Annotated in this window: 106 protein-coding genes (2 of these 106 only partly in view); 48 read left to right on the top strand and 58 right to left on the bottom strand. The window is 62.2% G+C overall.

Annotation, left to right across the window (positions count from 1 at the left end):
* The 6 genes from HMPREF1531_RS03370 to HMPREF1531_RS03345 form a co-directional block, all read right to left on the bottom strand.
* Positions 1-1,201, bottom strand: partial view of a 6-phosphofructokinase gene (locus HMPREF1531_RS03370; RefSeq protein ID WP_016668497.1) — the 5' portion only. Its footprint begins 1,025 nt before the window's first position; only the first 1,201 of its 2,226 coding nucleotides appear in the window; its start codon is at positions 1,199-1,201; the stop codon falls past the left edge of the window.
* A gap of 146 nt (positions 1,202-1,347) precedes the next feature.
* The gene (locus tag HMPREF1531_RS03365; RefSeq protein ID WP_016668496.1) at positions 1,348-2,106 is read right to left on the bottom strand and encodes an ABC-2 family transporter protein; all 759 of its coding nucleotides are present in this window, start codon (positions 2,104-2,106) and stop codon (positions 1,348-1,350) included.
* Positions 2,107-2,108: 2 nt separating this feature from the next.
* Positions 2,109-2,930, bottom strand: coding sequence for an ABC-2 family transporter protein (locus HMPREF1531_RS03360; protein WP_036897112.1), 822 nt, complete (start codon positions 2,928-2,930; stop codon positions 2,109-2,111).
* Positions 2,927-3,820 (bottom strand): ATP-binding cassette domain-containing protein, encoded by an 894-nt coding sequence (locus HMPREF1531_RS03355; RefSeq protein WP_051123320.1) that lies wholly within the window; start codon positions 3,818-3,820, stop codon positions 2,927-2,929. Before HMPREF1531_RS03355 ends, HMPREF1531_RS03360 begins: the two co-directional genes overlap by 4 nt.
* A gap of 472 nt (positions 3,821-4,292) precedes the next feature.
* The gene (locus tag HMPREF1531_RS03350) at positions 4,293-5,150 is read right to left on the bottom strand and encodes an aldo/keto reductase (protein ID WP_016668493.1); all 858 of its coding nucleotides are present in this window, start codon (positions 5,148-5,150) and stop codon (positions 4,293-4,295) included.
* A 154-nt stretch (positions 5,151-5,304) separates the two neighbouring features.
* On the bottom strand, positions 5,305-6,378 hold the full coding sequence (locus HMPREF1531_RS03345) for a branched-chain amino acid aminotransferase (protein WP_016668492.1): 1,074 nt from the start codon (positions 6,376-6,378) through the stop codon (positions 5,305-5,307).
* 176 nt (positions 6,379-6,554) lie between these two features.
* Between HMPREF1531_RS03345 and HMPREF1531_RS03340 the strand changes: the two genes are divergently transcribed.
* Positions 6,555-7,202, top strand: coding sequence for an ankyrin repeat domain-containing protein (locus HMPREF1531_RS03340; RefSeq protein ID WP_016668491.1), 648 nt, complete (start codon positions 6,555-6,557; stop codon positions 7,200-7,202).
* A gap of 78 nt (positions 7,203-7,280) precedes the next feature.
* On the opposite strand, the gene HMPREF1531_RS03335 is transcribed toward HMPREF1531_RS03340, so the two are convergent.
* The 4 genes from HMPREF1531_RS03335 to HMPREF1531_RS03320 all read right to left on the bottom strand — a co-directional run bounded on the left by HMPREF1531_RS03335 (position 7,281) and on the right by HMPREF1531_RS03320 (position 11,110).
* Positions 7,281-7,886: a hypothetical protein gene (locus tag HMPREF1531_RS03335; RefSeq protein ID WP_016668490.1), complete on the bottom strand. Its 606-nt coding sequence runs from the start codon at positions 7,884-7,886 to the stop codon at positions 7,281-7,283.
* Position 7,887: 1 nt separating this feature from the next.
* Positions 7,888-9,048, bottom strand: coding sequence for an AAA family ATPase (locus tag HMPREF1531_RS03330; protein WP_016668489.1), 1,161 nt, complete (start codon positions 9,046-9,048; stop codon positions 7,888-7,890).
* Positions 9,049-9,062: 14 nt separating this feature from the next.
* Entirely contained in the window at positions 9,063-9,932 is an 870-nt protein-coding gene (locus HMPREF1531_RS03325; protein WP_016668488.1) for a D-hexose-6-phosphate mutarotase, read from the bottom strand.
* A 128-nt stretch (positions 9,933-10,060) separates the two neighbouring features.
* A complete protein-coding gene (locus tag HMPREF1531_RS03320; RefSeq protein ID WP_036897110.1) occupies positions 10,061-11,110 on the bottom strand; it encodes an ADP-ribosylglycohydrolase family protein in 1,050 nt (349 codons plus the stop codon).
* 445 nt (positions 11,111-11,555) lie between these two features.
* Between HMPREF1531_RS03320 and HMPREF1531_RS03315 the strand changes: the two genes are divergently transcribed.
* On the top strand, positions 11,556-12,317 hold the full coding sequence (locus tag HMPREF1531_RS03315) for a PIG-L deacetylase family protein (protein ID WP_016668485.1): 762 nt from the start codon (positions 11,556-11,558) through the stop codon (positions 12,315-12,317).
* Positions 12,318-12,434: 117 nt separating this feature from the next.
* Here HMPREF1531_RS03315 and HMPREF1531_RS03310 read toward each other — a convergent pair whose 3' ends face one another.
* Entirely contained in the window at positions 12,435-13,415 is a 981-nt protein-coding gene (locus HMPREF1531_RS03310; protein ID WP_016668484.1) for a ribose-phosphate diphosphokinase, read from the bottom strand.
* 254 nt (positions 13,416-13,669) lie between these two features.
* On the opposite strand from HMPREF1531_RS03310, the gene HMPREF1531_RS03305 reads away from it, so the two are divergent.
* From HMPREF1531_RS03305 to HMPREF1531_RS03280, 6 genes are all read left to right on the top strand, one after another.
* Complete coding sequence (locus HMPREF1531_RS03305) at positions 13,670-14,008, top strand: hypothetical protein (RefSeq protein ID WP_016668483.1); 339 nt, start codon at positions 13,670-13,672, stop codon at positions 14,006-14,008.
* Positions 14,009-14,011: 3 nt separating this feature from the next.
* A complete protein-coding gene (locus HMPREF1531_RS03300; protein WP_016668482.1) occupies positions 14,012-15,205 on the top strand; it encodes a hypothetical protein in 1,194 nt (397 codons plus the stop codon).
* Between the two features lie 5 nt (positions 15,206-15,210).
* Complete coding sequence (locus HMPREF1531_RS03295) at positions 15,211-16,260, top strand: hypothetical protein (protein ID WP_016668481.1); 1,050 nt, start codon at positions 15,211-15,213, stop codon at positions 16,258-16,260.
* Between the two features lie 129 nt (positions 16,261-16,389).
* Entirely contained in the window at positions 16,390-17,436 is a 1,047-nt protein-coding gene (locus HMPREF1531_RS03290) for a hypothetical protein (protein ID WP_156860154.1), read from the top strand.
* The gene (locus HMPREF1531_RS03285) at positions 17,433-17,735 is read left to right on the top strand and encodes a hypothetical protein (RefSeq protein WP_016668479.1); all 303 of its coding nucleotides are present in this window, start codon (positions 17,433-17,435) and stop codon (positions 17,733-17,735) included. Before HMPREF1531_RS03290 ends, HMPREF1531_RS03285 begins: the two co-directional genes overlap by 4 nt.
* 90 nt (positions 17,736-17,825) lie before the next feature.
* Positions 17,826-19,559: a long-chain-fatty-acid--CoA ligase gene (locus HMPREF1531_RS03280; RefSeq protein ID WP_016668478.1), complete on the top strand. Its 1,734-nt coding sequence runs from the start codon at positions 17,826-17,828 to the stop codon at positions 19,557-19,559.
* 17 nt (positions 19,560-19,576) lie between these two features.
* On the opposite strand, the gene HMPREF1531_RS03275 is transcribed toward HMPREF1531_RS03280, so the two are convergent.
* The gene (locus tag HMPREF1531_RS03275) at positions 19,577-21,181 is read right to left on the bottom strand and encodes a formate--tetrahydrofolate ligase (protein WP_016668477.1); all 1,605 of its coding nucleotides are present in this window, start codon (positions 21,179-21,181) and stop codon (positions 19,577-19,579) included.
* A gap of 262 nt (positions 21,182-21,443) precedes the next feature.
* Here HMPREF1531_RS03275 and HMPREF1531_RS03270 point away from each other — a divergent pair, with 262 nt between their 5' ends.
* The 7 genes from HMPREF1531_RS03270 to HMPREF1531_RS03240 all read left to right on the top strand — a co-directional run bounded on the left by HMPREF1531_RS03270 (position 21,444) and on the right by HMPREF1531_RS03240 (position 30,560).
* Positions 21,444-23,330, top strand: a complete 1,887-nt coding sequence (locus tag HMPREF1531_RS03270) for an SAVED domain-containing protein (protein ID WP_016668476.1) — start codon at positions 21,444-21,446, stop codon at positions 23,328-23,330.
* Between the two features lie 284 nt (positions 23,331-23,614).
* Complete coding sequence (locus tag HMPREF1531_RS03265; RefSeq protein WP_016668475.1) at positions 23,615-25,636, top strand: TIGR03986 family type III CRISPR-associated RAMP protein; 2,022 nt, start codon at positions 23,615-23,617, stop codon at positions 25,634-25,636.
* Positions 25,633-27,078, top strand: a complete 1,446-nt coding sequence (locus HMPREF1531_RS03260; protein WP_016668474.1) for a Cas10/Cmr2 second palm domain-containing protein — start codon at positions 25,633-25,635, stop codon at positions 27,076-27,078. The genes HMPREF1531_RS03265 and HMPREF1531_RS03260 overlap by 4 nt, the downstream gene beginning before the upstream one ends.
* Positions 27,075-27,635, top strand: a complete 561-nt coding sequence (locus HMPREF1531_RS03255; protein ID WP_016668473.1) for an RAMP superfamily CRISPR-associated protein — start codon at positions 27,075-27,077, stop codon at positions 27,633-27,635. Before HMPREF1531_RS03260 ends, HMPREF1531_RS03255 begins: the two co-directional genes overlap by 4 nt.
* Positions 27,632-28,885, top strand: a complete 1,254-nt coding sequence (locus HMPREF1531_RS03250) for a hypothetical protein (RefSeq protein ID WP_016668472.1) — start codon at positions 27,632-27,634, stop codon at positions 28,883-28,885. The genes HMPREF1531_RS03255 and HMPREF1531_RS03250 overlap by 4 nt, the downstream gene beginning before the upstream one ends.
* Complete coding sequence (locus HMPREF1531_RS03245; protein ID WP_016668471.1) at positions 28,885-30,135, top strand: RAMP superfamily CRISPR-associated protein; 1,251 nt, start codon at positions 28,885-28,887, stop codon at positions 30,133-30,135. Before HMPREF1531_RS03250 ends, HMPREF1531_RS03245 begins: the two co-directional genes overlap by 1 nt.
* A complete protein-coding gene (locus HMPREF1531_RS03240; RefSeq protein WP_016668470.1) occupies positions 30,135-30,560 on the top strand; it encodes a hypothetical protein in 426 nt (141 codons plus the stop codon). Before HMPREF1531_RS03245 ends, HMPREF1531_RS03240 begins: the two co-directional genes overlap by 1 nt.
* Before the next feature lie 103 nt (positions 30,561-30,663).
* On the opposite strand, the gene HMPREF1531_RS03235 is transcribed toward HMPREF1531_RS03240, so the two are convergent.
* On the bottom strand, positions 30,664-31,302 hold the full coding sequence (locus HMPREF1531_RS03235) for a response regulator transcription factor (protein WP_016668469.1): 639 nt from the start codon (positions 31,300-31,302) through the stop codon (positions 30,664-30,666).
* The gene (locus HMPREF1531_RS03230; RefSeq protein ID WP_016668468.1) at positions 31,299-32,405 is read right to left on the bottom strand and encodes a sensor histidine kinase; all 1,107 of its coding nucleotides are present in this window, start codon (positions 32,403-32,405) and stop codon (positions 31,299-31,301) included. Before HMPREF1531_RS03230 ends, HMPREF1531_RS03235 begins: the two co-directional genes overlap by 4 nt.
* 317 nt (positions 32,406-32,722) lie before the next feature.
* Between HMPREF1531_RS03230 and HMPREF1531_RS03225 the strand changes: the two genes are divergently transcribed.
* Genes HMPREF1531_RS03225 through HMPREF1531_RS03215 form a run of 3 tightly spaced genes read left to right on the top strand, consistent with a single transcriptional unit; the run spans position 32,723 to position 36,012 of the window.
* The gene (locus HMPREF1531_RS03225) at positions 32,723-33,697 is read left to right on the top strand and encodes an ABC transporter ATP-binding protein (RefSeq protein ID WP_036897105.1); all 975 of its coding nucleotides are present in this window, start codon (positions 32,723-32,725) and stop codon (positions 33,695-33,697) included.
* Between the two features lie 4 nt (positions 33,698-33,701).
* Positions 33,702-34,847: an ABC transporter permease gene (locus HMPREF1531_RS03220; RefSeq protein ID WP_016668466.1), complete on the top strand. Its 1,146-nt coding sequence runs from the start codon at positions 33,702-33,704 to the stop codon at positions 34,845-34,847.
* Positions 34,834-36,012: an ABC transporter permease gene (locus HMPREF1531_RS03215; protein WP_016668465.1), complete on the top strand. Its 1,179-nt coding sequence runs from the start codon at positions 34,834-34,836 to the stop codon at positions 36,010-36,012. Before HMPREF1531_RS03220 ends, HMPREF1531_RS03215 begins: the two co-directional genes overlap by 14 nt.
* 131 nt (positions 36,013-36,143) lie before the next feature.
* Here the strand turns inward: HMPREF1531_RS03215 and HMPREF1531_RS03210 are convergent, their stop codons facing one another.
* From HMPREF1531_RS03210 to HMPREF1531_RS14260, 6 genes are all read right to left on the bottom strand, one after another.
* On the bottom strand, positions 36,144-37,259 hold the full coding sequence (locus HMPREF1531_RS03210; protein ID WP_016668464.1) for a hypothetical protein: 1,116 nt from the start codon (positions 37,257-37,259) through the stop codon (positions 36,144-36,146).
* A 73-nt stretch (positions 37,260-37,332) separates the two neighbouring features.
* Entirely contained in the window at positions 37,333-37,626 is a 294-nt protein-coding gene (locus HMPREF1531_RS03205) for a hypothetical protein (RefSeq protein ID WP_016668463.1), read from the bottom strand.
* Positions 37,623-38,135, bottom strand: a complete 513-nt coding sequence (locus tag HMPREF1531_RS03200) for a DUF4919 domain-containing protein (protein WP_016668462.1) — start codon at positions 38,133-38,135, stop codon at positions 37,623-37,625. The genes HMPREF1531_RS03205 and HMPREF1531_RS03200 overlap by 4 nt, the downstream gene beginning before the upstream one ends.
* The gene (locus tag HMPREF1531_RS03195) at positions 38,132-38,440 is read right to left on the bottom strand and encodes a hypothetical protein (RefSeq protein WP_016668461.1); all 309 of its coding nucleotides are present in this window, start codon (positions 38,438-38,440) and stop codon (positions 38,132-38,134) included. The genes HMPREF1531_RS03200 and HMPREF1531_RS03195 overlap by 4 nt, the downstream gene beginning before the upstream one ends.
* A 77-nt stretch (positions 38,441-38,517) precedes the next feature.
* The gene (locus tag HMPREF1531_RS03190; protein ID WP_016668460.1) at positions 38,518-39,543 is read right to left on the bottom strand and encodes a DUF6782 family putative metallopeptidase; all 1,026 of its coding nucleotides are present in this window, start codon (positions 39,541-39,543) and stop codon (positions 38,518-38,520) included.
* A gap of 313 nt (positions 39,544-39,856) precedes the next feature.
* Positions 39,857-39,988 carry a hypothetical protein gene (locus tag HMPREF1531_RS14260; RefSeq protein ID WP_269593233.1) on the bottom strand — a complete coding sequence of 44 codons (132 nt, stop codon included), beginning with the start codon at positions 39,986-39,988 and terminating at the stop codon, positions 39,857-39,859.
* A 182-nt stretch (positions 39,989-40,170) separates the two neighbouring features.
* On the opposite strand from HMPREF1531_RS14260, the gene HMPREF1531_RS03185 reads away from it, so the two are divergent.
* From HMPREF1531_RS03185 to HMPREF1531_RS03160, 6 genes are all read left to right on the top strand, one after another.
* Positions 40,171-40,539 carry an acylphosphatase gene (locus HMPREF1531_RS03185; RefSeq protein ID WP_232210216.1) on the top strand — a complete coding sequence of 123 codons (369 nt, stop codon included), beginning with the start codon at positions 40,171-40,173 and terminating at the stop codon, positions 40,537-40,539.
* A gap of 131 nt (positions 40,540-40,670) precedes the next feature.
* Complete coding sequence (locus HMPREF1531_RS03180; RefSeq protein ID WP_016668458.1) at positions 40,671-40,856, top strand: hypothetical protein; 186 nt, start codon at positions 40,671-40,673, stop codon at positions 40,854-40,856.
* Positions 40,857-41,019: 163 nt separating this feature from the next.
* Positions 41,020-42,645 carry an FAD-binding protein gene (locus tag HMPREF1531_RS03175; RefSeq protein ID WP_036897096.1) on the top strand — a complete coding sequence of 542 codons (1,626 nt, stop codon included), beginning with the start codon at positions 41,020-41,022 and terminating at the stop codon, positions 42,643-42,645.
* Between the two features lie 86 nt (positions 42,646-42,731).
* Positions 42,732-43,271 carry a hypothetical protein gene (locus tag HMPREF1531_RS03170; protein WP_036897094.1) on the top strand — a complete coding sequence of 180 codons (540 nt, stop codon included), beginning with the start codon at positions 42,732-42,734 and terminating at the stop codon, positions 43,269-43,271.
* On the top strand, positions 43,268-43,951 hold the full coding sequence (locus tag HMPREF1531_RS03165; protein ID WP_016668455.1) for a hypothetical protein: 684 nt from the start codon (positions 43,268-43,270) through the stop codon (positions 43,949-43,951). The genes HMPREF1531_RS03170 and HMPREF1531_RS03165 overlap by 4 nt, the downstream gene beginning before the upstream one ends.
* Entirely contained in the window at positions 43,948-44,514 is a 567-nt protein-coding gene (locus HMPREF1531_RS03160; protein ID WP_016668454.1) for a hypothetical protein, read from the top strand. Before HMPREF1531_RS03165 ends, HMPREF1531_RS03160 begins: the two co-directional genes overlap by 4 nt.
* Here HMPREF1531_RS03160 and HMPREF1531_RS03155 read toward each other — a convergent pair.
* Both HMPREF1531_RS03155 and HMPREF1531_RS03150 read right to left on the bottom strand, forming a co-directional pair.
* Entirely contained in the window at positions 44,504-45,826 is a 1,323-nt protein-coding gene (locus tag HMPREF1531_RS03155; protein ID WP_036897092.1) for a hypothetical protein, read from the bottom strand. The two genes, HMPREF1531_RS03160 and HMPREF1531_RS03155, sit on opposite strands and share 11 nt — an antisense overlap.
* 136 nt (positions 45,827-45,962) lie before the next feature.
* Positions 45,963-46,547 (bottom strand): TetR/AcrR family transcriptional regulator, encoded by a 585-nt coding sequence (locus HMPREF1531_RS03150; RefSeq protein WP_016668452.1) that lies wholly within the window; start codon positions 46,545-46,547, stop codon positions 45,963-45,965.
* Positions 46,548-46,849: 302 nt separating this feature from the next.
* On the opposite strand from HMPREF1531_RS03150, the gene HMPREF1531_RS03140 reads away from it, so the two are divergent.
* The 4 genes from HMPREF1531_RS03140 (at position 46,850) to HMPREF1531_RS03125 (ending at position 54,679) form a co-directional block, all read left to right on the top strand.
* On the top strand, positions 46,850-51,268 hold the full coding sequence (locus HMPREF1531_RS03140) for a 2-hydroxyacyl-CoA dehydratase (protein ID WP_016668451.1): 4,419 nt from the start codon (positions 46,850-46,852) through the stop codon (positions 51,266-51,268).
* A gap of 215 nt (positions 51,269-51,483) precedes the next feature.
* Positions 51,484-52,947: a Na+/H+ antiporter NhaC family protein gene (locus tag HMPREF1531_RS03135; protein WP_051123319.1), complete on the top strand. Its 1,464-nt coding sequence runs from the start codon at positions 51,484-51,486 to the stop codon at positions 52,945-52,947.
* A gap of 202 nt (positions 52,948-53,149) precedes the next feature.
* The gene (locus HMPREF1531_RS03130) at positions 53,150-53,749 is read left to right on the top strand and encodes a glycosyltransferase family 39 protein (RefSeq protein ID WP_016668449.1); all 600 of its coding nucleotides are present in this window, start codon (positions 53,150-53,152) and stop codon (positions 53,747-53,749) included.
* Positions 53,750-53,764: 15 nt separating this feature from the next.
* A complete protein-coding gene (locus HMPREF1531_RS03125) occupies positions 53,765-54,679 on the top strand; it encodes a hypothetical protein (RefSeq protein ID WP_156860152.1) in 915 nt (304 codons plus the stop codon).
* Positions 54,680-54,722: 43 nt separating this feature from the next.
* Here the strand turns inward: HMPREF1531_RS03125 and HMPREF1531_RS12745 are convergent, their stop codons facing one another.
* The 6 genes from HMPREF1531_RS12745 to HMPREF1531_RS03095 are packed head-to-tail and all read right to left on the bottom strand — an operon-like array spanning position 54,723 to position 59,820.
* Positions 54,723-55,748 carry a glycosyltransferase family 4 protein gene (locus HMPREF1531_RS12745; protein WP_084669251.1) on the bottom strand — a complete coding sequence of 342 codons (1,026 nt, stop codon included), beginning with the start codon at positions 55,746-55,748 and terminating at the stop codon, positions 54,723-54,725.
* A 23-nt stretch (positions 55,749-55,771) separates the two neighbouring features.
* Entirely contained in the window at positions 55,772-56,299 is a 528-nt protein-coding gene (locus HMPREF1531_RS03115) for a glycosyltransferase (protein ID WP_016668446.1), read from the bottom strand.
* Positions 56,296-56,769, bottom strand: coding sequence for a hypothetical protein (locus HMPREF1531_RS03110; protein ID WP_016668445.1), 474 nt, complete (start codon positions 56,767-56,769; stop codon positions 56,296-56,298). Before HMPREF1531_RS03110 ends, HMPREF1531_RS03115 begins: the two co-directional genes overlap by 4 nt.
* Positions 56,766-57,659, bottom strand: coding sequence for a hypothetical protein (locus tag HMPREF1531_RS03105; protein ID WP_198010975.1), 894 nt, complete (start codon positions 57,657-57,659; stop codon positions 56,766-56,768). Before HMPREF1531_RS03105 ends, HMPREF1531_RS03110 begins: the two co-directional genes overlap by 4 nt.
* Positions 57,660-57,670: 11 nt before the next feature.
* Entirely contained in the window at positions 57,671-58,918 is a 1,248-nt protein-coding gene (locus HMPREF1531_RS12740; protein ID WP_016668443.1) for an O-antigen ligase family protein, read from the bottom strand.
* A complete protein-coding gene (locus HMPREF1531_RS03095) occupies positions 58,915-59,820 on the bottom strand; it encodes a glycosyltransferase family 2 protein (RefSeq protein WP_016668442.1) in 906 nt (301 codons plus the stop codon). Before HMPREF1531_RS03095 ends, HMPREF1531_RS12740 begins: the two co-directional genes overlap by 4 nt.
* A gap of 125 nt (positions 59,821-59,945) precedes the next feature.
* On the opposite strand from HMPREF1531_RS03095, the gene HMPREF1531_RS03090 reads away from it, so the two are divergent.
* Both HMPREF1531_RS03090 and HMPREF1531_RS03085 read left to right on the top strand, forming a co-directional pair.
* Positions 59,946-60,893, top strand: a complete 948-nt coding sequence (locus HMPREF1531_RS03090; RefSeq protein WP_016668441.1) for a glycoside hydrolase family 16 protein — start codon at positions 59,946-59,948, stop codon at positions 60,891-60,893.
* Between the two features lie 52 nt (positions 60,894-60,945).
* Positions 60,946-62,181 (top strand): lipopolysaccharide biosynthesis protein, encoded by a 1,236-nt coding sequence (locus tag HMPREF1531_RS03085; RefSeq protein ID WP_016668440.1) that lies wholly within the window; start codon positions 60,946-60,948, stop codon positions 62,179-62,181.
* On the opposite strand, the gene HMPREF1531_RS03080 is transcribed toward HMPREF1531_RS03085, so the two are convergent.
* From HMPREF1531_RS03080 to HMPREF1531_RS03070, 3 genes are read right to left on the bottom strand one after another with little or no spacing between them, the layout of a single operon-like run.
* Positions 62,171-63,172, bottom strand: coding sequence for a Gfo/Idh/MocA family protein (locus HMPREF1531_RS03080; RefSeq protein WP_016668439.1), 1,002 nt, complete (start codon positions 63,170-63,172; stop codon positions 62,171-62,173). The two genes, HMPREF1531_RS03085 and HMPREF1531_RS03080, sit on opposite strands and share 11 nt — an antisense overlap.
* On the bottom strand, positions 63,172-64,251 hold the full coding sequence (locus HMPREF1531_RS03075) for a DegT/DnrJ/EryC1/StrS family aminotransferase (RefSeq protein WP_016668438.1): 1,080 nt from the start codon (positions 64,249-64,251) through the stop codon (positions 63,172-63,174). The genes HMPREF1531_RS03080 and HMPREF1531_RS03075 overlap by 1 nt, the downstream gene beginning before the upstream one ends.
* Positions 64,248-64,874, bottom strand: a complete 627-nt coding sequence (locus tag HMPREF1531_RS03070; RefSeq protein WP_016668437.1) for an acyltransferase — start codon at positions 64,872-64,874, stop codon at positions 64,248-64,250. The genes HMPREF1531_RS03075 and HMPREF1531_RS03070 overlap by 4 nt, the downstream gene beginning before the upstream one ends.
* 210 nt (positions 64,875-65,084) lie before the next feature.
* Between HMPREF1531_RS03070 and HMPREF1531_RS03065 the strand changes: the two genes are divergently transcribed.
* The 4 genes from HMPREF1531_RS03065 to wecB all read left to right on the top strand — a co-directional run bounded on the left by HMPREF1531_RS03065 (position 65,085) and on the right by wecB (position 70,099).
* On the top strand, positions 65,085-66,488 hold the full coding sequence (locus tag HMPREF1531_RS03065; RefSeq protein WP_036898155.1) for a sugar transferase: 1,404 nt from the start codon (positions 65,085-65,087) through the stop codon (positions 66,486-66,488).
* Between the two features lie 181 nt (positions 66,489-66,669).
* A complete protein-coding gene (locus tag HMPREF1531_RS03060; protein WP_016668435.1) occupies positions 66,670-67,968 on the top strand; it encodes an FAD-dependent oxidoreductase in 1,299 nt (432 codons plus the stop codon).
* A gap of 14 nt (positions 67,969-67,982) precedes the next feature.
* Complete coding sequence (locus tag HMPREF1531_RS03055) at positions 67,983-69,005, top strand: polysaccharide deacetylase family protein (RefSeq protein WP_016668434.1); 1,023 nt, start codon at positions 67,983-67,985, stop codon at positions 69,003-69,005.
* On the top strand, positions 69,002-70,099 hold the full coding sequence (gene wecB / locus HMPREF1531_RS03050; protein ID WP_016668433.1) for a non-hydrolyzing UDP-N-acetylglucosamine 2-epimerase: 1,098 nt from the start codon (positions 69,002-69,004) through the stop codon (positions 70,097-70,099). Before HMPREF1531_RS03055 ends, wecB begins: the two co-directional genes overlap by 4 nt.
* Before the next feature lie 654 nt (positions 70,100-70,753).
* On the opposite strand, the gene HMPREF1531_RS03045 is transcribed toward wecB, so the two are convergent.
* Positions 70,754-72,073, bottom strand: coding sequence for a glycosyltransferase family 2 protein (locus HMPREF1531_RS03045; RefSeq protein WP_198010974.1), 1,320 nt, complete (start codon positions 72,071-72,073; stop codon positions 70,754-70,756).
* A gap of 1,015 nt (positions 72,074-73,088) precedes the next feature.
* Here HMPREF1531_RS03045 and HMPREF1531_RS03040 point away from each other — a divergent pair.
* Together HMPREF1531_RS03040 and HMPREF1531_RS03035 are read left to right on the top strand one after the other, a co-directional pair.
* Positions 73,089-74,282, top strand: coding sequence for a glycosyltransferase (locus HMPREF1531_RS03040; RefSeq protein ID WP_016668430.1), 1,194 nt, complete (start codon positions 73,089-73,091; stop codon positions 74,280-74,282).
* The gene (locus HMPREF1531_RS03035) at positions 74,279-75,031 is read left to right on the top strand and encodes a PIG-L family deacetylase (RefSeq protein WP_016668429.1); all 753 of its coding nucleotides are present in this window, start codon (positions 74,279-74,281) and stop codon (positions 75,029-75,031) included. The genes HMPREF1531_RS03040 and HMPREF1531_RS03035 overlap by 4 nt, the downstream gene beginning before the upstream one ends.
* A gap of 71 nt (positions 75,032-75,102) precedes the next feature.
* Here HMPREF1531_RS03035 and HMPREF1531_RS03030 read toward each other — a convergent pair whose 3' ends face one another.
* On the bottom strand, positions 75,103-75,972 hold the full coding sequence (locus tag HMPREF1531_RS03030; RefSeq protein WP_016668428.1) for a serine hydrolase: 870 nt from the start codon (positions 75,970-75,972) through the stop codon (positions 75,103-75,105).
* Between HMPREF1531_RS03030 and HMPREF1531_RS13535 the strand changes: the two genes are divergently transcribed.
* Entirely contained in the window at positions 75,971-76,150 is a 180-nt protein-coding gene (locus tag HMPREF1531_RS13535) for a hypothetical protein (RefSeq protein ID WP_036897077.1), read from the top strand. The two genes, HMPREF1531_RS03030 and HMPREF1531_RS13535, sit on opposite strands and share 2 nt — an antisense overlap.
* Before the next feature lie 107 nt (positions 76,151-76,257).
* Here HMPREF1531_RS13535 and HMPREF1531_RS03020 read toward each other — a convergent pair whose 3' ends face one another.
* The 4 genes from HMPREF1531_RS03020 to cysK form a co-directional block, all read right to left on the bottom strand.
* A complete protein-coding gene (locus HMPREF1531_RS03020; RefSeq protein ID WP_232210215.1) occupies positions 76,258-76,647 on the bottom strand; it encodes a hypothetical protein in 390 nt (129 codons plus the stop codon).
* A 77-nt stretch (positions 76,648-76,724) separates the two neighbouring features.
* Positions 76,725-77,225 (bottom strand): hypothetical protein, encoded by a 501-nt coding sequence (locus tag HMPREF1531_RS03015; RefSeq protein WP_016668426.1) that lies wholly within the window; start codon positions 77,223-77,225, stop codon positions 76,725-76,727.
* Between the two features lie 298 nt (positions 77,226-77,523).
* Positions 77,524-77,991 (bottom strand): hypothetical protein, encoded by a 468-nt coding sequence (locus HMPREF1531_RS03010; RefSeq protein WP_016668425.1) that lies wholly within the window; start codon positions 77,989-77,991, stop codon positions 77,524-77,526.
* Positions 77,992-78,464: 473 nt separating this feature from the next.
* Positions 78,465-79,400 carry a cysteine synthase A gene (gene cysK / locus HMPREF1531_RS03005; RefSeq protein WP_016668424.1) on the bottom strand — a complete coding sequence of 312 codons (936 nt, stop codon included), beginning with the start codon at positions 79,398-79,400 and terminating at the stop codon, positions 78,465-78,467.
* A gap of 359 nt (positions 79,401-79,759) precedes the next feature.
* On the opposite strand from cysK, the gene HMPREF1531_RS03000 reads away from it, so the two are divergent.
* Genes HMPREF1531_RS03000 through HMPREF1531_RS02990 form a run of 3 tightly spaced genes read left to right on the top strand, consistent with a single transcriptional unit; the run spans position 79,760 to position 83,439 of the window.
* Positions 79,760-80,365, top strand: a complete 606-nt coding sequence (locus HMPREF1531_RS03000) for a class I SAM-dependent methyltransferase (protein WP_198010973.1) — start codon at positions 79,760-79,762, stop codon at positions 80,363-80,365.
* 47 nt (positions 80,366-80,412) lie between these two features.
* Positions 80,413-81,966, top strand: coding sequence for a Re/Si-specific NAD(P)(+) transhydrogenase subunit alpha (locus tag HMPREF1531_RS02995; RefSeq protein ID WP_016668422.1), 1,554 nt, complete (start codon positions 80,413-80,415; stop codon positions 81,964-81,966).
* A gap of 6 nt (positions 81,967-81,972) precedes the next feature.
* Positions 81,973-83,439 carry an NAD(P)(+) transhydrogenase (Re/Si-specific) subunit beta gene (locus HMPREF1531_RS02990; RefSeq protein ID WP_016668421.1) on the top strand — a complete coding sequence of 489 codons (1,467 nt, stop codon included), beginning with the start codon at positions 81,973-81,975 and terminating at the stop codon, positions 83,437-83,439.
* On the opposite strand, the gene HMPREF1531_RS14375 is transcribed toward HMPREF1531_RS02990, so the two are convergent.
* On the bottom strand, positions 83,364-83,777 hold the full coding sequence (locus HMPREF1531_RS14375) for an AMP-binding protein (protein ID WP_016668420.1): 414 nt from the start codon (positions 83,775-83,777) through the stop codon (positions 83,364-83,366). The two genes, HMPREF1531_RS02990 and HMPREF1531_RS14375, sit on opposite strands and share 76 nt — an antisense overlap.
* A 267-nt stretch (positions 83,778-84,044) precedes the next feature.
* The gene (locus HMPREF1531_RS12735; RefSeq protein ID WP_051123318.1) at positions 84,045-84,641 is read right to left on the bottom strand and encodes a GNAT family N-acetyltransferase; all 597 of its coding nucleotides are present in this window, start codon (positions 84,639-84,641) and stop codon (positions 84,045-84,047) included.
* A 1,323-nt stretch (positions 84,642-85,964) separates the two neighbouring features.
* Between HMPREF1531_RS12735 and HMPREF1531_RS02965 the strand changes: the two genes are divergently transcribed.
* The 4 genes from HMPREF1531_RS02965 (at position 85,965) to HMPREF1531_RS02950 (ending at position 91,319) form a co-directional block, all read left to right on the top strand.
* Positions 85,965-88,271, top strand: coding sequence for a Spy0128 family protein (locus HMPREF1531_RS02965; protein WP_016668415.1), 2,307 nt, complete (start codon positions 85,965-85,967; stop codon positions 88,269-88,271).
* A gap of 38 nt (positions 88,272-88,309) precedes the next feature.
* Positions 88,310-89,743: an isopeptide-forming domain-containing fimbrial protein gene (locus HMPREF1531_RS02960; RefSeq protein ID WP_016668414.1), complete on the top strand. Its 1,434-nt coding sequence runs from the start codon at positions 88,310-88,312 to the stop codon at positions 89,741-89,743.
* An 89-nt stretch (positions 89,744-89,832) separates the two neighbouring features.
* The gene (locus HMPREF1531_RS02955; RefSeq protein ID WP_232210214.1) at positions 89,833-90,696 is read left to right on the top strand and encodes a class C sortase; all 864 of its coding nucleotides are present in this window, start codon (positions 89,833-89,835) and stop codon (positions 90,694-90,696) included.
* A 50-nt stretch (positions 90,697-90,746) separates the two neighbouring features.
* Positions 90,747-91,319 carry a histidine phosphatase family protein gene (locus HMPREF1531_RS02950; RefSeq protein ID WP_016668412.1) on the top strand — a complete coding sequence of 191 codons (573 nt, stop codon included), beginning with the start codon at positions 90,747-90,749 and terminating at the stop codon, positions 91,317-91,319.
* Positions 91,320-91,345: 26 nt separating this feature from the next.
* On the opposite strand, the gene HMPREF1531_RS13825 is transcribed toward HMPREF1531_RS02950, so the two are convergent.
* Both HMPREF1531_RS13825 and malQ read right to left on the bottom strand, forming a co-directional pair.
* Positions 91,346-91,507 (bottom strand): hypothetical protein, encoded by a 162-nt coding sequence (locus tag HMPREF1531_RS13825; protein WP_198010972.1) that lies wholly within the window; start codon positions 91,505-91,507, stop codon positions 91,346-91,348.
* A gap of 72 nt (positions 91,508-91,579) precedes the next feature.
* A complete protein-coding gene (gene malQ, locus HMPREF1531_RS02945) occupies positions 91,580-93,457 on the bottom strand; it encodes a 4-alpha-glucanotransferase (RefSeq protein ID WP_016668410.1) in 1,878 nt (625 codons plus the stop codon).
* 225 nt (positions 93,458-93,682) lie between these two features.
* Between malQ and HMPREF1531_RS02940 the strand changes: the two genes are divergently transcribed.
* The gene (locus tag HMPREF1531_RS02940) at positions 93,683-94,051 is read left to right on the top strand and encodes an FKBP-type peptidyl-prolyl cis-trans isomerase (protein ID WP_016668409.1); all 369 of its coding nucleotides are present in this window, start codon (positions 93,683-93,685) and stop codon (positions 94,049-94,051) included.
* Positions 94,052-94,126: 75 nt separating this feature from the next.
* Here the strand turns inward: HMPREF1531_RS02940 and HMPREF1531_RS02935 are convergent, their stop codons facing one another.
* From HMPREF1531_RS02935 to HMPREF1531_RS02875, 14 genes are all read right to left on the bottom strand, one after another.
* A complete protein-coding gene (locus HMPREF1531_RS02935) occupies positions 94,127-94,951 on the bottom strand; it encodes an SDR family NAD(P)-dependent oxidoreductase (protein ID WP_016668408.1) in 825 nt (274 codons plus the stop codon).
* A gap of 251 nt (positions 94,952-95,202) precedes the next feature.
* The gene (dnaB, locus tag HMPREF1531_RS02930; protein ID WP_016668407.1) at positions 95,203-96,555 is read right to left on the bottom strand and encodes a replicative DNA helicase; all 1,353 of its coding nucleotides are present in this window, start codon (positions 96,553-96,555) and stop codon (positions 95,203-95,205) included.
* A gap of 533 nt (positions 96,556-97,088) precedes the next feature.
* Positions 97,089-98,057: an asparaginase gene (locus HMPREF1531_RS02925; RefSeq protein WP_016668406.1), complete on the bottom strand. Its 969-nt coding sequence runs from the start codon at positions 98,055-98,057 to the stop codon at positions 97,089-97,091.
* An 89-nt stretch (positions 98,058-98,146) separates the two neighbouring features.
* Positions 98,147-98,761, bottom strand: a complete 615-nt coding sequence (locus HMPREF1531_RS02920; protein WP_016668405.1) for a response regulator transcription factor — start codon at positions 98,759-98,761, stop codon at positions 98,147-98,149.
* Positions 98,758-99,909, bottom strand: a complete 1,152-nt coding sequence (locus HMPREF1531_RS02915) for a sensor histidine kinase (protein WP_016668404.1) — start codon at positions 99,907-99,909, stop codon at positions 98,758-98,760. The genes HMPREF1531_RS02920 and HMPREF1531_RS02915 overlap by 4 nt, the downstream gene beginning before the upstream one ends.
* Positions 99,906-100,721 carry a hypothetical protein gene (locus tag HMPREF1531_RS02910; RefSeq protein ID WP_016668403.1) on the bottom strand — a complete coding sequence of 272 codons (816 nt, stop codon included), beginning with the start codon at positions 100,719-100,721 and terminating at the stop codon, positions 99,906-99,908. The genes HMPREF1531_RS02915 and HMPREF1531_RS02910 overlap by 4 nt, the downstream gene beginning before the upstream one ends.
* 50 nt (positions 100,722-100,771) lie before the next feature.
* On the bottom strand, positions 100,772-101,770 hold the full coding sequence (locus tag HMPREF1531_RS02905; RefSeq protein WP_016668402.1) for an ABC transporter ATP-binding protein: 999 nt from the start codon (positions 101,768-101,770) through the stop codon (positions 100,772-100,774).
* A 120-nt stretch (positions 101,771-101,890) separates the two neighbouring features.
* The gene (locus HMPREF1531_RS13530) at positions 101,891-102,853 is read right to left on the bottom strand and encodes a hypothetical protein (RefSeq protein WP_016668401.1); all 963 of its coding nucleotides are present in this window, start codon (positions 102,851-102,853) and stop codon (positions 101,891-101,893) included.
* A gap of 54 nt (positions 102,854-102,907) precedes the next feature.
* Positions 102,908-103,891, bottom strand: coding sequence for a hypothetical protein (locus tag HMPREF1531_RS02895; protein ID WP_036897060.1), 984 nt, complete (start codon positions 103,889-103,891; stop codon positions 102,908-102,910).
* A gap of 5 nt (positions 103,892-103,896) precedes the next feature.
* Complete coding sequence (locus HMPREF1531_RS13525; protein ID WP_016668399.1) at positions 103,897-104,739, bottom strand: OCRE domain-containing protein; 843 nt, start codon at positions 104,737-104,739, stop codon at positions 103,897-103,899.
* Entirely contained in the window at positions 104,736-105,068 is a 333-nt protein-coding gene (locus HMPREF1531_RS02890; protein WP_016668398.1) for a hypothetical protein, read from the bottom strand. The genes HMPREF1531_RS13525 and HMPREF1531_RS02890 overlap by 4 nt, the downstream gene beginning before the upstream one ends.
* A gap of 143 nt (positions 105,069-105,211) precedes the next feature.
* Complete coding sequence (locus HMPREF1531_RS02885) at positions 105,212-105,928, bottom strand: hypothetical protein (RefSeq protein ID WP_016668397.1); 717 nt, start codon at positions 105,926-105,928, stop codon at positions 105,212-105,214.
* A gap of 140 nt (positions 105,929-106,068) precedes the next feature.
* The gene (locus HMPREF1531_RS02880) at positions 106,069-106,653 is read right to left on the bottom strand and encodes an SGNH/GDSL hydrolase family protein (RefSeq protein ID WP_156860148.1); all 585 of its coding nucleotides are present in this window, start codon (positions 106,651-106,653) and stop codon (positions 106,069-106,071) included.
* Positions 106,654-106,743: 90 nt separating this feature from the next.
* Complete coding sequence (locus HMPREF1531_RS02875; RefSeq protein ID WP_016668395.1) at positions 106,744-107,640, bottom strand: A/G-specific adenine glycosylase; 897 nt, start codon at positions 107,638-107,640, stop codon at positions 106,744-106,746.
* 132 nt (positions 107,641-107,772) lie between these two features.
* Here HMPREF1531_RS02875 and HMPREF1531_RS02870 point away from each other — a divergent pair, with 132 nt between their 5' ends.
* Together HMPREF1531_RS02870 and HMPREF1531_RS02865 are read left to right on the top strand one after the other, a co-directional pair.
* On the top strand, positions 107,773-109,584 hold the full coding sequence (locus HMPREF1531_RS02870; RefSeq protein WP_016668394.1) for an ABC transporter ATP-binding protein: 1,812 nt from the start codon (positions 107,773-107,775) through the stop codon (positions 109,582-109,584).
* Between the two features lie 215 nt (positions 109,585-109,799).
* Positions 109,800-111,131, top strand: coding sequence for an FUSC family protein (locus HMPREF1531_RS02865; RefSeq protein WP_156860147.1), 1,332 nt, complete (start codon positions 109,800-109,802; stop codon positions 111,129-111,131).
* Positions 111,132-111,180: 49 nt separating this feature from the next.
* Here the strand turns inward: HMPREF1531_RS02865 and HMPREF1531_RS02860 are convergent, their stop codons facing one another.
* Positions 111,181-113,166, bottom strand: a complete 1,986-nt coding sequence (locus tag HMPREF1531_RS02860) for a hypothetical protein (protein ID WP_016668392.1) — start codon at positions 113,164-113,166, stop codon at positions 111,181-111,183.
* Positions 113,167-113,394: 228 nt separating this feature from the next.
* Here HMPREF1531_RS02860 and HMPREF1531_RS02855 point away from each other — a divergent pair, with 228 nt between their 5' ends.
* On the top strand, positions 113,395-114,594 hold the full coding sequence (locus tag HMPREF1531_RS02855) for a hypothetical protein (protein ID WP_016668391.1): 1,200 nt from the start codon (positions 113,395-113,397) through the stop codon (positions 114,592-114,594).
* 201 nt (positions 114,595-114,795) lie between these two features.
* Here the strand turns inward: HMPREF1531_RS02855 and HMPREF1531_RS02850 are convergent, their stop codons facing one another.
* Both HMPREF1531_RS02850 and HMPREF1531_RS02845 read right to left on the bottom strand, forming a co-directional pair.
* On the bottom strand, positions 114,796-115,311 hold the full coding sequence (locus tag HMPREF1531_RS02850) for a LytR C-terminal domain-containing protein (RefSeq protein ID WP_016668390.1): 516 nt from the start codon (positions 115,309-115,311) through the stop codon (positions 114,796-114,798).
* A 9-nt stretch (positions 115,312-115,320) separates the two neighbouring features.
* Positions 115,321-115,343, bottom strand: the end of a protein-coding gene (locus HMPREF1531_RS02845) for a type II toxin-antitoxin system VapB family antitoxin (protein ID WP_036897057.1). The gene runs 301 nt beyond the window's last position; 23 of the gene's 324 nt are visible here — the last part of the coding sequence; its start codon lies beyond the right edge, outside the window; the stop codon is at positions 115,321-115,323.

The following is a 115,343-nucleotide window of genomic DNA, read 5'->3' as shown; positions in this document are numbered from 1 at the left end:
CTCCCGCAAGAACGATCCCAATGCGTTTAGCGCCGGAGGGTGCGGTGAAAGATGCTGGCATGGATAACTCGCCAAAGACATCGAAGAGTTCGTTGAAGGATGGACCTCGGGCCGCCATGGCCGCCTCATAGTTCCCGGCAGCGATCAGCTCGGGCACCCGCTTGGTGTCGGAAACCGCTTTTACTAGGGGGATACGGACCACACCGCTGCCCAGGATGCCAATCACCTTGGCGACGTCGGGCTCCGCTGGCGCCAACACCTCATCCACGGCCTCGGCCCCCAGCCACGTCGAAGCCCAGCGGTCATAGGCCGACGGGGTGCCGCCACGCTGCACATGGCCCGGGATGGTGACCCTCGTGTCCTCGCCGAGGGTGTCCTCGATCACCTGACGCACATGGGCGGAGGTGATCGGATTGCCCTGCTGGTCGGTGGCGCCCTCGGCGACGATCACCAGCGAATCGCGACGGCCACGGGCACGCCCGACCCTGAGGGCCTCGCACATCTCGGTCTCCCAGCCAGGGGCGGGTGGGTTCTCCGGGATGAGCACGTAGTCACAACCACCGGCAATGGCTGCGGCCAGGGCCAGGTAGCCGCAGTGGCGGCCCATCACCTCCAGCACGAAGGACCGCTGGTGGGATGCGGCCGTCGAGGAAATCGCGTCGATCGCCTCCATGATCCGGTGCAAGGCGGTGTCTGCACCGATCGTCGAATCGACGCCCACCAGATCGTTGTCGATAGACCCCACCAGCCCGGCGATGATCAACCGGGAATGGGATTCCTTGGTCTGCTGGGAGATCCAGCCGTTGGCGTGGAGCTCGCCGAGCAACGACGGCCATTCGGCCCGGAATGTGTCCAGCCCGGTGAGCGAGCCGTCGCCGCCGATCACCACCAGCCGGTCGATGCCTCGTTCAATGAGATTGCGGGCAGCTTTCAACCGGCCCTCACGGGTGCGGAACTCCTTGCAGCGGAAAGTTCCGATGACGGTGCCACCACTGCCCAGGATGGAACCGACATCATCCCAGCCGAATCGACGGATGCCATTGCCGCCGTCGATCATGCCTTGATAGCCCTCGAAGATGGCGTAAACCTCCGCGCCCCGGCTGATTGCCGCGCGCACCACCGCGCGCACCGCGGCATTCATGCCTTGGGCATCGCCACCGCTGGTGAGTACCCCGATACGGACCGGTGCCTGGTTTGTCATCTGCCACCCCTCGTTGTGTCGTGACGACACCACCAGCCTATGGGCAGGGGTGGGCCCCGGTCACTGGGTGAAGATCGGGTTGCCGTCCAAGACCTCGATGCGGTCCCGTTGCCTTCGCGACCCCTGAACCGACTATGTACTGCGTGTCATCCCCCTAGCCCGTCGAAGTGGGCCAGGCTTTTTCGGACAGCCCAGATAGCGGCCACCAAGGTGAGGACGGCTACGACGGCCAACCCCAACAGCGGCAGGAAGGACCCTTCAAGCACCGAGACTGGAGCCCAGACACCCAGCACCATCGGGAGACCGACGACTAATAGGCCGGACCAGGATCCTGTGAAGACCGTGGGTGGCACCTGCACCAGTCGGAATAGCTCACTGAAGATGTAATCGACAGGGATCTCGCGCTGCAGGATCAACGTCAGGCTGTAGGTCATCACCATCGCGCTGACGACCGAGACCACCGCCAAGACGATCCCCAGCCCCGCAAGGCTCAGTCTCAGCGGACCGATGCTGGTGATCATGCCCCACCGGTCGACGATAGCGAGCGGAAGTACCAGGGCGAGACCTAGCAGGTTGGGGCCGGCGGCCCAGCGCAGCATCAGGATGGTCGAGACCGAGACAGGACGCATCAGATGGCCATCGAGATCACCCTTGTGGGCATGCCTGAAGAACGTGTCGACCGAACTGGCGAGCGACCAGGAGATCAGGCTCACGATCAGCCCTACGTAGTAGAGGTTGAGGACCTGGGAGCGGTTCCAGCCGCCCACCTGTCCGTCGCCGATATCGACCAGGCGTTCAAGGAATGCCAGCCGGAAGGCGTAGGTCACCACGGTAATGACCAAAAAGCCATACAGATTCGCCCGATATTGGAGGCTGCTGCGCACACTGGATACCGCGTATTTCATGTTCACCCGCCCACGCCTTCGAAGCGGCGCATCATGACGCGCCACAAAATCCAGGAAGCAAACGCGAAGATCGCGATGTAGGCCAGTGCGCCAAGCAGCGAGGGGATCGCGAGCCCCACGTCGCGCGAACTCAGGAACTCGGCTGGAGCGGCCAACATATACGCGAACGGATTGTGAGTCATGAACCAGCGCAGGCTGCCACCCCACAGACCGGGAGGCAGCACAGTTCCCCCAAGGACGGTCTGGAGCAGGATCAGCAGCGAGAGCGCTAGATCAGGGCGGGTCGACCAGGCGACCAAGAGGGCAAGTGTGAATGCCACGAAGAAAGTCAGGACCTGACTGACCAGGAGCACGGCCAGGGCGACCAGCAGGAAGGCCAGGATGTCGAATACGCAGACATCGCGGGGCAGCGGCCGTGCCACCACATCAATGCCCAGCGCGACCACCATAACGACGAGGTAGACCGTGCTGCCGCCGACGAATCCGGCTAGACGCTGGAGCCAATAGGGCAGGGGCCGGACAAGGTGAGGATCGAGGGTTCCCCTGTGGACAGCCTCGGAGAATTGCTCGACGACGTCATAGCCGTTGTTGATACGGCTGAGGCCGACGACGAAGACGTAATAGCTGATGAGGGAGGCTAGATCGATACCCACATCCGAGCCCGAGGCGAAGATGGCTGACCAGACGGCAACCTGCAGGAGGATCGGCACCGCAGTGGCCAAGACCATGTCCACGGCCAACGCGCCGCGGTCGACGATCATGGTGCGTGCTTCGGCCCGGGCATATGCCAGGGCGCTGCGTGCCGAGGTGATCGCGAGCATCATCGGTCCGTCTGCTGGAAGCGGTTCAGCAAGGCATCTTCGAGCGTGGGGGCCGACGTCTCCAGGACCAACCCATTGTGACTGGGCTTCAATTCGAGGGCGAGTTGGATGAGATCGTCATGACGCTCTGCTGGGCCCGACAGTGAGACTCGACTGTGGTCGTTGGTGACATCGACGCAGCACCCCTCCCACTGGCTCACCACCTCGAGTCTGGTCAACTCGGCATCGCTCAAGCTGCGTTCGGTGGCGGTAAGCCGCACAGAAACCCCACCAACTACTGTGCCACGTAGGTCATCGACCGAGCCGACGAAGGCCACAGTTCCCTGTTCGATGAGCGTCACGCGGTGGCAAAGAGCGGCAATATCTCCCGCGTCATGGCTCGTCAACAAGACTGACACGCCATCATTGGCCACGACCGACGACAGCCAGCTGCGCAGATGGCATGTGGAGACAACATCCAAACCAATCGTGGGCTCATCGAGCACGAGCAGGCGTGGGGCATGCAAGAGTGCCCCGGCTAATTCGGACTTGACCCGCTCGCCGAGCGACAGTTGGCGGATCGGGCGATTCATGACACCACCGAGGTTGAGCCCATCCACGATCCGCTGTTTGCGTTTCTTATATTCCTCGATCGGCACGCGATATAACGCGCGCAGGGTGGAGAGATTATCGGCGAGACTGAGATCCCACCATAAGGAAGACTTCTGGCCGAACACGACGCCGATCTGGCGGGCTACTTCTTGACGGCGGCGGTCTGGAGCCTGGCCGAGGGTGCGCACCGAGCCAGCCGTTGGGCGCTGGAGACCACATACGAGCTTCACCAGGGTCGATTTGCCTGCCCCGTTGCGGCCCAACAGACCGTGGATCTCTCCGGGGCGAACGACGAGATCCACGTGCGTGAGAGCATCCAGTGGAGACCCTCGTCGCTGCCGGAATGTCTTGCTGACACCTGTGAGCTCAATCGTTGCGGGCACACCAGATAGCGTATCTTCCATCATCGGGCCTTAGGCGCGGTACGCAGGAGCAGGTTGGCGATGGCTTTGGAAAACACATGCGATGAGCCCCCATACTGAAACCGTGACTGTTCGTCTTCACGAATCGTGTGGAGATGGAGCGCCACAAATGTCGATGGCGATGTGAGTATTGCAAACGGTGGCGCTGGAATTGGCCTGAATTGATCTGTACATGCTGTTCGTCCCCGATGCGCAGCACGTGAGTTTTTCGCTGTTCGCCGGTCGTCACGCTCCGGAAGGGACGTTCTCACGCTGCTGATGGCGCCCTCACCTTGACAACGAGTCGGGTGCCCCGCGCGGCTGGCACGGGGCACCCGACTGGTCTGATCATTCAGCAGCAGACACCCATTTGTCAGTCGTGGATGCGGATTCCGTTGATGCGCCGCACCATTTCCACGGCGTGGTGATCGGCGATTCGTAGCTGGCCGTCGAGGCCTGCGATGGAGGTCATCTCCTGGTCGTTCAACTCGAAATCCCAGACGTCGAGATTGGCCTCGATCCGCTCCCGGTGCACCGATTTCGGCAGCACCGACACCCCGCGCTGGGTGTTCCACCGCAACGCCACCTGGGCAGCAGACTTGCCATGGGCCGCCCCGATATCGGTGAGCACCGGATTAGTGAAAATACCGTTCTGGCCCTCGGCGAAGGGGCCCCAGGCCTGGGTGTGCACGCCGAGTTCGGCCATCGTTGCCATGGCCTGGGTCTGCTGGTGGAAGGGATGGCACTCGACCTGGTTGACCATCGGGGTGATCCGTGAATTGAGTGCGAGATCGACCAAGCGGTCGGGGTAGAAATTCGATACCCCGATCGCCCGCACCGCGCCCTGGTCGTACAACTCTTCCAGGGCGCGCCAGGCTCCGTAGTAGTCGTTGAAGGGCTGGTGGATGAGATAGAGATCGAGATGGTCCAACCCCAGCTTGGCAAGTGATGTCGCGAAGGCCCGTTTCCCGGATTCTTGGCCCATGTCTTGTACCCACAGTTTGGTGGTGACGAAGATCTCGTCACGCGGCAGGCCGACCGCCTTCAACGCCGCACCGACGGCCTCCTCGTTGCCGTAGACGGCGGCGGTGTCGATCAACCGGTACCCGGCCTCCAACGCCCACTCGGTGGCCTGCTGGCACTCGGCCAGATCGGGAACCTGGAAGACGCCGAAACCTTCCAGCGGCATTTCGACGGAATTGCTCAATGTGACAGACTGCACTGCGGTCATGATGGCTCCTTGGTTCGGGATGGTCTCCATCATTGCTCGACGATCACCGCAACACCACAGCTCGATCCGGAAATATCGGTGACATCGACTGGGAACCAATCAGTTTTAAGGTGAGGACAAGGAGTATTGCTGTTTTGTGGGTGGTTCGTTTTTCTCAGCCCACCCGGTGCATCCAGTGAAAGATGTCGTCGCGCGTGCCGAACTGGATTCCGGTGAGGTGCTCGCGCAGGGCACGGGTCGTCGCCCCGGGAGTGCCGTCGCCGACGGTGATCTCGACATCGGGTGATCTGAGGCCGACGACCGGGGAGATCACCGCAGCGGTGCCGCAGGCGAAGGTTTCGGTGATCCGCCCCGAGGCGATGCCGTCGAGCAACTCGTCAAGGGTGAGCTCGCGTTCCACCGGGGTGAGGTCGTGATGCGGGGCGAGGGCGAGTAGCGAATCCCGGGTGACTCCGGCGAGGATCTGACCGTTGAGCGCTGGGGTGAGCAGTTCACCGTCGGCGGTGACGGCGAAGAAGTTCATCGTGCCACCCTCCTCGACCAGGCTGCGGGTGGCGGAATCGAGCCACAGTACCTGTTGGCAACCCATGTCGTGTGCTTGGTTTTCGGCGATCAATGCGGTGGCGTAATTGCCGCCGCATTTGGCTTCACCGGTGCCCCCAGCCATTGACCGCGAGTAGTTGGGGGTGATCCACAGCCTCAGCGGATCCGGGTAGAAGGGCATGACCGGCATACCCAGGACGATGTAGGTATAGGCATTCGCGGCGCGCACCCCGATCAGGGTCTCGGAACCGAACATGAACGGACGCAGATACATCGACGCTCCGCCGGTGGGCTCGGGTACCCATGCCAGGTTATGGGCGACCAATTCGACCACCGAGTCGATGAATACCTCCTCGGGCAGCGGCGGCATCGCCATACGTGTGGCGGAGCGGGCGAAGCGGGCGGCATTCATCCCGGGACGGAATAACCACACCGAGGAATCTGGGTGCCGGTAGGCCTTGAGTCCCTCGAAGATCTCCTGCCCGTAGTGCAACGCCGCCAGTCCTGGGTGCATCGGGATAGCCCCGGTGGGCGCCAGTACGAACCCGTGCCAGCCCTGCTCCGGACTCCAATCGGCCCGGGCCATGTCGTCGGTGAACCACCGTCCGAAGCCGGGATCCTTGAGGGCCTCGGCGATCTCGCGGTGTGGGGTGCGTGGGGTATTTCCAGCGATGAAAAGGGCCATGCAGGAAGTCTAGATCCGGCTTGTGAGTCAGGTTCTGCCGTCTCTTTTGCTGGGTTTATGGCCGCTTACGCGCCGTATGTGCCTCCTGTGAGCAATGTCGTGACCGTGCGGCACCCGACCGAGGATAGACACACCCAATTCGGTCAGTCGCTGGGTACAGCAGCTAGATTTGAGTCATGGGAGAAGACAATCTGGAGAACCTCGTCCAGATCTTAGTGGGCATGCAGATGCTCGGCCCTCAGTTGAAATCGACACCCCTTGCTGAGGATTTTCTCTATGGCACAGCGGTGAGGGTTGCCCACGCTTTGTCGGTGGAAGGTGAGTGGGACAGAGTTCTTGCCGCCTGGAACGCCCATGAGATGCTGGCCCGGCGCTGCGCGCATGCCGCGGAGCCGTCGCTGAAATGGTCGTTCCTGCACCAGGCGGCCCTGGGTAACAACGAAACAGCTTGTCGTGTGCTTATCCGATGGGGAGCGAAGATCGATGCCGAGGATGCGGAGGGCAGGAGTGCCATCGATATCGCCAAGATGGTGGGGCACGATGAAATCTGTGGTTTGCTCAGCGAAGCTGCGGAGTATGCCGTGGGGCCCTGGGCACCTCCTCTCGATGCCTGCTGTCTGCCCTCAAGTGCCGCCTGGGATCAAGCCGTCAGGTGGACGGTTCCATGCTTCGACCGGGTCTACTACGGGGGCGTTGTTGTGGAGATCTCCGCGGGCACCAAGGTGTGGGTCGACGACTTCGGTCGGCTTCTCGTTGGTTGGCGGGGTTCGGTCGATCCGCCGCGCAACAAGGAAGGACGCTCACTGATCGCGGGTCAGGACTGAGCGGGTGCGCTCAGCGGTATCGCGCAAGTGAAACCCGTAGACGAGTGCCCAACGGGCGCGTTGAACACAAGGCACCATTCACGGCTCGGGTAGCCGCTCACGTAGCTCGGACAGGCGTATGAGTGCACTTTTCAGGCTCGGGCTTCTCGTCGCAGCCCGGTCAATATCCCAATACTTCTGAGCGAATTCGTTGATGCGGTCCACGTACAACTTTCCCGGGCGACCATGCTGACCCACCACGTCTGACTGCATGCGCTTGTTGCGCGACGACTCCACCAGGTGGAGCAGGGATCTCTTGGCGTGGGGTTCCTCGTCGGGGGCATCGGGCAATCTTCCGATCTGGACACTGAAGTAGCGGGAGAAACCCTCGTGGTCGGCCAACAGCCAGGCCTCGGACATCGACGTGGCCAGGCGAAGCACGAAATGGGGGTTGGCCGGGCTTGGGCCAAGCAACCGTTCACGCAACTCAACCGGGCATGCGCTGTCGCAATCACGCAGGACCACCCAAGGACTGGACGCCTTCGCGGTCTTCGAACAGGCCGCGATCAGTTTGTCCAGATTCCCTGTTCCATGCCGGACGATGATCTGCCCGGTGATTCTGAGGTCCGCATGGTCGAGCAGTTTTTGGGCGATCCCCGTGTCGGCCTTCCCCTCGACGGCGATCCGGACGTATCGGGGACTCATCTCAGGAATGCTCCTCGGCCACCCGGAGCATGGCCTCCACATCCGGTGGGGTGATGAGCCCGGAGACCACCTCTGCCCGCGACAAGATTCCGTCTTCTATATCCGTACTGACCTCGGTAATCGACGAAAGTAGTTCGGCGGTTGTACCTTCCTTTGTCACCCTCAAGACCAGGATTTCCTCCGGGTCGATCCCTTCGTCGTTGATGATCTCGGGGGCATGGGAGGACAAGATGATCTGCATGTCCGTGGATCGCTGAGTGCGGGCGAACAGCGAGGGCAACAGGGAAACCACCGACGAATGCAGGGAGAGTTCCGGTTCCTCCAGCAGGATCGCGGCGGTGGTCCTCGGGGCCTTCACGATGGTCCACAGCAATCCGATGAGACGCAATGTGCCGTCGGAGAACTCGGTCTCGTACTGACCGGTCGGGTTCGCCCGCCAGTTGCGGTAACCGGCCTTGAGGTGCGGGCGGCCTGCCTTGTCCACCTCGATGGTGAGGGATTCGAACTCTGGCACTGCCGCCTGGAGAGCATTTTGGATACGGCGAAGCCACGCATCGCGCGTTCTTTTGGGCGTGGTGTTCATCTGGGCGATGAAATCTCCACCGTAGGGGTCGTTCGGTTCGGGGCTGCTGCGGTTCGCGGCATCTCTGATCACCTGTGGCACCAGGTGGAAATACTGGATGTTTTTGAAGTGATCGGCGATGTCCCGGAAATCTTGGTTGGCGTTGATCTGCTCTAAGTAGGTCTGGGTGAGCCGCTCTCCATCCTTTTCATCCTGGTGATCCGGACGATCCAAAAGATGAGTTCCATTGTGCTCCACGATTTCCCTGGCCACCAGGGGACGGTGATGTCCTGTGGGTTCAGGTCTGAGGGACAGGAGGTAACGCCACCTATCCTGCCCATCTTTGAATTCCAGGTCGATGGTCACCTGTCCATGACCCCGGTTACGGGCGAACAGGCTGCGGACGCGGTTCAAACCACCGCGCCTGGCGAGTGCCTGGGAGAGCCCGATGGCGGACACGTCGGCCATGAAACGCAACACGTCCAGGAGATTCGACTTGCCCGAGGCATTGGGGCCCACGATGAACAGGCGATCTGCCAACGGGAAATCAATGCTGTTGAAGTTGCGCCAATTCTCCACATGGACGTGGGAAATCTTCATGGCTGAATCCTTCCTCAGATAACCTCGATCGTCTGCGACATCAGGTGCCGCTTGCCTGCGGCCAGGCGCACGGTCCGGTCACGCACATTGACTGCCTCGACACACACCATCTGCCGCCACTCGTCGTCGCCGAAATCGGTCATGGCCTGGGATTTCTCGATCCATGGGTTCCAAACCACCGTCTGGGCGGAGCCGACCTTGGTCACCTGGATTGTGCGCCCGGCAGTCTCGTCGACGATGCACACCGGCTCGGCGGAATCATGGATGCGATCGGTCTGCGCGGTGAACGTCACGGCGCCATGCTGAGTGTGACAACGCCCATCGAGACGATCCTCGTAGGCGGATTGATCAAGCCCGGTGATCGAAGTCTTCGTGATATCGCCGACCGCGAAGTAGGTGTGCAGCCCCTCCTCGAAGGTGATCTCTGAGGCACCTGCCTGAACGATGAGCTGCACCTGCAAGGTGGCATCCATCACCACCTGGAGCATCAGCTCGACGTCGTCGGGAAGGCCACCGCGGGTCTCGGTGGGCACCGACGAGGTGTTCAGACACAAGGTGATCGTCGCCGTGCCGCCCGGTGTGACGGTCGCGTCGCGCAGTGACCACTGGCTGGTGCGCGCGAAACCATGCTGCGGGGTGCGGGTCGCCTCGGCGCCGTTGCCGAAATATGGCCACACCAGGGGGATCCCGCCGCGGATCGGGGAACCTGGTGCGAAACGGGAGTGCACGGAGGACCACAAGACCGGTTCGTGTCCCGCGGGTTGCCAGGACAACACCTGCCCGCCATTGAAGCAGATGGTGCCCTTCGCTGTGGGGGTGTCGATTCTGAGGCCTGGCAGCGGTGACTCTACGGCCACGATTCCGTCGGGGAGTTCGATGTCCATGCACCAACGCTAGACCCTGATCAAGATCAGGAAACATCGGGCGGTCAATCGCCTGGGATCGGCCCAAAGCTGGCGTGGGCGACGGCATCATCAGGTAGGGCGTCCCCTACCTAGGGAAACCGGGTGTGTCAGTGATCCGAAGTTCGACTGTCGGCCAGCCCGTTGACCGCAGTCGCTCTTGCCAGTGTGCGCAGGTCATCGGCCGTGAGGCGTGCCCCGGTGGCCGGGTCCACCGGCAACCCGTTGAGCGCGGCCACCCAGTTGGTGGCGATTGCGCTCGCGCCCAGATGTGCGCCGACCAGTGAACCGGCTACCGCTGCGACCGTGTCGGTGTCATTGCTCATGGCGATCGCCGTTGAGATCGTCGTCGTCATCGGCGTTTGGCTGCGAAGTCCGTGGGCCAGGGCGACGAGTGCCTTGGTCAAGGTGATGACGGTGAATCCGTCATCCGGGTTTGTTGGGGATGCGAGGAACCGTTCCCGGCTCGACGAGACGGATTCGTCTCCCATGGCTAGCGCCTCGATCCAGAACCCACGTCGGTCTTCCGCAAGCAGATCGACGATATCTTCGATCACCCAGCCCCGGCCCAGAACTGATCGCCGGATGATCTCGGCGTGAATGATGCACGATTCTGCTGCCAGCGGATCGGCATGGGTCAATTCCGCCACCGCGCGGGCGGAAGCCGCCGTTGCCAAGGGATCGCCGAGCCGGGTCAGCCCGATGATGGCGTTGCGCATCAGTGCGCCATTACCGGCCGTGCGCCCGGTGCGGGCATGCAGATCAAAGGCAGCCTGTCGCATTCGTGCCGACAGGCCGGGCAGCCCGTCATCACCCGCCAACTCGGCGAGTAGGACCCGGGTCTGGTTGCCGATGTCGGTGAAGACCCCGTCGGTATACCACGACAGGAACCCGGCAGCGATCTGGTCGAGACAATCACCGCTTGTCAGATCGGATCCGTTTGCCGAAACCCGGGCGATATAGAGCATCATCTGGGTATCGTCGCTCCACTCTCCCGGTGCGTAGTTGCCGAGACCCCCACCCTTGAGTTCCGCCCCTTCCAAGGATGTGAAGGTGTGGTTCGCGAATTCGAAAGGCACTCCCAGCATGTCACCGACAGCCTGGCCGAGGATGGCCCCTTCCGCCCGGTCCATCTGCTCCATGTTCAGTACCTCGCCCATGGCACAAGGCTATAGAAGGGGCCGGTGAAGGAGCCGGGAGGTCTTTGACCCTCCCCGATGCCTTGGTCTCGCATCCATCTGCCGGAAGGTCCCGGTCCTCGGATGAATGCTCCTCACCCGGGTTGGCTACTGCTCCACAACATCTGCTGGAACGTATCGGCACTGCGATCACCACCTCGGCATCCAGCATCACCACCGCAAAGCCGTGATCTTGCAGGCCCAATGCCAAGGCGGCCAGCATCACCAGACCACGATCAAGATCAGGAAAAGTTGGGAGATCAATTGCCGGGTATCGGCCCGGATCTGGCGCGGGCGAGAGAGACTTGTGACGTCGAGGTTGCCTACGAGAGGGCGCTTCGGTATGCGGTCATGATCGACTGCACGCATAATGTTCCTCGGCAGCCGCGGGAGGGTCCCGTGTGCAGTGACCAGGAGGCTCATCCAGATGACCACGCCTCTCGATATCCTTTCGGTGGAACCTGACCGTCCGGTTTTCCCCCTGTTCATCACCGCGCACCCCGACGACGAGACGATCCAGACCGGCGGCCTGCTGGCATGGCTGCACGACGCCGAGGTGAGCACCCACGTGTTGACCTGCACCCGCGGTGAACTCGGTGAATCGATGCCCGGGGTGCTGCCGGCAACCGTTCAACGTGAGGATCTGGTGCGGGTGCGCAACTCGGAGTTGACCCGCGCTCTGGCGGAACTGGGTGTCGCCGAACACGATTACCTCGGTACCGCTCCTGCCCGGGCCAATGGCTACACCCCGCGCTACTACGTCGATTCGGGGATGCGGGCGACCAACGGCGGCTACGTGCCGATCGACCCCACCAATCCGGTCTCGTTCAGCAATTCCTCGATGGATGACATGCTGGACGATCTACTGGCTCTCGTCGAGCGGGCGAGCCCATCCGTACTTGTCTCTTACCATTCGATTCCCGGCGAGGGGCATCCCGATCACATCACCGCCCACCAGTTGTCCATCATGGCCGCCGAACGCACCGGCCTTCCCTTGGTGGAGGTCGTGCGCAAGGGGACCGATCCGTCGTTCACCTGGTTCGATTTCCCCGCCCAGCGCGAACCGGTCATCCGGGCGCTGAACTGCTACCGTTCCCAGCTCCAGGTCGAAGGTGACTTCTTGTCCCGGGTCAACGGGCACCTCACCGCCCTGCCGCTGCACCTGGGCATGCGTCGCTGGATCACCTAGCAAAGACTTCCCGGCCCGGCAGGCCCACACGGCACGGGCACCGCCGACACCTTGCGGAGTTCGCGCGCTGGTCCGCACGCGCAGCCGGTCGTCCTGCACGCGCACCTGGTCGCCGATTCAGAACAGTCCATCGACCGGTTTAGGTGGGGCGAAGACCGGGTCGACGTCCTCGAACATCTTGGATACCGAGCGCCCGTGGTGAATCCGTTCGATGGCCTCGGCGAACAAGGGAGCCACCGAGATCGTCGTCAGTTCCGGGAAGTTCTTCGGTGCAGGCACGGTGTCGGTGGATGCGACGTCGGTGATGAACTCGCAGGCCCGCAGTTTCTCGACGGCCTGGCCCGTGAACAAGCCGTGGGTGCAGGCCACCGAGGCGCAGAGGGCACCGAAATCCTTCAGGCGGTTGCAGATTTCGACGATGGATCCGCCGGTGGCGATCTCATCGTCCAGCACGATCGCCCGTTTGCCGGTCACGTCGCCGACGATGGAATCGACAATCACCTTGTCGTCGGCGAGACGACGCTTGGAACCGGCGGCCATCTGGATCCCCAGCAGCCGGGCGAACTGAGTGGCGTTCTTGGCGTTGCCCAGGTCGGGGGAGACGACGACGGTGTTCGACAGGTCGGTTCCCCGGAAGTGTTCGGCCAGCGCCCCGAGAGCGGTCAGCTGGTCGGTGGGGCAGCGGAAGAAGCCCTGCACTTGCGGTGAGTGGAGGGCCATCGTCAGCACCCGCGATGCCCCGGCGCTGACCAGCATGTCGGCGACGAGCCGACCGCCCAAGGAGATGCGTGAGGCGTCCTTCTTGTCGGAGCGGGCGTAGGCGTAGTGCGGCATCACTGCGGTGATCTGCGCGGCGGATGCGCCGCGGGCTGCGTCGATCATCAGCAGCAGTTCCATCAGGTTCTCCTGGGTCGGGGGAACCAGGGGCTGGATGATGTAGACGTCGCGCTGGCGCACGTTGACCGTCAGCTGAGCCTGTAGGCAGTCGTTGGAGAACCGGGAGATGCGAGTTGGGCAGAGTCTCGTCCCGAGCCGGTCGCAGATCTGGTGCGCGAGAGTGGGATGGGCTGAACCGGAGAAGACGACGATGTCCTTCACTATGGATATTCCCTTTCGTGGGACCTTTTCGCCGACGGGTGACGTGACAATCCTAGTTGCGCGGGTCTGATCTTGCTGGTTGCGCGCGCCGCATGGCCATCGTGCCGGGGTGCCGCCGGGGCAGTTCGTCCTCTTCGTGTGGTGGCAGCCGTTCACGATTCCAGAAGATCGACCCGTGCGCGCAGGCCCGGGGCGTTGTAAGCTGCTATTCAGCCTTTTCATCTATTCCCCCGACAGATCGAGAGGTGATCATCATGAACTTCTCCCTCGAAGTGAATCCCGAACAGATCCGCAAGACCGGTTCATCGGTGTACATGCACGGTCAGGACATGGTCGCGGCGGTCAACGAATTGTCGCAGAAGGTGAGTTCTCCGACGTGCCTGGGCACCGACCGCCTCGGGCAGGTGCTGCAGCGGATGCATGCCAGGACCACCGCGGTGAGCCTGGAGTATTTCATGGAGGTCGCCCAGGCCACCGAGGATTTCGGGGTCGGCTTGGGCGAGCTGGCCGATGCCTATGAGGAACTTGAGCAGCGGAATCTGGACGCAGTGGGACGCATCTTTTCGGCCGTCGCCGATCTCGGAATGTGCTGAGCCATGGGAATACCGTGCCCGGATTTCCTGCGCCCGCTGCTTGCCGATCTGGGGGCCGAATGGCCAGACACCGATGAATCGGGGCTGAGGGAACTAGCCGAAGGATTCCGTCGCTTCGCGACGCAGACGTCGTGCGGTCAGGTGTCGGTGGTTGCCGAGGTCGATTGGCTGCTGGCGGCCAATCGTGGCCCGGGAATCGACCAGGTCAAGTTGTTCTACTCCCGGCTCACTAAGCTGGCCGGAAGCCACCACCAGGTGGCCTCGACCGGGGCGAATATCCTCGCCGCTAACTATGGTGTGGCCTCGGTGATCGTGCTGGGCACGAAGCTCCGGATCATTGCTGTGCTTGCTGGTTTCTTCGCCCAGAAGATGGCCATCATGGCTGCCCAGGCGGGTGAGCCGAAGGCAGCTGCGGTGCTCGCCGAGGTCGCCGAGCTGACTCGCCGGTTCGCTGCCGAGGTGGAGCAGGTACTCGAATCGGCCACCGAGGCATTGGGGCAGGTGGACGAGACGCTGGCCGAAGCGATCACCTCCTACACCGAGGTGATGATTCCCCTGTTGCAGGGTCGGGAGATGGACAAGCGACGGGAAAGCGGCCAGCTGGAGATACCCGAGGGCATCGACCCGGACCTGGACTACCGCAAGAAACTCGTCAAGAGTGAATCCCCGTACCAGGACCACGCCGAGTGGCTGCCCGGGAATCCTCCCGGGCGCACTACTCAACCGCATGAGGGCCAGCACGAGGGCGGTGGGGTGTGGCAGGCGGTCGGCATGGGGTACGGGGCCGCCGGGCAGGCATACCAGGAGTACGCCACCGGGGTGAAACATCCCGGTCCCGGCGGCAAGGCCCTGGAGATCGTCATCCAGCGCGAGAAGCAGGGTGAGGAGCGTGATGTCCGGTTGGATGGTTTGACGCCTACGGGGGATCGTGCTCCTGGTTCGTTTAACGCCTTCATCGACGCCAAGGATGGCTATGCCTGCACCGCGTCGTCGGATTCTCCCGTGGGAGGATGGGCGCGTGGGCGACTTCTCGACGAGGCGAAACGACAGCTTGATGCGATCGAGAAGAGTTCTCCCGGGGCGGTGCTGGAATGGCATTTCTCCGATCCCCAGGCAGCCGAGGCCATGCGCAAATGCTTCGCTGCCGATAATGACACCGCTGGCAAGGTGTTTGTGTTTTATTCTCCGAAGAGGTGATCGTAGTGGTTAGGGAATCAGTGCCGATGGTGCTGCATTTGCGTTATCCGCGTCGTGCGGAGGGGTTTGAGCGGCAGTGGGAGCAGTTGTATCGGCAGCTTGAGTTGGTTGATCGGGTGGGGACGATCACTCGTTTGGAGATGGCTGTTCTCCCTTTTGAGGATGAGAATTATGCCTTTCATCCGGAGTTGGTGCCCAGGGTGATGATTGAGGGTGATCCGGAGCCGGTGCGTGAGTGGTTGCGGGAGCGTGGTTTCCAGAATCTCTACGAGGAAGACACCCTACTCGGTATATTCACCATTGGTCCTCAGCTGGAAATCGGCATTGACGCGTGGGGTCCACATGTTCGTGTGCGCAGTTCCGAGGTGATGGATCTTGGGGTGTGGCGGGGTTTGTTGGTGGAGATGATGGAGTTGTGGGGGGTGTCGACGGCGGCGATTGCTCCGGAACGCACGATCTGGTCCCAGCCTAGTAGTCATCAGTTGGCTGGGTGGATTACCTATACCGAGAAGCAGTGGGAGTGGGATCCTGAGGTGTTGACTGTGAGTCGGTATGGGGCTGGGTGGTTGCTTGATCCGTTGCCGGGGTGTGAGACGCAGGCGTTGGCTGCTGTTAAGCATATGCTTGATGTCAGTGTTGAGCCTAGTCAACGATCGGATGCGCATTTGCCTGCTCCTTCTGCTGAGGAGGTTGCTTATAGCCAGTGGATTACCGGGGTTGGGCCGCAGCCTGATGGAACGGTCCCGAAATTGGTTGTTGATGGTGTGGGGTTTGATGGGTATGTGGAGCGGGCCGGGAAACCGATTTACCTGAGAGCGCTCTACCGACCGAAATCGTTTGGCTGGAATGGTTCTATTTCGGATTCCTACAGGCAGCATTTCTTGGAGAAGGCGTATATCGATCTTGCTGCGGTGAAGAAGGCTGGCACCGGTGGGATTGTGGAGTGGCATTCCAACGATCCGGTGGAGGCCTACCAGTTGCGTGAGGTTGTTGCTCGCACTGGTGTTCAGGTGTTTTGGAGTCCGGTCCCGAAAGAGTGGAAACCACAGTCATGACCGAATCAACCTACCAAAGCCCCGGCGGAGTGGTCACCGATTATTTGGTGTCGTGATGACTTGTGGGCAGTTCGCCGATGAGATGGCTGGCAAGGTGTTTGTGTTTTATTCTCCGAAGAGGTGATGGTGGTGGGCAAGGAGCAAGTGCCTATGGAATTGGGGTTGCGTTATCCGCATCGTGCGGAGGGTTTTGAGCGGCAGTGGGAGCAGTTGTATCGGCAGCTTGAGTTGGTTGATCGGGTGGGGACGATCACTCGTCTGGAAATGGGGCTCAGCCCTTTCGAAGATGAGAACTATGCCTTTCATCCGGAGTTGGTGCCCACGGTGATGATTGAGGGTGATCCGGAGCCGGTGCGTGAGTGGTTGTGGGAGCGTGGTTTCCAGAATCTCTACGAGGAAGACGTGGTGTTCACCATATTCACTGTCGGTCCACAACTGCATATTGGTTATCTTGGTGGCGGAGACGTCACGGTGAAGAGCACCGAGATGACTGATCTTGGGGTGTGGCGGGGTTTGTTGGTGGAGATGATGGAGTTGTGGGGGGCATCGACGGCGGCGATTGCTCCGGAACGCACGATCTCTTATCACCATGGGAGTCGTCAGTTGGCTGGGTGGATTACCTATACCGAGAAGCAGTGGGAGTGGGATCCTGAGGTGTTGACCGCGACTCGTCATGGGGCTGGGTGGTTGCTTGATCCGTTGCCGGGGTGTGAGACGCAGGCGTTGGCTGCTGTTAAGCATATGCTTGATGTCAGTGTTGAGCCTAGTCAACGATCGGATGCGCATCTGCCTGCTCCTTCTGCTGAGGAGGTTGCTTATAGCCAGTGGATTACCGGGGTTGGGCCGCAGCCTGATGGAACGGTCCCGAAGCTGATCGTTGATGGTGTGGGGTTTGACGGGTATGTGGAGCGGGCCGGGAAACCTATCTACCTGAGAGCGCTCTACCGACCGAAATCGTTTGGCTGGAATGGTTCTATTTCGGATTCCTACAGGCAGCACTTCTTAGAGAAGGCATACATCGATCTTGCTGCGGTGAAGAAGGCTGGCACCGGTGGGATCGTGGAGTGGCATTCCAACAATCCGGTGGAGGCCTACCAGTTGCGTGAGGTTGTTGCCCACACTGGTGTTCAGGTGTTCTGGAGCCCGGTCCCGAAAGAATGGAAACCACAGTCATGACCGAAACAATCCACCAAAGCCCCGGCGGAGTGGTCACTGTCACCGTTGAAGACGGTGAGGTCACCGAGGTGAAGGTCGCCAGCGGCTACCTGTACCGGGAAGCCGAATTGGAAACCGCCATCGCGCATGTGATGAACGACGTCCTCACCCAGCGTTTCGCCCACATCCAACAGCTCAGCCGGGCCAATCTCGACGAGGTCAACGACCTGGTCCGCGCATCCGACCAGCAGGTCCATGAATGGCTCCACGAGTTTCGTCAACTCGCGGCGGAGTTCCCCCGGATGCCGCGCCCACAGTGAGTGCGGAACCCCATTGCCGTCAATGCCCGTGGGGCCGGCGATCGAGGTGCTCTGCGTTGTCTCCTGGGCGTGCATGGGAGAATTGATGCCATGGCAGAACAGGACGGCTCCCCGGCGATTCCCCCGTGGCGACGTACCACCGCATCGGGTGCCCCGTGGTGGACGACGAACTACCAGCCGGGGGTTCCGGTCGACATCGAGCTGCCCACCGAGCCACTCACCGCCCTGCTTGATAAGGCAGTCCGCGATGGTGGAACCGAGGTAGCCACCCAATTCTTCGGCGCCGAGATGACCTATCGGCAGCTCGGTGACCGCGTGGCCCGGGCGGCGGAAGGACTACGCCGACTCGGGGTGACCGCCGGTGACCGGGTCGCCATCCTGCTGCCCAATTGCCCACAGCACCTCGTCGCCTTTCATGCCGTTGTGCGACTCGGTGCCGTCGTCGTCGAGCACAATCCGCTGTACACCGCGGCCGAATTAGAGAAACTCTTCGAAGACCACGGCGCCCGGGTGGCGATCGCCATGGATTCGGTGATCGACCGCATCGACGAGATGTCGAAATACTCCCGTCCCCGCATCGTCGTCGCAGTGAACCTACTCAAGGCCCTTCCGCGAAAACTACGCATCGCCTTGTCACTGCCAATTCCCGCGCTCCGCAAGCAGCGCGCCGCGCTCACCTCAGGCACCAAGGGGACCCTCTCCTGGGAGTCGCTGCTCTCCTCGCGGCGACTGGCGTCGTCCCACCCCAAACCGGGCCTGCACGACCTAGCCGCCATCCAGTACACCTCCGGAACCACCGGTCGCGCCAAAGGCGCGATGCTCACCCACTACAACCTCTTCGCCAATGCCCGCCAGGGTGAGGCGTGGATGGTCGGTGCCGAACCGGGCAAGGAAACCTCCTATGCCGCCCTGCCGATGTTCCACTCCTTCGGAGTCACCATGCACACCACCTTCGGGGTGCTCAAACGTGCCCGGCAGGTGCTATTCCCCAAACCCGATATCAAACTGATCCTGGCAGCGGCGAAGAAAAACCCGCCGTCGATCTACTGCGTGGTGCCCACCCTCTACCAGCGCACCGCAGAGCAAGCACGACGGCAGGGCATATCGCTCGCATCGGCCCGATGGTGCATCTCGGGGGCGGTAGCCCTGCCCGATCACACCCGCGAACTGTGGGAGTCGGTGTCCTCCGGGTTGCTCGTCGAGGGCTACGGCCTCACCGAAGCCTCCCCGGTTGCCCTCGGCAACCCCTTCTTCCCGTCGCGACGTCCCGGCACCATCGGGGTTCCCTTCCCCTCGACGCTGATGAAGGTGGTCGACGTGGACGATCCCACCAAGGAGGTCGGGGTCGGTGAGCCCGGGGAACTGCTGCTCAAAGGCCCGCAGGTGTTCCAGGGGTACTGGAACAACGAACAGGAGACCCGCAACACCCTGATCGACGGCTGGCTGCGCACCGGGGACGTCGTCACGGTCGATGAGGACGGGTTCACCACCATCGTCGACCGCAAGAAAGAAATCATCATTACCGGTGGTTTCAATGTCTCCCCGTCCGAGGTGGAAGCCGAACTGGTGAAGCACCCGGATATCGTGCAGGCCGCAGTGGTGGGGATACCCACCGAGCGCGGTGACGAAGAGGTGGTGGCCGCGATCCTGGTCACCGACGGCTTCGTCGCCGACGATGAGACGCTGCGTGCCTGGGCGAAGCGGTCACTGACCGCCTACAAGGTGCCACGCCGGTTCGTCGTCCTCGACGAGCTGCCCACCTCCCTGCTGGGCAAGGTGCTGCGTGGTGAGGTGCGCACACTGCTGACCGAACGCGAGGGCTGAGAACCCGGGGATCTGAGTCATGAGAGCCCCGTGATCACCCCGTCGTCGGATATGTCGATGCGCTGGGCGGAGGGAGTCCTCGGCAGTCCCGGCATACGCATGATGTCGCCGGTCAGGGCGACGACGAAACCCGCTCCCGCATTGACCACGAGTTCCCGCACCGTGATGCGGAACCCGCGTGGCGCACCTGTCAGCGTTGGGTCGTCGCTGAAGGAGTACTGCGTTTTCGCCAGGCACACAGGCAGCGTGTCGTAGTCGGCGAGTTCCCGCAATTGGCGGCGGGCCGTCGGTGTGAAGTCCACTCCGTCGGCGCGATACACCTTCTTGGCGACCGCCTCGATCTTGGTCTGCAGCGAGTCCCCGGGCTGGTAGGTGTTCCGCAGCTGCGACGGTGTCCTCGCGGCTTCCGTGACGAGACGAGCTAGATCCTCCCCACCAGCCCCACCTCGGGTGAACACGTCACAGGGGGCTGCGGGGACGTTCAGCATGGCGCAGTGGTCAAGGATCTTCCGGACGTCCTCGGGTGAGTCGCTCGGGAAGCGGTTGAGCGCCACCACGATTGGAAGCCCGAAGTCCCTGAGGTTCTCGACGTGCTGGGTCAGGTTCTCCAGCCCCTGCTCCTCCAGCGCCCTGACAGTGGCCACCACCACTGCCACGTCGGGTCGCAGACCGCTGGCCGGGGCGACAATATTGCAGAACTTTTCGGCGCCCAGGTCTGCGCCGAAACCCGCCTCCGTCACGGTGAAGTCCGCCAATTTCAGGCCCAGACGGGTGGCCAGCACCGTGTTGGTGCCGTGCGCGATGTTCGCGAAGGGGCCTCCATGGATGAGTGCTGGAGTTCCCTCGATGGTCTGCACGAGATTTGGTTTGATGGCGTCTTTCAACAGAACAGTCATCGCGCCCTGGGCATCCAGGTCGGCCACTGTCACTGCTCGGCGGTCATGGGTGAGGCCGACGACGATGCGGCCCAACCGCTGCTTTAGTTCACCGAGCGAATTGGCCAGGCACAGGGTGGCCATCACCTCACTGGCGACGGTGATATCGAAGCCCGACTGGTGGGGCATCCCATCGGTGGGTTTGCCCAGACCGACGACGATCTGGCGCAATGCCCGATCGTTGATGTCCATCACCCGGCGCCATGTCACCCGCCTCGGGTCGAGATCGGTGGTGCCGTGGTGGAGGGCGTTGTCGATGAGCGCCGACAACAGGTTGTGGGCGGTGGTGACCGCATGAAAGTCGCCGGTGAAATGCAGGTTGATGTCGGCCATGGGCAGCACCTGCGCATAGCCGCCGCCTGCTGCGCCGCCCTTCATGCCGAAGCAGGGGCCGAGTGACGGCTCCCGCAGCGTCACGATGCAGCGCTGCCCGATGCGCTGGAGGGCCATGGCCAGCCCGACGCACACTGTCGTCTTGCCCTCACCGGCCTTGGTGGGGGTGATGGCGGTGACCAGCACCAGCTTCCCGTCGGGGGAATCCTTGAGCCGGGACAGCGCTGACAGCGACACCTTCGCCTTGTCTTTGCCATACGGTTCGAGTTCGGTGGGCAGCAATCCGGCGTCGGCTGCGATGTCGGTGATGGGTCTGGTCTTTGCCTGCGTGGCGATCTCAACGTCAGTCAGCATCTGTGCTCCAGGAGGGGGCCTGCACCTGCTACGACACTACCTTCTTGCACATCAAAAGCAGGCAGATGCGGTGTTGCGCCATGTGCTGACGCCTAGATAGTGAGGCCGGGCACAACACATGAGGCTCACGGCTCGCAGGAGAGGCTCCGCGCGGGTTCGCGGAAAGGTGAGCAATCTGAGAAGAAGATGAGACGCGGGCACAGATGCTCCGTAAGATGCTTCCTGCAGCTCTTCAGCGTCGGGGGCTTCAACGGGAGGGGCCATGAGCAGCACACCAAGGAACACATGCAGCGGCATTGGTTGGATGCAAGATGAGCCCTGTGGTCGCGGCGTCAAGCGCTACGATCCGACCGGGCCCATCTTCATCTCGTACCGGCAGAGCGACGGAACCAAACTCGCCGAGCAACTCGATCGGTTCCTGCGCGCAGGCGGTTTGGTTCCTTGGCGCGACCTCGTCGACCTGCCTCCCGGCGAGACGACGCGCCGAGTCCGCCAGGCCTTTGCCGAGGGCATTTCCGCGGCGGTGCTGCTCGTCACGCCCGAGATCGGCAAAAGCCAGTTCGTTCGGGACGAGGAATTGCCCGAACTGCTCGCCCTCGAACAGGAACCCCACGACTTCAGCTTCCTCGTCCTCAACACCATCCCCAAAACGGACGAGAAGGCCTCCGGTGATGGCCGATCGCGGGGAGACGGTGTGGAGGCCGACCATCTGCTCTGCGGGTGCGCACAATCGAAGAACGCCATCAATGTGCAGGCCCCCGACTGCTTGCTGGGAACCACCGGCCAGCCGCTGAAGAAGCTGAAGCAGTATGGCCTCGCTGAGTTACGTCAGCTGTACCGGGATCTCCTCTACCGTCGACTCGGGCATCTCATGAGGCCGACGGAGCGATACCTGCCGGTCGGCCTACCCACAGGTGCCGTCGAAGCGATCTCCAGCATCAATAGGTGGTTATTCGGTGACCGGGGGATCGGCGACGGCGAGATCACCATTCAGACGCAGACCCGCCCGGTCCCTGACGCCCATACGCGCCGTTCCGGCACCACTTACCTCGGTTGCGAGCATGACCTCGCCATCCGGTTGCGCCAAGACCCGACCACCGGTATCCCTGCGGTAGAGGACTACCGGTATCTCAAGGAGACTCTTCCGATCATGGTTGATGCTCTCTATGCGCACGGCGTGAGTGGCGTGAGGCTGACCGGGGGCGGCCACTTCAGCCTCGGCTGGGCGCTCGGTGCCGCGTTGCCCGTCACGCGCCAAGGCGGCCTGCATGTCATCGACCTTGACGGCTGCGAGTGGACCGATACCAACAGCGATGGCGACCAGGAGACGTTCCACGCGGTCCCGAAGGATGTCCAGCAAGACCTCGACCCTCCACGCAGCGTTGCCGTGTTGATCCGCAACAGCACAGAGCAGAACATGCAGATCTTCGAGGAGCTTAAAGCCGCCTGCGACGAAAGTTTCCAGATCGTCATCGAGAGCTGCAGCGGGGAGCACCATTATCCGGCCAACGAGGGCTCCCGACTGGCCCAGGAGATCGCAAGAGAGTTACGCAAACGAGGCGCAGGCAAGGAACTGCACATCGCTTGGTCGGCGGCAACGTCGCTTGCGCCCCTGGTCGCGAGGAAAACCAACACCCTCAACTGCGTGTTATACGAGCTGACCCAGAATCCGTCCGCGACCAAGCAACACTACAAGAAGGTGCTGCGCGTGGTCGCGGGCATGCCGAACGGCCCGATCGTTGAGGTCTTCGACGACTGTGATCTCCTCAGCGAGCCGCCTGCTTGCGAGCCGACAAAGACTCTCGTCAACCTCACCCCGCACGTGGTGCGGCTATACCGCGACGGCGTGGTTGTCAAGGAGTGGCCTGCCCCCGACGACGATCAGTGGGTGCGCGTGGGGGAGAAGCGATGCTCCGCGCCGACTGTGCACAACGATGATCTTGAGATCCCAGTCACCGTCATCACCTCCGGCGACCTCGTCGGCGAGCCGCCGGAGGTGCCTGGGGTCGGCTACATCGTCCCTCGCTTGTCGGCGCAGGCCTCCGGCCGCCGAGACTTCTACTTTCCCTTCGATGAGGTCCGTGACGAGGAAGGAAACATTCTCGGGGCCAGGGGCCTGGGCCAGTTCCCACCGAAGAGTGGGGGCTGACATGCCGTGATGCCACAGCACCGAGCGGCCTCTGCACCACGTACTCGTAATCAGCGTCGATTTGGTCGCCGAGCCCCGCTTCTTTGGCAATGTCAACCACGTTGGTTTGGCTTGTGATGCCACCCACCTGAACTCCGAACCAGGAGATCGCAGCCGTCGTCGCCCCTTGTTCGCCGCGCTGCTATTCGTCGACTCTCACGCCCACCGAATGAGGCTTCGGCTGCATTCGCACAGCATCGATCCAGCAAGCATCCCGTAAGGCAACACCCTTGGGAGGAAAGCCCATGACCGATTTCGTCAACCCCTACACGTTTGTGTCGTTGCCCCAGAAAGTGGTGCGCAGCAAACCCCTCGGGCACGACCCCGGCCCCGACGATGCCCGCGACCGGTATATCGGCACTCTTAACGTCACCTGGCACCTTCACTCACCGCTCGCCATCCCGCCTGCAGAATGGGGCAGCATCGGCGGCGAGGTCCGCATCCCCGGCAGCTCCATCAAGGGTGCGGTCCGCAGCACCCACGAGATGCTGTTCGGCGGCTGCCTGCGTCAGGTCGACCTCGGCTACCGCCCCACCTATCGGCAGTTGCCGTTGCCCAATATGGACCCGCTCAAAGGCTGGCGGATGGCCGTCGTCCTTGATGGCGACGAGGTTCTGCTGTGCGAGGAGGAGAAGAAGCGGTCGTCGGTGGACTCGGAAACGCTACGCCAACGCTTTAGAGGAAAAGCACGAACCGGCGACGTCATCGCCGTCAACTCCGACAAGGATTGGAAGATCAAGCCCAAGAGGCGGGTGGCGGAGCGGTTCCAGGTGCTGCAGCGCCCAGCTAAGGTCAGCGGGTATGAGGACCTGGTCGGCCACTATGTCGTGCTGATCACCAAGGAAGGTGCGCGCCGTGAGGAAATCAAGGTCAAGGACAAGGTCTCGAATAAGAACAGGACTGTACGCGCTAAGTGGTATTGGTCGCTGGGAAAGCTGACCCGGGAGCACGCGACCATCTCGGATGAAGCTAAACACGACTTCGGCTGGGCGATGATGGGGGCCCGCCCCGATGACAAGCGTTGGGTTGACGTCAAGCGCAAGGGGGTCAAGCTCGGTCAGACCCGCGGCAATACGCATGCTCTCGAGCCCGGCAGCGTCATTTGGGTGAAGGTGTGCGACGGCAAGGTCACCGCCATCAAGCTGAGCCAGCTCTGGCGCGAGCGATCCGGGGAGTCCCTAAAAGAATCCGGGGAGTCCCTAAAAGAATCCGGAGAGTCCCTAAAAGAATCCAAGGATTCCCTGAAAGACCGCATCCCGGAGCAAATCCATCCGTGCTCTGGTGAAGACCTGCTGCTGTGCCCATCGTGTTCGGTGTTCGGGTCGGCCGACACCCTTAACGACAAGGCCATCACCGATGAACGTCGCCGAGAGGGTGACCAGCGGTCCTATGCTGCGCACGTCCGGTTTGGAGCGGCGGTCGGCGTCGACCTGCAGGGCGACGAGGTGACCTTGGCTCCGCTCGGGCAGCCGCACCTGGGTGCCGGCCTGACCTACCTCAACCCGACGCCGGAACCTCCCACTCCCAAGTCGCGCGATATGCGCCGGAGCCGCTGGGACAGCGACGGCACACAGAGGCGTCAGTTGCGGGGTCGCAAGTTCTACTGGCACTCCAACCCAGAACGCCAGCTGGAGCATCTGCAAGACCCCCAGAGCGCCACGAGCGTCCCCGGTCGGCACCTGAAGCGCGAACATCACAGCGACGATATGTGCACCAAGGCCCAGCTGGTCACGGTCGGCACGTTCCGGCAGACGATCACGTTCGATGGCCTGGACAGGTTCGGCGTCGCATCGCTGCTCGCATCGCTCTGCCCGGAGCGCATTCTTGGCGACGGTGAGTTCGCCCTGCACTTGGGTCGCGGCAAGCCGCTCGGACTCGGCTCGGTGACCGCCGAGATCACCGCCGCGAGAATCATGACGGTGTCCGCCCGTTACGGCGACAAAACGGAGACCCCGCTGGAAAAATTCGTCGTCAAACCCGAAGAGGTGAAGGCCCGCTGCGGCGACCTCGACGCCATCCACGATGCTGCCCGCAAGGTGCTCCACCTTGACGGGCTGGGTGAGAACCGGTGGAAAGTCACCTACCCGACCACTGTGGGGTGGAAGCAGTTCGGTTCCAAGGAGTTCGACGAGTCCTTCAAGTTCTTCAAGGACTTCGGCGGCCCGGCCCAGTCCGATGGCAAAAAGAACGCCAGCTGGAAGCCCGGAGCCTGGAAACCCATGCCGGAGATCACCGACGACGACCAGAGTAATTGGAGTGCGAAGTGACAACCTACGTCGTGATTGGGGCGAAACGGATTCAGCAGTGGATCGCCCGCACCCCGCGCCTGGCCCTGACCAAAGGCGCATCCCACGCCCTCACCACCCGCACCTCCTGCAACTACCTGCGCGACAAGCTCCCTAATGGGCTCCGCCTGAGCGGCGAGGTGCCCGACATCGCCGGCGTCGTCGTCCTGGAATCGGATGATGGGGTCGCCGACGATACTGTTCGCGCGGCCATCACCATGGTCGCTAAGGATCTGCCGGGTCTGGAGTGGAGCGCCTGGGTGTACGAGGCCGCCAGCTACGTCGAGGCCTACCAGTACACAGGTGGCGGGCAACGCTGTGCGCGGGTATACCACGTTGTCCCGGCCACGCGCCGGTTGCCGATGCTCGCCGAGTGCGAGGGGTGTCACGAGGAATCCGCTGAGCGTGCCGTGAACTTGCCGGACGGCAAGGGGAGCTACGGTGCCGACTGCGTCGTGCGACGGGAGGCTTTCAAGGAGTGGAAGGACACACCGAAACCTCGCGAGGACGGCGTTGCGGAACCGGAGATGTTCGAGCATCTCACGAAGCTCGAAGAGCCGGGAGATGACGACCACCCCGTCCGCGCGATGGGCCGCCGCGATGCCGACAACCACCTCGCGCTGATTCTCGCTGACGGCAACCGCATGGGTGACTTTTTCAAAGAGGTTGCTCAGCTGAAGGATCCGCAGGCACACAAGGCCTTGTCGAAGGCCCTCGACGACGCCACCCGGGAGGCCGCGAGACGGGCTCGCGAGGCCGTCATCGCCACGATGGTGAATCCTCGGTACTGCCCGGATGTCCTGCACTACGTCGGCGGCGACGACGTCATGGCCAGCGTCGCAGGCCGGTTCGCCTGGACCTGGGCGGTGACCCTGGCCGAGGCCTTCGAAATCGAGTTTCAAAGTCGCGTCGAAGCCTTCGAAACCGAGTTTCAAAGTCGCGTCAACGACGTGTGTGCCGACCGCGGTTCAAAGTTTGAGGAAGTCAAGAAGGCTGCGAAGTCGGCCAGCCTCGGTGTGGGCATGGTCTTCACCCACGTCAAGGCACCATTTGCGGGGGCCCGGGAGTTGGCCGAGGAGATGGAGAAGATCGCCAAGAAGAAAGGTAAGGGCGAGAAGTCGTACATTGCGTGGGCTGATACCACCGTCGATCACAAGGCGCTGGAACGCAACGTCATCGACACCGAGCTGGCCTTCGAAGAACTGCGCGGGGGTCACGTCCTACGAGGCCTCGGCCCCAGCGCCCGCAGTGCCCTGAAGCAGGAACTTGATGCGGGGCGGGACGCCGTCGCCTGGGCCACGCGTACCGGGCGGCCCGAGACCGCCAAATACCTGGAAGGCCACTGTGAGGACCAGGTTTACGCCGACCTGGACCGCGCTCGCTGGTGGCCGGTCGTCGAAGAGATCAAGGAGGGCCAGGAATGAACCTGACATTCGAAGTGACATTCCACACGCCGTTCGTGATTAGCTCAGGTAAGGCCCTCGATGGCCTGGACCACACGATCGACGAAGAAACCCCGTTCCCTAGTTCCGCGGTCAAGGGGCTGCTGCGTGCCCACGCGGAGCACTGGCTTGGCCTGCCGAAACCCCTCGTGGGCGAGGTGTTCGGGACAGCCCGCAAGGGCAGCGACTGGATCTTCTCCGACGTCACCGTGGAACGCATCGGCACCGGGTCGTTGGAGCACGGCGTCGAGCCATCGCTGTGGAACCGGGTGCGCGTCGACGAGAACGGCCGCGCCGAGGAACGCGCTCTGGTTGCGGGCCAACAGTGCTGGGCCGAGACGGGCGAGTTCACCATCGCCTGGAGTGGCCCGGGTAAGCCCCCGAAGCTGCACGTCCTAGTGCTGCGGGCCTCGGCCCGTGACGTCGTGAGCATTGGGCTGAACCGCCGCCGTGGCTTCGGTTGGGTCACGATTCGCGACGCCGAGCCCTGGACCGAGGACGACAGCCGTGCCCTGCTGGGCGTGAAGGAGGAGTCGTGAGATATCAACTGACGTTGCAGTTCCAGACGCCGTTCAGTGTGGGTGTCGGCAACGAGGCGTTGTTCCACACCACCACCCAACGAGTGATTCCCGGAGCCACGCTGCGGGGTGCCCTGGCCGCGCTATGGTGGCGCAGCTTCGATTCCGCCGACGACTTCGCAGCTTTGTTCGACGATGACCTCCTTGTCACCCAGGCCGTCCCCGATGGGGCGAGGCTTAGGACCACCTCGACCGTGGCCTGCAAGTATGGCGCTGAACCTCGCTGTGGGGAGGCCGTCTATGACCGCGCGCTGTTCGTCGCCTCGGGTGAGGCCTGGAACACCGGGGAGTGCCCGCGCTGCGGTGGGCCGCTGACGGCCAAGCCTGGGTGGAGTGACCTGCCCGATCCGGTGCGGCGCGGCCGCGTGCAGTTGGAGGCGAACGAGACCGCCGAGGACGGGCGACTCTACTCCCGTGACTACGTCGCAAAGGGCATGTGCTACATCGCCGAGATCGAGACCAGTGCCGATCTCTCCTGGCTTGACGACGCCACCGTCCGGATCGGGCAGGGCCGGTCCCAGGACCGTGGCCGCGCCATCGCCACCGTCACGCAGCTGGAGGAGAAACCGCCGACGTGGCGCGATGAGCCGGTCGCCATCCACCTGACCAGCCCCGCGATCATCACCGACAAGTGGGGCGCGCCGAGCCTGGACCTCGACGACGTTGAACGTGAGCTGAAGCGGATCAGTGGCGATGACCTGACGCTGCGTCACCACCCCGAGTGGGTGCGCAGCGAACTGGTGACCGGCTGGCATGGGCGCAGCAACCTGCCGAAGGTGCCGGACTGGGCATTCGCGTCGGGGGTCAGTTTCGTCGTCGATGGCCTCACCGCCGATGGTTGGCGGCGGCTGCGGCGCGGTATCGGCTGGCGCCGCATCGACGGCTACGGCCAGCTTGCGATCACCGGCTGGGAGGTGACCAATCGGCCCCCTTTTGACGTCACGGCCGAGTGGTGGGAGAAGGAGGGCGCCGAGTTACGGAAACACAAGAGTTGGGGCGAGTACAAATCGTTGCTGCGGATGGCCTGTATCAACCTCTCGGACACCAGCGAGGTGTCGGAGGAAAAGACCCAGCGCAACCTCAAACAAGTGCTGGACAAGGCTCCGCCCCAGTTCCACGACAAGCTCCGGGAGATCCTGGCCCTGGAGCCACGGCAGCTGGAGCAGCTGGCCGGGCTGTTGCGGTCGAACAAAAACAAGAGGAGGAAGTGATGCCCCGCTACGCGACACTGATGCGGTTCGACCTCACCATCGACACCCCCTGGGCGATCGGCGCGTTCACGCGCTCTGGGACTACCGGCGAGGATGCGATCCAGGCACCTATCCAGCGCAGGCCCGACGGGTCGGTGTACCTGCCGGCGACCTCCCTCGTCGGCGGGCTGCGCGACCACCTCGGCGAGGCGGCCTCCCGCTATCTGGGTGCCGAGAAGGGTGGGGATACGGTGCCGTCACAGATCCGGGCGCTCGGCGCGAACATCGTCGGACAGGTGCAAACTGAAGAGGTCACCCAGGTTTGCATCGACGCTCACCGCCGGGCCGCCAAAGGGGGGCACCTGTTCACCCGCGAGGTGGTTCCCAAGGGCACGAAGGTGCAGTGGTGGCTGCTGTGGGACCGCGACGATGCCGACCCAGCTGGGCTTGATGCCTTCCTCGATCTGGCGGCCACATGGCAGCCGGTCATCGGTCGACGCCGCACATCGAACCAGGGCTGGGGCACTCTCCAGGCCATCCACCACCACACCATCGACCGCCGCGACCCGGCCGACCTGACCTGGTGGCTTGATGAACGACGCGCCTGCCTCGTACCCGATGCCGACCTGACCGGCTGGGAGACGCGGCCAGGCGAATCCCCTTCGTCGGAACCCTCAATCGAGTACCACTTTGAGGTGGCCGACCCGCTGCGCATCGGCGACGGTCAACCTTCACAGAACGCGGACCCGGACAAGAACAATGTGCTGTACACCAAGACCGAGATGCCCGCCGACTCGTGGCGCGGTATTTTCCGGCACCGCATCGCACACATCCTGAAGGTGACCGGTCGGGAGGCGAAGGGGATCGACGAGCGGCTGTTCGGGTCGGCGCGGACGCAGGGCGAATCCCTCGACGGCGGGACACGCGGGATCCTGCGGTTCGAGTCGTCGCCGGTGCAGCTGCCCGACGGCACCACCCCCGAACCGGAAAAGCTGCCGTGCCTGACACAGGTCGCGATTGACCGCATCTCCGGCGGCAGCCTAATGAACTCGCAGACCACGGCGGAGGCCTCGCACGGGTCGCTGTACTCGGTGCACTACCTGCCGCCCGGCTCCACCCTGAGCCTGCGCATTCATGAGCTGCAGCCGCTCACCGACGAGGAACGCGACCTGCTTGAGGCCGTCGTGTGTGACCTCGACGAGCAGATCATCGGAATCGGCGGCGGCACGACCCGCGGTTTCGGCTCACTCAAGCGGAAGGAGACTGAATAATGGCTGACTGGTTCGCTCGCCCCCTCGCAGAACGCCCAGAAGGGGAGTTCTTCACCGCCTATGCCTGGGCCGACCATACCGGCTGGCATTTCGCGCCCGAACCGCCAGAACGCGTCGTTCCGACCGGTCATATCTGGGCCTGGGGCGGGAACGACTGGGCGGCGTGGCGGGAGGAGACCGACCGATGCGCCGGCCTGTGGCTGCGCCGCGCCGGCGTCATGCCCATCGGCGACGGTTGGGAGAAAGCAGATGTCGTGGAACTGGAGCCACAAGGTGAACCACCCCTGCCGTCGCTGCACCGCGACACGCGGTTCTTCCGCAGCGACGAGGGCGACGCCAACTGGCATGGTCAGCCGGTTCGCATCCTGCGGGTGATAGCCCCGGCGCGCGTCGACCTGTTCGACTGCCCGGCGGTGACGAGGTGAGCTCATAGGTCCCTTCACCATCGAACGGTTGACCGCAACCCGGGAGGAGGTACTTCTGAGATCGGTTAACACCTGCGTGGTGGGGCAGTGGCCGATCTTCTGACTAGTTTGGCAGTTCGGAGCGGTACCAGGCCACTGCGACCTGGGTTCGGTTGCGTAGCCCAGTTTTCGCTAGGACTGTGCTGATGTGGTTGCGCACGGTTCCTTCGCTCATGAACAACCGTTCTGCGACCTGCGCATTGTCCAGCCCCTGCGCTACTGCCTCGACCACTTCGTATTCCCGGTCGGTCAGCCGGGCGAAAATGGTATTGCGCTGGTGGGTGACGGCTTGGGTGGGCGCCATGATCGTGCTGCGTTCCATCACCTGGCCTTCCAACACGCACACTCCGGCCATTACACTGCGTAGCGCCGGGGCGATCTGTGCGATGTCTTGTTTGATCAGGTAACCGCGGGCACCCATCTGCAGCGCGCGCACGATGTACTCGTCGTCGGAGAAGGTTGTCAGGAAGACGATACGGGCCCGGTCGTGCGCGGCGAGGATCTCTTCGGCGGCTTCCAGCCCGCTTCCGCCGGGCATCCGGATGTCCATGAGCAGGATGTCGGGCGCCAACTCGGTGAACAGGCGTACCGCCTCTTCTCCGCTGGCGCCTATCCCGGCCACCTCGATGTCTGTCTCGGCCGACAAAATGGTGGCCAGCGACTGGGCGACGATCGGGTCGTCGTCGACGATCAGAATTTTCATCGGTTGTCCTTCGGAATCGTGGCGAGAATCGTAAAACGAGGCCGGGGAACTATGCGCAGTTTGCCACCTAGCGCCTCGACCCGGTCGGTCATTGCCTGCAAGCCGAGCCCCTGTGGGCGGGTGGCATCCCAATTGTTTGGTGGGTTGCCGTCATTGCCGACGACGATGCGCCAAAAGGCGGGGTAATCGATGACCTGGACGCGAGCGGTGCTTGCCTGCCCGTGCCGTACCGCATTGGTCAGGGCTTCGGTTACCACCGCGATGACGCACCGTGCCACCTTGACCGGGGGTTCTTCTTCGAGACCGTAGTCCAGGTCAACATCGGCGATCCCACACTTGGTGGCCAGCAGATGCAAGGCGGTGGCCAGGTCCTCTCCGTCGTCGGACAGGGCATGGACGCTGGTGCGCATCGCCGTCAGGGATTCCTCCAGCCCCGATGCGATCTCGGTGAGTTCCTGGCCCGGGATGGGCTCGTCGCGATGGACGACCTGCATCGCCTTGATCCGGAATAGTAACCGGGTGAGCACGTGCCCGACCCCGTCATGCATGTCGCGGGCGATGCGGGTGCGTTCGGCCATCACCCCGGCACGGGCCTCGTACTCGGTGGCCTCCAGTAGCCGGGCATGGGCTGCTTGCAAGGCGGTGACCTTCGACTGAAGGTCGTCGCGAACCCGGTGCAGTGCGCTGCGGGTGTGTTCAGCCTGGACAGACCGCACCGCCAGGAGCACGCCCAATGCGCACAAGGCGGTCTCGGCCAAGGCGAGGGAGGAGGCCTGATGCCACTGCCACAGGCAACCGAGCAGCGGAACAGCACAGATGGCGACGCCGCGGCGGGTGCCCGTTCCACCGCACATCGCGGCCCGGGCCAGGTCGTGGACGATCAGCGGGGCCCCATACACCGAGTCCGGCGAGAAATAACCCGCCACCAAGTAGGCGGGAAGCAACACCAGGGGCGTCTGGTGATCCCCGAAAGCACCGCACAGCGCGCTGATGGTCACTGCAGCCAGCAACCAGACGATCATCGAAGAACCGGAGACGTCCGACGATGCGGCCACGAGCACCCCACTGCCCAGCAGCACGACCTTGTCTGCGAGTTGGTTCACGGTCCCATTCTCCGGCATTGAGGATCGGCCCACCCGGTGATCAACGAGTCGCCCGATCCCGTTTTCCTATTTGGTATCGGGTAGGGCCAGTGGGCACCCACCCAGGAAGATCCGGGCACGTGGACCACAGGAGGCTGCGGCTGGGTAAATCCCGCACAACCCCAGGCAGGATCTCCCTGGTTCGGGGTGAGAGAAAGCGATGACAGAAGTCATGGCTGCAGCCCCAGATCATGACATCGGGCACTTCCTGCCGAAAGCCATGTCGCCGAGCATTGTTGCTGTGGCTGGTGGACACCGGCCGGAAAGAAGAAACAGAGATGAAGGAGAAACCCCGCCCAGGTGGCGATGCGGTGCGTGTCGACTCCTTGGTCAAACGCTACGGTGAACTGGTCGCCGTGGACGGATTGTCCCTACGCATCGCGTCCGGTGAACTGCTCGGCCTGCTGGGGCCCAATGGCTCCGGCAAGACGACGACTATCAACTGCATCCTCCAACTGCTTAACCATGATTCCGGTTCGGTGGAGATCTTCGGCGAACCGATGACGGAGACCTCCTACCACCTGAAGCGACGCATTGGGGTGGTGCCGCAGGAGGTTGCGGTGTTCGAGGAACTCACCGTTCGGGAGAACGTGGATGCCTTCTGCGGACTCTACATTTCCGATCGGTCCCATCGGCGGGATCTCGTCGAGGAAGCCATTGCTTTCGTCGGTTTGGAGAAATTCACCACATTCCGGCCGAAAAAACTCTCCGGTGGCCTGCTGCGGCGGTTGAATATCGCATGCGGTATTGCCCACCGCCCGGAATTGATTTTCCTGGACGAGCCGACGGTCGCGGTCGACCCGCAGAGCCGCAATGCGATCCTCAACGGCATCCGGGAGCTGCAACGCCAGGGCGCGACCATCGTCTACACCAGCCACTACATGGAAGAGGTCGAGGAGCTGTGTTCCCGGATCATCATCATGGACCATGGCCAGCAGGTGGCCGTGGGAAGCGCCGATGAGCTGAAGGCCATGGTCGGTACCGGGGAACGTATCCGGGCCGAGATCATTGACCCGCACCCGGTCCCCGATGAACTCCTTGAACAGGTGCGTCGTCTCGACTGCGTGCGCACCGCCACCGTGGAGGAATCGGAGATGACGATCGGCTGCCTGCCCGGGGCTCACAATCTCTCCGATGTGCTGCAGGTGCTGAGCACGGCTGGGGCTACCATCGGGCGGGTCACCTCCGAACCCCCGACGCTGAACGAGGTCTTCCTGGAGATCACCGGCCGGGCCTTGCGGGATGAGGTGTGAGGCCATGCTCTCCATCTTCCGAGTCCAATTGCTGCGCTTGGCCCGTGGCAAAACCATGCTGATCTGGGCCTTGGGGCTGCCGATGGCCCTCTCGGTGATCTTCGTGACCCAGTTCGGCAATTTCACCACAGCCTTCCAGCCTCGCCCGATGCCCCTGGGTCTCGTCGCTGACCAGACCTCCACCAGTGCCCCGGAACTCGACCGGCTGGTCGAGGAACTGGGCGATGAAAACAGCGACATCCACTACGCCACGTTCACTGTCCATTCCTCGGCGCAGGAGGCCGAGGAGGCAGCCCTGCGCGGAGACACCGATGGCTACCTGCGGGTGAACGACGGCACACCGGATCTTCACCTGACCCCGAAGGGCAATACATCGGCCACGTCCCTAGTACTGCGCGCGGTGCTCGACTCCTATGTCCAAACCGTCGCCGAGCAACAGGCGATCATGTCCTCGTCGGCGGATCCGGGTGCTGCGATCGTGCTGCAGACCAGACAAACCTTCACCCAGCGCCTCCAGGTCACCCCGACCCCACCTGATCCAGCCATCCGCAACTACTTTGCCCTGCTGGCCTTCGCCTCGGGCATGGGCATGCTGATCGCCATCTCCGGTATACAAGCTGTGATGGGGACTGTCTCGGCGCTGGGAGCCAGGAGCACGATGGCCGGTGTTCCCCGGTGGCGAGTGCTGCTGGGAACGCTGGCCGCATCCTGGGTGGCCATCCTGGCCTGTATGCTGATCACTTACGCATTCCTGGTCCTCGTCGGGCATATCAACTTCGGACCCCGATCCCTGCTGTGCCTGGTGGTGATCGGTCTGTCGAGTCTGATGTCTTGTACCGCGGGGACACTCATCGGAACCACTCGGGGCCCGGCTGTCACGATGGCCTCGGCTATCTCCTGTCTGCTGTCCTTGTTCAGCGGGCTGTACGGTCCGGCCTCCCAGTCGCTGGCCGACAATGTTGAGCGGACGGCCCCGCTGCTTTCCCACGTCAATCCGTTGTGGCAGACGACGAATGCCTACAACGCGCTGGTCCACCACAGCTCACTGTCATCGTTCATCTACAGCTGTGGGGTCCTGGCCCTGATGGCCGTCCTGTTCCTGGCCGTCGCCGCAATTCGCATGAGGAGGATGGGTCATGCACATCTGTAAGCTCCTGTTCACCGTTGTCACCCGACACCGGGGAGTCCTGACGGTCTACTTGGTCATACTGAATCTGTTGGGCTTGACTACTGGTCTTGCCACCGCCAGCCAGCCCTCCACCGAACCGAAACAGGCCACGGCCACCGTCGCCGTTGTGGACCGCGACGGCTCCGCGATCTCTGCCGGAATCAGGAACCACATCGAATCGATTGGTGAGGTGCGTCGGATCGAGGACACGAATGCGGCACTGGAGGATGCCACCGCCAAGGGCACCATTGAATATATCGTGGTCATCCCCGCTGGTTTCGGGGAGCAATTGGAGCGGGCCGCGGCCCAGAACAGCATTCCCCCCGTCCTCGACACCGTCGTCAGTTTTGATTCCGCAGCTGGCTCCCTGATGGACGTGCGCACTGATGCCTGGCTGAACCAGGTGTATGACTACCTGGGCACCGTGACCAGTTCGCCGCAGGAGGCCATTCGCTTGGCGGATGAGGCTATGGCCCACCAGGCCCCGGTGCAGGTCATCGACCCCGGGACCGGGTCGCTGCCCGGGCCCTTGGTCGCCTATGCCAAGTTCACCACCTACCCGGTCATGGCCTTCTGCATTCTGGCGGTGATCATCGGCATGGCGACGGTGAACAACAGCCCGGTCCGGGCCCGGATGGCTGCGGCCCCACTCACCTCCACAGCGCGTAACGCCGGGTTGCTGATCACCTGCGTGCTCATTGGCCTGGTTGATTGGCTATGGACGATGGGCCTAGGCGTTGGTGCGCTTGGGCGTGACGCCATCATGAATGCTGCCCCGCAGCTCGGGATCGTTGCCCTGGCCATTGGGGCTAATGTGTTGGTCGCGATCTCGGCCGGGTTCCTGCTCGGCCAGCTCAGGGCCAGCGAGAACGCGGCGAACGCCGTGGCGAATATCGGTGGCATGGTGCTCAGTTTCCTGGCCGGGGCATGGGTTCCCCTGGAGTGGATGCCCGATTCGGTGGTGACGGTCTCCCGGTTCACCCCCGGCTACTGGTCCTGCCGGGCGATCTCCGAAGCGGCGACGGCAACCTCGACCGCATGGCCGGATCTGGCTCCCCTGGTGGGCTACTGCGGTATCACAGCCCTGTTCGGTGTGGCCATCATGTGCATCGGGGTGATGGCCGGTCGCGCCCGAGCCGCCGCGTGATTCTCATCCATTTGGTTCCCCATGATCCGTGGATCATGGGGAACCAAATGACCTGTACATGTGTGCGAACGTAAAGGAGCGTAATGAATTTTTGCTCAGATTCGGCTTGATGTTGTATAGGGTGTTGCTGATCACAGCAAATAGGGCTTCACGCCACTAGGTTTTCCTTGTTTGTACAGTCTCATCGCATCAATGGTCAGAGTTGCGGCAAATTCATTTCCATATTTCCTTGCGTCTGCCTCGATTGGTTGGTTCAAGTATCGCTGGTATTGTTCCCTTTCTGCTTCTGTGTCTATTACTGGATCCTTAGGAGCTTGGTTGTAGTTACTATAGTTATTCTCCCACTCTTCGATTTCTTTTTGTGTTGCACCATATCTCTGTCGTGAATAGTTGTCATCATTCGTTCCGATGAGTCCAGCGAAAAGTCCGTTCTTATCCTCAATGGCCTGACTCTGTGCCGCGTGACGTGACTCGTGGGCCAGAGTATTCAGTATTGATGATTCGTCAAGCTTGTCGGGATTGATTTTGATTACATTCTCGTCCCAATCCCATTTTCCGTTGGCTGGGGCGATGCTCGGGTCCCAGACGATCTTCTTCGGCTCCATCCCGTATCTTCTGCACTGTTCGTCCACAATCGCCTGGGCTGCGGTTCTTCTCTCGGAATCGCTCATGTCTTTTTCCCACATTTTTTTCACATCTTTGTCAACGTCGGTGCGTCCTTCGTCCTTATCTGGCGTGGCGGTGGGTTCGGCAGGCTTCTCTGTACTTTGCGTGTCAAGGTTACTGTAGGCGTTGGTGATTGCTTGGGCGTTTGTGGTGTCGATGGTGTGGAGGTCTTGTTGGGCTTTTTTGAGGAGGGTGAAGAGTGTGATGGGGGTTTGGAGGTTTGGGGTGGTGAGTGCGCGGCGGAGGTTTGTGTTGAGTTCTGCTGCTTTTGCCTGCATTTGGGTGGTGGTGTCGTGCAGGATGGAGCTGGCTGTGGTGTGGGCTTGTTCGATGGTGTTGGTGTGTTGTTGGAAGGTGGTGAGTCTGGTGGGGATGCCGCTGGCGTTCATGCACGAGGTGAATGCGTCGGCGGCTTCACCTGTGTTGTGGGTGGTGATGTCTGAGATGATCTTGCCGGTGGTGGTTGTGGATTCCTGGACCTTGGTGGTGAGGGTGTGCCAGCGTTCGTTCAGTTTGTCCAACTCTTCAGGGGCCACCGCTGGCGGATGCACTCCCGTAGCCGCAAATACCCAATCACTCATAGGGGTCTCCTGCTTTGTTCGAGTTTGGTCAGTTCGTCGGATTTTCGGGGAAATCAGCGGTTCTGGCTGTTCTTCAGGAGGTTGGTGCTGTTCGGCTGCCCAGGGCTGCTCGGATCGCTTCTGCATCGATATCCGCCCCAGAACTCATCGCACGTTCGACGACCTGCTGGAAATCTTGCTGGGCGCCTGCGAGGGCTTCGTTCGCGGCGTCGACGGTAAGGCGCAACACTTTACGCAACTCATCGCCTTGCAGCAGGAACGGATCAATACTGATCGAGATGAGCCGATCCACCCCAGCTCGGACCTCAATGCGTTTGTCCCAGCGCTCGGCGCGACGTTCGATGGACGGCGGTGTGTTGGTCTTCATGACGCTGCTCCCCGATTCCGCCACAGCAACTCGAACCACACCTCGGTACCGTCCGTGGTGGTGAGCACGTCGAAAACGCGGTTGTCCTCGTCAACAGTTCGTTGACTGGTGCTAGTGGCTTCCAAGTATGTCAGTACGTCGTATTCGTCGCTGACCCGCAGCACACGGTATGGCTTCTCGTGGCTGCCGTTCCCGCTGGAGATCAGGGTTTGCATCGCCAGTTGGGCTGCCTGCCGTTCGCGTTGTGCCCCGGTTTCGTCCCCGAGCTCCTGGTGTGCCTGGGACAAATAGGCGTGAACAGTGGGGCTGAGGAACAGTCCTGGCATCTGCCTGTGCAGGAGGTCGATGATTCCTTGGTGATCGGATGCCTCAAACAATGGATTCAGCCTCGTCTCGATGAGGACGAGCGGGTCGTAGTTGGCTGCGTCCATGACTGCCTGTTGCAGTGGGGTCAAGGTACTGTGATCCGGGTTGGCGACGTATTGGCTGAGCAGTTCACCGAGTGTCATGCGATCAGATCCTTGAGCTGGGAGGCAATTTCGACCGCATGCTCCTCAACCGCCCGGTAGTCGTCCGCGGTCTCCTGCATCATCCGGGCATGGTTGCGTCCCGTCGTGGTGATCTCGTCGATGGTGCTGGACGTTACCGAATTGACCTTCGCCAGGGCAGCTGCCAAAGCAGCATCGGTGGCGCTGTTGCTGCTGCCACCGGTGACGGTGGCTTCGAACACCTGCTTGGCTGCGGCCACGAAGGTGTCTAATTCACTGGACAGTTGCTGGGCCCCCTGCTCCCAGCTCGATGGACTGAACTCCATGATCATTCTCCTTTGTGTGCGTGAATGGGTGGTGACTTGGTGTCAGAAGTGAAGCGACGAATATGTCGATGCCGAAACTACTGACAATATTCTTCTAGTTTCTCGACAGTCAGAGTTTTGACGAATTGTTTTCCGTATTGCCTCGCATCCACCTCGACCGGCTGGTCCAGATAGCCCGGGAAGTGTTCATCAGGTTTGATGTAATTGTTGAAGTTACTCTCCCATAGTTCAACTTCTTTCGGTGTTGCTCCGTACTTTTTCATGAAGTACTCTTTGGAAGGAATGAATAGGGTGTCGAGGGTCATCTTTTCTCTGACTGCCTTGTGCTGTGCTGCATGGCGTACTTCGTGGGCGAGTGTGTGTAATATGTCGGGATCGCTCAACTCGTTCGGGTTGATCTTGATCATTTGGGTGTCTTCCTCCCATACCCCACTGCCGTCGAGTGTGTCATCCCAAGTGATCTTTATCGGTTCCATCCCGTAATATCTGAATTGTTCGTCAACGATTTTCTGGGCGGCGGCCATCCTGGTTGCATTGTCCATTGCTTTCCACTTTTCGGCGACATCTTCTTTGGGTGTTCCGCGGTCGCTTCCAGCGTCTGCTGCGTCAGGAGAATCAAAGTTATGTTGTTCGATTCCCTGATAGGCGTTGGTGATTGCTTGGGCGTTTGTGGTGTCGATGGTGTGGAGGTCTTGTTGGGCTTTTTTGAGGAGGGTGAAGAGTGTGATGGGGGTTTGGAGGTTCGGGGTGGTGAGTGCGCGGCGGAGGTTTGTGTTGAGTTCTGCTGCTTTTGCCTGCATTTGGGTGGTGGTGTCGTGCAGGATGGAGCTGGCTGTGGTGTGGGCTTGTTCGATGGTGTTGGTGTGTTGTTGGAAGGTGGTGAGTCTGGTGGGGATGCCGCTGGCGTTCATGCACGAGGTGAATGCGTCGGCGGCTTCACCTGTGTTGTGGGTGGTGATGTCTGAGATGATCTTGCCGGTGGTGGTTGTGGATTCCTGGACCTTGGTGGTGAGGGTGTGCCAGCGTTCGTTCAGTTTGTCCAACTCTTCAGGGGCCACCGCTGGCGGATGCACTCCCGTAGCCGCAAATACCCAGTCGCTCATGGCACCATGTTAATATTTTGTGAATTATTCCGGATCGGGTCGCGGGCGCATATCGCTCTGAGCCCCGGTACTCAACTCCCGGGTAGGTAAGGTCTTCGGAGCGAACCGTTGATCTGGAGCTGCCAAGGACCTGGGTGATCCGGGTAAACGGCACATCATCCTGGTCTCCGACAAACCTGTGATCCCGATTCGTGCGGCAAGGTGCAGCAGATCAGGAACAGTGGCATCGATGGCTAGATCGATACGGTGGGCTTCGGGCGAACGATGCCGCTCGTGAGCAGTTGGCGTGCTTTGCCGAGGCCGGTGGAGGTAGCTACTTACGACGCAAAGGACAAAGATCGCTCACCTCCAGCCTGGAACGGTTGAATACCCGGACAGCCTGGCCGTGCACGGTCCCGCCCAGGGAACTGAGGATGTACTTTGGCAACAGCGTCGGGTTGTCCATGGATGGTTACTACTACGCAGTGGGCTGGAGCAGAAGAAGTTCCTGGCCGGACAACCGGCCAACATCAAGTTCTCTATCGCCGTGACCGGCCAGGCAGGCGGTGAACCATCCAGCAGCATCCGGCCATCACAGGACGACGGCAACTTCGGTGATCCCTCGTCGGGAACCGGCATACTATCCAGGTGGCCTCTGTATGCCACAGGAATTACCCCATCGGTCCGGGGAATGCCGACAATGGATGGATCGGTGTTCGTCAGCGGGAGGGCTGGATCATGGGTGAGGTGCGGGGTGTCCGCGTCCTGGTCGGTGGTCGTGTCCAGGGCGTGGGGTTCCGTTGGTCCACGTTACACCGGGCCGAGGCCCTGGGCCTGACCGGATGGGTGCGCAATCTGCCGGACGGCCACGTCGAGGTGCTCGCCCATGGAGAGGCAGCCGTGATCGATGCCTTCGTCGAATGGCTGCGCGAAGGTCCCCGCTGGGCACAGGTCCGGGAACTGCGGGTGTATGCCGTACCGCATGACCCGGGTCTGATCGGGTTCACGGTGCGGTGACTCCTTGATGGTCGGTGGTTCCGGTCCTCCCGGGGCCCTCGCGGTCCACCGTCCCGCTGCTGCTCGTGTCTTGTTCCCGTCTGCGCGGATCCTGGTCCTCGGAGGTGATGGGGCCGTTAGGATGCTTGCTGATGGCAGTCGAACAGAACCGCGAAGTCCAGCGTCAGCTCTACGGTGAGCCCCTCGGCGATCTTGCGGGGCGCATCCCTGCCGTGTCCCGGCGCCGGGTGGACTGGATCCTGGTGGGAGGGTCCGCGCTGGTGTTGCTGGGTGGTGTGGCGCTGCTGGCTGTGGCTCTGATGGGTGGGTCGTCGTGATCATTCGGTTTCCCCGGTCGGATGCGGGATCCATAGGCCGGATGGGGCGACCCTCCGGTTCCTGCCCCCGGGCCAGACCAGGCACGGCATACGACGAGGAGATGCGAGGGCGGAACCCGCGGCGCATGTCCCTGCCCACGAGAGGATGCCCATGATGCCACGAATGAGCAACCAGACCGGTCTGCCGGTCATCCCCGATCAACTGCCCGCCGCCGACCAGATGACCGACCTCGTGGTCATCGGCTCCGGAGCCGGAGCCCTGACCGCAGCCATCCGGGCCCGGCTGTGCGGGTGGGAGGTGCTCCTCGTCGAACCCTCCGAAACCTTGGGCGGGCCCGAGGCATACGGGCCGGGATTTCTGTGGCTGCCCGGACGCCAGATCAGCGGCGACGGCTATGCCTCCGCGCGGGACTACTTCGACCGAGTCGTCGGTGATTTCGATGCCACCTCCACCGCCCCGCGTCGTCTGGCCTACCTGAACAACACCGCCCCGCTCGCCGAGTGGCTCACCGGACTGGGTATAGAACTCAGCAATGCCGGGCTGCCCGACAACCGGCCCGAGGTTCCCAGCGCCCGGACGAGCGGGCGTGTGTGGCAGCCACGGCCCCTCGACGCATCGGCTATCGGACAACTTGCCGACCGCCTGCCCCAAGGTCGCGGGGATGAGGACGTATCGCTGGGACGCTTCGGGCGCTCGGTCCAGCAGCTCTCGGCAATGAGTGGGAGACGACGATTGAACGGGGGAGCGGCCCTGATCGCCGGGCTGCTCGCGGCCTGCCAGCGGCTCCAGGTGAGCATCTGGTGGAATGCCTGTCCACAACGACTCCTGGTGTCTGCTAGCAGCCGGGTGCACGGGGTGGTGCTAGAACGCTCGGGCCGCGTGATGCGGGTCTTCGCCCCCCGAGGGGTGATTCTCGCCCAAGGGGGTTTCGAAGCAGACGCCCGGACTCGGCGTGAACACATTCCCGCATCCCCGAGAACAGCCCGGACCGTCGGGCCGCGTCGCAGCGAGGGCGCACGTCATGTCGAGTGGGCAGCCGAACTCGGTCTGCAACTCGGCGGGATGGACCGGCTATGGCCGGTCCCCGCCCTATGGGATCCGGCAGGGCAGGCCTGGGATGCCACCGCAGCATTGGCCGCCCCTCACGGCATCCTCGTTGACGCCTCCGGACGCCGGTTCGTCGACGAGACCGGACGCCCCGACGAGATCTGCCGCGCCCTGAGCCGGTGCGGTGACGATGGGGCCTGGCTGGTGATTGACCAGGATCACCGGCGCCGCAACCGGCTCGGTCCCTTCGCTCCCGGGAAACTGCCCAACACTCCTGAACGGGAGACCATGGTGGCCACCGCCCGGACCCTGCCGGAACTCGCTTGGAAGGTTGGCATCGACGTCGCCGGGCTGCAAGCCACCGCGGAACGCTTCGATGACTTGGTGGCAAGCGGTCACGACGACGACCACGGCCGCGGTGAAGGTGCCCTGGAACGACCGCGCACTGGCGTCGTTCCCGCAGCGCGACGCAAGCACCGCAACACCAACCCCAGCCTGGGTGCCCTATCGAAAGGCCCCTTCCATGCGGTGCGGGTGGTGGCCGGGGACCGGGGCACCAAGGGTGGTCTGGTCGTCGACGAGAACGCTAGGGTGTTGCGCACTGATGGAAACGTCATGGACGGTCTATGGGCCGTCGGTTCCGCAGCCGCCTCGGTCACTTCCGACATGGATCCAGCCCCCGGGGCGGGGCTATCGGAGGCGATGGTTTTCGCTCGGTTGGCTGCCGCCTCGATCAGCTGAACATGAAGCCGGTTACCGGATGCTGCGTGATGGTCCGGTCCGTCCCACCAGGACAGCAACGACCCGCGGTGCCTTACTCTGGGTACGTGAAACTCAGCGACAGAGCGCGTCGGGGCATCCTGCAGTGGACGATCTCCCTGGTCCTGCTCGGTGCTCTCGCCGGGACTGTGGCGGTCCTTGGCGGTTTCGAGCCGGTGCATACTCCTCCCGGCTACGTGCAACCGGGGGAACCCCAACGCACGACCAGGTGGGAGTTCCGGGTAGACCGGGCGGAGTTGGCCACCAAAGATTACTCGGACGAGAAAGTGCTGCGCGTGTGGTTCACCCTGACCAACCTCTGGGAGGAAACCCTTTCGCGGCCGGGGGACCGGATCGTCGCGGTATCCGTCGGGGATGAACTGGTTCAGGAACTCATCTGGCGCGATGCCAACGGTGGCACTATCTCCATGGATCCCGGGGTTCCGCGACGCGTGGTCGCCCAGGTCAAGGCGACCGAGCTTCCGCAAACCGGGGATGAGGTCACTGTGCGGCTCGGTGATGAGTCGGAGAGCACCGGTCTGGTTTCCCACGGTTGGGCTCTGGGCCGCGAGATCAATGCCGTAAAACTGACAGTGGAGCAGGGATGACCTACCAACCTCAGGGGAGTTCCCCTCTCAGGCCGCAATTCACTGACGGACGACCGATCGCCTCAGCCAGACCTTTCGAGGAAGATCTGTGTACGCGGCAGCCGGACCAGCGGCCCGCCAGGAATAAGGACGTCGGTGGTGTCATCGCCTTGGTGGTAAGTCTGCTGATCGTTTTCGCCGTCACCAACCTGGGCGAGTCTGTGGCGGACGGCAATGCGCACACCCACATTGGGACCGTGGGCCAGGCGGTAGACACCCCGGACTACTCGGTGACCGTGGACAAGGTGGAGGTCGGAGTTTCCTTCGAGGGCGGATCCGGGCGCGGTCGTGTGACCACCGAGCACCGTTATGTGCTGGTGCACTGGCACCTCGATGCGCGCCATCGTGCGCAGACCATCTCCAAGGTGGGTCTGGTCACCGACGACGGAACCTGGTACGGCGAGCGGCCCGAGGCGATCTCCTCGGCCGTCCCCACGGTGGAACCCGGCTATACCGGCTATAGCGCCAGCCTGTTCGAGGTTCCTCTCGGAGCCGAGCAGGGTGCTGACTTCCAGGTTGGCCCCAAGACCCAGTTCATCACCTTCCTGACCAGCGCCGTGCGGATAACCGACGTGACAGCGGGCGCCGAGGAATCACCGCTGCTCACTGGACCCAAGAGCAGGATCCAGGTGACGAGATGAGCCCGGATCGTGTCCAGCAGCCACCCCGTCCTAGCCTGCTCACCTGGTTGCTCTTCGGCATCGTCTTCGTCGTCGTGCTCGCCTTCATGGTGATTCTCGGCCTGTACCGGGCGCATCTTCAGACCCCGGTGCCTGGCACCAGCATTGCGCCGGGGGAGTCGGTGTCGATCGAGGGAATACGCTTCGACCATGTGTCACTGACCTCTGTTGGCGAGATGCCCGCGGGATCCGGCTCCCCCATTACCCCCGACGAGGGATCGGCGTGGGTCGCCCTGTCGTTGCACATGCGTTTCGAGGTGGACGGGCTGGGCTACAGCACGCCTTGCGCTTTCGAACTGCACACCATGGACTCCGTCTATGTGCCGAGTCCTGACTCCACCATGGCGGTCAACGGCAGCACCAGTTGCTACGGAGGCCACCTGGTCGGCGAGAAGACCATTCCCGCCGGAACCGAGTTTGATCTGGGCGTGTGGTGGCAGGTCCCGGGTGAGGTTGCCGCTCAGCCGATGACGGCCAGGGTCGTCCTGGGGATTCCGCTGCGAGCGGTCGAGTTCAGGACGTGATCCAGGAAGTTCCAGTCACCGGCACCGCCTGCCGTGGGGGTTTCTGGCTGTCTTCCAGCATGTTCTCCACCGTTGCGTCGAAGGTGTTGGAATATAAGGCCATGGCCGTGGTGGTGGCCAGGAAGGTCGTAATGAAGGAGATGACTGGTTCCCAGCGCGTCATTTGAGGTAATGACTGGGATTCGAGTAGCCACTCAGCCAAGTGCGTGAGCACCGGACTGATCTGGGTGACGAAGGCCGCCAGCACCAGATAGGCACCGACGAAGCGCGGTCCCGACCTGATGATGAGCCGGAAGGCCTGCATGGCTGGTTCGAGGTCGCTGAGATTGTTCCTGAGGTAGCCGACGGCCAGTCCCAAAGGGCCACCCGAGCTGACCATGCCCACCCGCTGGACCGACTTGGCGCGGCGCACCGTGTCGACGCGTTCCACGAGTCGGCTCTCATGCTCGTTGACGGCGAGGGATGTGCCCAGATTTCTCCAACCGTGCACGGCCGCAACCATCGCCACCCATACCAAGGGCAGCAGCACGACGTCCAAGGTGTGAGGAATGATGACCTCACCCAAAGCCTTCATGAATTTGTTCAGGGCTTCCGGGAGGGTCAGGTCGAAGGGCAGATGCCAATGGGGAAGCAGTCCGACCATCGAGTCCCAGGCTCCCATGAGCCAGTACCAGAAAACTCTCTTCTGGATCCAACCCAAGGCCTGGGCGCCCAGCCACCGCAGGGCCAGGAAGGAACAGAGCACCGTGGTGCCCCTGGCCAAGAAGAGGACGATGGTGCCGACGAAGGTGTCGTGGTGATCGTTGACCTTGTCCATCACGAGGGCCATGCCCCAACCGATGACTGCCATCACTAAATACAGTTGCCAATGAGCCAGTGAGATCGACCACTGCTCGATATTCCCGGGATGGGTCAGCAGATTTGCCTGCATGGCGCGAGTGGCCTCTTCCTCGCCGAGGCCCCACACCGCATAGATCACCAGGAAAGGCACCACTGCATGCACCAAATCGTCCAAGGGGCCCTTGACAACAGGTTTCTCCGTTGTGGGGGCGGTGGTTTCGGTAACGTGGGCCAGATAGGGCCGCATGACCTGCAGCATGACGACCAGGGTCGTCACCCAGATCAGTAGACCGAGGACGAGCATGATGCTCGCCAAGATCCGGTGGTCGGAGCCAAGTGCCACCGAAACGGCGGTGCACGTCTCGCGCAGCAGGCAACCGATGACGCACCACAAACCGATCACCGGTAGAGAACGCCACCACAACGTCACGGTGCCCCGGAACAGGTCACCGAACTCCTTAAAGGTGCTCACGTGGACATTATGTCGGTTCCAGGTTGCAGCAGTGGCCGGGTCCGGCACGATTCTATCGCCGCATGCCCCAGCTCTGGTCTTGGCCGGTCAACGGCGCCAGGTTCCGAGGAACTCGTCGGTGGGGATTGCCGCCCCGCTACGGGATCTCCCCGTCCTGCGGGATCTTCACCTCCAGGACAGCGGCAGCCTCCGCGCGGTAACGTACCTCGTCGAACCCGGCGACGAGCAGCTTCTGGGAGATATACCCCAGGGTTAGGCCAGACATGAGTTGACCGTGCCCGGCCACTGCCTCCGCGGGGATGCCATGTTCCGCGGCCCAGGCGCTCACGGTGGCATCCCGTGCCCTGCCCAGGACGGCGAACTCTGCCCGCAGTCGCCGCCCGAGAGCGTCGTCGGTGGCCGATGCCGCCGCCAGCTGGGCTAGCAAGGCCCCGATCTCGGGAGCAGCGCTGACTGCATCCATCGCGTAGGTGGCCAGAGCCGATGGTGATGCAGGGGCTCCCCGCCAGGCCTCAAGAGCCCCAGTGGGCCAGGCGATCGCTTGACGCGCGACCTCCACCACGATGTCCTCCTTTGAAGAGAAATAGTGGTAGATCGCTCCCGTCGATGTCCCGGAGGCCTTGATGAGCCGGGAGATTGACATGCCCGCCACACCGTGGGTGCGGATTAACTCCGCAGCGGCCTCAATGATGATGTCTCGGCTAGACAAATGGTCGGACACGCGTCACAGCCTAGTCGTGGTGGTGCTCGACGCGATGACGCGGAGGCTTCCGGTCGGCGCGCAAGGGCAGGAGATCCGTTCGTGCACCGTCCGGGAGACGTTCTCCTGCGGATAAAAGGTTTCGTTCCGGCGCATCGAAAAATATTGGATGCGGAGTTTCCCGTGGTCAGAGGACTTCGCGCGGTCATCTGGGAGATCGAGTGGCGTGATCGGCCCGCAAGGTGCATATCATGGGGAGGTCAACAGAATGATCGTTCTGCTTCGGCGGTGGTCATTCTGCCCTCGGTGTGATTGAGGTGGGCATGAGCGAGACGTTGTCCTTAGGACTCGATGTCGGTTCAACGACAGTCAAGGCGGTCGTCACCAACGGGCGGGAAATCGTCTTCGGTGACTACCGGCGCCACCACGCCGACGTGCGCGGTGAGTTGGCGCGGCTGCTGCGCGATGTCCAGGCTCGTTTCCCCGACGATCTAGTCAAGGTCGCTATGACCGGCTCGGGTGGGTTGGCCGTCGCCAAGATCATGGATATTCAGTTCGTTCAGGAGGTCGTTGCCTCCACCGAGGCCATCGAAAGATGGAACCCCGCAGTCGATGTGATGATCGAACTGGGCGGCGAGGATGCCAAGATCACCTACCTGCATCCCACCCCCGAACAGCGGATGAACGGCACCTGTGCAGGGGGCACCGGGGCCTTCATTGACCAGATGGCTACCTTGCTGAAGGTGGACGCATCCGGCCTTAACGACCTGGCGGCCGGATACGAGAACCTCTACCCGATCGCCTCCCGCTGCGGGGTGTTCGCCAAGACCGATGTACAACCCCTGCTCAACCAAGGAGCCCGCCACGAGGACATCGCAGCCTCGGTGTTCCAGGCCGTCGCCACTCAGACCGTCGCAGGTCTGGCCTGTGGGCGCCCGATCCGCGGCAAGGTCATCTTCCTCGGTGGTCCGCTGCACTTTTTGCCAGAACTGCGGGCCGCCTTCAAGCGGGTACTCGCCGACAACGTCACCGACTACGTGGTCCCCGACCAGGCCCAGCTTTACGTCGCCCTGGGCGCCGCCTTCTGCGCTACCGGTCCGGCTTTGTCCCTACCGCATTTGGCCTCCGCCTTGGAGGATGCCAAGGACATCGCGACGAGCACCCGCACCATGCGTCGGCTGTTTCTCGATGAGGAGGAATTCGACGAATTTATGACCCGCCATGAGGCCGAGTCGATCCCCACCAGCACTCTGGAGGGGGTCAGCGGACCGGTGTGGCTGGGCATCGACGCCGGATCGACCACCATCAAATCGGTGGTTCTCGACTCGGCGGGCACCATCGTCCACTCCACCTATGCTTCCAATGAGGGCGATCCGGTGGGGGCCGCGGTCGACATCGCCAAGCAGGTTATCGCCCAGTTGCCCGCAGGTGCCCACATCGCGAGGTCATGCGTCACCGGCTATGGAGAGGAACTGGTCAAGGCCGCGTTGCACGCCGATGAGGGGGAGATCGAGACGATGGCCCACTACCGGGCGGCGGCCAAGGTCGCGCCCGGGGTCAGCTCGATCATCGATATTGGCGGCCAGGACATGAAATTCCTGAAGATCCGCAACAATACCGTCGACTCGATCTCGGTGAATGAGGCCTGTTCGGCGGGTTGTGGTTCCTTCCTGCAGACCTTCGCGGCCACCATGAACACCAAGATCCAGGATTTCGCGAAGGCCGGGCTGGACGCGGAGAACCCTGTCGACCTGGGGTCGCGGTGCACCGTGTTCATGAACTCTTCGGTGAAGCAGGCCCAGAAAGAAGGCGCATCGATGGCCGATATTTCGGCCGGGCTGTCCTATTCGGTGGTGCGGAATGCTTTGTACAAGGTGATGAAACTGCGCGACGCCAGTGAACTGGGCGACAAGGTCGTGGTCCAGGGGGGCACCTTCCTCAACAATGCGGTGTTACGCGCTTTTGAACTCCAGACCGGGGTGAAGGTGATCCGCCCCAACATCTCCGGACTGATGGGTGCCTACGGGGCGGCGCTGACCGCCCAGCAGCACACTGATGATCCTTCCCAGGTCTCGGCGATGATGTCACGGAACCTGGAAGCCTTCGAGGTGACCAGTTCTCAGCGGGTGTGTCGACTGTGCCAGAACCACTGCAAGCTGACCATCACCAATTTCGACGACGGTTCCCGGCATGTTTCCGGGAACCGCTGTGAACGTGGTGCCTCGCTGGAGGCCAAACCCAAGAAGTCGGAAATTCCGAATCTCTACGATTACAAATACAAGCGGGTATTCGGCTACCGTCGCCTTACCGATGAAAAGGCCACCCGCGGGGAGATTGGTATCCCGCGCGCCTTGGGCATGTACGAGGATTACCCGCTGTGGTTCACGGTGCTCACATCGCTGGGTTTCAAGGTCGTCATCTCCGGGCGCTCGAACCATGAATTGTTCGAGAATGGCATGGAATCGATCGCATCCGAGAATGTCTGTTACCCCGCCAAGATTGCCCACGGGCACATCGAATGGTTACTCGATAAGGGTATCAAGACGATCTTCATGCCGTGTGTGAACTATGAGCGCCGGGAATTCGACAACGCCGATAATAATTTCAACTGCCCAATTGTCGCTTTCTACCCGCAGGTGCTGGCCAAGAACGTCGAGCGGCTGCGCACCGATCCCGGGATACGGTTCCTGGATCCCTTCGTGTCTTTGGACAATCCAGGCAAGCTGGCCGAGCGCCTAGTGGAGATCTTCGCCGACTGGAATGTGAGCCTCCCCGAGACGAAGGCCGCGGTGAAGGCTGGCTATGAGGAACTCGACAAGGTGCGCGCCGACATCAAGGCCGAGGGCGACCGCGCTGTGCAGTACATGCGCGAGCACCACATGCGTGGCATCGTGCTGGCTGGTAGGCCGTACCACATTGACCCGGAAATTAACCACGGCATTCCGGAGATGATCACGACCCTGGGTTGCGTGGTGCTCTCGGAGGATGCGCTGACCTCGGGCATGACTCATTCGAAATTGGACCGCAAGGCGCTGCGCGTGCGCGACCAATGGGTCTACCACACCAGGCTCTACGAGGCAGCTGCTCAGGTGGGAACCGAACCCGACATGAACCTGGTGCAACTGAACTCCTTCGGATGCGGGGTCGATGCCATCACCACCGACCAGGTCCAGGAGATCTTGGAACGGGTGGGCGATGTGTATACAGTGCTCAAGATCGACGAGATATCCAACCTGGGGGCCGCGAGAATCCGCCTGCGCTCGCTGCAAGCCGCCACGGCAGAACACCCGGTCCGGGCCCCTGCTGCCGAGATCGACACCACCGGCGATAACCCGGTGTTCGGTCTTGCCGAACGCAAGACCCACACCGTCTACGCCCCGCAGATGGCGCCCATCCATTTCAGGATGCTGGAACCGATCTTCCGGGCATCGGGGATGAATGTCGAGGTGCTGGAACATGCCTCGGCTGCCGACGTGGAGGTGGGGCTGAAATACGTCAACAATGACTCCTGCTATCCGGCGATCATGGTGATCGGCCAGTTGCTCAACAAGTTCCTGTCGGGGGAGGCCGATCCGGATGCCTCCACCGTCGCGATTACCCAGACTGGCGGCATGTGTCGGGCGACGAATTACGTCGGCCAGCTGAGAAAAGCCTTGAAAGATGCCGGATACCCGCAAGTACCAGTGCTCGCAGTCTCGGCCCAGGGACTGGAATCCAATCCCGGGTTCCGGATCACCCCAGGGCTGGTGGTGCGCTGTATCCAAGGGCTGGTGCTCGGTGACCTGCTGCAGAACGTGCTATTGCGGGTGCGCCCCTATGAGCGGGTGGAGGGCTCCGCGATGGAGTTGTATGCCCGGTGGGATGCCATCACCCGGGAATTCTTCAGCAATGGCGGATTCTCTCCGACGCTGAACCGTCGTGTTGGCTACACATGGATGATCAAGCAGATCGTCAAGGAGTTCGGTGGCCTTGACCTGCTCGACGTGCCGCGTCGCCCGCGGGTCGGAGTGGTCGGGGAGATCTTGGTGAAATTCCAACCCGATGCCAACAATGATGCGGTGCGGGTGATCGAGGAGGAAGGATGCGAGGCAGTGCTGCCCGGTCTCATGGCCTTCTTCCTGCAAGGCATGTACACCGCCGACTACAGGCACGACACCTTCGGGCTGGGCACCACGAAGAGTCGGCTCACCCAGAAGTCGCTGATCTGGCTCATTGAGCAGTTCGAGCGCCCGATGCGCAAGGCGTTGGCGGCCACCAACGCCAAATTCGATGTGCCGGAGAAGATCGATGCCTTGGCAGCCAAGGCCCAAGACGTGATCTCCCTTGGTACTCAGGCTGGTGAGGGATGGCTGCTCACCGGCGAGATGATCGAACTTATCGAGCACGGCACCCCGAACATCATCTGTGCCCAGCCTTTTGCCTGCCTGCCCAACCACGTGGTGGGGCGCGGTATGTTCGCGGAGATCCGTCGCCAACACCCGGAGGCAAATATCGTCTCCATCGACTACGACCCGGGCGCTTCTGAGGTGAACCAGCTCAACCGGATCAAGTTGATGGTGGCCACCGCCCACAAGATGGCCGGGACATCTGGACAGCTGGCAGATTGGAGCGATGCCGACCAGTTCGGGGTACCCTCCGGGCCCGGCAGCCCGAAGATGCTGCCGCTGACCCCGGTGGGAGCCGGTGCGAACCCTGCAGGGTCCAGGGGCTGCTGTGGGGGAGGCTGTGGCAACAGCCACTGAGGATGTCCCCGTGACCGGTGCGGTCACGGGCGTCTCCCCAGCGGTGAGAGGACTTTGAATCCGCTGCGATACAGTGCTGTATCCGATAGATTGACGGCAAACGGAAGGTGCTCGGTTGCCGGGATCTCCTGATGCGGATCAGATATGTGCCTTCTGTCACTGTGCCTGATCGGCGGTCAATGGTGACCGTCGCGGTTTTAAAGGGAGAGATTGAAATGGATGATGGCGCGCGAAGACTCGAATTCCATGGGGGTAGGGCGATGTCGTTACTGCCCTTCGGTGTTTTCATCGCCCTGATTTTTCTGACGACATTCGTGTGGCGCTCGATCTCAGACGGGGCGTTGTGGGTGCCGGCTTTCGTGGCGATTTTGGTGCCCTTTTTCTTGGCGAAGGATAAAAAGCACTATTCGGAGGTCGTCATCTCGGGAATGGCGAGAAAAGAATGTCTGATCCCGGTCGTGTGCTGGATTTTCGCGGGGGTCTTCTCCCGGGTGCTGCGAGAATCCGGCCTGGCTTCCGGAATTGCCGGTGTCGCGTCGGGAGTGGGTGTTGGTCCCACCCTGTTCCTGGTGATCACCTTCCTGGCATCTGCGGTCTTCGCCACGGCATCGGGCACCGGATTTGGTACCATCGCCGCAGGTATGGGGGTGCTCTATCCAGCGGGCGTCGCACTCGGCTGCAACCACCCGCTGCTGGCCGGTGCGATCATCTCGGGGGCTGCCTTCGGTGACAACTTGGCCCCGATCTCCGACACCACCATCTGTTCGGCAACCACCCAGGGGGTCGACGTGCCGGGGGTCGTTCGATCACGCCTCAAGTACTGTGTGGCCGCTCTGGCCATTACCATTCCGGTGTTCGTCATCCTCAGCATCGTGAAAGGGGTCGATGCCAGCGCGGTGGCCCCATCGGCTCAGTACAATCCGATGACCTTGATCATGCTGGTTCCGGTGATCATCACCATATGGGTTGCGGTGAAGAAGGGGGACATCATCATCGCCACCTCGGTTGGCATCATCGTCGGATTCGTCTTCGCCATACCTGCCGGGCTGATCGATTTCGTCCATATCGACTCCGTATCAACGCTGCCAGCGGTGATCTCGGTGAGCGGGGAGGGCTTGGACCGCGTCGTGGGCGGGGTGCTGTACGACGGTCTGGTGAGCATGATCCAGGTCATCATGCTGGCCCTGCTGCTTTTTGGATCGATCAGCGTGATGCAACGCGGCGAGGGTGATCTACTGATACTGAATGGACTGGGCAAGGTGGCCAGGACAGCTTCGGGAGCCGAAGCCACCATATCGGCCATGGTCATCGTCCTGTCCGGGATCATGGGACTGAATGCGCCAGCGATTCTGACCGTCGGGGCGTCGTTCGCGAAACCGATGTCGCGAAAATACGGTATTTCGCCTTACCGTTCGGCTAACTTGATGGATGCTCAGTCGAATGTGCTGGCCTACAGCCTGCCGTGGTCCCCGGCGATGATCTATACGCTCGGTTTCGCCAAGGATTCCGGTGCGCCACTGGTGGGCACTGAGGTTATGCCGATGGTCATCTACTGCTTCGCGATGTTCGTGGTGATGGGCGTCACGATCGTGTTCAAGATCGGACGCAATGACTTCATGGACCACCTGTCGCCGGACATGCGGGCCCAATACGGAGCCGGTGAGATTCCCCCGGCCTGATGCCGCATCATGTAGCCCCGGGAAGACCACGCAGCTGGAACTACTCTCGTTCGGCGGCCTCGCTCATCGGGTGCGGACGGCACGATAGCGACACACTTCCAATGCTCCGGGAATGTCAGATTCTCTCCCGAGTGTCCTCGCCCGCCGGGGCTGCAGATCTACCAGTAGTGTGTGTCCCGTGGATGCACAGCAGCGTGTTGACATGAAACGAACGTGGCCGTGGCTGGCGGTGATCACCGTTTTTGGTGGCGTGCTGCGGATCATCGGGTTGGGAACCACACCACTGTGGCTGGACGAGTCGTACACCGCTCAGTGCTCCCAGCAGATACTGGCCGAGGGGGTGTCGGCTGCGGCAACGTGCGACCACATCTCGCCGGGATACTATCTCCTCGCCGCCTTGGCTTCCGCGGTCACTGGGAATTCTTCGGAATTCACCATGCGGTTGTTCGCCATGACGGCCGGTGTGCTGACCATTCCGGCCATGGCCCTGCTGGCCAAGCGGATGCTGGGCAATGATCGCGTGGTCGTGGCCGTCGCCCTCGCGACCGCCGGATCGCCCTTGGTGCTGCGGTACTCCCAAGAGGCCCGCGGTTACTCCCTGCTGCTGTTGCTGGGGGTCTGTTACATCATTCTCAACTGGGATCTGGCGAGGAAGGGCCCCAGCCTGTGGCGATTCGTCGGGATTGCCTTCGTCGCAGTCGGCATGATCTGGTTGCACCTGGCCGCCCTCTACTTGATGGTCGCTGCCGGTTTGTTGATGCTGTGGCAGTTGCGGATCACCGAATGGCCGCTCTGGGCCTAGGCAGGGGTGCATTTGGTGGCAGGGTTGAGCTATCTTCCCTTTGCCATCGAGACGTCCAAGGGACTGGCAGGGCTGGTGGATAATACCCTGCCTGGCAACCCCATCCCACGACTGATCTTCAACACCATGGCGATGGTCGCCGGGCTCTCCCTCGGCCCGACCACCGGGGAGGTTGGATCACTGGGTGCCAAAGCGGCCATGGCTGCCAATCTACCGGGACTCGCACTGATTGTTTCCGCACTAGTCGGCGGGCTGGTATCACTCTGGTTGTTGCGAAGGAAGGTCGAAACCACAGTGTGGTGGTGGCTGTTGGTCCTGCTCGTTGTGCCGAATCTCATGCTGATAGTCAGCGTCTTCCAAAGCCATGTGCTCATGCACTTGCGCTATGTGATCACCACTTGGCCGGTCTATGGCCTGCTGATCGGGTTCATCTGGGCGAATGCGGGACGCCGCCACGTGATTCCCTTGGTGAGCAGCCTGCTGCTCGTCGCGGTGTACGTGGTCTCGACAATCAGCTATTTCGCCGATCCCAAATACGCTCGCGAGGACATCACCCAGTTGCCCTCGGTACTTGCCGAGCAGATGGACCCCGGCGATGTGTTGTTGATCGCCAATGACAACGCCGTGGTGCCGATGCTGGTCTACGGGTTGGCGGAATGCCCGGATAACACCATCAACATGCGCAACGTGCATGCCTTCGACACCCTCAAGGCGACAGCCAGGGCCGAACCCGGCGGGGACACCTTCGTGGTTCTCTACCGGCAGTGGGAGAACGCCCCGGCTGAGACATTGAACGCCTTCTTGGACGAAACCTTGGCCAAGCCTGGGCAAACCTGGCAATGGCAGGGTGTGGAACTGCAACGCCGACCCGGACGGCTGGTGGCCGAGGACGGCGATGGGCTCGACCATGGCTGTGCATACGACAAGTGAGCCGGTGCTCGTGCGACACGAACCGCGACGGGAAGACGCTGGCTCAACCTCGTCGTAACAGGGCGGCGTAGTCGGCCACCATCCGGTCCACCGTGAACTGATCGACACGCTCGCGCCCATCGCTCTGCAATCTGCAGCGGTGCTGTACATCGGTCGCCAGCAGGTCGATGGCCTGGGTGAATTCCTCGATGTCCCCGACTGGGCAGTAGATGGCGGCAGGCCCCATCACCTCGCGATTGGCGGGGATGTCGCTGGCCACCACGGCCAGCCCGGCCGCTGCCGCTTCGATGAGCACCAGGGGCAGCCCCTCGTACTCGGAGGGGAGCAGGAAGGCTTCGGCCGCCGAGAAGCGTTCAGCCAACGCGGTCCGGTCGATGTTTCCGGCGAACTCCACGGGAGCGTCGATTTCCTGGGCCAAAGCCTCCAGCTCTTCTCGCTGTGGCCCATCTCCGCAAATCGTCAGATGTACTCGGGAGCTGGCCTGGGCACAGGCGCGGATGGCTGTGTCAACACCCTTCTCATGAACCAGCCGACAGGCGATCACCAGTGCCAAGCCGGGCTCGGCGCTGAAATCTGCCGGGGGCCGCGAGGCATCGTGGACGGGCAGGCGGGCTCCATTCTGGACGACGTGCAATCGACGCCGCACCGCACGGCCCAGCCGCATGTAGCTCTCCTTGACCGTGTGCCCACAACAGATGATGCCGGTGGTCATCGCGGTGGCACATAGCAGCTTGATCATCATCACTCGCAGCCATCCCATGGCCGTGTAGCTGCCGTGGATGACCAGCCAGCGATCATTTACCCCGGCGAGTCGGGCGGCGGTCAACGAGTAGAGCCCGTTCAATACGGTATGGGCCAGCACGGCATCCGGTCGCTGGTCGCGCAACCGGCGGATCAGCCGTAGCCAGCCGCGAATCTGGCGCACAATCCGGGGGCCGTCGCCGTCGGTCCACGACGCCAGGTCAATCAGCTCCGAATCAATGCCGTAAGCGGGCAACTCCGAGTTGAGGTCGGTGGCCACCTGCTGCATGCCGCCAGCTCTGGCGTGGGGGATGACGTGGAGAACCATGGAAGTGGGCAACGGCTTGTCCCCTATCGGCGTCGCCGAGTTCGCTTGGCCGCGAACTCGGCCATGATTGTGTCCAGATTAGCGACGGTCCGGGCGACCCGATTCTGGTCGTACTCCACAACCTGGCTTGCGGGGTCGGTCACGAAACGGTTCAGGGCCGCCTCGAAATCGGCACGGTTCTCGCACAGCGCGACCAGTTCATCGCGGGCCAGCAGTCGGGCGAAGCGCTGCTGGTGAGCGTCGACAATCTCCTCTAGACCAGGATCACGCGGTACGCAGATCGGCAGATGCCCTGCTGCCCGGGCCTCGAAGAGGCTGGCTGGACCAGCATGGGTGATGACTACCTGACAGTTGGCCATCATCTCGACCAACTCGGCCCAGGGCATGAAAGATTGGTTGCGGGCCAGCCGTGAGGGCCGCGACTGGCCATGCTGCACCAGTGTGGTGGCCCGGTACTGTGGGTGGGCCTCCAGCCAGTCGTCTAGCCAGTCGAGTAGCCTTCCGAACTGGTGGTGGTCGGTGCCGATGGTGCAGACGATGTCGGTTCTCACAGCATTGGTCCGATCAACCGGGCCCGAGGATAAACCTTGCGTTGCTCGGGCAGTTGGATACCGATATAAGGGGTCAGCCATTGGCAGATCCGACCGGTCAGGGTCGGGGTGTCGAAGCGATCAATGACCTCGATGAAGATGGCCGGGACACCGAGTAGCCGGGCCACCAGGAAGAACGGCACTGCAACACCGGCACCGGTAGACACGATGACGTCGGGGCGGCGTTGCTGCATTACCCGGATAGCCAGAAAGGTGTTGCGCAACAGATTCGGGATGCTGCGCGTCGTCGGATGGTATGCCCAGGTCACGCTCTCGTCGGCCAGTCGTGCCCTGACATCTGGCAGATCGAAGCTCACCCAGTGGCGTGGATGCTTGCACCACCAATCCCGCACACTCATCAGTTGGGCGAGATGACCCCCGCTGGAGCAGATCAACAGCAAGTTGAGTTCATCCGGTTGTGAGGATTTCATTGCTCACCTGCATCCCGGGAGCTTGCGAGCCGGTCAACCGCCACCACGATCACCTGGTCGTTGTGGAATGCCAGACGTCGTGCGGTCCGGTTGATGGCGTCTTCGGTGGCTGCTCCGACCACCGCCAGCACCACCGCGGTATCGGCCTGGCGACGTGGCTGCGTGTCGGACAAAGTGGTCGGATGGGCGAGCTCGTCTTCCAAGGTGGCTATCCACGGACGGGGTGGCACGACCTGGACTTGGGTGGGTGGTTCGGCGCCCAGCCAGTTCATCAGGCCGGTGCGCAGTACGTGGTAGCGCCGGTCGACCATAACCAAGGTTTCGGGGTAGATGTCGGTGCGTGGGGATGTCAGGTCGAGGTAGCGGGGATCGAGCAGGGGACGTTGGTTGCTCGCCCGTACCAGCATGAAGATGAGCACTAACAGCCCGAGCCCGGCGGCGCCGCCGATGATCGCCACCGCAGGGCTGATTGTCGGGGCTGGCGGATCGATCCACAGCAGGCTCGTAGTGAACTCATTTGCCGGGACCTTCGAGATGGCATCAACCACCGCAGCCACCCTCTTCTGGCTCTGGCTATCGGAGTCGGCGGTGGCCTTCACCTCGACGATGTCGCTCTGCGTTCCACCGGTGATGGTGATCGCCTGACGTAGCTTCTCGTTGGTCAACCCCGGTTCATTGAGCTTCGTGGTCGCGTTGCCCAGCACCTCGTCGGCCATCATCGCGTGAATGGTGGTCTGGAGGAAACGCTCGGGGCTGGCAGCCCGTGCGGCCAACTGCTCCTCGGCAGGCACCAACCGCAGATAGGCCGTGGAGGTGTACTGGTGCTTCGCCACGTACCAGCCTAGGCCGGCGAGCGCACCCACCAGGATGGCCGCGACTAACCAGATCATCGACCTTTTGACTACTTCCCATGCATAACCGAAGTGCATGTGCCTTCCTTTCGGAGCGCTGGCGCCTTGCAGGCCAACGCGACCAGTACGATGAACGTTGCATCAGAGAAGCCCATCACCTCGACGAGGTTGTAGGCGAGAACAAGGGGAATCAGTACTACGGGCCATAGTCTGCCCCGGGGATCGACCCGCAGTTCGCGTAGTGATCGCACCAGGAGCAGCACGATGAAGCCCCAACCCAGCACTGCGCCCACCAGACCAAGTTCGACGGCCAGTTCCAGGAATCCGTTGTGCGCGTGATAGAAGGGGACTCCGTAGTTGTAGGACCAGAAGCGGATGCTCGTCGGGTCCTCGTCGAGCCACAGCGCGTGCCACCCGAAGCCGGTGAGCGGACGCTCGGCGATGGCTCGCTGTACGGCCACCCAGATCTCGGTACGCCCGGTCAGATTCGAGGAACGCCCCAAGACAGCAAGTAGCTGGTCGGAGTTCATCGCCATCAGCCCAATCGCACTCCCCGCCAATAGCATCACACCGGTGGCCGCCAGCTTGTGCGGGCGACGGCTGCGGACCAGCCCGACGCCCAAGACGATGAGCAGGCTCCATGCCATGGTCATCAGCAGGGCCGTCGCCGAACCGGACAACCACACGCCCAGCACGCCGATACCCGCCCCCAGCCAGCAGGCGAGCCGCTGGCCTGGGCGCTCAGCGTTAATGGCCCGCACCACTGCGCTGACCGCCACCGTCGTGCAGAAGAAACCGAAATGGTTCTTGTCCGGAAAGAGCCCCTTGTAATCGGTGGAGTTGCTGCCTTCGCCGCCCTGGCCGTTGGCGGGCAAGAAAAAGGCGAACAGCATGTTGAACCCGATGAACCAGACCCCGGTACGGACGAATAATTTCAACAAATCCCAATGGTCGCGCCCGACCGAGGCCAGCATGCCCATCAGGATGAAGGCGAACTGGAAGCTGAGTTCCTGCAGGCTCTTGGCAGGGTTCACTGACCACAGCAGGGAGAGGAACATCCAGGCGGCCAGACCGAGCAGCGACAGGGGCAGCCAGATGCTGCGGGTCAGTTTGGCCCCGCGCACCACCCACAAGGCGATGAGTAGCCAGCAGATCCACCAGACGTTCTGGTTCCAGTCCATGATCGGGGTGATAGCGCTGAAGCAGAGCAGGAACGCGGCCAGGGGACCGGGAAGAACCATCTGGACCGCTGGGGTGATTGCCCGCCGCTCGGCCGGGGCAAGGGATTGGGAACTCATCGGCGGCGAATTCTCCGCATCCCCAACACGGCAGGCCGCAACCAGAAGCGCCCCAGGTCGAGTGGGCGAGCGTGTCCGGTCAATCCCACCACGCCGATCGCCAGATAGGGCAACGCACCGGCGCGCGAGCCCACGGCGGTGCGCGCCGTTTCGTTGAGCACGAAGGCCGAGAATGCTCGCGGCCCCAAGTCCTTGGCCCGGGCCAGCCCCCAGGCCAGCGAAGCTCGCCACTTGTCCCCGCTGCTCAAGGAATTGCGTCCCGTCTTGGCGTCCACTACCACCAGGGGCTCCATCACGACGAGTGGGCGAACTCCGGCCAACTGCAGGTCCAACAGCCAGTCCCATTCCTCATGGGTTGCTAGGTGCTCGGGAAACGGATGGGCCTTGGCTAGTTCGGTGGAGAGCAGGAGAGTCGGGGTGGCCAGCACTCCCTCACCAGCACTGCGGCGCACGAAGAGATATTCGGCGATCTGCTCATCCGGGCGGGGCGCCCTGGTCGGCCAGATCACCGAGTCCCGGCCATCCTCCCAGCGGCCCTGACAACTCACCACGACATGGTCGGGATCGTTGGCGCGTTCCAGTATGTCCATCTGGTGTGCGAGCTTGCCTGGTAGCCACTCGTCATCATCGTCGAGGAAGGCCAGGAAATGGCCGTGGGCGGCGTTGATGCCGGTGTTGCGGGCTGCGCCGGCCCCACGGGAAGCTTCGTGACAGATGATGCGCAACCGGTCATCTGCGAGACCTTCAAGGGAAGACACCGTTTCCGGGTCTGGGCCGTCGACCACGACGATGACCTCGCGGGGAGGTCTGGTTTGGTCTAGTGCAGAACGTACGGCATTGGTGACTGAAGCGGGACGGGAGCGAGTCGGTATAACGACGGTGACATCCACGACCCCAGACATCTGCTCCCCCCTGAAAAGTCCACGACTTCACGGTGCGTGAGATCCACATTAACTTGAGCCGCCAGGCATCACCAATCAGATGCTTCCTTCCTGATACGTGATCGCATCAACGGTACGCTAGCCGTATGGGAGACGTAGAGACGATCCCCACGGGGAACGCAGACACCGCCTCCAACAAAGGCACGGGGACGATCCTTGGCAGGGGCTGGAGCCGACGGCGGGTACTTGTCGTCGGGGCGGGGCTTTGCGCTGGAGGGGTGCTGCTTCCGAAAGCCGTCCAGATGCTGCGTGACAATGATCCCAGGCAGGGACTGTCGGTGGTTTTCGAGGATGACTTCGACGATCCGGCGAGTATCGACATCGATGGAACCAATACGCAGGCGAAGTGGTTCACCGATCTGCCTTGGCGAGAGAGCCGCACCCCTGCCGAGTGCGTCGGGGTCGCCGATTCCGTGCTGCTCCTCAACCAAGTGGAGGAAACCGGGAACTGGGCCGTTGCCAGCCGGTCCCCGTGGACTGGGCGTGGCCGGATTTTCAAGTACGGCTACTACGAGGCCCGCTTAGCATTCGAATCGGCCCCGGAGTACCCGACCGACGGTTTCCCCGCCTTCTGGTCGCTGCCGGTCGGGCAACAGAACTACACCCCGGACCGGCACTATGTGGAGATCGATTTCTTCGAGGCCATGACCGAGCCGGGCGAGCGCTACGACGGACACTTCTCCGGTGTGGTGCACGACATCCACCTGACCGAGTCTTACGAGCAGGAATACCGCTGGTTCAACCTGAACAACCGGTCCAAGAGGCCGGTGGTATTGGATGACGGCTGGCACACCTACGGTTGTTACTGGGAACCCGGGAGGTTGCGCTGGTACTTCGATGACCGATTGATGCACGAGGTTGTCTACCGGCATGACCGCACCCCCAGTTCGCCTGTGATGCGCTTCCCTACAGGAGAGAAGAACGGACCGAAGGGGCTGTTTACCGTCGCAGATGAGGTGGAGGGGGTATCGGTGATCTTGGGAACCGCTCCCGGTTGGCCGGTGCGCGTCGACTGGGTCAGAATCTGGGCATGACCCCATGCCGATCCCAGGCCGCACCTCACCGCGTGCTGCAGGAGCGACGACCATGATTCAGCCAGTCGACGAGAAGCGCTCCCGTAGGGGATTGATCGGTAAATTGTTCGGTTCGACGGTGGCTGCCCAGGCTGCAGCCCTGGTGGCCACCACAATCGCCGCAACCCGTGCAGAGCCAGCGGATTTCGCCCGCTACGCCGCGGTTTTCGCGGTCATGTCTGTGGTGGCCTCGGTCAATTCGGTTGCCGTCGAGACCCGGGTACCGGTGACCTCGGGGGTCGTTAGGGCAGCCATGATGCGGGTGGGAACCACGACGGTTCTGCTGTGCTCTGCGGTGGTGTTCGCTGGCAGTTTGCTGTTGCTGGGCAGCCATCGCGATGTGGCGGTCAATGGCATCTTCCTGGCCGCAGGAACCGCAGCGATATCCTTGGTGAGCTTGTTGATCGCGTTGGCTATCCGGTTCCACCGGCAGGATCTGTTGGCTCTGAACCGGGTGGTGCAGGGTCTCAGCAATGCAATGCTGATCTCGACCGTCATCTGGACGTCGCTGCCCGGCTACGTCGTGCTGCTGGGTTCCTTCGTTGTCTCCACGATTCTCGGCGGCCTGGCCATGATGCGCGGTCTGCCGCGGGCCGCTGCCTATCTGCGAATCGCTCGCAGGTCTGACTGGGCGGTGACCATGCGGCAGGTGGGCATGCAGCCGCTGACCAATCTGTTCGCCAATCTGGGCACCGCCCTGCCACCCATCCTGCTGCCAGTCCTCGGCACGGTGGAGATTGCCGGGGTTTGGGCGCTGGCCAGTCGATTCCTCAACGCCGTGGTCAGCATGGTGCAGTCGACCGTCGGCCCGATGTACATCGGTGACGTTGCCGGTGCGGTGCGCGGGCAGGCCCGTGACAAGGTGGCGAGAGTGCACAACGCTTGGCTACGCCGCCTTGGTCTGCTGGTCATACCGATGATCGCTGGCACGATCGCGGGTATCAACGTCATCATCCCGCTGCTGGGCTCCCAGTGGACGAATGCCGGACAGATTACGATACCGGCTTGCCTCAGCTTCACGGCCCTGCTGGTGTGGTTACCCACCTCGCAATGCCTAGTGCTGCTAGGGCGCACCAAGACGGAGTTCTGGTGGACGGCTTGCTACGTGGTGTGTACGTTGACTCCGCTGTTATCGATGACGAAGATCGGCACGGTGCCCGGCCTCACGGTGTGGTCAGTCAGTCAAGTGGCGGTGATTCTCGCTCACATTTGGTTGCAGCGGCGCGCGATCACCACCCTCAACTGGTAGAGGAGGTGTTCACGGTGATGGTGTTCCCGTCGGAGGCCATCATCGCTTCGCACACCATCACAACCTTGACGCCCTCGGCCATGGTGACCACCTGTGCACCGGGCTTGTCCAAGATGGCATCCCGGAACTGCTCGTGCTCAATGCGCAACGGTTCGGGCTTGGGAATGGCGTAGCGCACCACGTCACCCTCGGCGACGCCGCCGAACTGGGCCACATCGCCCCAAGTCTCGTAGACCTGCCCGTTGTCGTAGAAGGTCAGGTCCGAAGTGAGGGTGTCGGCGACGAACATGCCGCGCTCACCGGTGATGATCGTGCGACGCTCCTTGGTCGGGGTAAGCCAGTTCACCAGGTGGTTGCTGATCAGCCCATCGCTGAGGCGGCAGGTGGCCGAGACCATGTCCTCCACGTGGCGGCAGGATTTGGACACCGTGTGCGCGGTGACCTGCTGATAATGGCGCTGCGAGACCCATGCCGTCAGATCGATATCGTGGCTCGCCAGGTCAAGGATGACGCCCACATCCTTGATCCTTCCGGGGTAGGGACCCTGCCTGCGGGTCACGATCTGGTACATCTCGCCCAGCTGGCCTGCGGCCAGCCGGATGCGCAAATTCTGCAGCGCGGCATTGAACCGTTCGATGTGCCCGACTCCGCCGACCAGGCCATGGCTGGCGAAGGCCTGGGACAACCGCAAGGCGGCCGCAGTGTCGGTGGCCAGTGGTTTTTCGATCAGGGCATGCACATTGGCCTCGGCCAGCGCTATCCCGATCTGTTCATGGGTGTCGGTGGGGGTAGCCACCACGCAGTAGTCGACACCTGCCGCGATGACGTCGTCCACGCAATGGCCGGTGAGGCAGTCGTTCTGGTCGGCGAGCCGCTGGTCATCAGGATCGGCGACGATGACCAAGTCGACCCCATCCAAGGCCCGCAGATTGCGAGCGTGATTGCGGCCCATGGCCCCCAGCCCGATCAGACCGGCACGCAGGTTCGCCATTACGCACCCGCTTTCGCGAGTCGGTTCACCGCTGTCGCGATCTTTTCCAGATCGGCCTGGGACAGCGAAGGATGAACCGGAAGGGAGAGCACCTGGGCCGCGGCCCGCTCGGCCTCGGGCAGATCCAGGCTGAGGGCGAAGGAATCCAGTCGGTGGCATGGTGTCGGGTAGTAGACCCCACAGCCCACGCCATACTCGTTGCGCAAAGCCTCGGCGAAACTGTCGCGATCCTCCGGAACCCGGATGGTGTACTGATGGTAGACGTGAGTAGCGCCTGCGGCCACCGGCGGTGTGATCACACCGCTTAGTTCGGAATCCAGGAAGGCTGCGTTGGCCTGCCGGATGGCGGTCCAGGTGGGAAGCTGGGTCAGCTGAGCGCGACCGATGGCTGCGTGGATGTCGGTCATCCGATTGTTGTACCCGACGATCTTATTCGCGTACTGCCTAGCCATTCCCTGGTTGCGTAGCAACCGCACACGCTCCAACAGATTCTCGTCGGCGCTGGTCACCATGCCGCCTTCACCGGAGGTCATGTTTTTGGTGGGATACAGGGAGAAGGCCGCGAAACCTCCGAGGGTACCGGTGTTGTGGCCCTGCCAACTGGCCAGGTGTGCCTGGGCGGCATCCTCGTGGAGGGCTAGGCCGTGCCTGGCGGCCAGGGACTGCAGCGCGGTGGCGTTACAGGGGTGGCCGAACAGGTGCACCGGCATGATCGCTCGGGTCCGCTCGGTGATCGCGGCTTCCGCAGCCTCGGGTGACATGGTGAAGTACTCGGGCTCGATGTCCACGAAGACCGGCACTGCTCCGGTCAGGGCGACGGCATTCGCCGTGGCTGCGAAGGTGAATGAGGGCACGAGCACTTCGTCCCCGTCGCCGATGCCCGTGGCGAGTAACCCCAGGTGCAGAGCCGAAGTCCCCGAGTTCACCGCCACCGCGGAACAACCTGGGGTCACCTCCCGGGCGAACTCCTCCTCGAAGCCCGCGACTTCGGTTCCTTGGGCGAGGGCCCCGGATGAGAGAACCGCATCCACGGCGGCTCGTTCGGCATCGCCGATGATCGGCTTGGCGATTGGAATCATGATCCTGCTTGCTCCTGCACGGTGTCGGGACCCACCAAGGTCTCATTGGTTTCTCGATATGTCTCTCCACTGACCGGGTCACGCCATACGCCACCCGATTCGGCGACCAGCAGATCGCCTCCCCGCCCGACCCAGCCGATCCGGCGGGCCGGGACCCCGGCAACCAGCGCGTGATCAGGTACGTCGTGGGTTACCACCGCGCCGGCAGCCACCATCGCCCACCGGCCAACGACCACCGGTGCTACGCAGGTGGCATGAGCGCCGATAGAACAGCCCTGCTTGAGGGTAACACCCACTGCTTCCCAGTCACTGGCAGATTTCTGAGTGCCGTCGGGGTTGACCGCGCGGGGGTTGTGGTCGTTGGTTAGCACCGCGGCCGGGCCGACGAATACTCCCTCGGCGAGGGCTGCCGGTTCATAGACCAACGCATGGTTCTGGATCTTGCAGTTGTCGCCTACCCGGACACCGGTGCCCACATAGGCGCCGCGTCCGACGATGACGTTTTGCCCCAGCACTGCCTGCTCGCGCACCTGTGCCAGGTGCCAGATTTTTGACCCGGTTCCTATTGCGGCTTCGGCTGATACATCGGCGCTGGGATGGATGGCTGGTTCCTGGGCTGACATGACTCCCCCATACAGGTCGTGACCCGATTTCTAATCAACATTAGATTTTATGGCCAATCGGCGTGTTGCGACCCTCTCAGGGGTTAGATTCTCCCCGTTCGGGGTCACGGGGGAGTTTCGGGGGAGAATGTCACTGGAGAGAGGTGTTACATGGATTTCCCTCCGGGGAGGGGGCAACCGGTCGTTTCCGGCGGTTTGCACGCACACACTGTGAAGGACAGGTACCTGTTGGGAGCGGTGCTCACGCTGGTGGACCTGGCTGCGATGTTTCTTGCAATGTTCCTCGCGCTGCTGTTGCGAGAGTCTGTGCCGTTGCCCTGGCCTGCGGGTGGAACCGTGCTGCGCTGGCCGTACATCGTGGCGATCCCGCTGGCATGGTGGCTGTGTCTGTACCTCTTCGAGGGCTACTCCGAGAAATGGCATGGTGCCGGTGCGACGGAGTACAACCGGGTGCTGATGGGAAGTTTCACCTGCATCGGGGCGCTGGGGGTGGGCCTTTACCTGACCAGTTCGACCCTTTCCAGGGGCTTCTACTGCTGGTTGGCGGTCGTTGGGATCTCGGCGTTGCTCATCGGGCGCTATACGGTGCGCCGGGTGATTAACCGTGCTAAGGCCCAGGGCCGGTTCGCGACGAGCACCATCGTCGTCGGTGGAGCCGGTCACGTCGCAGCACTGCTTCAGGTGCTCGTCCGGGAGGAGTGGCTGGGCTACCGGGTTGATGGCCTGCTGATACCCGACGAGGATCCCGACCCCAGCGAGGGCCAGATCCCGATCTTGGGCGCACCCGAGGATGTCATGCGGATGCTTCGGCGAACTGGCGCTGACGCAGTCATGTTCACCGACGGCTCTTTCAGTCAGCCCTCGGATTTTAGCGAGCTGGCCAGGCAGATCGAGGATTTGGACGCTCAGATCATCTTCATGCCCGCGGTTACCGACGTTTCTGCTTCCCGGTTGATGACTCGACCAGTGGCTGGGCTGCCCCTGGTACATGTGCAACGACCGGCTGCAGCCCGGGCCACCGCATGGTCGAAGAGACTTTTCGACATCGTTGGCAGCCTGATCGCCCTGGTGGTGGCCACCCCGATCCTGTTGATCGCGGCCCTGCTGGTGAGGCTGACCGATCCCGGCCCGGTGCTCTACCGTCAGCAGCGCATTGGGATCGATGGCGAACCATTCACCCTATACAAACTGCGCAGTATGAAGGTCAACGCCGATCGGCTCAAGGCCAAGCTGGCCGATCACAGCGATGGGAACGGCGTGATGTTCAAGATGGCCCGCGATCCACGGATCACCCCGGTAGGCCGGTTTCTGCGGCGCTATTCGATAGACGAGCTACCGCAGCTGCTCAACGTGCTGAAGGGCGATATGAGCCTCGTCGGCCCCCGCCCGGCCCTGCCCGACGAGGTGGACCAGTATGACGAACACGTCAAGCGTCGGCTCGCGGTGCGGCCCGGGCTCAGCGGACTGTGGCAGGTCTCGGGACGCTCGGATTTGTCCTGGGGGGAGACCGTGCGGCTGGATCTGTATTACGTCGACAACTGGTCGATGATGCAGGACCTGAGCATCCTGGCACGCACTGTCAGCGCGGTGCTGCGCCCGCAGGGGGCCTATTGAGGTCCTCACGGCATCCGGCCACCACAAACACAAACCCGGCCAGCGGGATCCGCGATGCTGGGCTGAGGCCCTCATCGCATCCGGCGAGCCTAACCTCCCAGATGCGGGTTGGTGCCCAACTGGGATACGATTATGCATCGCAATCGGTCAGAGACAACGCGACTCATGGGGAAGAGGCAACGTGTCGAAATGGGTGATCGTCGGTGGCGGTATGACCGGAATGGCCTTGGCTTTGGCCGGCTCGGCTGCGGGTCAGCAGGTCCTGGTCCTAGAGGGTGCCGCTGAGACCGGCGGGCTGACCGGAACCATGCCGATGCACGTAGGCGACACCGAGGTCATCGTCGATCGCTTCTACCATGTGATCTTGGAATCCGACACCCACGTCTTGGCACTGCTCGACCAACTGGGCATGCGCGACGAGGTGCGCTGGTCGTCGGCACCCGCGTCGGTCGTCGCCAATGGCGTCTCCTATCCGGCCACCAGCTTTACCGACATGGCTAGGCTGCCCGCATTGTCACTGCCTAGCAGGATGCTTATCGGGTTGTCGATCGGGTTGAGCCTGCTGCTGCCACGGTTCCTCGCCGACCGGCTCACAGCACGGCGCTGGCTGACTCTCACTGCGGGGCCGAGTGCCTACCGTAATTTCTGGGCCCCCATCCTTCGCGCCAAGCTCGGCAACCAGGCCTGCCGGGTCGCTGCTTCCTTCCTGGTATTCACCTTCCGGCGGTTGGTCAGTGCTCGCCTGTCTGGGGCGGGGGATCGATTCGGGGTGTTGCCTGGTGGTTACGCGGAGGTCTTGCGCCGGATGGAGCAGAAGATCACTGGATGCGGTGGCGAGGTGCGCACCGGGGCTACCGTCGCCGAGATCGTCATCACCGGTCAGAGCGCTGAGGGACGCATACGCATCACCTTGGCCGACGGTACGCAGATCTTCTGCGATGAGGTCTTCGTCACTACTCCCGGCCCCATCACCAGCGGCATGCTGCCCCAACTGACCGCGGACGAACACGACCGGCTCACTGCTGCCCCCCATCTCGGGGTGATCTGCGGGGTCTTTCTTGTCAGGCAGCCTCCCAATGACTCCTACATCACCTATCTGGTAGACGATGCGGATCTGACCGGGGTGATTGGCATGCATGCCCTGTTGCCCGCAGTTGAGACCGGTGGGGCTGCTCTGCTTCAGCTGCCACGTTACTGCGCCAGCGACGACGAATGGTTCGAGCTCAGTGATGAACAGATTCGTGATCGTCTGCTGGCCGAACTAGCCCGGTGTCTTCCTGATTACCGGCCGGAGGTGATCGACTGGGCAATCAGTCGGGCGCCACATGTCGTGCCATTGCCATTGCCGCGTGCCAGGGAGCCGTTGCCCCACCAGACATCGCTGCCTGGAGTGCACGTGGTGAGTACTGCGCAGAACACCAGCGGCACATTGAACGTCGAGACCTCACTGCATCAGGCGGAAGCCGCCGTGACGGGTTGAAAGAAAGGAATGGAGTGACCAGCGAACGCATTGCATCGATTTCCTTGGATGCCGATAACTACTGGAGTTACAAGCGCACTCACGGCGATCCGGATTGGGTGAGTCGCCCCAGCTACCTGGGCGTGCTGGCCAGCCGGATGATCGAATTGTTCGATCGTCACCGGATCACCCCGACGGTCAATGTGGTGGGTTTCGATGCGGCGGCCGCAGACGGCCCGGAATTCGTCACCTGTCTTTCTGAATACGGTTGTGAAATCGGAAATCACAGCTTCGAACATGAGCCTTGGCTGCACCTGTACTCCCCAGATCAGCTGCGCGACGATCTGAACCGTAGCCACGATGCGCTGCTCGCTGCCGGGGCCAAGGAGGTCGTCGGCCTGCGCGCCCCGGGTTTCTCAATGTCCCCGGATCTGATGCGGGCCCTGGTGGAGATGGGCTACGAATATGACTCCTCAGTGTTGGCCACTTGGATCGGACCACTGGCTCGCACCTACTACCTGCGTACCAACAAGGATCTGACCGCCGAGGAGCGCCGCCAGCGCAAGGGGCTGTTCGGGTCATTCTGGGATGCCGCGTTGCCTAACAAGGGCTTCGAATGGACTGCGCCAGCCGCCCCCGGGGGACAGCGTCTCAGCCTGACTGAGGTGCCGGTTACAGTCTTCCCTGGGCTGCGGGTCCCCATTCACGCTAGCTATGTGATCTACCTGTCTGGTTACTCGCCCAAGGTCGCGGCTGCCTACGTCAAGGCAGCCGTCCGGGGCTGTCTGCTGAGCGGCACCGAGCCGAGCTTGCTGCTGCACCCGCTCGATCTGCTGGACAGCAGCGATGCCCCGGGACTGGAGTTCTTCCCCGGCATGAACCTCGACTTCGGCCGCAAGCGCGCGATTCTTGATCTGGCGCTGCAGGAACTGACCAGTAATTTCACAGTCGTCACCATGCGTGAGCATGCCCGCCATGTTCGTGAGACGACCACTATTACCAGAGACGTCGGCCTGCTCGATCGGGGTCGTCGCGTCGACATGGTGCCTGCCCGGTGACCGGGCGTGCACCCGTGGCCGTGGTGATGGGCACCCGGCCTGAGGCCATCAAACTGGCCGGTCTGGTGACCGGATTGGGTGACGATGCGCTGGTTGTCCACACCGGGCAGCATTACGACGCACAGCTCTGGGAAAATGTGCAGGCAGATTTGCCGGGCATGCACGTCGATGAGCACATCCACTGCGGGGGACGCTCTCGCGGTGAGCAGATCGGCATGGCCACCAGTGAGATGACCCGGTTCCTGAGCAGCCGGGATATCAGGGCCGTGGTGGTGCAGGGTGACACTAATTCGACGCTTGCCGGGGCGCTGGCCGCCAATGCTCTCGGTCTGCCCCTGGTACACGTCGAGGCGGGGCTGCGTTCTGGTGACCGGCGGATGCCGGAGGAAATCAACCGCATCCTGGTGGATACCTTGGCCGACCTATGTTGCGCCCCAGTTGAGCGCAACGCCAACCAGCTGATTCAGGAGCGGGTGACCCCCGACCGGATCGTGATCACCGGCAACACCCTGTGGGATGCCATGGCCATGATCCGTCCCACACCGCAGGGCACCGCGCAGGCGTTGGACAGTCTGAATGTGCCACCGGGCGACTACGTGCTGGCGACGATTCACCGGGCCGGGACCGTGTCCGATACCGAGCGCCTGGTTGGTTTGCTGGATGGCTTGGATGCGCTCGCGGAACAGGCCGAGGTGGTCTTCCCGGTGCACCCCCGGACGAGTGCCGCTATCGCAGAGGCTGGGCTGAGCGGTCGGTGGCAGAGGATTCACATGGTGCAGCCGCTGCCGCCAAGCCAGTTCATGGCCTTGGAGGCCGGTGCCACCCTTTTGGTCAGCGACTCCGGTGGGGTCCAGGAAGAAGCCTGTTTCCTACGTCGGCCGTTGCTGGTGCTGCGCGACAGCACCGAACGCCCTGAACTGCTCGATGGGTGGTGTCGGTTACTCGGCGATCAAGATCCTGCGGTGGCGATAGACCGTGCATGGGCTGATGCACGGCAGTGGGGCGCGGATCTCGCCATCAGACAGCTGCCTTATCCCGGCGAGTCTGCCAGCTCGGTGATAGCTGCCGAGATCAATCGACGCTGGCCGGCCTGATGTCCGCCACCTGGCTGGTGCTCAGCATAGGATGCTTGGTCCTGGGTACCTTCGCCTACGGGTTGGCTGGGGCGAAGCTGCATGATGGCTCGCGGGCCACCGGCGGTGCCCTTCGATCACGTTCTTGGTGGACGGGCACCGTCTTGCAGGCGGTCGGTTTCCTCGGCACCTTCGTGGCGCGACGATCCCTTCCGGTCGTCGTCGTGCAGGCCTCCTCGGGCGTCGGCCTGGCGATCACTGCGATCATCCAGCAGCTGACCGGAGTGCAACGATTGACCGGGAGATCCGCAACGGCGATCGGTGTACTGGTGGCCGGTCTTGTGCTGATCGCTTGGTCAATTGTTCCCGGACCGGCAGTGGCGATCCGCGCCGCCCATCTATGGCTATTGGCCGGTTGCGCCGTGCTGGCGGTTGTGCTGGCGGTCGTGCCATTGCCTGCCTGGGCCTCCGGGGCAGCATCCGGGCTGGGGTTCTCCTACGGCGCTATCGCGGCGCGGCTGCTGATGAGCGACACGCTACCTGCGTTATGGCGATTCTGGGAGCTTCCGCTGAGCGCCTGGCTTGCGGGTCTGTTGATGGCAAGCGGTGTGGTGCTCGGGCAATACCACTTGACCCGGGGTCTTGCCCGCGGTCAAGCCGCCCCGGTGCTCGGCATCATGTATGCGGTGGAATCGTTCTTTCCTGCCGGGGTCGGTTTTTGGTTGCTGGCCGAGGCCCCGCGACCCGGGGGATGGATCCCGATGTTATCGGGTCTGGTATTGACGATCCTTGGTGTTTGCATTCTGGCTGGTCGGACAACGGCCTGATGACAGACGAACTGATGACCGATGAACGCGGGCGTGACGGCTGGCGCTCGTAACGCATGGGTTCCGGACCCTGAGCCTCGGAGGGCTGGGGGAGCCCATCCATGAGGAGTGGATCGGGAGCGCTCAGGTCCACCGACCGCTCGGTTCCTTCATTAGAGAGCAGAACTTCGACTGGGGCGCGGGCGGGCTCGGTTTCGTTGACCTGTCGCAGCCCGAAGCCTACATTGAACAATTCCTCAAAGTAACGCTTGTTCTGCAGGCTGGACAGGGAGAGGAAGGGCAGCAGAACGGCTGCCAGCGCGCTGACGACGGCCAAGCCGTGCCATCCCAGATGACCGGTGGCGGTCAGCACCACTGCGAGCAGACCCATCAGCACTCCCGGTACCAAAGGCACCCAATAGGCGACCCATAGGTAGCCTTGGATAATAGAGCGGTAAGTCATCATGCGGGAACGTGGGCTGCTCAGCGAGGAACGCTGCCGTCGTTCGCCCATACCTGCCCAGGACAAGGTGGCGGGGATCTCCTCAATGCGTGCCCGCAGCACTTGGGCCTTGTAGAGGATCTCGACCATGATGTCTGCGCCCTCTGCCTTCAGCGACAGCGAGCGGATGAACGGGCCGTCGTAGGCGCGCACCATCCCGGTCAAGGTTTTCACATCATGGTAAGCGCATTTGCTAAGGAATTTGTTCGCCTGCCGAGAGCGGATCTCCAATGCTTTAGGTACTTCCACCGTGCGGCCACCGGGCATGTAGGGGGATGCGATGACGATGTGTGGCCGGTGTTCGAGCCATGCGGTGATCAGCCGGTCGAGGTCGGCCACCGAATAGGACAGGTCACAGTCCACAGTGACCACCAGATCGCCGTGAGATGAACTGATGCCGGTTCTTAGGGCCGCGCCGAGCCCCGAGTTGACCCGATGGCGCAGCAACTTGATCGGTATGACCACGTCGTTTGCGGTTTCCAGTGCGATGGCGGAGGTATCGTCATCCGAGCCGTCGTCCACGATCACGAGTTCCCACCGGAATTCCGATCGGTGGCTTGCGAGTTCCGCCAGTTCACGAATCGTCCGGGCGATCGTGGCCGCCTCCCGATGGGCGGGTACCACGAATGTTCCGCGAAGTTTCTTCCCAACACTTTCCACTGGACCCGATTCTCCCCACTCAGTCACGCAGGCCGCCATCTTCCCTGGCGAATCCGCTACCGATCGGCAGTCTAGACCTGCATACAGGAGTGTTTACAACTGATGTGTCGTACTCGTTATAAACGTTGGTATGGGATGCGGAGCCGTGTCTTCATGCCCCGGCATGTGGCAGGGAAGCCCCTGAGAACTCCCTTCATGGGCGTGGTCACCTATGGAGCAGGTTCGGGCTCCACGCGCTCATCGTCTGAGTATGTGCTTCTCCTGGCTGGTTCACGGCCAGGAATCTGTCATCGATTCACCGGTGGTTTCTGATTCATTAGGGTCAGCTTCGCTGATGTGAATCGTTACGTTCCCGGTGTCCATACCGCTTGGATCGGGCCAGAGTCGTACCGTACGCGGCCCGCTCGGGATCCCTGATCGGGAGTCCATGGCCTGTCTTCGAGTCGATTTCTCACAAATGTCGTCGTCGCGACCGGTGAAATTTGCAGGTGCTGACAGCTTGGCGAAACCTTCCTAGACCTTGTTGTTCCTGGGGTCGAAGTCGGCAGGAAATCCTTTTCCTCCTCGCCATGGCCATCACGTTGAAGAGAAAGGACTGCTGGAATCAACGCTTTCTGCAGAATCATGAAAATGATCTTCACCCGAGAAAATGATCTTCATCTCGGTGGGTGTAGCGATAATACGACGTTTTCCGCTCGGGGTGGGCGCTGCTGCACACGACAGATCGGGAGAGATGGAACGTGACCATGGGGCGGGTCTTCGTCACCGCTAGGCACCTAGGATGTGCTTGTGATCGCCGGAGTGAGCAATCGGGAGTTTCAGCACATCGAGAACGCTTCCTGGCAAGTCGCGGATGCGTTCTCCTGGAGCTACCGGGGCCCGCTAGGGAAAGCCGCATCAAGCACCGTCGGAACCCAGCCAGCGGGCGAGCTACCGGGGCCCGCTAGGGAAAGCCCCCGTTCCAGGAGCATCCTGGCGGCTCATCGGTGCATGTCGTGCGTGATGTGCGATAAAGATGCATGATTCGTGATGAAGTGGAGCAATGAGCCACCGCAGCGCCACCGACCATCCCCTTCATGTGGTCATGGTTTCGATGCACACATCTCCCTTGTCGTCGCCCGGGCGGGCCGACGCGGGTGGGATGAACGTCGTGGAACTGAACTCGGCGCTCGCCCTGGCTAAGGCCGGGCACCGGGTTGACATCCTCACCCGGCGTGACGACGACCTTCCCGGTGAAACCCGGATCGCTGACGGGGTCCGGGTGATCCGATTGGATGCCGGTCCTCCGGCACCCGTCGCCAAATCTGCCCAGGAAGCCCTCATAAACCCCTTCGCGGAGGCCCTTGGGAGATGGCTGAGTGCGGAGGGTGCCGACGTGGTGCATTCCCACCACTGGTTTTCCGGGATGGCCGCTGTCTCGCATGCCCGGGGAATGGGTGTCCCCCACCTACAGTCTTTCCACTCGGTGGCCGCCCCCCTCGGCGCCGACCTTGGGGAGGGGGAACAGCCCGAATCCCCAGGACGCGCGCGGGGAGAAGCCTTCGCCGCCCAGGCATCCGACGGTATTGTCGCGGTGAGCAGCTACGAGGCCGCCACGGTGAAGGCCCGCTATGGGGTTGAGGACTCCCGGATCACCGTCGTATATCCCGGAGTCGACTTGGGCTTGTTCGCCCCCGCGACACCGGCGACCCCGCCCAGGCTGGTCTTTGCTGCACGGCTGCAACCTCTCAAGGATCCCGGCCTGGCAATCCAGGCGCTCGCCCACATGCCAGGGGACACCCGTTTGGTGATCGCCGGAGAAGCCTCTGATGACTTCGCTGGATACGCTGAATCCCTGCATCAGCTTGTTCATCGGCTGGGGGTGCAGGAGCGCATTGATTTCCACGAGTCGTTACCCCGTGAGGCACTCGCGGAGCTCTTTGCTAGCGCCACGGTGCTGGTCAACCCGAGCCATTCGGAAACCTTCGGGCTGATCAACCTGGAGGCCCAGGCCTGCGGGGTTCCCGTCGTCGCCACCCGTACCGGTGGTATGCCTGAATCCCTCGTCGAGGGGATCAGCGGAGTTCTGATGGATTCCCGGGAACCTTTTGAATGGGCTCACGAGCTGCAGCGATTCGTTGACGACCCTGGCCTGCGGGCACGCTACGGTGCCGCGGGCAGGCAGTTCGCTGCCCGTCGCCCATGGCGGGTGGTGGCTGATGAACTTGTCGCCGTCTATCGAGGAGCGATCCGATGAACCCACTCGACCTGCTGCGCACCGCCGATGAGACCCCGCGCCCGCTGGTGGTTCACGCCCACCCAGACGATGAAACCCTGCAGACCGGCCCTTTGCTGGCCTGGCTCACCCGCCGGGGAATCGCCACGACGGTGATCACCTGCACCCGCGGTGAGCGGGGCGAGATCGTTGCGGGAAGCGTCGTGACGAAGCCAGCCCCCGCCGAATTCGTCGCCATCCGTCAAACCGAACTTGCCGGTGCTCTGACCGAGCTTGGGATCGAGGAACACTGCTTCTTGGGTACTCCGCCTGCTCGGCACCCAGGTGTGCCGCGACGCGAGTACCGGGATTCGGGCATGGTCTGGGTGAGCGAGGGACTGGCCGGGCCCGCAGATGCGAATGATCCAGATTCTTTCACTGCAGCACCCATCGACGAGATCGTCGCCGATCTCACCGCAGCCCTCACTGCTACCAAAGGGACGGTGATCGTCGGCTACGACGCCCTGGGCAGCTATGGCCACCCAGATCATGTGCGGGTGCACGAGCTGTGCGTCGAAACTGCTCGTCGTACTGGTGTTCCGCTGGTGCAGGTAGCCTCCGAGGAGGACGCCGAGGGGTTCGAGTGGTTCGACCTGGACGAGGAGACTCCGAGGGTCATTGCGGCCCTGCGTCGTCATGCCACTCAGTTGACGGTTGGTCCGGAAGGCATCACCCACGTCGGTGGCCAGCACCAGGACATCCCGCGCAGGATCGGGTTGATGCGTGGGTGATCACTCCCGGTCGGCGTGCCGGGCATCGCCATCACCATGTGGTCGTCTGTCTACTACTGGTGCCGACGGTCTCACCGGTCGAGGAGCACCTGGTTGACTGCCATGGAGATCTCCTCGACGGTGGCGATCCCCGCCGAATGGGTCTTGTTTCCCGTTGTCATCACGGCAATGGCCCAGCCATCGTCTCCGGAAGAGATATGTCCGGTGGAATTGACCATCCACGGAGATGTGCCCGGGTCGATCCGGGCATCGGCGGTTGCCTCGTCGAGCCAACCATTCTTGAGTTGGACCCGGTCGTCCTTCCCAGTACCTGCGCCGATGCCCCAGTCCTGGTCATCGGCCACCGTGGAGGCGAAACCGAGAACCCGCCGGGTCCTTTCCTGATCCAGCAATCTGCCCTGCGACAAGGAGTTCCAGAATAGGGCCATGTCGTCGGCTGAGACCATCGCCAGCCCCGAGCCGTCGTCGCCGGGGATGGCCGCGGAGTTGTCCATGCCGATCGAGACCATGTAATCGGTCATCGCTTGGCCGCCACCGGCCTGCTCCCAAAGCTTCTGCTGGGCTTGGTTGTCGGAGGTGATGATGGCCGATTCGATGCGATCCCAGGTCTCCTCGGAAATCTCCTGGGCATTTGACAGTACCGCGGTGGCGGTCACTACCTTGATGGTGCTCGCCGCGTAGAGTTCCTCGTCACCCTGGTAGGAGCAGTTCATCCCGGTGTCGTCGTGGACGGAGACCGCCGCGGTGACCCCGTCGGTGGCCAAGGAGGACACGTCGATGGCGGCCAGCTCCCGGGCCAGTGCTTCTTGATGTGCCGATGAGGTGCAACTCCAGCCGAGATCTCCCACCGCCACGGGGGCCAGCGCTGCGGGTGCCTGCCCTTTGGCGCAGGCGGCCAAGCTGAGCAGGGCGACGAGGGCAGTGGCGGCTCGAATCCTCATGGGAACCTTCCGTGGGGTGACGCGGATCATCCGGGAGAACCGGATTGCCTACATCGTTGCATCCGGGAGCGGGTGTCTTGGGGAATCCGAGGTTGTCGGCGATCCGGCTGGCCAGACCGGTTACGTGGTGATGGCGCTACGGCGCTTCGGTATGCGCGTGCTGGTTCCCGACCGCTGATCGGCAGTGGTCACGGCCCTGATGCCGCGCGAACACAAGTGACTCCGGCCGGACGGTCGGTAGCACGAAGAAATACTTCGATTTCACTACGGGATTCGCGGGGAGCCTCAGAAATCCTGCCAGCCCTTCATTGTCACCCCGACCGACCAGAGACGATCGTTCTCGTCAAACTCGAAGTGTAGCTCTGTACCGTTTTGATCGCGATACAAGATCCATTCTTTTTCCCATACTCCGGTTTCTTCTGGCGCTCCAAATATTTGTTCAATCTCTCGACGCCCTGCATCGTTTCCGAATGCGTCGAACAGGCGTCGCGGATAGGGGTCGTACCCGGCGCTCTCGTCTCCTTGTGTGAATAGTGAAATGGAAAGCAATGTCTGTTGACGCCATACAAACTCTGTACCTGCGCTGTAGAAACTCCAATAGGTGGACTTGCGTCCATCTCCGGTGTCTACGACGTCACGCTCGAACGTTGTGGCCAGCACTTTCAAGACCTCCACGGAAGCAGGGTTACCCTCAGCCGGGGTGTGTCCCACGGCTCGAAGAAAAACGTCGATCTCGCCTTTTGGAGATAGCATCAATAACCTAACTCTCTGTTCTTGGCACAAATCTCTCTGTATGTGGCCTCTATCTGCTCTTCAGTATACCCTTCCTGCAACATGTCGTCATGGTATATATCGAAATCCTTCTTGGCTGCTGATGTTAGATCGTCGGCGTCGTCTGTAATTTGGTCTGAACTGTTTCGGCGTCCATATGTTCTACTTTCAGTCTGATGGGTGCGTCGAGGGACAGCCATTGCGGTGCCAGAATCGATTACCTGCCGTTCTTGTTTTCTTGTAAGAGGCCTGCCTTTCATTGCTTCCGCTCGTTTGAGCAAGGCTGCTTTGGATGGGATGTGGTCCATGTCCATGCCATCTCGCCCTGGGCGTGACGTCAAGTCACCGTAGTGGCCGACCTCCCACTGAGTGATCCTGCCCTTTTTGTTGGGTTTCTTGAGTATGGCAAGGAGCTTGTCCATGTACTTTTTGAAGGGGCCTTTGAGTGCTTTGGCGGCAGCTTTCCCCTTTCCTTTGGCCATGGGTCATCCCTCCAGCAGTTTGCTGAGGGCAACGCCGATCGCTTGGTTGATGGCGAACTCGACAGCGTGTTTCAAGTGGATAGGGGTCGTACCCGACGCTCTCGTCTCCTTGTCTGTGCCTGCGCTGTAAAAAGTCCGATAGGTGGATTTGTGTCCATGCTCGTGTTCAAAAAGTCACGTTCGAACTTTGTGGCCAGCACTTTCAAGACCTCTACGGAAGCAGGATTGCCCTCGGCCGGGGAAAGGTCGGTGCTACGAAGAAATACTTCAATTTCACTGCGGGGATTCACGGGGAGCCTCAGAAATTCTCCCAGCCTTTCATTGTCACCCCGACCGACCAGAGGCGGTTGTCGTCGTCGAACTCGAAACGGAGTTCCGTTTCGTTCACATTGTCGTAGCAAATCCACTCACCGTTCCAGACCCCAGATGAATCCGGAACCCCAAGTTTCTTCTCAACCTCTTGACGTGTCACATCGTTTCCGAACGCCTCGAACAGACGGCGCGGATAGGGGTCGCAATCTTCCTCCATCGATCCCTGTACGAACAAGGTCGCTGAAATGAGGACATGGTTTCCCCAGAGAAAAATCGCACCAAATTCATGGAAGATCCAGTAGGCGGAATCATCGCCATACTCATCCTCCAAATCCTGTACCTCAAACAGAGATGGAAGCAATGATAATACCTCCGCGGATGCAGGATTTCCCCCCGAAGGGGAGTGTCCTACAGCTCGCACGAACACATCAATATCGCCGCGTGGCGCAAGCATTACAGACCAGCCTCTCTGTTGAGTTTATCAATTTCTTTCAATTTATTATCTCTTGTGGAGAGTGCTCTTGTACTGCCTCTGCGCGCTCGGAGCCCAGCATCGGAGTGACCGAGGCAGGTGGGATGAATGTCGGCGAGTTGACCTTGACGCTGGCTCTGGGCGGTCAGCATCTTCACTCAACGTGGTGGTGACCCGCCTCGTTCCACGGGATCGCCTTGGACATCCGGGTGATTCTGTCTCGACGTCGGCCCGCCAACCTTGCGCGCGTTTCTTCGGGAAAGTGATTCTGGGCCGGCAGACCGGGAATTTGGGCACGGCGAGGGTCGGTCCGGTGGTTGACCGGGCCGACCCCCGCTGATGGACCGCTCCCCGATACTGATAGGGTCCTCATCCTGGGTCCTCGGTGCTCGGGGCGCGGTGGATATCGCGCGGATTATCTAGTGCGGGCGGGTGAACCCGCGAACCTCGCGCGATTAGTCGAGTAGGTCGGCATACAGCGGGGTGGACAGGTAGCGCTCACCCCAGTCCGGGATAATGGCGACGATCGTCTTGCCCGCATTGTCCGGATCGGCCGCCAACTCGCTGGCCGCTTTCAGCGCAGCGCCGGCGGAGATGCCAACCAATAGGCCTTCCTGGCTAGCCGCGCGACGGGCGTAGTCCAAGGCGTCATCGGAACTCACCTTGATGATCCCGTCGAGCACGCCGCGATCCAGGATGTCGGGAACGAAACCGGCGGAGATGCCCTGGATCTTGTGAGCACCCTTCGGCTCGCCTGATAACACGGCAGATTCGGCGGCCTCAACCGCGTAAACCTTCACATCGGGGTTGTGGGCCTTCAACGCCGAACCTGCGCCGCTGATGGTGCCGGAGGTGCCGACACCCGCGACGAAGATATCGACCGCACCATCGGTATCGGCCCAGATCTCCTCGCCGGTGGTCTCGCGATGGATGCGGACATTGGCCTCGTTGCTGAACTGGCGGGCAAGGACCGCGCCGGGAATCTCCGCTGCGATCTCCTCGGCCCTCTTATTCGCTCCCGGTACGCCGTCAGCCCCCGGGGTCAGCACCAGCTCGGCGCCCAGGGCGCGCAGCACGGCACGGCGTTCCTTGGAGAAAGTTTCGGGCAGCACGATGATCACCTTGTAGCCGCGGGCCGCGCCCACCCAGGCCAGGGCGATGCCAGTATTGCCGGAGGTGCCCTCGACGATGGTGCCACCCGGCTTTAGCGAGCCGTCGGCCTCGGCAGCGTCGACGATGGCCACCCCGATGCGATCCTTCACCGAATTGGCGGGGTTGTAGTACTCAAGCTTGGCGAGCACGGTGGCCTTGGTTTCGGGGCCAAAGAGGCGGTTGATCCGCACGAGCGGGGTGTGGCCGACGAGTTTGGTGGCATCTTCGTGGATGGTCATTTGGTCTCCTGGTCGGGTGTGGAAACAGGTGGAATGGTGGCGCACGAATCCCGTGACGGGCGACGATAGATGTGAATGAACCGCCACTGGATGCGGGCAGTCGGGATCGTGTCGTCAGATCAGCGACAACACGGACACGGGCAGGCCGACATCGACGCGACAGACATGTGCGCCGACAAAACAAGACCTGCATTGATCACGTACCCGACGTTAGCACCTTAGGGTGCACGAACTGTCAACCGTCCGGCGGACGGACGACTGCAACCACCCTCCCGATCCCACCACTCGTAGTCGTTCTGTGGTCGTGTTCCCTCGTGCGGTGGCCGCCTCGGGCAACACCCATGGGTATCGTCGGGAATATGCACAAGGCGCATCCTTTCGCTGATCGCTGGAACCACAACACCAGGTGGTATCCGCGCATCGGCGAGATCGTCTCTGGTCATCAGGTGGTTCTCGATGTCGGCTGTGGCGACGGAACCTTGGCAGGCCACCTCGCGTCCCTCGGCCACCAGGTAATCGGGGTGGACCGCGACTCAACCATCCTGCCGCCCGATGCTCCCAACACCCATTTCATGCTGGGCGACGCCGTCTCGCTGCCTTTCGAGAACGACTCCTTCGACGCCGTGACGGCGGTCATGATGCTGCACCACACTCACCAGGAACTTGCCTTGGTGGAGATGCGAAGGGTGCTGAAGCCCGGTGGGGTCATGGTCATCTGTGGCACCGCCAGGGATCGTGCCCCCTCGGAGATGTTGCGCTCGCTGGCTGATGTTCCCGAGAACCTCATCTCCCGGGTCGGAACCACCGCTTGGGAGCCCGGCACAGTAAAGCTGGATGCGACCCAGTCTTGGCGGCAGACCCGCGCAACCATCTTCGAGATGCTTCCCGGGGCGCGCTGGGAACGCATCCCGGGCTGGCGCTATCTGGCGGTCTGGCAGCGTCCAGACACTGACCAGCGTTGTTAGCCCGTCCTGCCGTGAATTCCCGCGAAGCCGGTAGGTAGGCTGCTGCCATGAGGATAGGCATTCCACGTGAATCCCTGCCCGGAGAGAATCGAGTTGCCGCCACACCAGCGACGGTGGAACAGCTGATCAAACTGGGTTATGAGGTTGTCGTCGAGTCGGGCGCCGGGGCCCGTGCATCATTCCCGGACAACGAATTCGAGAAGTCCGGCGCCACGATCGTGTCCACCGCGCAGGCTTGGGGATCGGAGCTGGTTCTCGCAATCAATGAGCCCAGCGCCGACGAAATCGGGTTGATGCATCGCGGCTCAAACCTGATCACTTTCCTGCGTCCCCGTCAGAACGAGAAACTCCTCAAGGCCTTGCAGGAGGCCGGTATCACCGGCCTGTCCATGGATATGGTGCCGCGCATCTCCCGGGCCCAGTCGATGGATGCCCTGTCATCCCAGGCCAATATCTCCGGGTACCGAGGGATCGTCGAGGCTTCCTACAGCTTTGGGCGGACCTTTGGCGGCCAGGTGACCGCAGCAGGCAAGGTCGCTCCGGCGAAGGTCTTCGTCATCGGCACCGGCGTTGCCGGGCTGGCAGCGATCGGCGCGGCGAATTCCCGCGGGGCGGAGGTATACGCCACCGACGTCCGCCCGGAGACCGCTGAGCAGGTCGAGTCGATGGGCGCCACCTTCCTCAAAGTGCGCTCCGGTGAGGCCGACCAGGGGGTTTCCTCTGATGGTTACGCCAAGGCCACCAGCGATGACTACAACGCCCGGGCCGCCGAACTCTACATGGAGCAGGCCACCAAAGTGGACATCATCGTCACCACCGCGGCCATCCCGGGAAAGCCTTCGCCGAAGCTGATCACCGCGCAGATGGTGGCCGCCATGAAGCCGGGCTCGGTGATCGTCGACATGGGTGCCTTGGGCGGCGGCAACTGCGAACTGACCACCCCCGGTGAGAAGATCGTCACCGACAACGGTGTGACGATCATCGGCTACACCGATCTGGCCTCGCGACTGCCGTCACTGGCCTCCCAGCTTTACGGCACCAATCTGGTGAACCTGCTGAAGCTCGCCACTCCTGGGAAAGATGGCCAGCTGGTCATCGACTTCGAGGACGAGGTGCTGCGCAACATGACGGTTACCCGCGACGGGGAAATCACCTTCCCGCCGCCACCGATCCAGGTCTCGGCGGCCCCGGTGCCGGTGCCCGAGGCCAAGCCTGTGCCTGGCGGCGTGGATCCGGACCCACCGAAGAACCCGAAACCATGGTGGGTGTCTTTCTCCATCGTCGGTGTCATATCGGTGCTGCTGATCGCCCTTCTCACCTTCGCTCCACCGGCTTTCGTCGGCCTGTTCGGGGTATTCGCGCTGGCCCTGGTCGTCGGCTACTACGTGGTGTGGAATGTCACCGCAGCACTGCACACCCCGCTGATGAGCGTCACTAACGCCGTGTCCGGAATCGTGCTGGTGGGTGCCATCTCCCAGCTCGGTGCCGACAACATGACGATCACGATCATCGCGGCTCTAGCCGTGCTGATCGCCTCCATCAACGTGTTTGGTGGCTTCACGGTCACCAACCGCATGCTCAAGATGTTCCGGAAGGGCTGATCGACGATGCTGGCGAATTTCGTGCAGGCGACCTATGTCGTCGCCGGGGTGCTGTTCATCCTCGCTCTGGCCGGGCTGAGCCGCTTTGAGACGTCCAAACGGGGCAATGCCTTCGGCATCCTCGGGATGTTTCTTGCCGTCGTGGCGACGGTGGTGGCCGTCTGGGCCCCCGACAGCTGGCGCGGCGAGGACTGGGCAGATCGAATGCCCTCCTTCGTCGGCACCGCCGATGTCCCGGCCTTGGTGATTCTCGTCGTCGTGGTGCTGGTTGGTGCGGTGATCGGGGTGTTCAAGGCAGTCAGGGTCGAGATGACTGGGATGCCGCAGCTGATTGCCCAGTTGCACTCCTTTGTCGGGCTGGCCGCCGTGCTCATCGGGTTCAATGTGTTCATCGAGATCCGGCGCGAGCTGGAGGCCGGTCACGCCCACGAGCACATCGGTTTCTCAATGGCTGAGATCTGGATTGGGGTATTCATCGGAGCGGTGACCTTCACCGGATCGATCGTTGCCTGGGGCAAACTTGCCGAGAAGATCCAGTCGGCGCCGCTCACCCTGCCCGGTCGCAACTTTCTCAACCTCGGTTGCGTTATCGCGATCATCGGTTGCGGGGTGTGGTTCCAGAACACCCAAGACTGGCTACCGTTGATCCTGCTCACCGCGGTCTCGCTGTTCCTCGGTTTCCACCTGGTGGCGGCCATCGGTGGCGCGGACATGCCGGTGGTCATCTCAATGCTGAACTCCTACTCTGGTTTCGCTGCGGCCTTCTCCGGCTTTGCGCTCGGCATGAATGTGCTCATCATCACCGGTGCCCTGGTGGGTGCCTCGGGTGCCATCCTGAGCTACATCATGTGCAAGGCGATGAACCGCTCCTTCGTCTCGGTGATCCTCGGTGGCTTCGGTGCCGCTACGGCGGTCGCGACTAGGGACGAGCAGGGTGAGATCCAGGAACTCAACGCCGCTGAACTGGCCCAGGTACTCGCCGACGCCCGTTCGGTGATGATCACCCCCGGCTATGGCATGGCTGTTGCCCAGGCCCAATATCCCGTTGCCGAGCTGGCCAAGAAGCTCGGGGAGGCCGGGGTCGAGGTGCGGTTCGCGATCCACCCGGTTGCGGGTCGTCTGCCTGGGCATATGAACGTGCTGCTGGCCGAGGCGCACGTTCCCTATGACATCGTCTTCGAGATGGACGAGGTGAACGACGAATTCGACGAGACCGACGTGGTGCTGGTCATCGGCGCGAACGACACCGTCAACCCGTCAGCTACCCAGCCTGGTACCCCGATCTCAGGCATGCCGGTGCTGCGCGTGTGGGAGGCAAAGAAGGTTGTGGTGTTCAAGCGGTCGATGAAGCCGGGATACGCCGGCGTGGAGAATCCGCTGTTCTTCCACGACAACACCTACATGCTGTTTGGTGATGCCAAGGCATCCCTGGACGCGATCAACACCGCGCTGCCAGCAGCCATCGAACGCTGAACTTCGATCTGGGGAGACATCGCATCGGCGGTGTCTCCCCAGATCGTGTGCTGGTCGGTCTTGGAACAGGCAGTTACGGAGCCTCTCCCGGCAGTCGGTGGCCGGGAGTAGGGGAGGGACAGACCGCTGAGGATCAGGATTATCAAACCGATGCGCACAGTAGCATGCGTGGCGCAGTCGTTCAGGATGAAGCACAATCGTTCGGCAGGTGCATCCGGATCGACGGGGACGAAGACGATTCCTGCTCTCAGGCAGGCGTGGACGAGAGCGACGGTTTCCACCGACTTCTGGGCTAGGACCATGAGCCTGTGCTCGCGCCCGACCCCGACGTCACGCATCTGTTCGATGAGGGATGGGCAGCGTCCTTGTACCGCAATACTTAGGTGCCCGACACGATCGCTTCACCATTGCCACTTGTGTGGTTGGCCGCGAGGATGCGTGCGAGTCTCAATGGTCTGCCTCGCTCACGCGTCGGATTCGGTGGACTTGGACATGAAGACCATGGGCACGGACTGTACCTCTTCCCGACGCACGATTGCGTAGCCCAAGCGTTCATATAGCCGGATCACCTCGTCGAACTGGGCACCGGTGAAGATATTGAAGCGCTAGCAGTGGGCTATACGGCTCTCAATCTCGGACATCAGCAAGATACCGATCCCGCGCTTCTGCTGCGAGGGATCCACAATGAGCCGAGCAATCTCACAGGTTCCGTCCGACTCGTACGCCCGGACGGAACCGATAATTGCTCCGGTCTCCTCGTAGACGAGGATCTTGCTGCCCGGCATCTCTTCACGGATCTCGTCCACGGTCTGGGTCATGGGCGCGATGTCCATATTTCCTGCGCGGACTGCAACGCTGTGGAACGCTCTGCGCTGGAGAGCGATGATGTCCTCCAAGTCGTCCTGGGTGGCCTCCCGGATGAGTCCTCGCAGTTCAGCGTCGGTTGATCCGCCTGTTTCCTTTTCTAAGAAGTCCACGAGTCTCCCAACGTGGATCAGTACCTCGTCGGAGATTCCCTTGGAGTCCAGGCCGACGCCGAACGCATTGTCCAGTTCCGCGAGGAGTTCGACGATCTTCAGCGAGTCAACCCCGTACTCCATGCGAAGATCCGTGTCCTCCGTGATGTCGGAGGGGGTACTGGTCAGTTTCAGGCGTTGGGTGAGGATCTTCTGCACCCGGTCGAGGATGGCTGCTCTGGTCAATTGTCTCGTTCTTTCTGTCGATACTTTAGGAGTACGGCGTCATGGCTGGTGTCCTTGCCCCGGGGCCACCCATCGCATAGAGCATGATGCAATGTACTCGATATCACTCGGGTCAATCCGATTCTGGGCGAAGAACCTTGTCACCATCTCTCGGGCGTCTCGGAAGATGGTTGTGGGGTCACCGACCTGAATACGATTTAGTCCCTGAACCTCGTGCAGATACCTGCCGAAGTCTGCTTGGCCCGAGAAGCCTGGTGATAGCACCAGCTCTGGCACACTGCCCAAAATCTCCTCGACAGATGCCGTCTTATCGGATAGGCGAGTGTCTAGATAGGTGATGGCAGTCACGAGACGAACACCCCCCAAGAACCGCCAGGGTTGGCGGTCGGCGAAGAGGGATCCATACCCCGATGGGTCGCTATCTTTGCGTTTGGGGCTAATGTATCCAAGCTGTTGTGATGGGAGGCCAACTACATCTCGTCCAGGGGTGCGTACAAGTGACTCAGGAAAGTGTAATTGCTGCCGTGGTTGAAATAGAATCTGCACAGAGAGAAATACACCGCGTAGAGGATAAAGATCGGTGCGATCCCGGATTTGCTCATCTCTTGTGCGCTTTCCACCGAAATCTCGGGAGTGGGGCATAGGTGATCTCGGACTTTTCTTCGATCTCCATGGTCTTGATCCACTTCTGGGATGCCTGCTGCAAAGCGGAGGGGTCGTCGTGCGCGCTGCGGATCAATCCAGAATGGCTCAGGCTGGAGGGCTCTGCAGTCTGAGGGGCGAGTTGCTGGTGCCCTGGGGTTAGGGTACCCATGCCCATAACACTAGCTTTCCTATCGAAAAATACGGTGGGGCGTATCACCATCTGGTCAGACCAGGAGGTTGCGCCGTAGGTCATGGTTCTTTGCCGCGTCGCTTGGCGCGTTCACCGTGGCAGTGGTTTGCCAGAATTGGCAGTTCATTACGATTGGGCCTCAACTCAAGGTTCAGATCTTTCTGGCGCTACGCATCCGAGCCCAGGTTGGTGGTGTGCCGGTCTGGTTGTATGTCGGCCGACGACGCGACGTTCCAGTGTGCCGTTATCGCCGTCGAATAGCGGCTGACGAGGTGGATCGATCGTCCTAACTATGGCGACGGGGTGGTGGTGCCCATGCTGGCCCGGATCCCGGGCAGCGTCATTGATGTATACCGGTGCTCGTCGGCCTGCCGTTGGATGCAAAAGCGTATCGAAAAGTGGCTCTCACAAGCTGATTGACCCTATCTGACGAGAAAGGTAGCCTCTGCCGTGTTCGTTGCGCGCGGGGAAGCCAAGGGGAGGCAGCAATGGGTCATCGTCCACGGGGAGCGCGCGGTTTGTCCCGCCGCGGTCTGTCGCCCAGAACGCTGCCTGCATGGCTTGTGGTGATCTTGTTGGTCATCTTCGCTCCGATCAGCGCGAGCGCTGTCACGATCAAGCAGGTAGGCCAGGTTCTGGATGCCGTCGGTGGCAATGTCTACATCACGAATACCCCTACCGGCGAGAATGCCCAGTTTTGGGCCAACGGTGCATGGCACGATTTCAGCGAACTGGACCCTGCCGACAAGGCAACTCAGAATGGTCCCTCGGTCGACATCGGCAATGGCTGGTGGATCTGGTGGGATCATAGTAAGTACGACGGCGGCTCCTACGTGGTGTGGCGCTACCCGGACAATGGGCAGCTGACCTACAACGGGTCGAGGTGGCCCGGCTTCAAAGTGCGGTTGAACAAGATCGGCTACACCTCCACGGGGGAGACCATCGATTCGATCATCGACTTCCCCTATATCTACGCCTGGCAGTACGACGGGCTGCCGGAACCGAACTGGATCACCCCGTTCCAGATCTCGAAGCTCTACGGCCCTCTTGTGGCAGCCGAGGGCCATGATTCCAGCATATCGGTGGGAGTGGATACCCAATTTGTTACCACCTTGGTGAAGACGGGAACCGATACCCAGATCGATGCGAGCAGCCAGATAGACATTGTCTACTGGGACATCGATCAGCCGCTCCACTACACCCCCAGCGGCGCTTTCACGGCCGATTTCACCTCCGAGTGGCGGGAAGGGGTGCACCTGGTCGATGGCTACAAGGACGAGGCCATCGTCGGCACCGGAACCACGCTGAAGATCAGCGACAACAACACCTGGTTCCGCTCCGGGGCGAACGATCCTTCTGGTGAGCCGACCAACCAATCCACGGTCATCGCCAAGGCGGGGCCACAGTTCACCACCGGCTGGCGGGGTGAGGGCTGCTCCACCGGTATCGGATATGACTCGAAGGTCGTGATCTACCCCACCTGGCCGGAACCGGTGAAGTCTCCACCCCAGCAGATCTACAAGCGGGGCGAAACCGCCACCTTCGAGGTCTCCGAGAATTTCCCTTACGTCGCGGACTCCAACAAGGCCTCCTCCATCGTTATGACCGACACCCTTGATCCGGCCCTCGACGCTTCCAGGGCTACCGTGCGGGTGCTCAAGGACAACGTCGATGTGACCGGCAACTGGCAGATCACCATCAACGGACAAACCATCACCGCGACCGCCATCAACACCGGTCATGGCTACGCCGAATCCAATCACGTCTTCCGGATCACCGCCCCGGTCTCCACAACCACCGACCTGTCGGCCTACCCCACGGTCGGCATCGATGGCGTCAACCACTGGCAATTCCTCAACCAGGCTACGGTCACTATTGGGGGACAGCCGAAGACAACCAACACCGTCGAGGTACTGGTGCCCTACGAGGCGAAGGGACGCGTGGGGCTCACCGGAACCAAGAAACTCTTGGGGCATGCGCTAGCCCCCGGTCAGTTCTCCTTCGACCTGAAGGATTCGACCGGTGTGATCCTGCAAACGGTGAACAACGATGCCACCGGTGCCATCAACTTCGCGGATCTGGAGTACACCCAGGAAGACATCGGCAAAACCTTCACCTACACCATCACCGAGCACGATGACGGTGTCCGGGGATATGCCTACGACACTCACGCCGAGACCGTGACCGTCTCGGTAAGCGACGCCGGTCAGGGAGTCCTAGATGTCGCGGTCGCCACCGACGGGGATGGCTTGGCGTTCACCAACGAGTACAAGAACTCGCTCGGGGTCGCCAAGCAGTCCAGCACGGACGGCTCTCCGCTGGCAGATGCCCGGTTCACCCTCTATACCGATGACGGTGATGGGGTCTTTGACGACGGTGACCAGCCGGCCGTCGTATTCAGTGATGTCGATCTCACCGCTCCGATTCCGGGTGCGGAGATTACCACTACCGCTGATGGCAACGGGATCTACCACGGCCTCAGTGCTGATACCACCTACTGGCTCAGGGAGACCCGGGCACCAGCCGGTTTCAATCTCGACGGAACACCGCATCTGATCAGGGTTTCTGCCCAAGGCGAAGTGACAACCCTTGACGACCAGGGAACGAGCGTGCCGCTACCCCTGCGGGAGCAGACCGCCACCATCACCATCTCTGACGATCCGATCCCGGGGCTGCCGGCGACGGCAGGTCCGGGTGTGACGGGGCTGCTATTTGCCGGAACCTTCCTCATCGTCACAGGAAGCGGCGTCGTGTTGCTGCGGCGCAGGCTAGACCAGGAAATCGCCGGCTCATGAACTTTCCCCATTCGCTGAACCACTACAAGGAGAATCACATGACTGCGAAGCCCACCCGCAAGGTGGTGACACGAAACGTTGCGATCGCCGGGGCGATCACTGCCCTGTCGCTGTTGCTGTCGCCAGCCATGGCGATGGCCACTCCGACCAGTCCCACCGATGTCGCCGACACCACCCTCATTGTGACCGATCTGCTACCGGGCGACACCGTGAGTGCCTTCCGGATCGCCGACGCGGACATCGACGCATCGAGGAACCTCACCTACACGATGGCTCCCGGCCTACCGGAGGCCTACGACACGATTGACGAGATCGCCGCTGTGGCAAGTGACGGCACAGCCTTCAACCAGGGCAGCGCCATGCAGGCTGCGGCATCAGCCATCGCCGCGGTGCTGGTCAGTCCGGATCTCACCCAGGTCTCTGCTGGTGATTCGGTCGGCCTGCAACTCGGCAGCGGCTACTACTTGGTCCGGGTCACCAGCACCAACGGGACCACCCGCGTCTACCAGAACATGATCATCGATGCCTCTCCGGAGGTCATCAACGGGGACTATGCTCCCCGCCAGATCGCCCCGATTGCGGTTAAGAAGACCGAGGTCGCGATCGACAAAGGCGTCGGCCCCCAGTACGGAGCGAAGACCGACCAGTACAGCGTTGGCGATATGGTGCCGTTTCGGGTCACCACCGCTGTACCCTCTTACCCGGCCGATGCCAAGGACGCGACCTTCATCGTCGAGGACACCCCCACTGCAGGGCTGGAGATCGACACCACCTCAATCATGATCAACGGGGCCGCCGCCCAGTCGGGAGTCGATTACACGCTGACCGCCACGGCCAATGGCTACGAGTTCAGGTTTGCCAAGGCATGGGTGCTAGCCCATCCCGGTGATCCGGTCCAGATCACCTACAACGCGAAGGTGACCGATGCGGCATTCTCCCGCAGCGCCGACGATGTGACAGGAAACACCGCTACCATCACCTTCAATCCTAATCCCTACGACTCGGCGACGGCGATGTCCTCAGACAAGGCCACGGTGCAGACCTACGGGTATGTCTTCAAAAAGACCACCCCGGACGGCGATCCGCTGGCCGGTGCGGTGTTCACCATCACCTTGGCCAACGGCACCCAGGTGACTTCCACGTCCGGCCAAGATGGTTATGTCTACTTTGAAGATCTCGGTGCCGGTCAGTACACGGCAGTTGAGACCACAGTTCCCGCCGGATACCGTAAGGTCGCCGACCAGGTCTTCGAGCTCGGGGGTGCGGTGGCTGTCGCCGACAACCCGGCGACGGCGGGGGTCGTCGAGAACAATTATCTGGTGGCTCAGGCCGACGTCGTTGACCCGGCCCAACCTGTTTTGCCGGCCACGGGCGGTTCGGGGGCGCTCCTCCTGTCCGGGGCCGGAACTTTCCTGTTGGTCATTGGCGCCGCCCTGGGCGTCTCTGCCAGGAGACGCCGTCTCAGGGTCTGATACCTGTGGGTGCAGAACAGGAAATGACAGATCGGCCGGTTGGGGAATACGGGGCTCCAACCGGCCGGTCCTCCTCATCCGGTCGCCTGGTGCGGATCATTGTCGCGACGCTGGCGATCCTGGCTGGGGCTGGGCTGATCGCCTATCCGGTGATCAGCAACTGGATCAACCAGCAGACCCAGGACCAAGTGAGCAGGAACCAACAGCAGGCGGTCGAATCGGCGGCACCGGCCGACCTATGGCAGCAGAAGGCTGCAGCCATTGCCTACAACCAGCAACTGCTTAACGGCAGTTCCCACGTCGTCGACCCTTTTGATGGCCGTGACATGCGCCCGGATAACGAGGAATACGAGCAAGTGCTCAACTTGGCAGGCGATGGTGTGATGGCCCAACTGGTGATTCCCGCTATCGGGGTGGATTTGCCGGTCTCCCACTACACCGATGAGCGCTCCCTAACCCACGGCGTGGGGCACCTTGTCAACACCTCGGTGCCCTTCGGTGGCCCATCCACCCATTCGGTGCTTGCCGGACACACCGGCCTGCCCAATGCCCAACTGTTCGACCGGCTCGGTGAACTGCACCCCGGCGACTGGTTCATCATCCGGGTGCTCGGTGAAGATCACGCCTATCAGGTGAGCTCGGCCGAGGTAGTGCTGCCCGACGAGGTAAGCGCCTTGGCGATTGAGGCGGGAAGGGACCTGGTCACCTTGGTTACCTGTACCCCCTACGGGGTTAACTCCCACCGGCTGCTCGTCCGCGCCGAACGCACCGAGATCCCAGCCGAATGGTCGAGCGGTGATATCCCGATCAATCGTTCGGTGATCCCTGCGGCTCAGGCGATGCCCAGCGTGTGGATCGCCGTCGCGGCCGGGGCTGCTTCGGCGACGGTGATCCTGTTCATCATCTTGTTCGTCAATGCTGCCCGGCGCCGGGACCGTCGCCGGGCTCGCTGAACCGGCCGGGTGCAAGGCCGCCGACAGATGGGCTCGGATATTCTGACCGCGTGCTCCTCCATCTCATTCGCCACGGTCAGACCGATTCCAATGTGAATCACCTGCTGGATACCGCTCACCCAGGAGCACCGCTGAACTGGACCGGTCTCGGCCAGGCCGAGACCTTGGTGCAGCGACTGGCTGGGGCCGAGATTGAGGCCGTCTTCTCTTCCGACCTGGTGCGTGCCGTCCAGACCGCCACCCCGCTCGCCGCTGCTCGTGGGCTGGAGGTGGTGCAGGACCGCCGCTTCCGGGAGATCCCGGCCGGTGTCGAGGAGATGAACCCGGACTGGGACCGCTACACCAGGATGCTCCTACGATGGATCGAGGATATGGAGCACACCATCGAAGGCGGGGAATCCGGAAACCAGGTGCTGGCCCGCTTCGACGCGGGCGTGGCCGAGATCGCTAGCGTCCATCGCAGCGCCGTGATCGTTTCGCATGGGGCGATGCTGGGGGTGTGGCTCACGATGCGCGGTGGTGTGGATCCCTCGGTGGTCGGGCGCCTGGACAATACCGCAGTCATCGTTCTCGACGGTCACCCCGGTTCGGGGTGGGAGATCATCTCTCTGGCCGAACTCTGAGTCCTGCACCCTGTTTCCCGGCTTCATCAGACTCCAACTGCACCGGATTCCTGATGCCTCATCCCGGATGGGCTCGTCGTCGTGGGCTCGATATCAATGTCACCCATGGTGACCAGGTCACCTGATGCCTCATCCCGGATGGGCTCGTCGTCGTGGGTGCTGTGGTTATGGGCGTGCGTAATCCCCACGTGTCTGCTCGTCATTGCCCGGAACTCGGTGCTGCGGTAACCGAGAAGGTTGCTGCAGCACTAGGCCGGGATTCAGCGATCCTCGTGCATTAGGCTCACCAAGTCGTCGGCCATATCGGAGGTCATGATCTGAGCCACCGGCTTGGGCAGGGCGAAGCACCAGTTCGGGTAGGTGTCCACAGTGCCGGGCATGTTCGGGCGTTCCGGGACCATCGCGGCGTCGTCGATGTTGACCACCACGAGCACCGAGGGGGCGTCGGAGAGCAGCCGGTAGCGGGCAATGACCGCGGCCCGGATGTCGTCGGTGGTCATCGATTCCGGGGCACGGTCCGGGTTGATGTGCGAGAGCTCGGCCAGTGCCCGGCGGGTGCGTTCGACCTGCGCCCAGTCGGCGTTCTTGCCGATGCGTTTCAGGTCGCGCACATCGGAGTTGGTGAGCAGTCCGGCAACGGTCACCTGATCGTGAGTGGAGGATGTACCAACCCCGAGCACTGGGAACTCACTGACCGGAGTGCGCATCGCCGAGCGGTTGCCCAGCATGCCGATCGACTCCATGGTCTCGCGGACCCCGTCGGCGACGGTTCCCATATCCTCACCGACGATCCAAGCGTCGGCTCGCATCGCCTCAAGACGCAGGATGGCCAGCAGGGCGTCGACTGGGTAGTAGACGTAGACGCCGTCGGCAGCGCCTCCGCAGGTTGGCACCCAAAACAGCCGCCACAGTTGCATCACGTGATCCATGCGCAGTGAACCGGCGGACTGCAAACCGGCATGCACCATCTTGATGAAAGGCTCGAAATCTGATTTCACCAAGGAAGTCGGATTGAACGGGGGGAGCCCCCAGCGTTGCCCCTCGGTGTTGTGGGAATCCGGCGGGGCACCGATCTCGAAGTCGAATTCCAGGGAGTCCTGGAAGGCCCAGGCGTCGGCGGAACCTGCGTCGAAGCCGACGGCCAGGTCAGCGATGATATCCACCCCTGAGGAGCAGGCCTCGGCATATTGCACGGCGGCCACCCACTGGCACCAGATGTGGAAGCGGATCCGGGCGGCGTGCTCGGTGGCGAAGCGGGCCACTCCCGGTCCGTCGGGGGACTGGAGTTCGGCGGGCCAGCGACGCCAGTCTGGGTTCTGCTGGGCTTCGGTGATTGCCGACCACAGTCCCCAGCGTTGCAGCTCTGAGCCCTGGGCGGCCTCCCATTGGTTGAATTCGACGTTCGGGACGTCCTTGAGAGCTTCCCAGATGCGGTTGAGGGCCTCGTTTTTCAGCGCCCACACGGCCTTGCGATCGATGAGCCGCTGCTCATTGAGGGCGCGTCCTTTGGCATCAAGATCGGTTAGGTCAATTCGTTCGGCGCCGACGATTGCGCCCGGGGCGATGTGCAGGGTGTTGAGGAACAGCCGGGAGGCCGGGGAATAGGGGGAGGACTGCGGGTTAGGCAAAGGGGCGATGGCATGCACCGGGGAGACCTGCACACAGGATGCGCCCTGCGAGGCCGCGATGCGGGCGATCTGGGCTAGGTCGCGGAAATCGCCGATGCCCCAGGAATGCACCGAGCGGGTGGCATAGAGCTGGATTTGCCAACCCCAGCCGCGTGCTGGGGTTTTCAGGAATTCGGGGGCTGCGATGACGAACCGGCGAATCCCTTCGTCGGTGTACAAGATGTGGTAGCCAGGGGCGTCGACGACACCTTGGCACTGGAAGTGGAAGCCATCCTCCAAGATGAGTGTGCCGAACAGCTCAGGATGCCAGCGTCCCGGGGTGCACACGATGGGAGCGCCTTCCATGGGGCCCTCGGCCACCTCGGGGAAGGATTCCGTGATCTTCTCCAAGGTTGCGGTGGGAGTGTCTATCCATACCCCTTTGGTGTTGCGATAGCCGAAGGACACGCCTTGTGGCGCCAATTTGTCGATCAATTCCTGGCGGTGCTGATCGGTGCCGGAGTTGGTCATCAACCAAACCTTCCTGTGCATGCGGGCAGTGGGGCCTCCCCGTTGTTCATCGCCATTGTGCCTCAGCCCGACCGGCTTGCCGGTACGGTGTGGCAACCTCGTACGAGGTGTCCACCGTGCGGCTTGTACGGCTTAGGCGACGTGGACGCGGTTTAGCCGACGTGCGAAACGCCGGGGAAGGACCATGCGGCGTCGTGTGCGGTGGAGAGCCGTTAGGCTCGACGCATGTCCAAGCCTGTTGTTGAGCATCCCGGGGGTGCGGCCCCCACCGAACTGGTCATCATCGACGAGGTCGTCGGAGACGGCACCGAGGCCGCCGCCGGGTCACTGGTCGACGTCGATTACGTGGGTGTCGGTTTCGACTCTCACAAAGAGTTCGATGCATCGTACAATCGCGGCGAGCCGCTCAGCTTCCAGCTGGGGGTGGGGCAGGTCATCACCGGCTGGGATCAGGGCGTCCAGGGGATGAGGGTCGGTGGTCGCCGCAAACTGGTCATTCCTGGTTCGATGGCCTACGGTCCCCGCGGTATTCCCGGGGTCATCGGTCCCAATGAGGCCCTGATCTTCGTCTGCGAGCTGCGCGCGGTCAACTGACGCCCATACACGACGGGGCTCTCCAGCCATTGCGGCGGGGAGCCCTTCGCATCGTTGCCGATCGGTGAGTCCTGGTCAGCGACGCGAAGCCAGCATGATCTCGGTCAGCGACCACAGCCGTGCGGCTAGCTCATCGTTGGCGGCCTTCGGATGGGTGAACGACGGCGAACCGTTGACGAAATAGCGACCCGATGGATAGTTGAGCCCAGCCTTCTGGTCGGCGAAGCGGATCAGCTGCTTGGCACCGTCCTCGGGGGTAGCGAAGCCCCGGCGGGCCAGGGAGTAGAGCTTGCCGATCCGGTTCTCCTGACCGGTTGCGAAAGAGGAGTTAATCACCCCGGGGTGTAGCGAGATGGCCTTCAGCCCTTCGGCGTAGTAACGGTCATGGAGTTGGCGTGCGTGCAGGATCATCGCGAGTTTTGCGTTGCCGTAGGCGCGTTCGGGGGTCCATCCCTTGGTCAATTCCAGATCGTCGATCTTGAACCGTGACATCAGCCAGTGGGCCATTGAGGAGGTGTTGATGACCGTCGCCTGATTCTCTACCAGCCGTTCGGTGAGCAGGTCGGTGAGATACCAAGAGGACAGGTAATTGAGCTGGAAGGTCTTCTCGTGACCATCAATGGTGGTGGCACGCGGGGCCTCGAATGTGCCCCCGGCGTTATTCGCCAGCACCTCCATCTTCGGGTAGTTCGCCAGCAGCTCACCGGCGAGGCGTTCTACGTCGTCGAGGACCAAGAAATCGGCCAGGTGGTAAGGGGCACCGAGTGGCTCGGCGACCGCACGGGTGCGCTCGGGATCGCGACCTACCACGACGACGTAGTGGCCCATGGCGTGCAGTCGCTTGACGGCGGCGGCTCCGATGCCGTCGCTGGCCCCGGTGATGATGATCGTCTTCGGCATGGTAAAAGCCTACGTCGGGAGCTGGCCGGATGCGTGCCTGGGGCTGCGACAAGCCGCAGATGCGTGATGCCTGGCCCCTGGCTGTGGGTCTGGCTGGTCACGGGTCTGCTCGCTTGGAGCCCTAATGCTGGTGCTCGTTCATTGTGCTCGCCGAGGAGGTATTCCGCATCAGCCGGTGATGGCTGGGTAGACACTGCGCACAGGCCGTCGTGGCGCTCCGGTGTCATGGCACTGCGGCGCATACAGCCTGCTCAGTCAGGCATGTCGACGAACCGTGAGTAGTGGCCCTGGAAGGTGACCGGGATGGTGTCGGTGCGTCCGTTGCGGTGCTTGGCGATGATCAGATCGGCTTCACCTGGGCGGTTCTCCCGGTCGTAGACGTCCTCGCGGTGCAGCAGGATGACGATGTCGGCGTCCTGCTCCAGTGAACCTGACTCGCGCAGGTCGCTGAGCATCGGTTTCTTATCCGAACGGGTCTCCGGGCCACGGTTGAGCTGAGACAGCGCGACCACCGGGATATCGAGTTCCTTGGCGAGCAGCTTGATCTGACGGGAGAATTCCGAGACCTCCAACTGGCGGGATTCCACCTTCTTGCCAGAACTCATCAGCTGCATGTAGTCGATGACCACCATCTTGAGGTCGTTCTTCTGCTTGAGCCGTCGGGCCTTGGCACGAATCTCCATCATCGTCAGGTTGGGGGAGTCGTCGATGTACAGCGGGGCTTTCTCGAAAGAGGCCATCCGGTTAGCTATGCGATCCCAGCCGTTCTCATCCAGATGCCCGTTGCGGATCGACCCCAGCATCACCTGCGCCTCGGCCGACATCAGTCTCATGACGATCTCCGATTTCGACATCTCCAGCGAGAAGAAGGCTGTGGCCATGCCGTGCCTGATCGACGCCGCCCTGGCGAAGTCTAGGGCCAGGGTCGATTTGCCGACGGCCGGACGGGCCGCGATGATGATCATCTGGCCACCGTGTAGGCCGTTGGTGAGTTCATCGAGTGCGGAGAATCCAGTGGGCACCCCGCTGAGCCCGTCACCACGTGCGGTGATGGCCTCGATCTCGTCGTAGGTGGGTTGAATCAGTTCACCCAGCACCGTGTAGTCCTCTGACCTTTTACCCTCGGCGACGTCGTAGATGGTCTGCTGGGCGAGGTCGACGATGTCGGACACATCGCCTTGCCCCTGGTATCCGAGCTGGGCGATCTTGATCGATGCATCCACAAGGCGACGCAGAATCGCCTTGTCGTGGACGATTTTCGCATAGTAGGAGGCATTTGCGGCTACTGAGATGGAGGCAACCAACTCGATCAGGCCGACGTGTCCTCCTGCGCGGGTCAGTTCGCCGCGGCGCTCCAACTCAGCGGCGACGGTGACCGCATCGGCTGGCTCACCGTGCCCGTAGAGATCAATGATCGCTTGGTAGACCAACTCGTGGGCCGGGCGGTAGAAATCGGCGGGCTGGATGATCTCCAGCACCTCCGCGATGGCGTCTTTTGACGACAGCATCGCACCCAGCACCGCCTGTTCCGCAGTGAAGTCCTGGGGTGGGACGCGTCCAAGAGTGTCACGGCTTTCGTCGGGCGGAAGCTCGTCGTCGTACATGTCCTGCCTCCTGCTCCAGACCTATGATGCCGGACCTTTGAAAGGCATAACAGGGGCTACGAGATGCCCCGGCACCATCTTTCGCACGGGCAGTGTAACGATTTGATGAAGCAACGCCAACCCGACTTTTCCACAGGCTCTGTGGAAAACATTCAGGAGTTGGGGATTCACCTAGTGGGTCGGTGGACAAGTCTTGTGGACGACACGCCCGGGTGCGGAAAGGGCCGAAAAAACCTCGGCACGACTAGCCGATACAAATATGTATTGATTTTTTACTGAGATTTTCTCAGAGGGGTGGATGACGCAGGAGAGGTCAATGTCTTGATCCCCCAGTGGGCTCGTTGTCCACAGCCAGAGTCGGGGGATGTGGACAACTCCGCGGGTGATGTGGGGCGCAGGATGCGGTTCGAGGAGTGTGGAGCGGCGCCGGGGTCCCCGGTGTGCGGGTGTATCTCACCACCGCGCGTGGGCAAAGCTGCGGGGAGGGCGAGTACCGCAGGAGCCGGGGATTTCACCACCGTGCGCGGGCAGCCTCACGCATGGAGCAGGAAACGGTTGGCGAAATCGGTGGCCGGTCCCGTCGCGACCAGCAATGCGGTGAGAATGCGTGCCTGGGGAGCACTTAGCTCACCCGATGCGATGGCCCCGGCGTCCACCAGGTCGACGCCCCCACCGCTTGCGTAGACCGGAAAGACCGGCCCCCACGCGACCCGCGTCGACAGGACAACCGGGATGGAGGCCTTCGCGGCCCGGTGTACCGCGTCCACGAAATCGGGTCCGGCATTGCCGATGCCGGTACCTGCCAACACGATCCCGTCGGTCGGCTGATCCACCAAGTGGTGCATGATGTGGGCGGTCGCGCCCAGGAAACACGGCACGATCTCCACCCGGGTGGTATCGAACCGCTCATCGGGGGTGGGCAGTGCCGGGCGCCGTCGTGGCACGGCCAGCGGCTGCAGTTGGCCCCGCACCACACGGGCCACCAATGTATCTCCGGTGAAGGCATCCAATTCCCAGGTCTGCGTCTTGCGCACTCCGCGCGCGGCGTACACCTTTCCTGCGAAACAGACGAGCACCCCACAACCTCTCATCGCGGGATGGGCCGCCGTGACGACGGCATCGGTGAGGTTCATCGGGCCATCGGGTGTGGACGAATCCGCGGTGCGCTGCGCGCCGGTCAACACCACCGGTTTATCGCTGGTGTGCACCAGATCAAGGAAGAAGGCGGTTTCCTCCATGGTGTCGGTGCCGTGGGTGATGACCACCCCGGTGCATTCCTCGTCGGCCAGGGCTTGGTCCACGGCCTGCTTGAGGCGCCTCAGATCGGCGAAGGTGAGCAGGAAGCTCAGCGTGGTTAGCACGTCGCTGCTGCGCACGCTGGTCTGCTCGTTGATGCCCTGCACCAGCGTGGCTGCGCTGTCGGTGGCATTCGCCCCAGAACTACTGTCGGCCGAGCGTGAGGAAATTGTTCCGCCGGTGGCCAGGACATGGACTGTGGGCATCTCGGATTCTCCTCATTCAGACACGCAGGGGCCCTCGCTGGCCCCGCGTTTTCTAAGGGTAGGGCCATGCCGCGGTCGCGTCCATGTGGTTACAGCCAACCATTGCGTTCGGCGGTGCGGGCTGCCTCGGTACGGTTGCGGGACTGGGTTTTGGCGATCGCGCTGGATAGATAGTTACGCACTGTCCCCTCGCCTAGGTGCAGTTGTACCGCAATCCCGTGCGCGTCGGCTCCCCGGGCTGCCAGCCGCAGCACATCCTTCTCCCGGTCCGTCAACGGATTCGGGCCCAAAAGGACCGACTCTTGGGCCAAGGTCGGGTCGATAACCCGCAGCCCGGCATGGATCCGGCGAATCGCGTCGGCCAGCTGTTCCGGAGGGGTGTCCTTGACGAGGAAACCGCTTGCGCCGGCCTCCAGGGCCCGAGACAGATAGCCAGGCCGTCCGAAGGTGGTGACAATCAGGCTGCGGCAGGGAAGATGAGATGCGGTCAGGGCCGCTGCCGCGGCCAGCCCGTCACCATCGGGCATGTCGATGTCCAGTAGCGCGACGTCAACAGCGTACTGCCGGACGGATTCGACGACCTCGCTGCCGGTGCCGACCTGCGCGACCACCGCCAGGTCGGGCTCCAGCCCGAGAAGGGTGGCGAGGGCTCCACGCACCAAGGCTTGGTCGTCGGCGATGAGAAGGCGGATGGGGGTCGTCACAAAATCACCTCCAGTTCGGTCCCGGGGCCCTCGTCGGCCAGTTGGTGGGGTGCTGGGCTGGTGATAGTCATCGTGCCTCCTGCTGCCTTGACCCGGGCACCCAGACCGGTCAGACCGTTGCCATGGGAGGCATCGCCCATCCCACGTCCGTTGTCGGTCACCACTAGAAGCCCGGGGGATAGCCTCACCAGTACCTGCGTGGCTGCCGCATGCCGGACGGCATTCGTTGTCGCTTCCCGCAGCGCCCAGGCAAGTAACTCGCGTTGTGGTAGAGGGATGTCGGATGCCTCGCCGGTGATGGTGGCCTTGATATCGGCAGCAGCGAAGGCGGTTCGGGTGGCTTCGATCTGACTGGCAAGATCGGGGGTACGCAGCCGGGTTGCGGTTGCCCGCACGTCGGCCAGGGCCGCCCGGGACAGCGTGACGATCTCTGCCAGTTCCCGTTCTGCCGCGTCGGGGTCCCGGTGGATGAGTCGTTGTGCGACCTCCGCCTTGAGGGTTAGGACGGTCAGCGAGTGACCGAGGAGATCGTGCACGTTCCGGCCGATCTCCTCCCGTTCGGCAGCCGCTGCCTCGGCACGCAGTTGCCGGTTGCGCCGCAGTTCCTGCTCGGTTTCCAAGCGGCCCAAGAGAACGAATAAGACCGAGGCCGAAGATCCGAGCGATATCTGGAATACCCCAGGTTCGGATGAGCCCAGGCGAGCCAGAGCGACGCCGAGAACCATGAGCGTAAGAGCCCCGGTGATGCCAGTGCGTACCCGGGTGGTGTACAAGAAGAAGGCCGCGAAGAAGGGGACGAAGCACATGGCCCACCATTTGGCCGCCACCAGAGTGACGATGGTGAACAGGCTCATGTGCAGCAGTGGGGCGGCCAGCGGGGTGAGTTCCTCGCGCAGCCCCGTGTCCGGGGTGAATCGCTCCAGACTGGGGGAGCGGTTCACTCCGATGATGTAGACGCAGGCGAAGCCGATGAAACCGGCGGCTCCGACGGCCTTCGCCCATGCCGGGTGCGGGGAGAGCAGGAAGGCGGCTGCCGCGGGAAGCAGGAGCACCACCCACATGGAGGAGAACCAGTCGATGCCGAGTCGGCCTCGTCGGCTGCGGCTCCTTGGCCAGGACTCGGAGACGGTTTCTGTTGTGCTGTTCATCGCCTCAGCGTCACTCGGCGACGGGAGACCATGCAGATAAGACCCAGCAGGAGTGTCCACGCCAGCAAGTTGACCACGGGAATCCACAGGGATTCATCGATGGGACCGGTGGCGGTGACGACCATGTTTTCCAGGATGGGGCGCTGGGCGAGCATCGCGGCCCCGTAGAGCGGGGTCCAGTGGGCGAGGGTGAATAGGAAACCACCTATCGGCATGAAGATATTAGCGAGGAAGGCCCACACCGATACCGATGCGGTGGCCGTGCCGACCGCGCCTTGGGTCGGGAACCACATGCCAATGGCCATCCCGTACAGGGCGAATGGGATGGCGGGAAGCAGGCACAGGATGTAGGAGGCGGCCCAGATGCCTGGGCTGTCGCATGCAGCGCCGGTGATGAATCCGGCTGCGAAAATGAGGGTGACGGGGATCAGACACAGCAGGATCGCGCTGCCTGCCTTGACCAGGTAGTAGGAGCGGATGCCGCCGGGGGACAGTGCCATTTGTCGTCCCCAGCCGTCGGTCAGTTCGGTGGCACACGTGCCGGAGAGAGCTGTTGCAGCTATGGCGGTGGAGAAGGCTGCCATATTGACCATGACGACGGCGGAGACTGTGCCGTTCCCGGCGTCAATGTCGCCGTATTCCGTCATGGCACCGAACATGAGGTAGAAGGCCAGAGGCATGATGACGACGAAGATGATCGTGTCGATTCGCAGCAGGCTGTTGCGCAGTTCGGTACGCACATAGGGCAGCAGACTGGGGCGTTTGATGCCGGGCCGGGGCGTAGTGGCTTGGTGGGTTGCTGTGGCAGTCATGGAATTCGTTCCTCTATGTGTCATGAATGATGCTACGGGGTGGGGCGTGATCAGCAGGCTGGTCCGGCCTCGGCGGATTCGTCGACCAGCTCGGCGAAGATGTCGTCGAGGCTGAGTGCGGTGATGCCCAGATGGTGTGTGGGGGTTGAGGTCAGTAGGAGGCGGGCGACGTCGTCGGGCTTGGTGGTGCGGATCTCGGCGTGTTCTCCGTGCAGGTGAGCGGTGAGGATGGAATCGGCGACGGGGGCCAGGGCCTGATGGAGTGCGTCGGTGCCGTCGAGCCCCGGCCAGGTTGCGGTGATGATGGTCCCCTCACCCAGTGCACGGACTTCATCGACCGATCCGGAGGCGACGATCCGGCCCTTGTTGATGATGACGATCCGGTCGGCGAAATCCGAGGCTTCTTGCAGGTAGTGGGTGGCGAAGAGAACCGATTTGTCGGCCCCGGCGCGTTCGCGGATGGCTGACCAGAACAGGCGGCGTGCGGTGACGTCCATCCCTGCGGTGGGTTCATCAAGGACCAGCACGTCGGGGTTGCCCAGCAGCGCCAGTGCCAGGCGCAACCGTTGGCGTTCTCCGCCGGAGCATTTGGACACCTTGCGCCCGAGGATGGGAGACAACCCGGTGAGTTCGGTGACCGCTGGGATGTCATGGCGGGCCCCGCGCATCGCGGCGACGACATCCACCGTTTGGCGCACCGTGTAGTCGGGCAGCAGACCGCCTTCCTGGAGGATCGCGCCGGTGAACAGTTTCCTGGCTGCCTGCACCGGATGGTGGCCGAAGACCTGGACGGTTCCGGCGTCGGGCTTGGTGAAGCCGAGGATGACATCCAAGGACGTCGATTTGCCTGCCCCATTGGGGCCGAGGAATGCGGTGATCTCCCCAGGGCGTAGGGCCAGGTCGATGCCGTCGACGGCACGCACCGTGCCGAAGCATTTCACGAGTCCCTGCACGTCGACGGCGAGAGGCATTCTTGCTTCGGATGAGTCGTTGCTGGCTTGGGTAGGGGCGCTGTTGGCCTGATTGGATGCGGGTTTATTCGTTGTCATGATCCAAGGCTCTCCGGCAATGGCCGCACCGGGTACTGAGCGTTGTCATCGATCGGGTATGACAGGTGTCATCATTGCGGGTGAACCAATGGATCTTTGCCTGGAGAAGCCCTGTGCTTGTTATTTGGTGGGGGTGATGGTTCCTGTGGTGGCTGGGTTGAGCATGCCGCTTGCTTGGAGGGTGGTGAGTTTGTAGGTGAGGTTGGTGCCGTCTTGTGAGTAGAAGTCTAGTGTCATTGCTTGGTTGATGTCGATGCCTGCTTCGGCGAGTCGGTCGGCGACGATGTTTACCAGATTGGGGTCAAAGTTTGATAGGTGGAATGGTTGTTCGTTGTATGCGGGTAGACCTCCACAGCCGACGTTGTATGTGGTGATCTCGGTGGCTGAGGACCGCATGGTGGGCATACAGGACTCACCCTGGGCGTTGATGGTTTTTGGGCCGTAGGCGTCTTGGTTTTCTGGTCTGCCGAAACTCAACGTCCAATCGACCATGACGCCTCCGGGAAGCATCTTGTCATACACGCGTGCTAACTGGGCCACATGATCAGGATTCCTGACATCCGGGCCCTCCACCAAACTCTCACCATCAAGCACCGAACTACCCACAATATAATCTTCTCCGCCTCGCCCAACAGGAGAACAATAAGCTTGCTCCAGCACCGAACCAGAAACCGAAACATCAAAATGTAATGTCACGAGATCGCAGTCGGTGCGTCCCTCGGCCAGCTTCTGCCGACGTGCCTCCAATGCCGAAACATCAAAATCCGAAACTGGCCTCTTGCTAGCCAATGATGGGCCGCCCCACTCTTCGGCTCTTAGCTGATTGTCTCTATCTGCCACTAGCCTCATTGGTTTGCCGTCATAGTCCGCGTAAAGAACAGTAAGATTGTATGAGATGCGACTGGTGTGAGATGTGATGTATCCTCCGTAGATGTCTGTTACGTGGAAGTGTTCGATGATCGATGAAAACTGGTCTGGTATGGAAGGCCCGTTTGACGCATCATCGGTGTGACATCCTGCAAGAACCATCAACATGACTACCGCCGTCATCAAACTCCACGTACTTTTGAAAACCCTGCGCATGATGACCTCCCAAAAAACCTCTATTACCCATCAGCCATGTCGAGTAGAAAGCCATCACCAGCCGTCTTTGATGTGTGGGTCGGTGTTGTCTGTGATGATGGCGCAGGTTTGTGGGTCTGTGTCGACTGTGGTGGTGCTGTTGTAGTCGGTCAGGGATTGTTGGTGTTGTTTCGCAGCCTCCACGGCCGCTATGAGCTTATCGCCAGCCTCAACGGCCAACCTCTTCCACGCCTGACCCTCATCATCGACGATACGGATCGACGCCCGCAACTGAGCCAACTCATACACCATACGAGACGTCCTCTGATACAAACTAGCCTGAAAAAGCTCATTATTCGACATGGCCTCGTATTTTACGTGCAGCCTATTCACATCGACCTCAAGAAGTCCTTTGAGATTATCGCGGTCTGGAAGGTTGTTGCCTGGTGTGCGTTCTTTGATGGTGTTCCATATTGCTGAGCTGAGGAGGGCTTGGATGTTGCTGACTGCCTCGGTCATTGCCTTGCAGTTGTCCATCAGATCGGCCAGGGAATCCAACCAGGCCGCCTTACGCAAGACATTAAGCCGATACGCCTCGGCACCATCACCTTCCCAACCCTCGATCACCTTCAACGTCTGAATCTCCTCAGCAACCTCCCGGTAACCAGAAGCGATCTGCTTCCACTCCACGAACGGGCCCTCCATATTCGGCACGATCGCATCACCAGTCTCAATCCACGACCCCAACTCCCCAGCATGCTCGGCAGGCACCCGCAACGGATTATTCTCACACACCAACCTCGAACCCACCACCGACGCCAACTCGTCATACACCTGCTGCTCAATCACCGCGAACCTGGCATCAGTACCCTTCGCATCATAATTATCCGTGAAATACCACGACCGCTTGATACAACTACGCGCAATATCCGCCTCCAAACGATCATTCTCCACCACACAATTCACCATCGCACACAACAACGCAACCGCACCCTCAATATCACCACCCTCAAACACCGAAACCGGACCACACGAATCCGTGAAAACCTGCCGAGGCATAAACGTCACCTTTCTCCTGATGAGCCTGCAATGCCGGTATTTTGATCCTCGGTGCTTGTGTAATCCATCGAAGACCTCCTCAGGTCCGACGACACATCCGAGAGCGAGGTACCTGCCGATGTTCCTTGTTCTTGAGCCGTTCCCTGCGCGGAACCGTAAGCCTGCCTGGGGGCATCCACCCGGCCGAATTTGATCGAATCAGGCAACCCTGCGACGCGTTGGTTCAACTCCGAAATCCGGGCAGACAGGTCTCCCCACCTCGCCGAGGAAACATCCAATTGCTCGGCCGACACCTGGAAGTCCCCACCCGCCGAGCCGTGAGAATCCGGTATCGTCACGGCCCCCGGCCCGGTTGATGGCTGCTCGCCGCTGGGCGCACCTGGTGTTCCACCCGAAGAGGTCACACCACCCACTGCGGCACCCGGTGCTCCCGCACTACCGCCCGTCGACGGGGCTCCGGAGGGTGGGTGCACCCCCGTTCCACCCGATGACCCCGGGCCCCACGAGGCACCGTCCCCGCTGCCCGGTGAATCAGATGACCCACTGCCAGATGATCCTCCACCACCCGAACTCCATCGTCCCGTCGCAGGATCGTAGTACTGGCCGGTGACTGGGTTGTGGTATCTACCCGTCGCCGGATCCCACGTGCCGAATTTCTCGACGAATCCCGGATCCGACGGCGACCAGGGCCGTCCCGTGGCGGGGTTGACTCCGAACCCGAACTCCGAGCCGTTACCCGCGGCGACCGTTCCGCCAGAACCGCCCGGCAGACCACCGATCCCGGCCACTCCCGCGCCATCGGGCGCAACTCTTCCCGTGCCGAGAGGCGCGGTGCCGCCCGTGCTCACCGGCCCGATTCCGGTGCTTCCCGAACCAGCGATTCCGCCAGCCAGCGGGTTGTGCCCGGTGCCAACCCGCTCGCCCCGGCTCTCGCTGCGGCAGAACCCGGACCGGGCACCGCCCCACCGTTCCCAGCGCCGCCGACCATTGGCGGCATCATGCCGGTGCCAGCAGCATCCTTGTTATTCGGCTTGTGGTGCCTGCCCGGGTTGATGAGCTCCTCGGGAAGCTCCAGATCAACCAGCAGATCATCGGTGTCGGCCCGGTAACCGGAATGATCAGCAGTGGCGGCACGTTGTGGCCCTGTGGCACTGACATCGAACGGATTCACGGCCATGGATCATCCTTCCGGAGGGGCGAGTGACGCAGTCATCATCACCCACAACCGGGTCACCTTGGCGCGCTATCCCCAGAAAAAACTGAATACAGTACTGTATTCAACTCGAAGAAAAACCTTCCTCAAACAGCCATTTTGGCTGCTCAGGGCTTGATTCCATTTTGTGCCGTAGCCAACAGACTGCGTGTTATTTGATCATGTTCCCGGGCCAGCAATTCCCGTTCCCCAAACTCCACGTACGGCTTCACATATCGGCTCATCGCGTCTCGGTAGGCAGTCATCACTCCGTTAGCGATCTCGCTCGCCCGCACCGGACCGTCTAGCCACTCCTCCTCGAAAGTTACTCCGGCGGGGTTGCCGAACATCCCGACGTACAGCTTCACCGCACCGTCGTAGTCCGTGCCAACGGCCCCATCGCCCACCCAACGCGTCGGGGGCAGGCTCTCATCAAGCTCCGCCAGCTTGGCATCGACGGCCGCATGATCTGCTTGCGCCCGCCGAAGGGTGTCCCAGCTGAGCGGGCCGTCGTAGGGCTTGGCGGGCAGCGGTTCAGGGAACGGCAGGGTGTGTTTGCCCGTCAAGCAGACGATATTCACCGTAAAGAATGTCGCGAGGAAGGCCTGCGCGAGGGGGCCTCCTTTCACCTTCTTCCGCCAGTTCGCCGACACCCATACCTTTTCCAGGTGCCCATCCTCGTCGGTCCAGATTCGCACAGAACCTGTGCCGTCACGGAATCCCCTGGAAAAGTCCCATTCCTCTGCCGGTTCTTCTGGTTTTTCCTCCGGCTCTTCGAGCCCGAAAGATGGTGGTTTCAAGAACTCGTCATCCGGGTCAACCACCCAGCCCTCGTCTGGTCTCATATTTTCCTCCCATTGACGCCGATTGATTCCACGAGGCCAAGGCCCCTACGACCTGCGGACCGATTACCCCTGACCATTCGGTTCAATGCGGCTCCTGATCACCGGGGAAGATCGGGGTGTCCGGTACGGGATCGCTACCGTCACTCTACCCATACCCGCATGAGATGCTCCCACAGAACCTGATGCCCCTCGTGGCTCGGGTGTACTCCATCGGCCAGTAAATCCGTGCGACCCGCCAGGGGCTCCCACATATCGACGAAGACCCGGCCGGTACGTTCACATAATCCAGCGAGCGATTCCCGGTAACACTGCAACGTCGCGGTCTCGACCCGAAGCCCCATTTCCGTACCGATGCGCTGCTCATCGAACCATGTTGGGCCCAGCACCACCACCCGACGCCCATCGCCTTCATGGGCGAGGCATAACTCCTCCATGCCAGTGGTCAGGTGCTTCGGGGTCTCACGGGTCCCACCGATTCCGGCAATGTCGTTGATCCCTGCACCGATCAGCACGGTGTCTACCTCCCGCACCCGGCACTCGGCGGGGGAATACCGCCTCATGCCCAGCAGGGTCGCCCCCGGGATCGCCAGATTCCACACGCGGCGCCCGGGCAGCCCTGCGCCCAGATGGTGCTCGGCGAGCCGGGCTGCCCACCCACCTGCCGGATCATTGCGGCCATACGCAATCGAATCACCGGTGACGGCGATGCGGACCGCGGCGATCATTGCGACTGGCCCATCAAAACCCACAGCATGCTGCAGACCTCACGGTCGAGATTATCCAGCCCGGTCATGGCACAACAGTAGGCGCCGGTCTCACAAGATGATCATATTGGCCTGCCGATGAGCCAATCCGTCGTCCAGCAATCCGTCAAGAGCCCGCCTAGCTTGGGCGGTGTCGCAAGCCCACGCTCCCAACAGGGTCTGCTCATCGACGCCCACCTCACTGTGCCGCAGCACCTCCAGCAACCGGCCCCGGGCCTGCCGGTCGGTGCCCGCATAGGTCTGGCGACGTCGCGGCGGGCCATCATGGGCCGGATACCCGGCAGCTGCCCACCGGCAGTGATCCGCAACCGGGCACGATGAACAATCCGGTGACGAGGCTGTGCACACCAGCGCCCCCAGTTCCATTGAGGCCGCAGCCCACCGGGATGCGGTCGCGTCGTCGCCGGGTAGCCACTGTGCGGCAAGCCGCCGCTCTGCGGCCGTCGTGGCGTTGGCCGGATACTGAACGCCGGTCTCAATGCGGGCTAGTACCCGACGCACATTGGTATCCAGCACCAGCGCGCGGCGACCGAAGGCAAAACAAAGCACCGCCCCCGCCGTGTATTCGCCGACCCCGGGCAGGCCGAGCAACGCCTGCAGATCGCTGGGCACGACCCCACCATGGCCTTCGACGATTGCCTCGGCTGCCGCGTGCAACCGCAGCGCCCTGCGCGGATATCCCAGTCGGCCCCAAGCCAGTACGGCTTCCCCGGTGGTGGCCTGGGCGAGTGCGGCGGGCGTCGGCCAGCGGTGCATCCACTCCCGCCACGGTCCGATGACCCTGGCCACCGGGGTCTGCTGGGACATGAACTCGCTGACCAGCACACCCCACGCCGAGGTGCCCGGCGCCCGCCAGGGAAGATCGCGGGCAGCCCCATCGAACCAGGAATTCACCAAGCTGATGACCAAACAGCGTCCGGGATCGTCGAAGCGGGACACACGAGGCATGTGACCAGCCTGCCAGCAGAACCGGGCACATAGGATTGACACCCGGTAGCCGGACTACGCAACCAGCAGCCGTTTTCCCGGCCCAACTTCTTGTCATGATCGCCGACGGTGACCCAGAAGGACATGAAGAAGATGAAGGACACACCCCTTGTGCATGATGGCCCAGACCAGCACGCCCCCGATACCGCGAAGCCGCCGCTTCGGCAGGGTATCGGGCTGTTGTGGTCATACACCCGACCCCGCCTGCGCACGGTACTCGCCGGTGTGCTGTTGGGGCTGTTCGCGACGGCTGTCACGATGGCCACGCCGATGGCGACCAAGTGGGTGATCGACGCGCTGTCGGCTGGTTCCGACTTGGGAACCCCGGTGGCCATCTTGGTGGGGTTGCTGATCATCGGCATGATCGCCGGCTTTGCGCAGTCGATGCTGCTCGGCCGCCTCGCGGAAGGCATCGTGCTCGACGCCCGGACCACCCTCATCGAGCGCTGTTTTCGTTCGAAACTAGAGCAGATCCAGCAGTTCCGTGTCGGGGAACTGGTCACCCGGGTGACCAGCGATACCGTGCTGCTGCGTGAGGCGACCACCTCAAGCATCGTGCAGCTCGTCAACGGCACCGTCTCCCTGGTCGCAACCATCGTGCTCATGGCCGTCCTCGACTGGAAGCTGCTGATAACCACACTTGTTGCGCTGGCCGTGATCGGTGTGGGCATCGCCATCTTGCTGCCACGGATCGGCCAGGCAGAAAAGCAGGCCCAGGACTCCCTCGGCGAACTCGGCGCGAGTCTCGGTGGCGGAATCCGGGCGCTGCGCACCGTGAAGTCCAGCCGGGCCGAGGCCCGGGAAATCGCATGGGTCGGAGAGAAGGCCGCCGACACCGCACGGTATGCGATTCGTTCGGTGCGTTACGGGTCCCTGGTTGGGATGCTCGCGGGCGGTGGCACGCAACTCGCTGTCATCGTGATCCTCGGGTTGGGTGCCGCACGCGTCGCCAGTGGTGATCTCACGGTCTCCACCCTGGTCGCCTTCCTGCTCTATGCCTTCAACATCGTCGAGCCGATCGTCTCCTTGGCAGGAGCCTTCTCCTCGGTGCAATCCGGGCTCGCCGCGGCCGCGCGCATTCACGAGACCAATCACCTGGAACTGGAGGATACCCATTCCCGGCCAGCAGTCACGGTGCGTCCACATCCTCATCCCAGTGTCCCGCTCATCGCCCTTCGCGACGTGACCGCGGGCTATCTGGACGCAAGTGCCCCCGCGCTCAACCGGGTCAACCTGGAGATCCCACGTGTTGGTCACATCGCCCTCGTCGGCCCATCTGGAGCTGGGAAGACGACGGTTTTCTCGCTGGTACTGCGTTTCTTGGATCCCAGTAGCGGGCGGCTCGAACTCGATGGCATCTCCTATGAGCAGCTGAGCATCGATGAGGTGAGATCCCGCATCGCATATGTCGAGCAGGAGACCCCGGTCATCCCGGCCAGTGTGCGGCACAACGTGTGCTTCCGGGTTCCCGATGCCACTGACGCAGAGGTCTGGGATGCGCTGGAGGCCGTACGGCTTGCCGATAGGATCCGGTCCCTGCCAGCCGGGCTAGACACCCTGGTGGCCGAGACCAACCTCTCAGGCGGGGAACGTCAACGCCTCGCGGTGGCCAGAGCACTGGTGCGCCGCCCCGGCCTGCTGCTGCTCGACGAGGCCACTGCACAACTCGACGGAACTACCGAGGCAGCCATTCACCAAGTCATCGCCGAGGCCGGGAGGACGGGAACCGTGGTGACCATCGCCCACCGGCTGTCCACTATCGTCGATGCCGACCAGATCATCGTGCTTGACAAAGGAACTGTGCGCGACACCGGAACTCACCAGGAACTTATTGCCCGGGATGATCTTTACCGGGAGTTCGTTTCCGCCCTGCGCATCAGCACCGAGATACTCGAGGACGCCTGATCCAGGCCGGACAGTCACTCGGGCCGGGCCCGCACCTTGCACAGGTCGTCGTCGCAGCGGTCCATCGCGCCCCGGCGGCTACTCGGACACCCACCCCTTCCATGACGTGCATGAATGTGCTCAGCGGGGTAGGGCTCTTCGGTAGGGTTCTGCGCGCACCATTAGGCTCATGACCCCTCGGATCGGGCGGGCAGGTGGCCGAATAGACTCGGCGCGTGACAACCAACCCCTCCGTTCGTTCCCGGCATGCCCACCGTCGCAAGAGATGGTGGCAGCGGATGCTGGACTACTCGCAGGCTCAGGTACGCAACGGATTGCTCAGGGTATCCGGAGCATTCATCCCCAATCTGCAGGCAGCCGTTTTGGCGACCGCATCTTTCATGCTGTGCTGGAAAGTTCTCGGCATGGTCAACCCGATCTTCGCACCCATCGTCACCTATCTGTGCATGGGTTTTTCTCGCAACCGTCAGCCTCGCAAGGTCATCGAATTTGGGATCGGGGCCTCCGCAGGGGTGTTCCTGGGCACAATCGTCACCCACAGCTTTGGGTTCGGATGGTGGCAGATGTTCCTGCTGCTGCTCATCGGACCGCTCATCGGGCGGTTCATCGACCGCAGCGACATCGTCACCTTTCAAACCGGGATCAACGCCATCGTGTTGGCAGCGATCATCGGCATCAATGCCCAAGAAGAGCAATTCAGCGTTATCGAGCGGCTCGTACCGGCGATCATCGGTGCCCTGGTCGCGCTCATCGCCACTGCATTGATCCCGAGCAACATGGTGTCCCGGCCCCGGCGCTACATCGCCTTCGCGATCGGTGAGTGCTCCCGGGCCTTGCGGCGGATGTCCAAGGCTGTCTTGGACGGCAACCCGGCCGAACTGTCCAAACTGCGAGGCCTGCTGGCTGCCATCCGTGAACTGCTCAGCGATGCAGGACAGGCCCTCACCTGCGCGAAAGATACCGCATCCATCAAATGGCGTTCCAGGGGGACCCGCGCCGAACTCATCGAACTCCAGCGGATGCTTGAACTCACCGAACGCATGCATACCACCTTGTCGATGCTGCAACGGCAGTCTCGTGGCATGACTGCGGAGATCGGATCGATTCCGGAACTGGCCAAGGTGATGTGGCATGTCGCCGACCTGCTCGAAAGGGTTTCCGAAGGAATCCGCAACTGGGAGCGACCCACTGGTGCCCGCGACGAGGCCGTCGCCCTGGCTGGTGAATTACGCCCCATCTCCTACATCACCGATGACGAGGACTGGCGCTCGGCGACCCTGGTCTCCCTAGTGCGGGCCCTGGTCGTTGATCTGCTCGAACTAACGGGTTTGTCGATGACCCAGGCCAGGGGGATGCTCGCTGATACCGGCGAATTTGATCCGATCGAGGACCCCGATGCCACCTCCGTGGAGATGCCGTCGGTGATGTGGGGTACCGAGGAGCTTCCGGCCGTGTGCGACGAATCCTGCATGGATGATCGCTCGTTGCCGGTTGATTCGCACTCGGATGATGATTCTTCCCCGGGCAATGACAGGCCTCAGCCCTGAGCGCCGGAACCCCGTGGGTGACCTGGCGCTCAGGGCTGAAGAGGCTGTGTCAGCCGCCGAAGCGCCCCAGCTCCTTCACCTGGAAGCTACCGTCGGGCTGGCCGCTCAGCACGAGCCAGATGGTGTAGTCAACGCCGCCAGCCGTATTGGGCATGGGCTTTGCCCAGTTGTCGGCGTTATCCCCGGATGCGACGACCGGACAGTACAAGTCGCCGTGAGCCGCTGAGGAGCTCGCAATGGGGATGGTGTTCCCACCGGGAAACTCAACCTTGCCGGAAGACCCCGAGGCCGTCTTGGTGGGACCAGCCAAGGAGCAGTCGAGCACGTGGTTACCCTCCGCGAAGTGAACGCTGCGTTTCGTCTCCCGACCGCTGGACCCCACTGCATTGCCGAGGGAAGCGATCAGCTGCGGGGACATGTACGTGGCGGCGTAGTTGTCGTCGCCGGAGGCCACCGCATCGTATAGGGTCTGCACATCGGTGGTCTTCGGTACCCGGACATCACCGGCGGGAGTATGAAACACGACATCGGTGGTCACGAACTCCTGGCCATTCCAGGCAGCGGAGATATCGGCCGTTCCGCTTCCCCGGCAGGCATTGCACTCCTTGTCCCCGAGGAGTTGAAGGCCGGACGCCTTGAAATTGATGGTGCCTCCCACCACCGACAGGCCATCGATCTGGAATTCTTGGAGGTGGGCGAAATGGGGCAGCCACTCCAGATCAAGGGCGCCGAGCAGATGCGCCTCGGTGTCGTAGGCGGCGAGGCTCGACAAGGAATAGTTCCCGCCACCGTTGCAGTTCAACAGCACCACACTGGCCGGTTTACCGGAGAGCAGTGCGGGGTGAGTCTCCATCATCTGGATCGCCCCGGGTGCCCCGCCTCCGCTGGGGGCATCACCTTTGACCGTACCGTTAGCGAAGGTCACTGAATTCCCTTGGCCCGCAGCGCCGGATCCGAATACTTGAGCACACTTCTCCGGCACGTCGAGAGTGGTGTTCGCTAAGTCGATCGTGGATGTCGTGGAAGGCGGTGCCGGTGTCCCATCGGCCGATTTCGATCCGTTGGCGCCCAGCACCGATGCCATCGTGCCGTTGACCACCACGATGGCATCGGTGGAGCCGACCCAGGAGGTGACCGGGGTGTCGATCGTCCAGATGTCCTTGCCCTTCACGGGGTCGACGGCGTGAATGCCGTTGGGGCTGGCGAAGACCACGGCGTCTGCACTGGCAATCCAATGCGGTGCGGTCCCGGTACCCAGACCGTTGATCTCGGCAGAGTTCTCAGGCAGGGAAGTTCCCCACAGCTGCTTGCCGTCTTTCACCCCGGCCAGAACTGCCCCGTCGCTGAGTACCCACAGCCCGTCCTTCTCAACGGCTTTTGCGGCCCAGACCGGTGTGCCTGCCGCGAACTGGAGACCTGTCACCTCAGTGCCATCGGAACTGACATGGCCGGAGTCGTCGATGCTCAGTGGGGTCTTATCGGTGGGCGTGGCCTCCAGTCGTGCCGAGGTTGTGCCGGTCGTCTCCTGGGAGTGTGGGCTGCTGCCCTGCTCCGTCACGTGTTCCTTGCTCATCCCGGTGGCCATGTCGACAGAAATGCCATCGCCACAGTCGACGGTTTCATCGCTGAGGCGGCAGTCCAGGGGGGTATCCACCGAGTCTGTCGGCAATGGCGTGATCCATTTGGGGTGCCCGGTCGTGGAAGTGGCATCGATGGCGACGAGTGCTTCACCGGTGCTGTGCGCCATTCGAGCGATATGTATCTCATTGTGGGACATCACTGCAGCACCGTCTGCCCGGAGGGGTTTGGCGGTGATCTTCTCCCCAAGGCTGGACAGGTCAACGGTCGTCGTGAGGCGAGGTTCTTCTGTCTGCTTGGTGTCGCTGCGCAAGTGCTTCAGCAACAGTCCCCCGCCAACCATCAAGACGGTGAGCAAGACTGCTGCGATGACGATGATGAGCGTCCGGTTCGCGGTTCGAATCTTTGTACTCCCAGGGGAGGAAGCATGAGGAGCTTGAGATGAACTGAGATTCATGGCATGTGTCCTAGCACGTGCGTGGGCCAGTTCATCCGGCCAGATGCGGTTTGACCAAGCCGCAGGCAATACCAACTGTGCCGTCAACAACGATCTCGATCATCGTGTCAGCAGGCGTCATGGTGCGGGCACACATGGTGGGTGGAGCGGCACGGCCCGTCGGCCAGGTTGGGCGCTGATCTGGTGCGGCTAGTCTTGAGGGGCACACGACGACTAGGAGACGAGTCGATGCCCGGGAAGAGGGAACAGGAACCCGAACGCGGCGAGGGCTTGACCATGCCGCTCAAGCTCATTGCGGGCTTCGTCGCCCTCATGCTGGTGGTCGTGGTGGCCATGATCGTCATGCGTTTGGTTGATCGCGGCCCCAATTTCTCCAAGGCTTCCTATGTGCCGGTGACGGCCTCGGCCATCACCTGGCTGGGCGGCTACGATGCCAGCCCGCGCAGCAGCACTCTGCCCGGCAAGCCCTTGGCGGCTTCGCTTGATGGTTCAGTGCTGCTCGTCGAATCGGATTCCGGTCGTGTGGTGAGCGGTATCGACGTGCGCACCGGGATGCAGAAATACACGATCACCGACATCAACTGTTCCGGGGTGGCCTCCTCCACGCTGCGCACCGGCATTGTGGATTGCATCGGTGCCCGTGGCGAGGAACGTTATTTGGCAAGCGTTGACGTCACTACTGGTCGTCTGCTGGTGGTGACCCAGTTGGACCCTGCGCCGGAGCAGGTCACCACGATCGCCGCGGGTGACCTGCTCGTGGTGAAGATGACGTCATCCACCGGCGCCCAACTCAAGGCCTACCGGGCCGGTCAACTGGAGTGGACCCAGCCGCTCGAGAACGCTTCGGTGGCCTGCTCACAGGTCGGTGAGCACATCGGATGCAACAACGAAAACGGGTACACCATCCTCAACACCGCCGATGGTGCAGTCACCGTCGCTTGGACTGCTCTTGATGACGGCCACGTCTTCCAACTCGCCACCAACGGTTATGCGATCACTTCCGCATCAAGCGAATCGCAGGCTTATTTATTCGATTTCAAGGGAACGAACACCGCAACGGCCCAGACCTTCCACGTTCCCGCATTTCCCGCTCGCGTCCAGGGTGTCTTCTATTCGCTGGAGCAGTTGAGCCAACCGGTTCCCGTGGTCGCGGTCAACGCTGACGGAGCTGTTATCGCCGGTCGTCACGAGGGAGAACTTGTTTTTGTGGGTTCTGGCTCGCGGATCTCCGGTGAGATCCTCGCGGTCAACGCTGACGGCTCCAAGGTGCTGTTTTCACATGGCGACGAGGTTCGTCTCTCTGACGGCAGCGGCGCAGGCCAGGGAAGGATCATCGGTGCGACTGGCTCCCAGGTGAGCGTGGTGGACGGGTTGATTACCGCGAAGCGTGCCGACGGAAGTTATGAGCTCTACCGTCTTGTGGGCTGATTCGCGTTGTGCGAGGTGTTCTTCCTTGCGTTTCCACGAAAAATTCTCGGCCCATGGCCGATGGGCCAAGTTCCTCCCGTCGCCGAGGCACCAAGCGGTCAGGTTGCGTACTCGGCGAGGGACGTCTGTGTACTTGGTCGGTGGCCGGGTGCCAAAAGATCGTTGTCGTGAGGAGAGTGACGCGGACCCGCAGAATTAATTTCAGGCTGGGGTCGTGGGGCTCGGGGAGGAAGCAGGGGGCAGACAGACCTCCCCGCCGGGAACGGCGATCTCGGTGGCAGCGGTGTCGTTGAAACCACCGAAATTGTCGCCGACGATCACGTCGACGACGCCGGTTTTGCGGTTATCTCCCTGGACGATGGCGCCGCCGAAGAAACCAGCGACCAGTTTGACCGCCGGATCGTCGGCCTTGGCGCCGATAACCAAGGTGGCGGTGGCGGTCTCATCGGAATTGGAGGGCGGCTGCATGACGAATCCCTTCGCCTGCAGCTGCTCGGTGACCTGACCGGCCATGCCCGAGGTCGATCCTGCGTTGAATACCCTGACGGTCACCTGGTTCGTTGCCAATGATGCGGCCTGTTGGGTCACGCAGACCTTGCTGGCATCGCCGAATGGACGAACGAGTTGTGACCAACCGAACAACGCGCCCAAGAACAGCAGGAGCACCATGACGGCTAGGGCCACCGGGGTCGCCCAACGTCGGGTCGATGAGTTCACGATCACCTTCTAGCGCCTGTCGGGCAGGGGCG

This window comes from Propionibacterium sp. oral taxon 192 str. F0372 (assembly GCF_000413315.1).
In the GTDB taxonomy this organism is placed as follows: domain Bacteria; phylum Actinomycetota; class Actinomycetes; order Propionibacteriales; family Propionibacteriaceae; genus Brooklawnia.
This window is presented reverse-complemented; position numbering and strand designations above follow the sequence as displayed.

Coding starts and splice junctions, on each gene's coding strand:
- HMPREF1531_RS03365 (WP_016668496.1), bottom strand. CDS start 2,106: ATGAAATACGCGGTATCCAGTGTGCGCAGCAGCCTCCAATATCGGGCG.
- HMPREF1531_RS03360 (WP_036897112.1), bottom strand. CDS start 2,930: ATGATGCTCGCGATCACCTCGGCACGCAGCGCCCTGGCATATGCCCGG.
- HMPREF1531_RS03350 (WP_016668493.1), bottom strand. CDS start 5,150: ATGACCGCAGTGCAGTCTGTCACATTGAGCAATTCCGTCGAAATGCCG.
- HMPREF1531_RS03345 (WP_016668492.1), bottom strand. CDS start 6,378: ATGGCCCTTTTCATCGCTGGAAATACCCCACGCACCCCACACCGCGAG.
- HMPREF1531_RS03340 (WP_016668491.1), top strand. CDS start 6,555: ATGGGAGAAGACAATCTGGAGAACCTCGTCCAGATCTTAGTGGGCATG.
- HMPREF1531_RS03335 (WP_016668490.1), bottom strand. CDS start 7,886: ATGAGTCCCCGATACGTCCGGATCGCCGTCGAGGGGAAGGCCGACACG.
- HMPREF1531_RS03330 (WP_016668489.1), bottom strand. CDS start 9,048: ATGAAGATTTCCCACGTCCATGTGGAGAATTGGCGCAACTTCAACAGC.
- HMPREF1531_RS03325 (WP_016668488.1), bottom strand. CDS start 9,932: ATGGACATCGAACTCCCCGACGGAATCGTGGCCGTAGAGTCACCGCTG.
- HMPREF1531_RS03320 (WP_036897110.1), bottom strand. CDS start 11,110: ATGGGCGAGGTACTGAACATGGAGCAGATGGACCGGGCGGAAGGGGCC.
- HMPREF1531_RS03315 (WP_016668485.1), top strand. CDS start 11,556: ATGACCACGCCTCTCGATATCCTTTCGGTGGAACCTGACCGTCCGGTT.
- HMPREF1531_RS03305 (WP_016668483.1), top strand. CDS start 13,670: ATGAACTTCTCCCTCGAAGTGAATCCCGAACAGATCCGCAAGACCGGT.
- HMPREF1531_RS03300 (WP_016668482.1), top strand. CDS start 14,012: ATGGGAATACCGTGCCCGGATTTCCTGCGCCCGCTGCTTGCCGATCTG.
- HMPREF1531_RS03285 (WP_016668479.1), top strand. CDS start 17,433: ATGACCGAAACAATCCACCAAAGCCCCGGCGGAGTGGTCACTGTCACC.
- HMPREF1531_RS03280 (WP_016668478.1), top strand. CDS start 17,826: ATGGCAGAACAGGACGGCTCCCCGGCGATTCCCCCGTGGCGACGTACC.
- HMPREF1531_RS03275 (WP_016668477.1), bottom strand. CDS start 21,181: ATGCTGACTGACGTTGAGATCGCCACGCAGGCAAAGACCAGACCCATC.
- HMPREF1531_RS03270 (WP_016668476.1), top strand. CDS start 21,444: ATGAGCAGCACACCAAGGAACACATGCAGCGGCATTGGTTGGATGCAA.
- HMPREF1531_RS03265 (WP_016668475.1), top strand. CDS start 23,615: ATGACCGATTTCGTCAACCCCTACACGTTTGTGTCGTTGCCCCAGAAA.
- HMPREF1531_RS03255 (WP_016668473.1), top strand. CDS start 27,075: ATGAACCTGACATTCGAAGTGACATTCCACACGCCGTTCGTGATTAGC.
- HMPREF1531_RS03245 (WP_016668471.1), top strand. CDS start 28,885: ATGCCCCGCTACGCGACACTGATGCGGTTCGACCTCACCATCGACACC.
- HMPREF1531_RS03240 (WP_016668470.1), top strand. CDS start 30,135: ATGGCTGACTGGTTCGCTCGCCCCCTCGCAGAACGCCCAGAAGGGGAG.
- HMPREF1531_RS03235 (WP_016668469.1), bottom strand. CDS start 31,302: ATGAAAATTCTGATCGTCGACGACGACCCGATCGTCGCCCAGTCGCTG.
- HMPREF1531_RS03225 (WP_036897105.1), top strand. CDS start 32,723: ATGAAGGAGAAACCCCGCCCAGGTGGCGATGCGGTGCGTGTCGACTCC.
- HMPREF1531_RS03220 (WP_016668466.1), top strand. CDS start 33,702: ATGCTCTCCATCTTCCGAGTCCAATTGCTGCGCTTGGCCCGTGGCAAA.
- HMPREF1531_RS03215 (WP_016668465.1), top strand. CDS start 34,834: ATGCACATCTGTAAGCTCCTGTTCACCGTTGTCACCCGACACCGGGGA.
- HMPREF1531_RS03210 (WP_016668464.1), bottom strand. CDS start 37,259: ATGAGTGATTGGGTATTTGCGGCTACGGGAGTGCATCCGCCAGCGGTG.
- HMPREF1531_RS03205 (WP_016668463.1), bottom strand. CDS start 37,626: ATGAAGACCAACACACCGCCGTCCATCGAACGTCGCGCCGAGCGCTGG.
- HMPREF1531_RS03200 (WP_016668462.1), bottom strand. CDS start 38,135: ATGACACTCGGTGAACTGCTCAGCCAATACGTCGCCAACCCGGATCAC.
- HMPREF1531_RS03195 (WP_016668461.1), bottom strand. CDS start 38,440: ATGGAGTTCAGTCCATCGAGCTGGGAGCAGGGGGCCCAGCAACTGTCC.
- HMPREF1531_RS03190 (WP_016668460.1), bottom strand. CDS start 39,543: ATGAGCGACTGGGTATTTGCGGCTACGGGAGTGCATCCGCCAGCGGTG.
- HMPREF1531_RS14260 (WP_269593233.1), bottom strand. CDS start 39,988: ATGGACAACCCGACGCTGTTGCCAAAGTACATCCTCAGTTCCCTGGGC.
- HMPREF1531_RS03180 (WP_016668458.1), top strand. CDS start 40,671: ATGGCAGTCGAACAGAACCGCGAAGTCCAGCGTCAGCTCTACGGTGAG.
- HMPREF1531_RS03175 (WP_036897096.1), top strand. CDS start 41,020: ATGAGCAACCAGACCGGTCTGCCGGTCATCCCCGATCAACTGCCCGCC.
- HMPREF1531_RS03165 (WP_016668455.1), top strand. CDS start 43,268: ATGACCTACCAACCTCAGGGGAGTTCCCCTCTCAGGCCGCAATTCACT.
- HMPREF1531_RS03160 (WP_016668454.1), top strand. CDS start 43,948: ATGAGCCCGGATCGTGTCCAGCAGCCACCCCGTCCTAGCCTGCTCACC.
- HMPREF1531_RS03140 (WP_016668451.1), top strand. CDS start 46,850: ATGAGCGAGACGTTGTCCTTAGGACTCGATGTCGGTTCAACGACAGTC.
- HMPREF1531_RS03135 (WP_051123319.1), top strand. CDS start 51,484: ATGGATGATGGCGCGCGAAGACTCGAATTCCATGGGGGTAGGGCGATG.
- HMPREF1531_RS03130 (WP_016668449.1), top strand. CDS start 53,150: ATGAAACGAACGTGGCCGTGGCTGGCGGTGATCACCGTTTTTGGTGGC.
- HMPREF1531_RS12745 (WP_084669251.1), bottom strand. CDS start 55,748: ATGGTTCTCCACGTCATCCCCCACGCCAGAGCTGGCGGCATGCAGCAG.
- HMPREF1531_RS03110 (WP_016668445.1), bottom strand. CDS start 56,769: ATGAAATCCTCACAACCGGATGAACTCAACTTGCTGTTGATCTGCTCC.
- HMPREF1531_RS03105 (WP_198010975.1), bottom strand. CDS start 57,659: ATGATCTGGTTAGTCGCGGCCATCCTGGTGGGTGCGCTCGCCGGCCTA.
- HMPREF1531_RS12740 (WP_016668443.1), bottom strand. CDS start 58,918: ATGAGTTCCCAATCCCTTGCCCCGGCCGAGCGGCGGGCAATCACCCCA.
- HMPREF1531_RS03095 (WP_016668442.1), bottom strand. CDS start 59,820: ATGTCTGGGGTCGTGGATGTCACCGTCGTTATACCGACTCGCTCCCGT.
- HMPREF1531_RS03090 (WP_016668441.1), top strand. CDS start 59,946: ATGGGAGACGTAGAGACGATCCCCACGGGGAACGCAGACACCGCCTCC.
- HMPREF1531_RS03085 (WP_016668440.1), top strand. CDS start 60,946: ATGATTCAGCCAGTCGACGAGAAGCGCTCCCGTAGGGGATTGATCGGT.
- HMPREF1531_RS03080 (WP_016668439.1), bottom strand. CDS start 63,172: ATGGCGAACCTGCGTGCCGGTCTGATCGGGCTGGGGGCCATGGGCCGC.
- HMPREF1531_RS03075 (WP_016668438.1), bottom strand. CDS start 64,251: ATGATTCCAATCGCCAAGCCGATCATCGGCGATGCCGAACGAGCCGCC.
- HMPREF1531_RS03070 (WP_016668437.1), bottom strand. CDS start 64,874: ATGTCAGCCCAGGAACCAGCCATCCATCCCAGCGCCGATGTATCAGCC.
- HMPREF1531_RS03040 (WP_016668430.1), top strand. CDS start 73,089: ATGAGCCACCGCAGCGCCACCGACCATCCCCTTCATGTGGTCATGGTT.
- HMPREF1531_RS03035 (WP_016668429.1), top strand. CDS start 74,279: ATGAACCCACTCGACCTGCTGCGCACCGCCGATGAGACCCCGCGCCCG.
- HMPREF1531_RS13535 (WP_036897077.1), top strand. CDS start 75,971: ATGGGAACCTTCCGTGGGGTGACGCGGATCATCCGGGAGAACCGGATT.
- HMPREF1531_RS03030 (WP_016668428.1), bottom strand. CDS start 75,972: ATGAGGATTCGAGCCGCCACTGCCCTCGTCGCCCTGCTCAGCTTGGCC.
- HMPREF1531_RS03015 (WP_016668426.1), bottom strand. CDS start 77,225: ATGGCCAAAGGAAAGGGGAAAGCTGCCGCCAAAGCACTCAAAGGCCCC.
- HMPREF1531_RS03010 (WP_016668425.1), bottom strand. CDS start 77,991: ATGCTTGCGCCACGCGGCGATATTGATGTGTTCGTGCGAGCTGTAGGA.
- cysK (WP_016668424.1), bottom strand. CDS start 79,400: ATGACCATCCACGAAGATGCCACCAAACTCGTCGGCCACACCCCGCTC.
- HMPREF1531_RS03000 (WP_198010973.1), top strand. CDS start 79,760: ATGCACAAGGCGCATCCTTTCGCTGATCGCTGGAACCACAACACCAGG.
- HMPREF1531_RS02995 (WP_016668422.1), top strand. CDS start 80,413: ATGAGGATAGGCATTCCACGTGAATCCCTGCCCGGAGAGAATCGAGTT.
- HMPREF1531_RS02990 (WP_016668421.1), top strand. CDS start 81,973: ATGCTGGCGAATTTCGTGCAGGCGACCTATGTCGTCGCCGGGGTGCTG.
- HMPREF1531_RS14375 (WP_016668420.1), bottom strand. CDS start 83,777: ATGCGTGACGTCGGGGTCGGGCGCGAGCACAGGCTCATGGTCCTAGCC.
- HMPREF1531_RS02965 (WP_016668415.1), top strand. CDS start 85,965: ATGGGTCATCGTCCACGGGGAGCGCGCGGTTTGTCCCGCCGCGGTCTG.
- HMPREF1531_RS02960 (WP_016668414.1), top strand. CDS start 88,310: ATGACTGCGAAGCCCACCCGCAAGGTGGTGACACGAAACGTTGCGATC.
- malQ (WP_016668410.1), bottom strand. CDS start 93,457: ATGACCAACTCCGGCACCGATCAGCACCGCCAGGAATTGATCGACAAA.
- HMPREF1531_RS02940 (WP_016668409.1), top strand. CDS start 93,683: ATGTCCAAGCCTGTTGTTGAGCATCCCGGGGGTGCGGCCCCCACCGAA.
- HMPREF1531_RS02935 (WP_016668408.1), bottom strand. CDS start 94,951: ATGCCGAAGACGATCATCATCACCGGGGCCAGCGACGGCATCGGAGCC.
- dnaB (WP_016668407.1), bottom strand. CDS start 96,555: ATGTACGACGACGAGCTTCCGCCCGACGAAAGCCGTGACACTCTTGGA.
- HMPREF1531_RS02925 (WP_016668406.1), bottom strand. CDS start 98,057: ATGCCCACAGTCCATGTCCTGGCCACCGGCGGAACAATTTCCTCACGC.
- HMPREF1531_RS02915 (WP_016668404.1), bottom strand. CDS start 99,909: ATGAACAGCACAACAGAAACCGTCTCCGAGTCCTGGCCAAGGAGCCGC.
- HMPREF1531_RS02910 (WP_016668403.1), bottom strand. CDS start 100,721: ATGACTGCCACAGCAACCCACCAAGCCACTACGCCCCGGCCCGGCATC.
- HMPREF1531_RS02905 (WP_016668402.1), bottom strand. CDS start 101,770: ATGACAACGAATAAACCCGCATCCAATCAGGCCAACAGCGCCCCTACC.
- HMPREF1531_RS13530 (WP_016668401.1), bottom strand. CDS start 102,853: ATGCGCAGGGTTTTCAAAAGTACGTGGAGTTTGATGACGGCGGTAGTC.
- HMPREF1531_RS02895 (WP_036897060.1), bottom strand. CDS start 103,891: ATGCCTCGGCAGGTTTTCACGGATTCGTGTGGTCCGGTTTCGGTGTTT.
- HMPREF1531_RS02890 (WP_016668398.1), bottom strand. CDS start 105,068: ATGGCCGTGAATCCGTTCGATGTCAGTGCCACAGGGCCACAACGTGCC.
- HMPREF1531_RS02885 (WP_016668397.1), bottom strand. CDS start 105,928: ATGAGACCAGACGAGGGCTGGGTGGTTGACCCGGATGACGAGTTCTTG.
- HMPREF1531_RS02880 (WP_156860148.1), bottom strand. CDS start 106,653: ATGATCGCCGCGGTCCGCATCGCCGTCACCGGTGATTCGATTGCGTAT.
- HMPREF1531_RS02875 (WP_016668395.1), bottom strand. CDS start 107,640: ATGCCTCGTGTGTCCCGCTTCGACGATCCCGGACGCTGTTTGGTCATC.
- HMPREF1531_RS02870 (WP_016668394.1), top strand. CDS start 107,773: ATGAAGGACACACCCCTTGTGCATGATGGCCCAGACCAGCACGCCCCC.
- HMPREF1531_RS02860 (WP_016668392.1), bottom strand. CDS start 113,166: ATGAATCTCAGTTCATCTCAAGCTCCTCATGCTTCCTCCCCTGGGAGT.
- HMPREF1531_RS02855 (WP_016668391.1), top strand. CDS start 113,395: ATGCCCGGGAAGAGGGAACAGGAACCCGAACGCGGCGAGGGCTTGACC.